Source organism: Aequorivita viscosa (assembly GCF_900106795.1).
GTDB lineage: Bacteria > Bacteroidota > Bacteroidia > Flavobacteriales > Flavobacteriaceae > Aequorivita > Aequorivita viscosa.
Genome location: NZ_FNNS01000001.1, coordinates 115,343 through 230,685, shown reverse-complemented (window position 1 = coordinate 230,685; position 115,343 = coordinate 115,343). Strand labels below are relative to the sequence as shown.

Annotated in this window: 98 protein-coding genes and 2 pseudogenes (1 of these 100 cut by a window edge); 35 read left to right on the top strand and 65 right to left on the bottom strand. The window is 36.0% G+C overall.

Features of this window, described 5'->3' with window-relative positions:
* From BLW28_RS01045 to BLW28_RS01015, 7 genes are all read right to left on the bottom strand, one after another.
* Positions 1–37, bottom strand: the start of a protein-coding gene (locus tag BLW28_RS01045; protein WP_073216464.1) for a pirin family protein. It extends 860 nt beyond the left edge of the window; the window shows 37 of its 897 coding nt (coding positions 1–37); its start codon is at positions 35–37; its stop codon lies beyond the left edge, outside the window.
* Between the two features lie 207 nt (positions 38–244).
* The gene (locus tag BLW28_RS01040) at positions 245–1,528 is read right to left on the bottom strand and encodes an L-lactate MFS transporter (RefSeq protein WP_073216461.1); all 1,284 of its coding nucleotides are present in this window, start codon (positions 1,526–1,528) and stop codon (positions 245–247) included.
* A 143-nt stretch (positions 1,529–1,671) separates the two neighbouring features.
* Positions 1,672–2,727: a 2,3-butanediol dehydrogenase gene (locus tag BLW28_RS01035; protein ID WP_234946444.1), complete on the bottom strand. Its 1,056-nt coding sequence runs from the start codon at positions 2,725–2,727 to the stop codon at positions 1,672–1,674.
* 191 nt (positions 2,728–2,918) lie between these two features.
* Positions 2,919–3,122 carry a (4Fe-4S)-binding protein gene (locus BLW28_RS01030; RefSeq protein ID WP_073216456.1) on the bottom strand — a complete coding sequence of 68 codons (204 nt, stop codon included), beginning with the start codon at positions 3,120–3,122 and terminating at the stop codon, positions 2,919–2,921.
* A gap of 156 nt (positions 3,123–3,278) precedes the next feature.
* Positions 3,279–4,406 carry a T9SS type A sorting domain-containing protein gene (locus tag BLW28_RS01025; RefSeq protein WP_073216454.1) on the bottom strand — a complete coding sequence of 376 codons (1,128 nt, stop codon included), beginning with the start codon at positions 4,404–4,406 and terminating at the stop codon, positions 3,279–3,281.
* Between the two features lie 268 nt (positions 4,407–4,674).
* Positions 4,675–5,115, bottom strand: a complete 441-nt coding sequence (locus tag BLW28_RS01020) for a DoxX family protein (protein WP_073216451.1) — start codon at positions 5,113–5,115, stop codon at positions 4,675–4,677.
* A 7-nt stretch (positions 5,116–5,122) separates the two neighbouring features.
* The gene (locus tag BLW28_RS01015) at positions 5,123–6,049 is read right to left on the bottom strand and encodes a ClpXP adapter SpxH family protein (RefSeq protein WP_073216450.1); all 927 of its coding nucleotides are present in this window, start codon (positions 6,047–6,049) and stop codon (positions 5,123–5,125) included.
* A 210-nt stretch (positions 6,050–6,259) separates the two neighbouring features.
* Between BLW28_RS01015 and BLW28_RS01010 the strand changes: the two genes are divergently transcribed.
* Complete coding sequence (locus BLW28_RS01010; RefSeq protein ID WP_073216447.1) at positions 6,260–6,622, top strand: winged helix-turn-helix transcriptional regulator; 363 nt, start codon at positions 6,260–6,262, stop codon at positions 6,620–6,622.
* Between the two features lie 149 nt (positions 6,623–6,771).
* On the opposite strand, the gene BLW28_RS01005 is transcribed toward BLW28_RS01010, so the two are convergent.
* From BLW28_RS01005 to BLW28_RS00990, 4 genes are all read right to left on the bottom strand, one after another.
* Positions 6,772–7,170 (bottom strand): hypothetical protein, encoded by a 399-nt coding sequence (locus tag BLW28_RS01005; protein WP_073216445.1) that lies wholly within the window; start codon positions 7,168–7,170, stop codon positions 6,772–6,774.
* Between the two features lie 543 nt (positions 7,171–7,713).
* The gene (locus tag BLW28_RS01000) at positions 7,714–8,442 is read right to left on the bottom strand and encodes a universal stress protein (protein ID WP_143036812.1); all 729 of its coding nucleotides are present in this window, start codon (positions 8,440–8,442) and stop codon (positions 7,714–7,716) included.
* Between the two features lie 149 nt (positions 8,443–8,591).
* Positions 8,592–10,565: a monovalent cation:proton antiporter family protein gene (locus tag BLW28_RS00995; protein ID WP_073216442.1), complete on the bottom strand. Its 1,974-nt coding sequence runs from the start codon at positions 10,563–10,565 to the stop codon at positions 8,592–8,594.
* A gap of 496 nt (positions 10,566–11,061) precedes the next feature.
* Positions 11,062–11,508 (bottom strand): DIP1984 family protein, encoded by a 447-nt coding sequence (locus tag BLW28_RS00990; protein WP_073216438.1) that lies wholly within the window; start codon positions 11,506–11,508, stop codon positions 11,062–11,064.
* Between the two features lie 463 nt (positions 11,509–11,971).
* Here BLW28_RS00990 and BLW28_RS00985 point away from each other — a divergent pair, with 463 nt between their 5' ends.
* Positions 11,972–12,748 (top strand): patatin-like phospholipase family protein, encoded by a 777-nt coding sequence (locus BLW28_RS00985; protein WP_073216434.1) that lies wholly within the window; start codon positions 11,972–11,974, stop codon positions 12,746–12,748.
* A gap of 12 nt (positions 12,749–12,760) precedes the next feature.
* Here BLW28_RS00985 and BLW28_RS00980 read toward each other — a convergent pair whose 3' ends face one another.
* The gene (locus BLW28_RS00980; RefSeq protein WP_234946443.1) at positions 12,761–13,621 is read right to left on the bottom strand and encodes a hypothetical protein; all 861 of its coding nucleotides are present in this window, start codon (positions 13,619–13,621) and stop codon (positions 12,761–12,763) included.
* Between the two features lie 628 nt (positions 13,622–14,249).
* Between BLW28_RS00980 and BLW28_RS00975 the strand changes: the two genes are divergently transcribed.
* The 3 genes from BLW28_RS00975 to BLW28_RS00965 are packed head-to-tail and all read left to right on the top strand — an operon-like array spanning position 14,250 to position 15,318.
* Positions 14,250–14,516, top strand: coding sequence for a type II toxin-antitoxin system RelE/ParE family toxin (locus tag BLW28_RS00975; protein WP_234946442.1), 267 nt, complete (start codon positions 14,250–14,252; stop codon positions 14,514–14,516).
* A gap of 55 nt (positions 14,517–14,571) precedes the next feature.
* Positions 14,572–14,874, top strand: a complete 303-nt coding sequence (locus BLW28_RS00970) for a helix-turn-helix domain-containing protein (RefSeq protein WP_073216431.1) — start codon at positions 14,572–14,574, stop codon at positions 14,872–14,874.
* Positions 14,875–14,904: 30 nt separating this feature from the next.
* A complete protein-coding gene (locus BLW28_RS00965; RefSeq protein ID WP_234946441.1) occupies positions 14,905–15,318 on the top strand; it encodes a DUF2784 family protein in 414 nt (137 codons plus the stop codon).
* Between the two features lie 7 nt (positions 15,319–15,325).
* Here the strand turns inward: BLW28_RS00965 and BLW28_RS00960 are convergent, their stop codons facing one another.
* The 9 genes from BLW28_RS00960 to atpD form a co-directional block, all read right to left on the bottom strand.
* Complete coding sequence (locus BLW28_RS00960; protein ID WP_073216426.1) at positions 15,326–16,207, bottom strand: F0F1 ATP synthase subunit gamma; 882 nt, start codon at positions 16,205–16,207, stop codon at positions 15,326–15,328.
* Between the two features lie 4 nt (positions 16,208–16,211).
* Positions 16,212–17,738: an alternate F1F0 ATPase, F1 subunit alpha gene (locus tag BLW28_RS00955; protein ID WP_073216423.1), complete on the bottom strand. Its 1,527-nt coding sequence runs from the start codon at positions 17,736–17,738 to the stop codon at positions 16,212–16,214.
* Positions 17,725–18,492 carry a F0F1 ATP synthase subunit B family protein gene (locus BLW28_RS00950; protein ID WP_073216420.1) on the bottom strand — a complete coding sequence of 256 codons (768 nt, stop codon included), beginning with the start codon at positions 18,490–18,492 and terminating at the stop codon, positions 17,725–17,727. The genes BLW28_RS00955 and BLW28_RS00950 overlap by 14 nt, the downstream gene beginning before the upstream one ends.
* A gap of 6 nt (positions 18,493–18,498) precedes the next feature.
* Positions 18,499–18,765: a F0F1 ATP synthase subunit C gene (locus BLW28_RS00945; RefSeq protein WP_073216490.1), complete on the bottom strand. Its 267-nt coding sequence runs from the start codon at positions 18,763–18,765 to the stop codon at positions 18,499–18,501.
* Between the two features lie 170 nt (positions 18,766–18,935).
* Positions 18,936–19,634 carry a F0F1 ATP synthase subunit A gene (locus BLW28_RS00940; RefSeq protein ID WP_073216418.1) on the bottom strand — a complete coding sequence of 233 codons (699 nt, stop codon included), beginning with the start codon at positions 19,632–19,634 and terminating at the stop codon, positions 18,936–18,938.
* A complete protein-coding gene (locus BLW28_RS00935; RefSeq protein WP_073216487.1) occupies positions 19,624–19,938 on the bottom strand; it encodes an ATP synthase subunit I in 315 nt (104 codons plus the stop codon). Before BLW28_RS00935 ends, BLW28_RS00940 begins: the two co-directional genes overlap by 11 nt.
* Complete coding sequence (locus BLW28_RS00930; RefSeq protein ID WP_234946440.1) at positions 19,931–20,254, bottom strand: AtpZ/AtpI family protein; 324 nt, start codon at positions 20,252–20,254, stop codon at positions 19,931–19,933. The genes BLW28_RS00935 and BLW28_RS00930 overlap by 8 nt, the downstream gene beginning before the upstream one ends.
* A gap of 2 nt (positions 20,255–20,256) precedes the next feature.
* Positions 20,257–20,658, bottom strand: a complete 402-nt coding sequence (locus BLW28_RS00925) for a F0F1 ATP synthase subunit epsilon (protein WP_073216412.1) — start codon at positions 20,656–20,658, stop codon at positions 20,257–20,259.
* A gap of 3 nt (positions 20,659–20,661) precedes the next feature.
* The gene (gene atpD, locus BLW28_RS00920; RefSeq protein WP_073216408.1) at positions 20,662–22,065 is read right to left on the bottom strand and encodes a F0F1 ATP synthase subunit beta; all 1,404 of its coding nucleotides are present in this window, start codon (positions 22,063–22,065) and stop codon (positions 20,662–20,664) included.
* A gap of 518 nt (positions 22,066–22,583) precedes the next feature.
* Between atpD and BLW28_RS00915 the strand changes: the two genes are divergently transcribed.
* Positions 22,584–23,228 (top strand): DUF5034 domain-containing protein, encoded by a 645-nt coding sequence (locus tag BLW28_RS00915; protein ID WP_143036811.1) that lies wholly within the window; start codon positions 22,584–22,586, stop codon positions 23,226–23,228.
* 192 nt (positions 23,229–23,420) lie between these two features.
* On the opposite strand, the gene BLW28_RS00910 is transcribed toward BLW28_RS00915, so the two are convergent.
* From BLW28_RS00910 to BLW28_RS00895, 4 genes are all read right to left on the bottom strand, one after another.
* A complete protein-coding gene (locus tag BLW28_RS00910) occupies positions 23,421–24,005 on the bottom strand; it encodes a M28 family peptidase (RefSeq protein ID WP_262481090.1) in 585 nt (194 codons plus the stop codon).
* Positions 24,006–24,263: a hypothetical protein gene (locus tag BLW28_RS00905; RefSeq protein WP_073216398.1), complete on the bottom strand. Its 258-nt coding sequence runs from the start codon at positions 24,261–24,263 to the stop codon at positions 24,006–24,008.
* Positions 24,264–24,475: 212 nt separating this feature from the next.
* Positions 24,476–24,718: a hypothetical protein gene (locus tag BLW28_RS16125; protein ID WP_394331648.1), complete on the bottom strand. Its 243-nt coding sequence runs from the start codon at positions 24,716–24,718 to the stop codon at positions 24,476–24,478.
* A 1,107-nt stretch (positions 24,719–25,825) separates the two neighbouring features.
* Complete coding sequence (locus BLW28_RS00895; RefSeq protein ID WP_073216394.1) at positions 25,826–27,112, bottom strand: PQQ-dependent sugar dehydrogenase; 1,287 nt, start codon at positions 27,110–27,112, stop codon at positions 25,826–25,828.
* 285 nt (positions 27,113–27,397) lie between these two features.
* On the opposite strand from BLW28_RS00895, the gene BLW28_RS00890 reads away from it, so the two are divergent.
* From BLW28_RS00890 to BLW28_RS00875, 4 genes are all read left to right on the top strand, one after another.
* Positions 27,398–28,681 carry a PQQ-dependent sugar dehydrogenase gene (locus tag BLW28_RS00890; RefSeq protein WP_073216391.1) on the top strand — a complete coding sequence of 428 codons (1,284 nt, stop codon included), beginning with the start codon at positions 27,398–27,400 and terminating at the stop codon, positions 28,679–28,681.
* Positions 28,682–28,736: 55 nt separating this feature from the next.
* The gene (locus tag BLW28_RS00885) at positions 28,737–31,046 is read left to right on the top strand and encodes a TonB-dependent receptor family protein (protein ID WP_073216388.1); all 2,310 of its coding nucleotides are present in this window, start codon (positions 28,737–28,739) and stop codon (positions 31,044–31,046) included.
* Between the two features lie 306 nt (positions 31,047–31,352).
* Positions 31,353–32,816: a glycosyltransferase family 2 protein gene (locus BLW28_RS00880; RefSeq protein ID WP_073216384.1), complete on the top strand. Its 1,464-nt coding sequence runs from the start codon at positions 31,353–31,355 to the stop codon at positions 32,814–32,816.
* 571 nt (positions 32,817–33,387) lie between these two features.
* Positions 33,388–33,972: a transposase gene (locus tag BLW28_RS00875; protein WP_073216381.1), complete on the top strand. Its 585-nt coding sequence runs from the start codon at positions 33,388–33,390 to the stop codon at positions 33,970–33,972.
* 114 nt (positions 33,973–34,086) lie between these two features.
* On the opposite strand, the gene BLW28_RS00870 is transcribed toward BLW28_RS00875, so the two are convergent.
* Positions 34,087–35,859 (bottom strand): ABC transporter ATP-binding protein, encoded by a 1,773-nt coding sequence (locus tag BLW28_RS00870; RefSeq protein WP_073216378.1) that lies wholly within the window; start codon positions 35,857–35,859, stop codon positions 34,087–34,089.
* Positions 35,860–36,125: 266 nt separating this feature from the next.
* Here BLW28_RS00870 and BLW28_RS00865 point away from each other — a divergent pair, with 266 nt between their 5' ends.
* From BLW28_RS00865 to BLW28_RS00855, 3 genes are all read left to right on the top strand, one after another.
* The gene (locus BLW28_RS00865) at positions 36,126–37,094 is read left to right on the top strand and encodes a tRNA dihydrouridine synthase (protein ID WP_073216374.1); all 969 of its coding nucleotides are present in this window, start codon (positions 36,126–36,128) and stop codon (positions 37,092–37,094) included.
* A gap of 150 nt (positions 37,095–37,244) precedes the next feature.
* Entirely contained in the window at positions 37,245–38,741 is a 1,497-nt protein-coding gene (locus tag BLW28_RS00860) for an FAD-dependent monooxygenase (RefSeq protein ID WP_234946438.1), read from the top strand.
* Positions 38,742–38,840: 99 nt separating this feature from the next.
* Positions 38,841–39,731, top strand: coding sequence for a T9SS type A sorting domain-containing protein (locus tag BLW28_RS00855; RefSeq protein ID WP_073216371.1), 891 nt, complete (start codon positions 38,841–38,843; stop codon positions 39,729–39,731).
* A 73-nt stretch (positions 39,732–39,804) separates the two neighbouring features.
* On the opposite strand, the gene BLW28_RS00850 is transcribed toward BLW28_RS00855, so the two are convergent.
* The 3 genes from BLW28_RS00850 to BLW28_RS00840 form a co-directional block, all read right to left on the bottom strand.
* A complete protein-coding gene (locus BLW28_RS00850; protein ID WP_073216369.1) occupies positions 39,805–40,989 on the bottom strand; it encodes an acetate/propionate family kinase in 1,185 nt (394 codons plus the stop codon).
* A gap of 169 nt (positions 40,990–41,158) precedes the next feature.
* Positions 41,159–43,258: a phosphate acetyltransferase gene (gene pta / locus BLW28_RS00845; protein ID WP_073216366.1), complete on the bottom strand. Its 2,100-nt coding sequence runs from the start codon at positions 43,256–43,258 to the stop codon at positions 41,159–41,161.
* A 184-nt stretch (positions 43,259–43,442) separates the two neighbouring features.
* Entirely contained in the window at positions 43,443–43,877 is a 435-nt protein-coding gene (locus tag BLW28_RS00840) for a hypothetical protein (RefSeq protein ID WP_143036809.1), read from the bottom strand.
* Positions 43,878–44,194: 317 nt separating this feature from the next.
* Here BLW28_RS00840 and BLW28_RS00835 point away from each other — a divergent pair, with 317 nt between their 5' ends.
* Together BLW28_RS00835 and BLW28_RS00830 are read left to right on the top strand one after the other, a co-directional pair.
* Complete coding sequence (locus BLW28_RS00835; protein WP_073216360.1) at positions 44,195–45,070, top strand: ABC transporter ATP-binding protein; 876 nt, start codon at positions 44,195–44,197, stop codon at positions 45,068–45,070.
* Between the two features lie 2 nt (positions 45,071–45,072).
* Positions 45,073–48,675, top strand: coding sequence for an ABC transporter permease/M1 family aminopeptidase (locus BLW28_RS00830; RefSeq protein WP_073216357.1), 3,603 nt, complete (start codon positions 45,073–45,075; stop codon positions 48,673–48,675).
* A 379-nt stretch (positions 48,676–49,054) separates the two neighbouring features.
* Here BLW28_RS00830 and BLW28_RS00825 read toward each other — a convergent pair whose 3' ends face one another.
* From BLW28_RS00825 to BLW28_RS00780, 10 genes are all read right to left on the bottom strand, one after another.
* Positions 49,055–50,110, bottom strand: coding sequence for a linear amide C-N hydrolase (locus BLW28_RS00825; RefSeq protein WP_073216481.1), 1,056 nt, complete (start codon positions 50,108–50,110; stop codon positions 49,055–49,057).
* A gap of 411 nt (positions 50,111–50,521) precedes the next feature.
* Positions 50,522–50,923 (bottom strand): hypothetical protein, encoded by a 402-nt coding sequence (locus BLW28_RS00820; RefSeq protein WP_143036808.1) that lies wholly within the window; start codon positions 50,921–50,923, stop codon positions 50,522–50,524.
* Between the two features lie 345 nt (positions 50,924–51,268).
* A complete protein-coding gene (locus BLW28_RS00815; protein ID WP_073216352.1) occupies positions 51,269–51,772 on the bottom strand; it encodes a hypothetical protein in 504 nt (167 codons plus the stop codon).
* 424 nt (positions 51,773–52,196) lie between these two features.
* Positions 52,197–52,568, bottom strand: coding sequence for a hypothetical protein (locus BLW28_RS00810; RefSeq protein WP_073216349.1), 372 nt, complete (start codon positions 52,566–52,568; stop codon positions 52,197–52,199).
* Positions 52,569–52,679: 111 nt separating this feature from the next.
* A complete protein-coding gene (locus tag BLW28_RS00805) occupies positions 52,680–54,413 on the bottom strand; it encodes an efflux RND transporter periplasmic adaptor subunit (RefSeq protein WP_073216345.1) in 1,734 nt (577 codons plus the stop codon).
* 154 nt (positions 54,414–54,567) lie between these two features.
* The gene (locus BLW28_RS00800; protein ID WP_073216342.1) at positions 54,568–55,050 is read right to left on the bottom strand and encodes a DUF305 domain-containing protein; all 483 of its coding nucleotides are present in this window, start codon (positions 55,048–55,050) and stop codon (positions 54,568–54,570) included.
* A gap of 72 nt (positions 55,051–55,122) precedes the next feature.
* A complete protein-coding gene (locus BLW28_RS00795) occupies positions 55,123–56,394 on the bottom strand; it encodes a TolC family protein (RefSeq protein ID WP_083540679.1) in 1,272 nt (423 codons plus the stop codon).
* Between the two features lie 37 nt (positions 56,395–56,431).
* Positions 56,432–56,752, bottom strand: a complete 321-nt coding sequence (locus BLW28_RS00790) for a four helix bundle protein (RefSeq protein WP_073216339.1) — start codon at positions 56,750–56,752, stop codon at positions 56,432–56,434.
* Positions 56,753–56,834: 82 nt separating this feature from the next.
* Entirely contained in the window at positions 56,835–60,617 is a 3,783-nt protein-coding gene (locus BLW28_RS00785; RefSeq protein WP_073216336.1) for an efflux RND transporter permease subunit, read from the bottom strand.
* 135 nt (positions 60,618–60,752) lie between these two features.
* On the bottom strand, positions 60,753–61,169 hold the full coding sequence (locus BLW28_RS00780; RefSeq protein WP_073216333.1) for an HYC_CC_PP family protein: 417 nt from the start codon (positions 61,167–61,169) through the stop codon (positions 60,753–60,755).
* Between the two features lie 249 nt (positions 61,170–61,418).
* Here BLW28_RS00780 and BLW28_RS15545 point away from each other — a divergent pair, with 249 nt between their 5' ends.
* From BLW28_RS15545 to BLW28_RS00765, 4 genes are all read left to right on the top strand, one after another.
* A complete protein-coding gene (locus BLW28_RS15545) occupies positions 61,419–61,583 on the top strand; it encodes a Lacal_2735 family protein (RefSeq protein WP_143036807.1) in 165 nt (54 codons plus the stop codon).
* A 16-nt stretch (positions 61,584–61,599) separates the two neighbouring features.
* Positions 61,600–62,007 carry a DUF2452 domain-containing protein gene (locus tag BLW28_RS00775; protein ID WP_073216330.1) on the top strand — a complete coding sequence of 136 codons (408 nt, stop codon included), beginning with the start codon at positions 61,600–61,602 and terminating at the stop codon, positions 62,005–62,007.
* On the top strand, positions 62,004–62,291 hold the full coding sequence (locus tag BLW28_RS00770; RefSeq protein ID WP_073216476.1) for a TIGR03643 family protein: 288 nt from the start codon (positions 62,004–62,006) through the stop codon (positions 62,289–62,291). Before BLW28_RS00775 ends, BLW28_RS00770 begins: the two co-directional genes overlap by 4 nt.
* Before the next feature lie 392 nt (positions 62,292–62,683).
* Positions 62,684–63,481, top strand: coding sequence for a carboxypeptidase-like regulatory domain-containing protein (locus tag BLW28_RS00765; RefSeq protein WP_073216327.1), 798 nt, complete (start codon positions 62,684–62,686; stop codon positions 63,479–63,481).
* A 91-nt stretch (positions 63,482–63,572) separates the two neighbouring features.
* Here BLW28_RS00765 and BLW28_RS00760 read toward each other — a convergent pair whose 3' ends face one another.
* The 4 genes from BLW28_RS00760 to BLW28_RS00745 are packed head-to-tail and all read right to left on the bottom strand — an operon-like array spanning position 63,573 to position 69,999.
* Complete coding sequence (locus BLW28_RS00760) at positions 63,573–65,300, bottom strand: hypothetical protein (protein WP_073216324.1); 1,728 nt, start codon at positions 65,298–65,300, stop codon at positions 63,573–63,575.
* A gap of 2 nt (positions 65,301–65,302) precedes the next feature.
* Positions 65,303–66,502 carry a DUF4249 domain-containing protein gene (locus tag BLW28_RS00755; protein WP_073216322.1) on the bottom strand — a complete coding sequence of 400 codons (1,200 nt, stop codon included), beginning with the start codon at positions 66,500–66,502 and terminating at the stop codon, positions 65,303–65,305.
* A 2-nt stretch (positions 66,503–66,504) separates the two neighbouring features.
* On the bottom strand, positions 66,505–69,267 hold the full coding sequence (locus tag BLW28_RS00750; RefSeq protein WP_073216319.1) for a carboxypeptidase-like regulatory domain-containing protein: 2,763 nt from the start codon (positions 69,265–69,267) through the stop codon (positions 66,505–66,507).
* An 18-nt stretch (positions 69,268–69,285) separates the two neighbouring features.
* Positions 69,286–69,999: a hypothetical protein gene (locus tag BLW28_RS00745; protein ID WP_073216317.1), complete on the bottom strand. Its 714-nt coding sequence runs from the start codon at positions 69,997–69,999 to the stop codon at positions 69,286–69,288.
* Between the two features lie 185 nt (positions 70,000–70,184).
* Here BLW28_RS00745 and BLW28_RS00740 point away from each other — a divergent pair, with 185 nt between their 5' ends.
* From BLW28_RS00740 to BLW28_RS00710, 7 genes are all read left to right on the top strand, one after another.
* Complete coding sequence (locus tag BLW28_RS00740) at positions 70,185–71,924, top strand: amidohydrolase (RefSeq protein WP_073216314.1); 1,740 nt, start codon at positions 70,185–70,187, stop codon at positions 71,922–71,924.
* 141 nt (positions 71,925–72,065) lie between these two features.
* Complete coding sequence (locus tag BLW28_RS00735; RefSeq protein ID WP_073216311.1) at positions 72,066–72,539, top strand: hypothetical protein; 474 nt, start codon at positions 72,066–72,068, stop codon at positions 72,537–72,539.
* A 163-nt stretch (positions 72,540–72,702) separates the two neighbouring features.
* Positions 72,703–73,044: an arsenate reductase (glutaredoxin) gene (gene arsC, locus BLW28_RS00730; protein ID WP_073216308.1), complete on the top strand. Its 342-nt coding sequence runs from the start codon at positions 72,703–72,705 to the stop codon at positions 73,042–73,044.
* A gap of 122 nt (positions 73,045–73,166) precedes the next feature.
* Positions 73,167–75,662, top strand: coding sequence for a TonB-dependent receptor (locus tag BLW28_RS00725; RefSeq protein ID WP_073216302.1), 2,496 nt, complete (start codon positions 73,167–73,169; stop codon positions 75,660–75,662).
* 234 nt (positions 75,663–75,896) lie between these two features.
* Complete coding sequence (locus BLW28_RS00720) at positions 75,897–76,364, top strand: hypothetical protein (protein WP_073216297.1); 468 nt, start codon at positions 75,897–75,899, stop codon at positions 76,362–76,364.
* Complete coding sequence (locus tag BLW28_RS00715; protein WP_073216296.1) at positions 76,361–78,133, top strand: tetratricopeptide repeat-containing sensor histidine kinase; 1,773 nt, start codon at positions 76,361–76,363, stop codon at positions 78,131–78,133. The genes BLW28_RS00720 and BLW28_RS00715 overlap by 4 nt, the downstream gene beginning before the upstream one ends.
* Positions 78,130–78,756, top strand: a complete 627-nt coding sequence (locus BLW28_RS00710; protein WP_073216294.1) for a response regulator transcription factor — start codon at positions 78,130–78,132, stop codon at positions 78,754–78,756. Before BLW28_RS00715 ends, BLW28_RS00710 begins: the two co-directional genes overlap by 4 nt.
* Before the next feature lie 1,788 nt (positions 78,757–80,544).
* Here the strand turns inward: BLW28_RS00710 and BLW28_RS15675 are convergent.
* On the bottom strand, positions 80,545–80,709 hold the full coding sequence (locus BLW28_RS15675) for a hypothetical protein (protein ID WP_092842515.1): 165 nt from the start codon (positions 80,707–80,709) through the stop codon (positions 80,545–80,547).
* Between the two features lie 263 nt (positions 80,710–80,972).
* Here BLW28_RS15675 and fumC point away from each other — a divergent pair, with 263 nt between their 5' ends.
* Complete coding sequence (gene fumC, locus BLW28_RS00700; protein WP_073216291.1) at positions 80,973–82,358, top strand: class II fumarate hydratase; 1,386 nt, start codon at positions 80,973–80,975, stop codon at positions 82,356–82,358.
* An 83-nt stretch (positions 82,359–82,441) separates the two neighbouring features.
* On the opposite strand, the gene BLW28_RS00695 is transcribed toward fumC, so the two are convergent.
* Positions 82,442–83,971 (bottom strand): bifunctional ADP-dependent NAD(P)H-hydrate dehydratase/NAD(P)H-hydrate epimerase, encoded by a 1,530-nt coding sequence (locus BLW28_RS00695; RefSeq protein WP_073216289.1) that lies wholly within the window; start codon positions 83,969–83,971, stop codon positions 82,442–82,444.
* 186 nt (positions 83,972–84,157) lie between these two features.
* Between BLW28_RS00695 and BLW28_RS00690 the strand changes: the two genes are divergently transcribed.
* A complete protein-coding gene (locus BLW28_RS00690) occupies positions 84,158–84,562 on the top strand; it encodes a glyoxalase (RefSeq protein WP_073216286.1) in 405 nt (134 codons plus the stop codon).
* Positions 84,563–84,697: 135 nt separating this feature from the next.
* Here the strand turns inward: BLW28_RS00690 and BLW28_RS00685 are convergent.
* Together BLW28_RS00685 and corA are read right to left on the bottom strand one after the other, a co-directional pair.
* Positions 84,698–85,384 (bottom strand): annotated as a pseudogene (locus BLW28_RS00685) (DUF2461 domain-containing protein).
* A gap of 66 nt (positions 85,385–85,450) precedes the next feature.
* Entirely contained in the window at positions 85,451–86,536 is a 1,086-nt protein-coding gene (gene corA / locus BLW28_RS00680) for a magnesium/cobalt transporter CorA (protein ID WP_073216268.1), read from the bottom strand.
* Positions 86,537–86,720: 184 nt separating this feature from the next.
* Here corA and BLW28_RS00675 point away from each other — a divergent pair.
* A pseudogene (locus tag BLW28_RS00675) lies at positions 86,721–88,465 on the top strand (sodium:solute symporter family protein).
* Positions 88,466–88,597: 132 nt separating this feature from the next.
* Here BLW28_RS00675 and BLW28_RS00670 read toward each other — a convergent pair.
* From BLW28_RS00670 to BLW28_RS00615, 12 genes are all read right to left on the bottom strand, one after another.
* Entirely contained in the window at positions 88,598–88,963 is a 366-nt protein-coding gene (locus BLW28_RS00670) for a DUF2200 domain-containing protein (protein WP_073216265.1), read from the bottom strand.
* Positions 88,964–89,244: 281 nt separating this feature from the next.
* Entirely contained in the window at positions 89,245–90,060 is an 816-nt protein-coding gene (locus BLW28_RS00665) for a prohibitin family protein (RefSeq protein ID WP_073216261.1), read from the bottom strand.
* 27 nt (positions 90,061–90,087) lie between these two features.
* A complete protein-coding gene (locus BLW28_RS00660; RefSeq protein WP_073216259.1) occupies positions 90,088–92,121 on the bottom strand; it encodes a hypothetical protein in 2,034 nt (677 codons plus the stop codon).
* A gap of 106 nt (positions 92,122–92,227) precedes the next feature.
* Entirely contained in the window at positions 92,228–92,974 is a 747-nt protein-coding gene (gene fabG, locus BLW28_RS00655) for a 3-oxoacyl-[acyl-carrier-protein] reductase (protein ID WP_073216255.1), read from the bottom strand.
* Between the two features lie 218 nt (positions 92,975–93,192).
* Positions 93,193–94,065 carry a succinate--CoA ligase subunit alpha gene (sucD, locus tag BLW28_RS00650; RefSeq protein ID WP_073216251.1) on the bottom strand — a complete coding sequence of 291 codons (873 nt, stop codon included), beginning with the start codon at positions 94,063–94,065 and terminating at the stop codon, positions 93,193–93,195.
* 115 nt (positions 94,066–94,180) lie between these two features.
* Positions 94,181–94,594 (bottom strand): nuclear transport factor 2 family protein, encoded by a 414-nt coding sequence (locus tag BLW28_RS00645; protein WP_073216249.1) that lies wholly within the window; start codon positions 94,592–94,594, stop codon positions 94,181–94,183.
* A complete protein-coding gene (locus BLW28_RS00640) occupies positions 94,591–95,529 on the bottom strand; it encodes a UDP-3-O-(3-hydroxymyristoyl)glucosamine N-acyltransferase (protein ID WP_073216246.1) in 939 nt (312 codons plus the stop codon). Before BLW28_RS00640 ends, BLW28_RS00645 begins: the two co-directional genes overlap by 4 nt.
* 63 nt (positions 95,530–95,592) lie before the next feature.
* Positions 95,593–96,159, bottom strand: coding sequence for an elongation factor P (gene efp, locus BLW28_RS00635; RefSeq protein WP_073216244.1), 567 nt, complete (start codon positions 96,157–96,159; stop codon positions 95,593–95,595).
* A 72-nt stretch (positions 96,160–96,231) separates the two neighbouring features.
* Complete coding sequence (gene lpxA, locus BLW28_RS00630; protein WP_073216242.1) at positions 96,232–97,017, bottom strand: acyl-ACP--UDP-N-acetylglucosamine O-acyltransferase; 786 nt, start codon at positions 97,015–97,017, stop codon at positions 96,232–96,234.
* 89 nt (positions 97,018–97,106) lie between these two features.
* Complete coding sequence (locus BLW28_RS00625; protein WP_073216239.1) at positions 97,107–98,513, bottom strand: bifunctional UDP-3-O-[3-hydroxymyristoyl] N-acetylglucosamine deacetylase/3-hydroxyacyl-ACP dehydratase; 1,407 nt, start codon at positions 98,511–98,513, stop codon at positions 97,107–97,109.
* Positions 98,506–99,531, bottom strand: coding sequence for a UDP-3-O-(3-hydroxymyristoyl)glucosamine N-acyltransferase (lpxD, locus tag BLW28_RS00620; protein WP_073216237.1), 1,026 nt, complete (start codon positions 99,529–99,531; stop codon positions 98,506–98,508). The genes BLW28_RS00625 and lpxD overlap by 8 nt, the downstream gene beginning before the upstream one ends.
* 141 nt (positions 99,532–99,672) lie before the next feature.
* On the bottom strand, positions 99,673–100,899 hold the full coding sequence (locus BLW28_RS00615) for an HD domain-containing protein (RefSeq protein WP_073216235.1): 1,227 nt from the start codon (positions 100,897–100,899) through the stop codon (positions 99,673–99,675).
* Positions 100,900–101,085: 186 nt separating this feature from the next.
* Between BLW28_RS00615 and porX the strand changes: the two genes are divergently transcribed.
* The 4 genes from porX (at position 101,086) to BLW28_RS00595 (ending at position 104,954) form a co-directional block, all read left to right on the top strand.
* Positions 101,086–102,636, top strand: a complete 1,551-nt coding sequence (gene porX, locus BLW28_RS00610; protein WP_073216231.1) for a T9SS response regulator signal transducer PorX — start codon at positions 101,086–101,088, stop codon at positions 102,634–102,636.
* 71 nt (positions 102,637–102,707) lie between these two features.
* Complete coding sequence (gene tsaE, locus BLW28_RS00605) at positions 102,708–103,124, top strand: tRNA (adenosine(37)-N6)-threonylcarbamoyltransferase complex ATPase subunit type 1 TsaE (RefSeq protein WP_073216228.1); 417 nt, start codon at positions 102,708–102,710, stop codon at positions 103,122–103,124.
* Positions 103,125–103,321: 197 nt separating this feature from the next.
* The gene (locus BLW28_RS00600; protein WP_073216225.1) at positions 103,322–104,521 is read left to right on the top strand and encodes an alanine dehydrogenase; all 1,200 of its coding nucleotides are present in this window, start codon (positions 103,322–103,324) and stop codon (positions 104,519–104,521) included.
* A 58-nt stretch (positions 104,522–104,579) separates the two neighbouring features.
* Positions 104,580–104,954 (top strand): DUF4258 domain-containing protein, encoded by a 375-nt coding sequence (locus tag BLW28_RS00595; protein ID WP_073216222.1) that lies wholly within the window; start codon positions 104,580–104,582, stop codon positions 104,952–104,954.
* A gap of 31 nt (positions 104,955–104,985) precedes the next feature.
* Here the strand turns inward: BLW28_RS00595 and BLW28_RS00590 are convergent, their stop codons facing one another.
* Entirely contained in the window at positions 104,986–106,158 is a 1,173-nt protein-coding gene (locus BLW28_RS00590; protein ID WP_073216219.1) for a proline dehydrogenase family protein, read from the bottom strand.
* 75 nt (positions 106,159–106,233) lie between these two features.
* On the opposite strand from BLW28_RS00590, the gene aroB reads away from it, so the two are divergent.
* Positions 106,234–107,307 carry a 3-dehydroquinate synthase gene (aroB, locus tag BLW28_RS00585; RefSeq protein WP_073216216.1) on the top strand — a complete coding sequence of 358 codons (1,074 nt, stop codon included), beginning with the start codon at positions 106,234–106,236 and terminating at the stop codon, positions 107,305–107,307.
* Positions 107,308–107,383: 76 nt separating this feature from the next.
* Complete coding sequence (locus BLW28_RS00580) at positions 107,384–107,677, top strand: hypothetical protein (RefSeq protein ID WP_073216213.1); 294 nt, start codon at positions 107,384–107,386, stop codon at positions 107,675–107,677.
* Positions 107,678–107,903: 226 nt separating this feature from the next.
* On the opposite strand, the gene BLW28_RS00575 is transcribed toward BLW28_RS00580, so the two are convergent.
* From BLW28_RS00575 to BLW28_RS00555, 5 genes are all read right to left on the bottom strand, one after another.
* Positions 107,904–109,346 carry a glycosyltransferase family 2 protein gene (locus BLW28_RS00575; RefSeq protein ID WP_073216210.1) on the bottom strand — a complete coding sequence of 481 codons (1,443 nt, stop codon included), beginning with the start codon at positions 109,344–109,346 and terminating at the stop codon, positions 107,904–107,906.
* A 7-nt stretch (positions 109,347–109,353) separates the two neighbouring features.
* Positions 109,354–110,499, bottom strand: a complete 1,146-nt coding sequence (locus tag BLW28_RS00570; protein WP_073216206.1) for a HEAT repeat domain-containing protein — start codon at positions 110,497–110,499, stop codon at positions 109,354–109,356.
* A gap of 183 nt (positions 110,500–110,682) precedes the next feature.
* Positions 110,683–112,395: an AAA family ATPase gene (locus BLW28_RS00565; protein ID WP_073216203.1), complete on the bottom strand. Its 1,713-nt coding sequence runs from the start codon at positions 112,393–112,395 to the stop codon at positions 110,683–110,685.
* Positions 112,396–113,370: 975 nt separating this feature from the next.
* Positions 113,371–114,318, bottom strand: coding sequence for a YihY/virulence factor BrkB family protein (locus tag BLW28_RS00560; protein ID WP_073216198.1), 948 nt, complete (start codon positions 114,316–114,318; stop codon positions 113,371–113,373).
* 478 nt (positions 114,319–114,796) lie between these two features.
* A complete protein-coding gene (locus tag BLW28_RS00555; protein WP_073216194.1) occupies positions 114,797–115,276 on the bottom strand; it encodes an Lrp/AsnC family transcriptional regulator in 480 nt (159 codons plus the stop codon).
* Between the last annotated feature and the right edge of the window lie 67 nt (positions 115,277–115,343).

Here is a 115,343-nt window from a genome sequence, read left to right as displayed (position 1 = left end):
CAGCCCTTTCTTCTATTATCAGTTTTATGTTTGACATATCTAATCTGTTTATTTTTATTGAATTTTATGTTGAAATTAAAAGCACGTTCTACAAAGTATCTAAAAAAACGTAATACATTTTTTTTTGAAAATTTCTCGAACATACAATTATTCAATGAAAAATTCCGCGCTATTGATAATCAATAATTAGATTCTAATTCTCGTTGAAGCACAATTCCCTTTAAAGTTATTTTTAATACAACAACTAGACTTTTCTAGGGTTGATAGGATTGTTTGACAGCAATAAACTCACTATTAATCCAATACTTAATAAAGCGGTTCCTGCCATATAGGTTCTTGGGCCAATCAATTCAGGATTATGACTATAAAAATCACGGATATATGCTGCTAACTGAGGCCCAACTATTCCACCCATTGACCAGGCTGTAAGAATCACACCATAAATAATGGGCATAAGCTTTGCGTGAAAAACATCCAATATATACGAAGGCATGGCTCCAAATCCGCCTCCGTAGCATAAAAGCACATAACAAACCAAAATGGCAAACATCCACGGGTTATTCGTAAATATCATTAAAATAAAAACCAGTAATTGGGAGCCAAGAATCAATCGAAAAACTTGAATTCGGCCAATTTTATCCGATATTCCGCCCCAAAAAAAGCGGCCAAGTCCGTTGAATATTGAACTAACAGCAATTAAGGTGGCTCCTGCCATTGCAAGCGCTTTAGCGCTCATTGTTGGGTTTTCTATTCGTAGTAAATCTTGAATCATTGACGATTGTAAACCAATAAACATTATTCCTGCCGAAATATTTAAAAAGAAAATAAGCCACATACCCAAAAACTTTGTGGAAAGTAGGCTGGCCTTTACAGGTATCGAGTTTTCGATCTCTTGATTGTTCGCACTTAATTCGGGCGGGGAATATCGTTTAGGGACAAAACCTTCGGGTGGGTTTTTCAAGCTTAATCCAGCTGGAATTCCAAACAACATGAGTACCAAGGCGATGTAGAAAAACACCTGAACCATATTGCCATCGGTAAAGTTTATCAATAAAGGGGCGATAAGCTTAGACATTACTAACGCACCCAAGCCAAAGCCCATTACAACCATTCCTGTAACAAGCCCCTTTTTATCGGGAAACCATTTTAAAGCTGTTGCGACAGGGGTTACATATCCCAGTCCTAAGCCAATTCCGCCAATTACTCCAAAGCCTAAATAAAAGAGGTATAGATTGCCAATAGCCATGGCATAAGCACTTATTAAATACCCAATACCGTATAATAAAGCTCCTGCAGATGCTAGTTTTTGTGGTCCATATTTTGGAAGTAAAATCCCTCCTACTGCGGCAGATAAACCAAGAAACAGAATCGCCAAACTAAAAATCCACATAGTTTGAACATTCGTCCAGCCATACGCCGTACTTATTGGTTTCTGAAAAAAACTCCACGCATACACTGTACCTAAAACTAACTGAAGAAGTGTCCCCATTATGGCGATAAACCACCGACTTACCTTAAATCCCTTCATTAAAAAGTGATAATTTATTTGTATAGTTTTCAGGGTTCAATTTACGCAAACTATATTTTGTCGATGGTTGCAATATTTATTGTTAAGTCAGAATTAATTATCTGCCTTAAAGAAATTTAGCTATGGCACTTAAAATGAAAGATTTATTTTTCTAAATCTACCAATATTTTTACTTCAGAAGGGTCTTTTGTTAGAGCTTCAAATCCTTTTTCTACTACTTCATCCAGAGCAATAACGCTGGTTACAAGATTTTCTACTGGTAATCTTCCACTACTTATTAATGCGATTACTTCAGGAAAGATATTTCGATATGCTGCTGTGCCTATAATTGTCAATTCCCTTAATGTTTGGTTCAAAGCATCGTGAGATATTTTATTACCAAAAAGAGCAACCAAAACTGCAGTTCCTCCATTGCGAAGGCTGTCTATTCCTGTATCAAAGGAAGCTTGTGCACCCGCTGCATCAATAAAAACGTCAACACCATTGCCAGTCATTTCTTTGATTTTTTGAGGAATATCTTTGCTACGAGCATCGAAAGTATGGGTAGCTCCTACTTCTTTTGCTTTTTTCAATCTGTTTTCTGAAAGATCTGACACAAAAATTTGCGAAGCTCCTGAAGCCACAGCAACTTGAACAGTTAATAAACCAATGGGACCTGCGCCTGCTATTAAAATAGTATCGCCCATTTTCATGCCACTACGTTGAATTGCGTAAGCTGCTACTGCAGCAGGTTCAACGATTGCTCCTTGTTCAAAAGACATAGCATCAGGCATTTTATGCACCATATAATCCTCGACTACCACATATTTGGCAAAACCTCCATTTGAAGTCAATCCAACAAATCCGAGTGGTTCTGAAAGGTTGTATTCTCCAGTTGTAATAAATGGGCTTTCAGGATTTCTAAAAATAGGTTCTACAGTAACTCGATCGCCTTTTTTGATGTTTTTTACGTTTTTACCAATCTCTTCAACTACGCCCGAGAATTCGTGTCCAAGCGTGGTTGTGCCTTGATGCCCGTTAAGTGCATACGGTTTATCTACTGGAATTAATTGTGGGCCGTGGGTATATTCGTGCAAGTCTGATCCACATATTCCAGTGAATTTAACTGCAATTTTTACTTGATTATCTTTTGGCGAAGGAACTTCTGTTTCTTCAACTCTAATATCTTTTGCTGCATACCAGCGAGCTGCTTTCATCATTGTCATAATTTTATTTATTTTAAATTAATAGTTGTTTTTGTGCTGTTTTACAATGTTTTCGGTTAGTTCAAATTTTTAGCTTTTACTTCTTATTCGTATTTTTAAATTAAAATCAAAAATCGAATTCCTAGTATGAAAAACTTAGCAATTAAGCCTAAGTTGTTTCATATACCATCTTATCAGAATTTGTATCATTTAATTCGCAACGCGACTGAAGGACATTTTGAAACCTGATCAATCAGTTCTTCCGTAGTTGCGTTGTTTGGTTTTATCCAAGGTCTATCTTTCGGATTGTACACTTTCGGCAGTGTTTGTACACATATTCCTGAATGAATACATTTTTTAGGGGTCCATAAAATGGTTATTTCTCCATTTGAATATTCGTGCGTCTCCATAGTTTATATTTTTAAAATTTCATTTCGTATCCATTTAAATATAAGCATTTATAAGGACTTTAAATTTATAGATTACGAACAAGTTTAGCACAAATAAGCCGTCTTATTTCGAAAAATGAGACGGCTTAAAAATGTTTAGAAATTAACCTATTTCTACTATTTTTTTACAATTTTAAGTGTTTCAGAATACCCGCCGTCAAAAGTTACTTTTACCAAATAGATTCCCGAATTTAAAGTGCTCAAATCTATTTCTCCATGTGAAATTGCGCTTGGTTTTAAAACAACTTGCCCCATTAGATTGTAAACGCTAATAGACTCTATAGCTGTTTTTGATTGAATAGTAAACACCTCGTCTACTGGATTCGGATAGTAATTAAAATTAACCGATGTTAAATCAGAAATACCTAATGTTCGACATTCACCTGCCACGAAAAAAATAGATTCTGCCCCCAATGGTGTCCAACTAGGGCCACCATCTTCCGACAACATTGTTATTGCGCCATCTGTACCATTTTCTGTAGCTGCCCACCATACGGTAGAAGGCTCAGGAGTAGTTATTTTTGGCTCTAACCAATAGATTCCTTCGGTAAAAACAACTGTTTCAGTCAAGTCAAAAACCACGTGATATACAGGATCATTGAACAACGATGCGTATGCTATAGACGACGTTACATCCGCTTGAATTACCTCAATTACGGCGCCCGGTATTCCATTATTGTTTTCTCTAATATTAAAAACGCCTTGATCTGGAACTTGAACCTGATTTGTACTAATTGATATTTGTTGTAATTCAAAAGCAGTATCAGCCGCAACCGTAAAACCATTTGCTACAAATGTATTTACGTCTAGCGGGTCTAAATTGAATGCTGCGTCAATGCTTGGTGCAATACCCAAGCCTTGGAAACAATCAAAATAGGGTTCAGGAACAACAACATTTCCTAGACAATTCACCTTTATACTTACCGTTGTCGGACCGCTTGTTTCATACAAATCAGCAATTATATAATAAGTAGTTCCTTCAACCAAATCAATATATTCCGATTGCTCGCCGGTCCAATAGAAATTAGTAACATTCCCGGCCATATTTCCACAGCTATACATTATCATAAAGTCTGCATCGCCATCACCTTGATCCAAATCCATAATGTGAAGACCTGTGGCAGTTGCCGTAAACTCAAAGACTTGTTCAGAGCCAGTATAATTATAAGGAACATCGGTATAATTTGTCCAATATCCTGCATTTGGTACCAAATCTGCGGTATAAACAGTGTCACACGTTACCAAGATTTTTTCATCACACGGAATTTCACTTAAGAAATTGCCTTGAATTTGTCCGTTATTAGCGTTTAATGACGCTCCGGAAAAAGTGTAATCATCAAAAGACTTAAAAGTCCATTTAGGGATAGTTTTTCATCATTTGTAAGTTAGATTTTATTGTTTATTAAGAAGCAAAATTACGATGAAAAAACCGCAATCCATTAGTTTAAAAACTATTTAAAAATTACACTTTTATAAGTCATTGATTAATGGCGCTATGTTTTTTTTAGAATTCTCAATTATATTTTTTCTGACGATTTAGAATTTTGAATATCCAATTGTCAATTGAAAACTTGCCAGCGCCAGTTATTAATATCACCAAATACAATGCGGAATAAAGCAATGGTAATTCCTGATTTGCAAACGGATCGTTTGCGTGAAAAATAAAGGCGGCTACTAACATGGTTGTCAATAACGGAATGGCTGTTAATCGTGAAGCCAATCCAAAAATTAAAAGTATAGAGCATAATACTTCTGAAAAAACCGTTAGCGCCAAAGTAGTTGAAGCCCCTAAACCAATAGGGTCTGGAAACTGAATGGGTTCAGTACCGAATAATGGCGCAATTTTTCCGATGCCGTGTGTTAGCATTAAACCTCCTCCTGCAAGTCGAAGAATAAGAAGCGAAATATTTATTCTTTTCGCATAAACCCCTGGATTGAAAATGTTTTTTATCATTATTATATTATTTTTTAATCGTCCAGATAGAGCCGTTTTTAGTTGTATGTTTATCTAAACTTCCTTTTGCAACTAGCTCATTCAATACGCTTTCAGTTTCACTTCTTGGAGTTCCAGATAGTTCAGAAAATTCTTTTGCTGTTAGCGTAGGGTACATTGCGAAAAGATTTTTCCATCTTTTACTGTATTCGCTTTTTGTGATATTCGGATTGAGTTTTAAGATTGCCATTTCATAAAAAGCATAAGGTCTAGCTCCATAAACAGTTTCCTTATTACCAACATTATCAACAACAAAAATAGTTGGGAAACCTCGCACACCATATTCTCTGGCGGTTTTTAAATCCTCTTGAAACAATGCTTTTGCCTGTCCATTAAAATCAGATTTTAACTTATCCACATCTAATCCAACTGTTTTAGCTGCCTTAGCAATATGTTCCCATTTAGCAATATTTTTCTTTTGTAAGAAAACCATTTCGCGCATTTCACGCATAAATAAATTGGCTTTCTCTTTATTTTGTAATTGTGCTGTTTTATAGGCAATTGAAGGTGGAAATGACGAATCTAATGGATCTTCTAACCATAAATCTCCATCGATAGGCATATCGTAAAAAACACTTACTTCATCCCAATGTGAAGCTACGTCTGATGGTTTTCCGATGCCACCACTATTGTAACTCCAATCTGGTAAAAGACCGCCCATTCTGTATTCAATTTCGATATGGTCGCCGTATTCCAATTTCAACTTACGTAATTGCGGTTCGATCCCCCAACAAGAAGAGCAAATTGGATCTGTGAAATAAACTAACTTTACTGATTTCTCAATCGAATTGTTTGCCTTCCCTGTAGTATCAACCATTTCGTCGCCAGGCATTTCGCACATTCCCGTTTCTGGATCGCAAAGAAGTGGATTGTTTTTAGATGTTTCTTTATTCATATTTTAAAATTTAAGTATTAATCGTTTTTTTAAATTTGAACTATCGCTCACATAACTAATTCATTCATAGCTTAATAACAACTAAGATATTATTACAAATATACGCAGGGTAAAGTGTATATTTGCTATTCATTTCCTTTTGGGAAGTACTTTCCTGTAGGAAACCACCTACGCAGTTTTGTCCTTAGATTTAAGTTTAAATAAAGAATTATGAAAAAGAAAGCAATAGTAAACAACACACCCGTTTGTCAGGTTAGAATGCAGGCCATTAGTGATACGATGAGCCTTTTATCGGGAAAATGGAAGTTCCATATTTTGGGAACACTTATCGAAGGTTGTAAACTCGGATTTATGGATTTGTTGCGTGAAATAGACGGTATAGGCAGTAAAATGCTATCTAAAGAACTTCAGGACTTAGAGATGAATCATTTAATTAGCCGAACGGTGATGGATACAAAACCCATAACGGTGCAATATGCCATTACTGAATACGGTGCTACGCTTACACCACTTATTAATGAAATGGCTAAATGGGGCATTGAATACAGGCAGTCAGTTCACGGTGCTAAATAACTGGCGTTACTTGGCTATGCTTCTATTTGGAAAATAGATATAGGACATAGGGCAAAAAAGACGTAGGATCGGCGGGTCTTACATAATAATCGGATACGTCTAGATTCGTATATTTTGTTTTGTCTCCTACGTCTTTTAACCTAAGTTCTTTAATTAACTTTTCCTCTCATAAAATGACCGACATTTCTAATTTTATAACTACCAATATCGGATTTAACGAATGGCATTTCATCTAAAACCTTCTTTGCCTCTGCCTCACTATTGGCATTCATAAAGTAAACTGTGAAATTTTTTATAGATTCGTCATAGGGAGAATTTTTATAGGCATTTTCGAGAACCCCTTCTTCATACAGTTTAAAATCGGCATCAAATTGTTTTTGAATCTCTTGCGAATCCACTTCATCGTAAGGTTTTAATAAATCCCAAACCACCACATAAACATTTTCTTTTTTAAGTCGAACATCTCCCGCTTTTTCACTTTGACCAAACAAAAAATTTCCGACGGGTATTAATTCAAACGTCCCAATATTTTTAGTCCTAAAAATCATTCTATAACTGCAATTTTGTATTTTCTCATAAATTATATTTTATTAATTACTGCTTTTTAACGCAATATGCGCTAAACACTTACATCACCTCCAAAATAAGCATTAATAATGGAGTTATCAACTGTTTTGGCAATACTTTAGCCATTGAGGATAGAGGGAATAAGCTATTGTGCTTTTTGAACAGATTTTGACCTCATTACCCAAACCCGGAAGAGGGTTTTCGCAAAAACATTATTTCATCCTTTTAAATTGAGGCAAAAAGATTGTATCGTTTTATGTATATGTTAACGTACAACAGATGGTAATATTAATTGAAAAAATGAACCACATCATCTAAAAATTCTAGGAACTCACCTATTTTTAGATATTTTTAAGTATGCCTATCCGTTAGAAGATTTGAGTGATAGTAACTACGAAAGAAGTTCATCGAAGCGGTTTTACCACGTCAATAATTTAATTAAGTTACATTATTAAAATGATTACTTCGATTGTAAAAATTATATTGAATGAAAGTTCTGTTTTTTTATTGAACAACTTTATGTTTTAGGGTAAAACAATTAATGGTGTTTGCCCTTCGTAAACTAATTCATTGATTAAAAATCGTTTAAAAAGTTGATCGGTTAATATCCGTGAACCTTTTTGAACGATTAATATTTCATCGATCTTGTTATTTATAACTCCCTTTATACCATCTATTCGGTTATTGGCTTCGTAAATAGCAAAGTTTGTTGAAAACCTATCGGCATAAATATTTGATAAACGCTGTAGATGTTCCTTAATTCGAGTTGTATCTTCGTTTGGTTTGGCCAAATGGAAAAACGTAATGCTCGTATTATTATGGTCTATGAAGCTTAGAAAATTGTTTAATTGTTCAATATTTAAGGGCTTATTCTCCCCTACTGCAACAAATATTTTTTCGTGTGAAAATGAATCGATTCCTTTTGGCATTGCCACGACTGTATTGTCTGTATTTCCAATAATTCTAAGGGCAACGCTTCCAAGAAATAGTTTTTTTAGCACCCCTGTGCCTTGTAGTCCTATAAAAATTAAATTCTCAAATGGTTCGGATAATAACTGAGGTAAAGTTTGGTGAAAATCGATTTCAGAAACGTAAAAGGAGACTTCAATAAAATCTGGAATAAGTTCCTCGGCAAGCGCTTTTAGCTTTGCTCGCGCCTTGTCATTTTCTTGTTGAATTATATAGTCTCTAGCCTCATTCTCTGCAAACGTCGGTAAAAAGGGATGTTTGATGATGCAGTAGAATTTTTGCATTGGCTTCTTGGCTCCAATCACAAGCGTACTTTATCAAGTCACGCGAATACGCTGAAAAGTCAATGAGTACTATAAACCGTTTATTCATGTTTTAAGATTTTAATGCGTTGTTCAGATTTTTCCAATAAATTGTTAGGATTACAAAATCTTTAATTAATAAGCTTATAAAAGGCTTCTACTTTACTTTGGGCGCCTTGAATATAAATTATATCGCCTTGTTTAATTATTTCATCTGGCTGAACGCTTTCCAACAATTTATCCTTTCTTTTAATGGCCAAAATATTAATGCCATAGGTAGCTCTTAAATTCAATTCTTTTAAAGGTTTACCTAAAAATTTATTGCTATCCGATCGCATCCGTAAGCTTTTGATGTTAAAATCTGCCAACTCGCTAGACCTGTATGTTTTAGGTCCTTTTAATTCCCCTTTAAACATTTGATAATTATCTGCCCTAACCTTATGAATAAGCTGAATTATATCGCCTTCAGGAACAAGGAAGTTATGCAAAATATGTTCAAATATCTGGATTGAAGTTTCAAATTCTTCAGGAATTACTTCATCAGCACCTAATGCGAGTATTTCAGAAGTTTCTTTAACATATCTAGTGCGCACTACTAAATATAATGAATCAGAAATTGAACGTACTTTTTTTATGATGTTTTGTGTGTCGGTATTTCCAGAAATGGCAATAACTGCAGCCCTTGCTCTGGAAAGGTTAACGGTTTCAAGAATATGAACATCTGTTGCATCACCATAAATTATTGGTAATCCTTTTGCCTTTTCCTGCTTTACAATTTCAGCATTCGTCTCAATTACTACAAAAGGAATTTTACTAGCTGTAGCTGCCCTAGCCAAGTTCCTACCATTAATTCCGTATCCAATTATTACCAAATGATTATCTAAACTGGGTTCGACAACTTCATCATTATCTACAGGGTTTACATCTCTGTTGAGCCCCAATTTTCTTTTAACCCCCAAAACTTTATCGGCAATATTTTCAGAAAACATGATCACAAAAGGAGTTAATAACATGGATACAATTGAAACCGATAGAAAATATTGGTTGGTTTCGGGTGTAAGAAGATTGTATTCAATTCCTATTTTAGATAGTATGAAAGCAAATTCCCCAACTTGAAAAAGGGCTAAACCGGTAAGGATTGCTGTTTTGGTGGGATATTTAAGAGTGGCAACCGCAATTGCAGCAACCGATGATTTTAAAATAAGCACAATAAAAACTAAAAGTAAGATAATAGGAATATTACTCAAGAAAAAGCTTAAATCGAGTAACATACCAACCGACACGAAAAAGAAACTCGTAAAAAGCTCCCGAAAAGGAAGAATAATACTTGTTGCCTGATGACTATATTCCGATTCTGAAATAATAAGACCTGCAATAAAAGCTCCTAATGCAAGCGATAGGCCTATTTCTGCCGTTAAAAAAGCAATGGCAAAACAAAGCGTAATTGTAACTAATAAAAATAGTTCCTTACTGTTGGTTTTGGCCACAGCGTGCATCAATTTAGGAACAATATAGCGCGCACTGATGTAGGTAAGGACAACGACAATAGCCGATTTAACCAATAACATTAAAATATCCTTGGTTACATCGGTAGATTCTCCAGCGATCATCGGAGTTACCAACATCATTGGTACCACTATAATATCTTGAAAAATCAAAATAGCCAGCGCATTTCTCGCGTGAGGAGCCGAAATTTCTTGCCGATCTTGCAGCGTTTTTAAAACAATTGCAGTACTCGATAAAGAAAAAAGAAAACCTACAAATACAGATTCGTTCCAAGAATTTCCTAAAAAATGGTAGACAAGACCAGCCACACCTACAGTAAGTCCTACTTGTAAAAAACCACCGATAAAAACAGTTTTTTTAATGGAGACCAACTGTTTAATCGATAATTCCATTCCAATAACGAAGAGTAATAATATTACACCTACTTCCGATAGAATTTCTACTTGCTCTACAGCCTTAATAAGACTTAAGCCATATGGACCTATAATAACTCCAGTTAAAAGAAATCCAATTATAGACGGAAGTTTAAGCCGTTGCAGTACAAAAACAATTACAACTGAAAAAACGAGAAGGATAAGAATATCTTGTAATAATGGCATACGCTTTAGCTATTCTTGTATTTAATTAGGGTGATTAAATTTATCAATAAACCTTATTTTAAAGGTGAAATATGAGTTGCTAAAGATAAACTAATGACATTAAATTATGAATTGAATTGATGCCTAATATACTCTCACTGTTGTATTATGTTAGATATGCCGCCATTACAATCGTGCCAATTCAACGCTCGACATAGCTACGCAAATAAAATCTTAAAGAAGAAGATCTCGTAAAACGGCCTAATAGCGACGTACTTAAAAAACAGTTTTAAACGGTTTGTTTTAATTTTTTTTGAATTATTAAAAAAGAATGATCGGTCAGTACCTGGTAGTAAATTTTACGAAATACTAATGTAATTTGTAAGCAGTAATGGGTCCTAAACAATACATTTTTGCCGCAACCCAAGCAGCTGATTTGGTGGAGTTTTCAATTTGCCCCGAAAACCACCAACAAAAAAGGGGCTGGCACTCGCCCCGACCATTCCAGCCTTTCGGCTTAATCTTTAAGCTCTGTTAGCCAATTAATTTCTTGAATCTTACTATCGATTTCCCTAAACGCCCGACCCGTTTGATCCATTTCTATTTGTAGTTTTTTAATACTAATTGTGGTTTTTAAGTTAGCATCACCACTATTATTGATTTGTGCCGCATATCGGATAGTCCTCAGCTTTTCAGCAAGCATTTTTAATGAATCTCTTTTCGCCAGTGCTTCCATTAAAAGCCCTTCCCCTTCAACAATGGTTTCATTATTTGTTTTGTTGATTCTCACAACAATAGTTTCTAAATCTTGAATAGCCTGCCGTAATTGCGCCAATAACTTTTCGGGATCTTCCTGTGGTTGTTTATCATCCGAAACAATCAATACAGGTCGTATTCTATTTTGAAGGTGTTCTATTTTTTTCATTAAATCTGCTCGGAGCAATAATCCTTCTGCTAGTTTCATTTTATACGTATTTAAAACCCTATTAACTTCATTTTAATCAGAAATAACACTTTCAAAAAATATCGAAAAGCTATATTTTGAAGAAAACGGTAAGTTATAAAAAGTTTTGGTTTAACTTTCTTCAAAGATACAGGTTTCGCCGAAAAGGGAACTCCCAAAATGTGCAGATGAAATTTTTAAATATTTCAACTTTGATGCTGCGGCTACAAAATTGAAATCGAGAGTAAGCAATTAAAAAAATATTAGTGGCTATTAACCCCGATATTTTAAATGCGCGGAATTTACCTCGATCGAATACTAGCTTCAGGAAAACTGTTGGATTTACCCTTTCAGACAAAAATTAAAAACATTAACTTTAAAATTCATTTAAAAGCAGAAATATCAACTGGCAATACAAATAATCCATTTCACATTTTCTTAGCTTTAAAATGTTGAAATTTGCAATTCAAAAAAATTCAAAAAAATGAATATTGGCTTAGTACTTTCTGGTGGCGGAGTAAGAGGAGCTGCTCACATAGGCGCATTAAAGGCTTTTGAAGAATATGGAATTACACCTACGCACGTAGCTGGTACAAGTGCTGGTGCAATCGTAGGTGCGTTATATGCAGCAAATGTTTCCTGGTCTGAAATATTACACTTCTTTAAATCTACAAGCATTTTTAGTACAAGTAGATATGCTTTTAATAAACCAGGATTTTTAGATACTGAAAAGTTTTACGACGACTTTAAAGCGTATTTCCCAGAAGATAATTTCAAAATATTGGATAAAACACTTTACGTTACAGCCACAAACGTTGCAGATGGAACTCTAAAAATATTTAGCAAAGGACAACTTATAAAACCTGTTATTGCCTCGGCTTCATTTCCAGGCATATTTACTCCAACCGAAATAAATGGTTCGTATTATATAGACGGTGGCGTAGTAAATAATTTTCCCGTAGAACCTTTAAAAAAGCATTGCGACAAGATTATTGGAGTATTTTTAAACCCCTTAGACAAAATTGATATCAAGAGTCTAAAATACTCGTATAGAGTTGTTGAAAGGGCTGTTAAAATAAAAACCGCTACTGAATCTATTGCTAAATTTCCGAGTTGCGATTTGGTTATTTACCCAAAAGAAATATCGAACTATGCCATGTTTGGAATGAACAATATTGATGCACTTTTCGATCTTGGGTATAACGCCACGATTAAAGTTCTAGAAGAAAAGGGATCTATTTTTATTCAGGATAAAACCTAAATTTTTAAACGTTTATATTTTAAATATTCCTCCTAACGAAAACACGCTTTCAAAAAACATAAAGTCCTGCGACGCTTTGTCGCTAGAATTCATGGTTGTTCTAACGTCTGGCATGTTAATATAACCTCCTTTTAAATCGCCTTGAACGAAGAAATATTTAAAAAACTTCACATTTACTCCTGCGCTTAACGACACTCCAAAACCTGCAACGTGAAATTCGTCATAACGATCTTTTGAAAGTAAAGTCGTATTGGTTTTTGGGTACAAACCTCCAATTCCGATACCTTCAGTAATATTAACCTGAATCTTATCTATATTCGTTATTCTAAATAAAGATGAAATATCATCAAACCTCCCAAATTCCAAATACACATAGTTTAAACCATCGGTATGTTCATATTCTAAAAAATCTTTGGTCAGTTGTATAGATTCATTGTTATAAACCCCATTGTAACCAGCACCTGCCTCATCTTCAGATAAATTGATGTAACCATTAATATTTACATATTGATCTTGTGTCATATCATATTTCATATGGTCAAATCCAAAAGCGAGATAATACTTATCACTAATAAAGTATCCAAGTTTAAAATTGGTTTGCGAAATAGTAACTCTTTTTGGGTTAACATAATCAATATGCCATCCTTTTGGTCTGTCGTGAGCTTTTACATTTTGAAGGGTAAAATTATAATCATCTCCTTTAAAAGTGATATCAGACTTTGTGTAAGCGGCTCTATTCCCTCCCCAGCTTAGAAAAACCTTGCCCTTGTTATGAGCATTGTAGCGCGTTGTAACTTCGTTTTGTGCGTAAGCACCCCAGTTCAAAACACAAAAAAATACTACTGAAAGTATTTTAGTCGAATTTAATTTCATCTGATTTTCATTCAATCTAAGCGATAAAAACCTGTTCAGCATTTAAGCCTATACCTTTCAATTAATTTACTGAAAAGTGGCGTTTATCTGTTAATAAAACATCTTTTAAAAACACAATTCGACTTTAGCTTATCCAGAGTGAAATCGAAGGGCTCAGGATAAACTAGAGTCGATAGAATCAGATTAGATACAGTAAAAGTAAATCGAACTGCGAACTATTTCTTTTCAATTATCAGTAGAAATTTTAAACAGAAACAGCTCATTTTTTCAGCAAGCGAAAGTACACAATTACCTTACACTTGTAATTATAATTTTCTCAAATTTAACATCAGAATGACTACATAATTCGAATACAATAAAATAGTTCGGGAATTTTATTGCAATATTCGTATTTTTAAAGCCTTTTTACATCTTTCAAAAATTGAAAAATTACGCCTAATTATAACATAACCAATAGGGTATAAATGCTTATCTTGAAATAAGTTAATGTTAATTTTAAATCAAGCATCGACTTCGTCTAAATTGTCTTTCTTATATAGATTCGCTTTCAGAACATAATTTTCGATAATTTTGCAATTGTTGTCTATTTAGCTAACTTTGAGCTACGTTTTAAGGCTAACCAAATTGAGTGAATTTAAAAGACATATCGGGTTCTACGAAAATCACTTCAAGGATTTCTACAAACAACAGTCCCTTACTGTCAAAAGAGATTGATTGGACACTTTTGTTAATCAAAACAACTAGAATTGTTTCCGAAAATCATTTGAAACACCTGACAGAAACCGACGGGCTATGGGAAGTCCGAGTTTCGGCAGATAATGGGATTTTCCGGATATTCTGTTTTTTCGATAAAGGAAATTTAATTATCCTATTGCACGGATTCCAGAAAAAGTGACAGAAAACGCCAAACAAAGAAAGTAAAAAAGCCGAAAGGCTAAAAAAAGAAAATTATGAAAACAGATAAAAGAATCACCTCATTTGATGACCATTTGGAAGAACAGTATGAAAAAAAAGAAACTCTGACAAGACAAAAATTTGAAGAAGAATTTGAAACTTTTCGCATCGGTGTTTTAATTCAGGAAGCTCGTAAAAAACAAAATCTTACCCAACAGGAATTGGCGGAAAAAGTGGGAACTACCAAAAGTTATATTTCCCGAATTGAAAACAACGCAAGTGATATTCGACTTTCAACCTTAATGCGAATTATCCGAGAAGGGTTGGGTGGACACTTGAAATTATCGCTTGATATATAATCCCTGAATACTGCAACTTACCCACTATTTATGGGCAAATACGGATTCCGTTTCAAAATGACAGATTTTGGATTACATATCGCCAACCTCTTTCTTTATACCTTTCATACAGCATTGATTTTCTTCAACCTGTTCGGATGGCTTCATTCTAAACTGCGAAAACTCAATCTTATTTCCTTGCTAGTAACCTTTGGGTCGTGGTTTTTATTGGGACTGTGGAAAGGATGGGGTTATTGCTTTTTAACCGATTGGCATTATCAGATACTGAGAACTTTGGGTGAAAGAAATATACCTTCTAGTTATATCGCGTTTATGGTGAAAAAAATATCGGGATGGACTCCAAGTTCTGAGTTAGTGGACTCACTCACAGTTTGTTTAGCTTTATTGGCACTATTATGCTCGCTTTACGTAAATTTCAGAAGCCGAAAAACAAAAGAAATATGATTTATAGTCATTTTTTCTTCAACGCTTCAAACCCAGCTATCACATCAAAAAGTTCTTCATCTATAGTACTTTGGCGTAGGCGATTGTAGTCTTGCTGTAGTTCATCTAGCATTTCATCAATATTTTTTTCAGCGCGTTCCATAGCTTCGAGTCTGCTAGCATTTTCGGCTGCTAAAGATTCTGCACTCGCCTTGTACAAGGATACGAACAGATATTCTTTAATTAGAGTCCCTAAGGTGCTTTCGGTTCCGCCAATTACTTGTGGCACATTGTGTGACGGCCATTCCATTTTGGTTATTTCCTCCTCCCACTTCTTATCGGGAGGGAATAATTGCTGGTCTTCTTGTTTATAATTTGCGCCTTCTGTTGGCGTATTGTGAAAAATATAAAGACTAAAAAACTGTTCGTCTTGCCTAAATGCTTCACTTCTAATTAAAATCTGATTTACCAATGGCGTAATTGCAGTAACCGAATTAGGCACGCTAAACCGTTTTGTGGGAGACAAATCGCCATCTACAAGTAAAGAATAAACCCTTTCGCCTACCACCCAAACTTCAGTTTCGCCTGGAATATCTTTTATTATATCTTGGGCATAGGTGCTTATTGAATCATTAAACCGTCCAACCAAGCCCTGATCTGAACCAAAAATAACCGCTACAGATTTTGAATCTTTCTTATTGTGATTGTCTGCTACTACAGAAATACGTTCTTTTTTGAAACAAGCGTGTATCCCTAATGAAATAGTACGATAATAATCTTGCAGCGAATGAACTGAGTTTTCATATTGTGTAATATTTGAAGTTGCCATAGCCTTCATAGTTCGCACTACTGAAGCCATGTCGCCTGCGCTTTGTTTTCTTCTTTGTAAATTTATTAAAGTATCACTCATTTTTTCAGAGTTCACGGATGTTTGCAATTGCTTCTTTAGCTAACGCGACGAGTGTAACCTCATCATCTTCATTTAAAGGTTCTGAAGCATATATCCGATGAAGCACTTCTTTAGACAATTGAGATGCTTTTTTCCGAATTAGATTTTCCGCCCTCGCCATTTTGTCGAGGGGCACGGAATCAAAAACACCATTTATAAGCGCTATGAGCACGAGCAATTGTTCTGGCACTGAAACGAGTTCCATTTCAGGCTGTTTGAAAATCATTCGAATGCGTTTACCTCGTTCAATTGTTTTTTGAGTATCCTGGTCGAGTCGAGTACCAAAACGGGCAAATGTTTCCAATTCTTCCGATTGAGCGTATGCAAGTTTTAAATTTCCCGCAATCTTTCTATAGGCTTTTAACTGTGCCTTTCCTCCTACTCTGGAAACCGATTTTCCGATGTCTGCTGCAGGTAATAGTCCTAATTCGAATAATTTTGGCGACAGATAAATTTGTCCATCTGTAATTGAAATAATATTTGTAGGAATATATGCCGAAATATCCTGCGCTTGGGTTTCAATTATTGGCAAAGCTGTTAACGAGCCGCCACCATTCGCTTTATTTAAATGCGTTGATCGTTCTAGAAGCCTAGAATGAATGTAAAAAATATCACCTGGAAATGCCTCTCTTCCAGGAGGTCTTCGCAATAACAATGAAAGTTCTCGATAGGCGCGAGCGTGCTTTGTAAGGTCGTCATAAACTATTAAAACGTCTCGGCCTTGTTCCATAAAATATTCTGCAATACTTGTGGCGGCATAAGGCGTTAAGTACTGAAGTCCAGGCGAACTGTTTCCTTCAGTAACTACGACAACGGTATATTCCATCGCGCCTTTTTCTGTTAGGTCTGAAATCACTTTGGCAACTGCAGCTGTTCGTTGCCCGACAGCGCAGTAAACACACAATACATTCTTATCGTGTTGATTGAGAATTGTGTCAATTGCGATAGAAGTTTTCCCCGTTTGTCGGTCGCCCAATATCAATTCACGCTGGCCACGACCAATAGGAATTATCGCATCTATCACTTTAATTCCCGTTTGTAACGGAGCGTTAACAGCCTCACGGCTCAAAATAGGTGGCGCAGGTCGCTCAATGGGATAGCGTTCTTTGAACGAAATCGGTCCTTTATCATCCATTGGGTTTCCGAGAGAGTCGATAACCCTACCGATTAATCCGTCGCCTACAGGAACATCGGCCACTCGATGGGTTCTTAAAACGGTATCACCTGCTTTAAGTTGGTCGTTTCGACCTAAAAGAACAACGCCAATTTCATCTTCATCCAAGTTAAAAGCCATTCCGTATAGACCGTTCGGAAATTCCAACAATTCTTCAAATCCTGTTCCCGGTACGCCCGTAACAGTTGCAATTCCGGCAGAAATATTCTTCACGATTCCCTTTTCACGAAATTGAATGGTGGGGTCGTAACTTTGCTTGCTGTTGCTTATTTCCAGAAAAGCATCATCTATGGTTTTATCTAAATCAGTTAATCGCATTTTCTTTCTCCTTGGTGATACTGTTATTGTTTAATGAATTAAGATAAGACTCAATATTCCAAGACAATTGATAGCTTGCCGTTCCTATTTCAATGCCACTGACCAATTCAGGTTCTAATACATATTGAAAGTTGTTTTGCTTACCTGTTATTTTCCCAATCATTGCTCCGAGGTTTTGTTTTGAAGTTGCTGAAAGTTCAAAAACACTTTTAATGGTAATTGGGGTTGCGCTGTCTATAAGGGCATCTTTAAACTTCGATTTTTCAGTTTCATCCAACTTTTCGATTTTTCCTAAGAAAACGTGTACAACTTGTTCTTCTAAATCGGCATTGGCAAGGTCTGCAAGGGTTTTACTTGCAATTTGAAAAACAGCATTTTTAGTCTTTCTTTTAAGACTGTCCTTTATATCAAGTTCCTGTTGCTTTAAAGACGCTTCAAACTTAGAACGCAATGCGGTTGATTCTTTTCGCACTTCTTCGAATAAGCGTTCTTTTTCAGAATTTACCTGAGCAATAGCTTCATTCATTTTCGCCACGCGTTCCTTATCAAAAGCTTCATTTTTCTGACGAAACAGGTCTTTATCCTTCTTCGCCTCCGCTTTTTTCATCGCAGCGTCCTCAAGCTGTTCCGCAATTTTCTTCTCTCTCGCATCTATAGCCTCCAAAACGGGTTTGTACAAAAACCGTTTCAACAGATAGACCAGAATGAGAAAGTTGACTATTTGCGCTATTACTGTAAACCAGTTGATTTCCATAAAAGTTTATCCTATAAAATGATTCCAGAACGGATTTGCGAAAATGAGGATCATCGAAAGCACGAAACAATAAATAGCTGTCGATTCGATCATTGCCAAGCCCACAAATAATGTTCTGGTGATAGTAGGGGCTGCATCGGGTTGTTGTGCAATAGATTCCAATGCTTTTGAAACCGCTCTCCCCTCTCCTAATGCTGGCATCATACTGCCAATTCCTGTTGTAATACCTGCAGTTATAATTGATGCCACTGCAATGATTGTTACGTTGTCCATATTCCTGATTTTAGATTTTAGATTTGAGACTTTAGATTTGAGATGATCAATCAATTAATCTATTAGCCCTTAATCAAATGTTTAATTGTTTTTTATTTACTGTTTTGTTTAGAGTCTAGAATCTATACTTCTAGATTCTAGACTCTTTTTCGACCATTCCGTCATAACTCTTAACTCTTAACTTTTTTCACCTCCTTCTTTCTCTCAGCATCTTGTGTTGCCGCGGCTATATAAACCGTTGCGAGAATTGCGAAAATATAAGCTTGTATCATTCCTGTTAACAATCCCAAAGCACTCATAATCATCGGGAAGAAAAAGGGCACTATTGATATTAGAACGGTAGCGATTAATCCACCGCTCATTATATTTCCGAATAAACGAACTGCCAAAGCTAGGGTTCGGGAAATCTCACTGATAATATTAAAAGGAAGCATAATAAAATTAGGTTGTAAATAAGAACGTAAATAGCTCTTAATTCCGCCTTGGGCAATTCCAAATACAGGAACCGCGATAAATACTGATATCGCTAATGCTGTCGTAGTAGAAAGCGATGCTGTAGGTGCTTCATACCACGGCACTATTGTCAACAAATTTGAAACTGCTATGAATAGAAACAAGGTTCCGATAAAGCCCATATATTTATCGGGTTTACTCAGTCCCACTTCCTTAATCTGGTCGCGAATCATAAGTACTAGCATTTCCAACACATTTTGCCAGCGCGTTGTCTTAATCTCTTTTTTTAGATTTCGAGTAATTAGCCACGCGCCGAGCGTTAGCAATATCATCAATGCCCAAGTGGTCACGATGGTCAGGTTTAAATGCATAAACCCGTACTCCCAAAAAATCATTTCGTCAGGACTAATTCTCATCGTTTACTTTTTTTATAATTGTTGGCTTTGTCTGTATTTCTTTTTTGGTGATTCGGGTAATTACAATTCTAGCTATTAAAAACCCTCCTAGGCAAGCCATCATTTTTTGCCAATTGTCGGCACCTACATAATAGAATCCGAGTAAGACAATTGCCATTCTTATTATCAAACTACCCATAAATATCAAAGTGGCATTCTTTGAATCCAGTCCTTTACGAACGGTGAGCCATAGACCTCCGAAAAATAGGACACCTAGCACAATCCCAGCAAATACAGCGGGTAGTAGGCTTAATACTTCATTCATTTCCATCTTTGTTATTTTTATGAATTTCGTTATTTTCTTTTTGAACCCAGTTCCACGCAATCAAACAACCTAGCATCAAGCCAGCAACCAAGAGACTAAGCGTCCAAGAGAAATCATTTTTGTAATGTTTATCGAGCCACATCCCTAAGGCGGCACCCAAAATGGTAGGTACTACGATGGACCAGCCTATCATTCCGAATAATCCCAAGCCAGCCCACACGCTTTTTTTCTCGCGCTGTGCCTGCAATTTTCGTTCTTCCTTATCGCCGACTACTTTCTCAAAAGAGTTGTTTGTATTTTGTTTTTCGTCGCTCACCTTTATCTTCTCAAGTTTTGAAAATTACGCAAAAAACCTGTTTCCAGCTTTGCCATCACATTACGGGCACTTATTTCCAGTTCATCAAGTTCTATCATTTCTTTTTCTACCTGCTCTCTCAGTTTTCCGAGAGGAGCATTTCCTATTGCATGACGCACAGATATTGATACTTGCGCTCCTGCTTTTATTAAAATCCCTTCGTTTACAGCTACATATTTTTCACCTTCCTCTTCAGTTTCATAAACCAAAATTCCTGTAACCAATGCCGCCGTACAATCCAATCTTCTAGGCAAAATTCCATACGAGCCAGCAGTTGTTTCCACGACGATTCGTTTCACATTTTTTATATCTGCAAAAACGCCATACGGTAGTAAAATCTTAAGATGCATTAATTTTGCTTCCATCGTTTATGCGTTTGCTTCTGCTTTCTTTTTCACTTCATCGATTGTCCCAATCATATAGAAATCACTTTCAGGATAATCATTAAATTCATCGTTCAATATTCTTTCGCATCCGTCCAAAGCATCTTTCAAACTCACGTTTTTCCCTTTGTATTGGGTGAATTGTTCGGTTGTATAAAACGGTTGCGTTAGGAATCGTTCCAGTCTTCGAGAACGGTTTACTGTTTTTTGATCTTCAAGAGACAATTGTTCCAAACCTAACATCGCGATAATATCTTTCAACTCTTCGTACTGCGCCAAGGTTTGCCGAATTTGTTGAGCAAGGTTATAATGTCTTTCTCCAATTACGTGTGGCGAGGCCATTTTGGAACCCGATTGCAACAGGTCGATTGCAGGGTACATTCCTTCACTTGCTCTTTTTCGTGACAACGTTATAGTCGCCGACAAATGCGAAAAAGTATGCACTGCTGCGGGGTCTGTTAAATCATCTGCTGGTACGTAAACGGCTTGAATAGAAGTAATCGCACCCGTTTTTGTGTTTGCAATCCGCTCTTCCAATTCTGATAATTCGGTGCTCATTGTGGGTTGATAGCCAAGTCTGGAAGGCATTTGCCCCAATAATCCCGACACTTCCATTCCCGCTTGAATAAAACGAAAAACATTATCAATTAGCAACAACACATCTTTATGTTCGTCATCGCGGAAATATTCTGCCATCGTCAGCGCTGCGTGGCCTACTCTAAAGCGAGCTCCTGGCAGTTCGTTCATCTGTCCGAAAATCATTACCATATCTGGTAGCACACCTGCTTCCTTCATTTCCTGATAGAGTTCAAGACCTTCTCGGCTTCGTTCTCCAATTCCGCAGAACATACTAACGCCTTGATGATTTGAAACCATATTGTGAATAAGCTCTGTCAACAAAACGGTTTTCCCAACTCCAGCACCTCCAAACAAACCTGCCTTCCCTCCTCGCTCTAAAGGCACCAAAACATCAATGGCCTTAATCCCCGTTTCAAACACTTGGGAAGTGGTAGAACGCTCAGTCAACGGTGGCGGTTGATTGTGAATACTGCGCCTTTCCATATTTTTGGGCAATTCATAATCATCCAAGGTGTTGCCAAAAACATCAAACATATGCCCCAATGTTTCGGGACCTACCGGTACTTTCAACGGTTCATAAGTGGAGATGGCTTTCATTCCTCTTTCCAAACCTTGGGTTGGAGTGAAGGCAATACACCGAATATGCTTGTTGTCCAACTGCATATGCACTTCGAGGATAATTTTGAAATCCTTCCCCGTTTTTACAACCATATTAATAGAAGGAAGGTTTTTCTCAAACATTATATCCACTACGCTACCGCGAACAGCAACAACACGTCCTATACTTTGAGAAGCTATTTCGTTTTTCATTATTGGTTGAAAGATTTATTCGGAAATAGTAATAATAAGCTATGGCATAACTGCCAATTGCGAAATTCACCACATCCAGTATTCTATTAAAATTGTAAAACGTAAATATATCCAATAAAAAAAGGATAGGAAATGACGTCTGTCATATAAGAATTGTTGAAATCAAAATCAAAATCGATTCACCACAGAGGCACAGAGGACACGGTTGAAATCGAAATTGAAATCAAAATCAAAATCGATTCACCACAGAGGCACAGAGGGAGCAAAGAAATATAACGGGTTTGAAATACGTCGGTTTGAATCACGACTTGAAAACGTTGCGACTTCGTAAGAGCTGTTTTTCACGCAAAGCCGCAAAGACGCCAATACAAATACTTTGCGGCTTCGTGCCTTTGCGAGCAAATGATCCTTATGAAATCAAGTCCGAAGATTAAACAACCAACCAATTTGGTTTAATACATTGAATGATTTAACTTTAGAGCTATTAAAGTTATATTAAATCACTAACCTTCTTTAGTATGCAAAATTTAAAAAAGAGTATTAGAGTTAGAGTTCTAGTTCTTGGCTTAGTCATCGGACTTCCTTTACAGATGTGTAGTCCCGAGGCGAGTGACGATTGTAATTGCAGCCCCATAACTGGTAGCTATTTCGATATTAAGGGAATGGAAATGAGTAATTACAGAAAAATCGATGAGAATTCTGTAAAGCGAATGCTAGAAAATGAAGCGGTTCCTTATTCCGAATATGAAGGTCTTAGTGTGGAATATCAAGTTGATTATATAAGCCACAGAAGTCACGCGCAACCTAGTTTTTCAATGATTAATAGCGCCTACGCCTGTTCTTGCGTTTATGATGGATATGCGGGGTCTAAAAACGAAAAACTCATTAATATTTCCGTAATTACGCTAAATGATTTTGATGAAAACCATAAGGCAAATGACACCATAAACGATTTGATAATTGTAAAAGGGTATTACTTTCAGGAAAATGAATATTTACAGGATTATTTAATAAAAGACACAACCAACATAAAGTTCCAAGGTATCCAACTCCTGGTAGATAGAAAGCCTACATTAAATGAGAACTACAAGGTGAAAGTAGTTGTTGAGTTATCTACTGGAGAAATATATCAAGATATAAGTGAATCTATAATTATTAGATAACAATCTAATGTTCTGTGCTTTGCTCTTGTCTGCCACTTTTCAAACCCTTGCTTGCATGAGCGTCCTGACCGTACGCTCCACAACTGTGTGAAGGCAACTATCACGAGTAAGACGCTCGTGCTCACGTTTGAAGGTTAAAAATCTAACCTTACAAATATCTTACCCTCTTATTTTTCCGTCATACGTCATTTTTTATTCCATAAAGTTAAACAATGCATGAGCAATACTATTCACCGCATCTGTCATAATCTTGAAATCAAGCGTTTCAATAACATCTGCTGCGGTGTGATAATTTGGATTACCTTCCCCTCCTGTGCCAATAATCATTATTGCTGGAATATCGAACTGCCAATAATTACGATGATCTGAAGGGCCATTATTTGGAAAATCATCGGCAAAGGAAATTCGGCGAGAGTCCATGCTGCCATTCGCTTTCAGCAGCTTGGAGATTTTCTTATTAAACCGATCAAAACTTTTAATTCCAGAAACTATCAATTGGTTTTTATAGAAAGAAGCTTCTTTGATAGGCTTTTTATCTTCACGATAGTAACCAATCATTTCAAGAGCAATCATCCCTATATATTCCTTGTTGGTTTTTGCAATGTAATTTGCGTGAATATAGCTTCCCATTTTTTTCGTTTTGAAAAACGGAGGTTCCTCCAAACAGAAAAACACGAATTCAATTCCGTAAGCTAGTTCTAATTCGTGTTCAGTTAGCATTCGCATTATTTCTAACAAACCGGCTACGCTACTGGCATTGTCGTCTGCGCCAGCTATTTATTTATACACGTCATAATGAGCTCCTATAATAAAACGTTTTGTTTTTTGGGGTTGGTATAAAGCGATAATGTTTTCGTATTCATTCCCTTTGGCCTGCCATTGTTGTCTAGTTGTCGGTAAACCAACATCCTTAATTTTCGCCTCAATATAATTTGCAGTTTTTTGCAGGCTTTCGATATTTTTATAGTTCCGATAAGGGTAAATGGAGGTTATGAACGCTACATGTTTGTATAAGTTTTCTGTATTTGCTTCCATTTTCTAGTCTCTTTAAAATACTATTTATTTACAGAAACGGCTATGTAGTTCGTAAATTTCTATGATGTACCAAGCATAGCGTTTTTTGCCCACTTCACAATAATAACCTCCGCTGGCTCGGGCGTCCCTCCCGTGTCCTCCACAACCGTATGCAGGCAACGGTCACGAGCGAGATGCTCGCGCTAACGTTATTTAAATTACATGCGATAGCATTATCCTAAAAACCCAATATTTTCAATGGGTATTACCGAATCTAATTCGGTATAATTACGGGCACTACTGTGTTTGGATTCCCGAGCCTCCATAACCAATCCTACCTTTACGGGATTGTTGTGTATATATTCTAATTTTTCTTTTATCATGGGAATACTCCACAATTCTATAGGATGGTTGTTCTGATGCCAAAATTGATATCCTTTTACATTGCTATTTTTTTCACCAGCTCTTTTGAACATCCATAATAACCATACCCTACCGCTTTCTTTAGAGTTTTCATTCTTTACGAGGTAAAACCTTTAAAATCCCTCAATAATCCCGACGGATTTTACTTGTCATTTCGAAACAATAAATGCAAGTGACTTGGCATAATACAATATGCAAAAAGTGTCATTCCTTTATGTTTTCTACAATAATCCAAACTATCCGTAATTACGTAGAAATAGACTTCTCAAATAAAAACAACTATCCAATTAACTACTGCAAACGAAACAAAGTAAGTTGCGGACGGATTGTGAAACCTGCCATCTGGCAGGCAGGTTTAAATTTCCTACTCATATCCTGATAATGTTAGAAATTGGTAGATAAAGATAATCGAATTTTATTTGTGGCTTTTTATTGTTTTCCATATCCACGAAACTGTGAGCAACTTTATCGGCAAGAGCGAGACGTTTGTGCTAGCGGGTTAGGCCGATAGCCTTTTTAAATAATATTCCTAGCTAAAGCAAGAGGTTCTTTAAAGAAAAGTCTTGAATAACCACGATGCTTTAGCCCGTGGGTAAAATGATGCCTGCGAACCTGGCTTTAGTCTAACTTTTTCATAATGCTAGCATTTATCCGTGAATTCTGCTTCCAATTTTGATGTACTTTGTCAAGTCTCCATTTGGAGTATATATTTTTAACGAACAAATATTTATTATATTTATCTTTTATATGGGAGCGATGGGGCGAAAGTCCTTGAGCTTTCTCTTTTTTCTCAACATCCCTTTCGTTGTTAATACTAACACGCTATATTGCACTATGGTAGCGGAGTAACATCCAATACCGCGTCGAGAATAGCCCTCATAATCGGGGGCTTTTCTTAGTATGAGGAAAGGGGATTGCACATCTAAAAATCCTCAGTGAAACACTGTGAAATAACTTCCCTCTTTGATTCTCCCATAAAATCAAGCCGCGTTAGAACTAATTTTTTCACAAAAATCTCAACAAAACGCGCCAGTTTAAGCACGACTTGAAAGCATTACGGCTTTGTGCAGAGCGGTTTCAAGAAAAATCGCAACTACGTCAAGAAAAATACTTTGCAGCTTAGCGCCTTTGCAAGAGAATCGTTAATTTGAAGTCAATATTTACTTTCCTGTATAAGCAACTCGCCAAATATGATGGGTTGTATCGTCTGTTATTAGCATAGCTCCATCTGGCATTATTACCGCCCCTACTGGCCTGCCGCGAACCTCATCTTTATTTGGATCTATAATAAAACCGGTAAGAAAATCCTCAGGTTCGCCCGCGGGTTTTCCATTTTTAAAAGGAATATATACCACACGATACCCAGAAAGAATATCACGATTCCAAGACCCGTGTTGTACCACAAAGGCTCCGTTTTTGTATTTCTCTGGAAAAGCATCAGCTGTATAAAAAACCAAACCTAAAGATGCAGTATGTGAACCAAGGTCTACATCGGGTACAATAGCTTCTTTCAACTTAATATGAGGCGGAATAGGCACTCGTGGATCAAAATTATTGCCCCAGTAGGAATACGGCCAACCATAGTATCCGCCTTCTTGAACAGAAGTTAAATAGTCAGGAACCAAGTTGTCGCCCAATTCATCCCGCTCATTAACAGCAGTCCACAGTGTTTGTGTTGTGGGTTCCCAATCCATACCAACGGGATTTCTAATTCCAGAAGCATATATACTCAAATCGCTTCCGTCGGGGTTCATAATAAGAATATTAGCTTTCATAACCTCGTGTTCCATTCCCTTTTCTCCAATATTATCACCACTACCCACGGCAATATATATTTTGGAATTGTCTTCATTAGCAATAATGTTCCGAGTCCAATGCCTATTGACTTTTCCTGCGGGAAGATCCACAATCTTACGTCCCTTTTCAGTAATTTTAGTTTGTCCTGTTTTATATGTAAAGTTTAGAATACCATCAGTGTTAGCCACAAATAGAGTATTCCCTATTAAAAGCATTCCAAAAGGTTGATTAAGCCCTTGCTCTTTAGTGAGGAAGGTTTCACGAAAATCAGGCAGCCCATCCTTATCTGTATCACGTAGAAGCGTAATCCTATCGGCGCTCCGTTTTAAATTATTTGAGCATCCAGCTCCAATTATAGTTGCTCCTATTTGCTTTAGAATACTGTAATTACTATTACTTTCAGCTACTAACACATCTCCATTCGGCAAAACATACATCCAACGTGGATTCTCAAAACCATTTGCATATTTGGTAACCGTAAATCCGTTAGGAGCTTTGGGTGTTTGCCCCTCTTCCCAACCTTTTACGTTGGAATAATTAGTAACGGACTTAGTTGCAAACGGTTCAGGTAATTGTTTTTCACCCTCAACTTGTGCAAAAAATGAAAAATGAACTGTTATTAATATTAAAACTGAATACTGTATCTTCATAATTAATGTTCTTTAGGATTCGGTTGTTTGAATATCTTTTATATTCAATTATCTATCAATGAAGATATTATTTTCAACATAAAGTTAATCTTAAGGAACTGTTATTCTTTTTTTATGACAATAGATAAAATGTATTCTTCTTTATCTCTTGTTACGAAAATCCACTAAACGTGGCAACAGCACACACAGATAACGCAATTCAGTTAAAGATTCTGTAAACTTTCGACATCTACAAAGTCAGTCCCCTAGTTATTGATTATTTTTAGAATATAAAACCAAGCAATTATGAAAAACATTTTACTTCTAATCCTCTTTTTTACTACCGTATTCTATTCCTGCAAATCGAAACAGGAGAAACAAACGGATGAAATGGCAACGAATCACACAACCCAACAAGCCGACACAGTACAGACCGCTTTAGGGCCAGTAGTTTTGCCGAAACCGTACACCACCAAATCGGTTGTTAATCAAAATACGATGAAAGATTGGCCTGAAGGAATTTTACCTACTGCGCCTGAAGGTTTCACCGTAACAAAGTATGCGGATGGCTTTAAAAACCCACGATGGACATACATTGCCCCAAATGGCGATATGTTTGTTTGTGAAGCCAACACACGTGGCAGTGCAGGCCTTATCACCCTGCTTCGCGATACCGATGGCGATGGAAAGGCCGATGTCCGCGAAACCTTTATTGACGAATTAAAGCAGCCTTTTGGTATGTTGGTTATTGGAAACTACTTTTACGTAGCCAACACCGATGGGCTCTATAAATATCCTTACAAAGCAGGCCAGACTTCTTTAAAAGCTTCTGAAGGCACTAAAATAGTAGAACTTCCTGCAGGTGGCTACAACAATCATTGGACGCGAAACATCATTACCAATGCTGCTAAAGACAAGATCTATATCTCTGTAGGCTCGGCCAGTAACGTAGCCGAACACGGAATGGATGTGGAAATTCGACGAGCCAATATCTTGGAAGTGGATCTAAATGGACAGAATGAAAAAATATATGCAAGTGGCTTGCGAAATCCCGTGGGGATGGACTGGAACCCGATTACTGGAGAGCTCTGGACAGCCGTTAACGAACGCGATGAACTTGGTGATGACTTAGTGCCAGATTATATTACGAGCGTTAAGGAAGGTGGTTTTTATGGCTGGCCTTATAGTTACTTCGGACAGTTGGAAGACCCACGGTTGGAAGGGCAGGCTCCAGAGTTGGTGGCAAAATCTATTGTACCAGACGTTTCCGTTGGGCCGCACACAGCGTCATTGGGACTTACATTTTATGATGCAGATACCTTTCCCGCAAAATACAAAAATGGCGTTTTTGTAGGCCAACACGGCTCTTGGAACCGATCTACACTCTCAGGGTATCGTGTGGTTTTCATTCGTTTTGAAAATGGAAAACCGGCAGCACAGCCAGAAGATTTTCTTACTGGATTTATAGCTAATGAAAATAAAAGTGAAGTGTATGGCCGCCCTGTCTGCGTTGCGGTTACGCCAGAAGGAGATTTGTTGGTAAACGACGATGCGGGGAACGTAATTTGGAAAGTAAGTTATTCCAAATAGTAAGTCCAAGAAAAAGAAGTTATACGCTTCACGAATAGAGCCAAGAACGATATCCATGAAACTAAAACACTTTCAGAAAATGGCAGTTATACTAATAGCTGCCATTATTAATACCTTGAATGCCCAAGAAATTCAGGGGTTTGTATATACAACAACAAACAAACCCATTAGCGGAGTTTCAATTTATTTGAATTCTGAAAAGCTGGCTGAAACAAATTCGCAAGGTATTTTTATTCTTTCCGAAGCCTTTACGCTTCCATTAAGTTTGAGGTTAGAGCACCCAAAGTATTACATCAGCGAAGTTGAATTAACACAGAACAATTCAATTTTTCAATTGGCACCACTTTCAAAATCAGAAGATTTGGATGAGGTGCTTCTTTCTTCAACACTTCAGAAGAATAAGCCAAAAAATATGGCATCCACTTTACTAATTCCTATCAATGAAATAAATTCTGAAAAGCTTGACACCCACAGTCCAATTGATCTTGTTGCCGCCATCAACGAAACACCTGGGGTTTTTATACAAAGTGGCGCACTCAATACCAATAGAATTACAATTAGAGGAGTCGGTTCACGAACGCTTTACGGGACTAATAAAATCCGCGCTTACTTTAATGAAATACCCATTACCAACGGTGTCGGAGAAACAGCAATCGATATGTATGATGCAGAAGATTTACAATCTATCGAAATTATAAAAGGACCAAAAGCCACACAATACGGTACTAGTCTTGGCGGAACGCTTTTACTCCACTCCAAACAAGCAACAGCAGGAGAATCATTCTTGAAAAGTAACCTTACATTCGGTTCCTATGGCTTGCTAAAAAACACGGTTTCGGCTGCAACGGCTACTAAAAAGTTTTCATTTAATTTCAATTATGATCATCTGGAAACCGATGGTTTTAGAGAGAACAATAATTACAACAGACATACCTTATTACTGACTTCCACTTACAAATTCAATGCAAAAAATGAATTGTCAATTTTAGTGAATTATGTAGATTATTTTGCACAAATACCTAGTTCTATTGGCAAGACAGCCTTTGAAGAAGATCCTTCGCAAGCTGCCTTTACCTGGAAACAAGCCCAGGGTTTTGAAGACAATAAACAACTACTCGCGGGTTTGAGCTTTACCCATCACTTTTCAGAAAAATTCCGAAATACCAGCAGCGTTTTCTACACCTATCTCGATCACTACGAACCGCGACCGTTTAATATTCTGGATGAATTTACCAATGGATATGGCGCAAGAACGTCTTTCTCAAAGGATTTTATATTTCTGAAAAACAAAGCCAATCTAAGTTTTGGAGGCGAATTTTACAAAGACCAATACCATTGGAAAACAATTGAAAACCTATACGAAGAAAATGACGGTAAGGGCAGTCGTGAAGGCAGCTTACTGAGTAAGAATATTGAAAAGCGAGATAACCTCAACGTATACACCACCGTAACCGTTCGATTTACTCAAAAGCTTCGAGGACAATTTGGGTTGAACTTGAACAAGGCCAACTACAGTTTTATTGATGAATTTAATCAAGGTGAAGCCAACAAAAATGCAGATCGTGACTTCTCTCCTATTATTGCACCCAATGTAAATTTGCTGTATCAGTTCACCAAAAACCTTAATGCCTTTATTAATTTTAGTCGTGGTTTTAACTATCCTTCTATCGAAGAAACGTTAACGCCAGAAGGTATAATTAATCCAGATCTCGGCCCGGAAAAGGGGTTTAATTATGAAATTGGAAGCGAGCTGATTCTCTTAAAAAGAAAACTACATTTTCAAGTGAACGCTTACCTTATGGATATTGACGATTTATTGGTAGCAGATCGCATAGGAAATGATCAATACATCGGCCGAAATGCTGGAAAAACAGAGCATAAAGGAATTGAATTTCAAATGACTTATCTCCAGAATTTAGGTGAATTTGGATATGTTTCCCCGCACTTAAATGTGGAAATAACCGACCATAAGTTTATCGATTTTGTCGATGGTGACACCGATTTTTCAGGCAATAAACTAACTGGCGTAGCAGATAATAAACTTGCTGGAGGAATCAATTTTGGCTTCAAAAACCTGGCTTTAAACACTAATTTTCTTCATATTGGAGCAATGCCTTTAAATGATGCCAATCAGTTTTATTCAGATAACTACACCGTTTTCAATGCAAAAGCTTCTTATAAAACCGAAATTACGAAAGTATTTTCATTCGAAATCAATGGAGGCATCAACAATTTCACAAATAAAAAATACGCTTCTGCTGTATTAATAAATGCTACTGGTTTTGGCAATTCCGAGCCTCGCTACTACTATCCCGGAATGCCGCGAAATTGGTATGGAGGAATTAAAGTATTGTATAATTTATGAGGTTTTAATAATTATATTCTTTCACAATAAATACCATTTTTTGAACATCCTGTTCTGTGTCTAATTTATATTTCTTCTAGTTGCTTTCACTTTAAAAGTAAGGTCTTGAAACACTCAGTTGAGGTTTACAATTGTAAAATCTTTTACTCAGGTGTATAAAATTTACACACTTTCTGTATATCGTCTTCCTTAAAACAAGCGGCAACGCCACTAAAACTGCGATGGTATGGCGCTTGCATAAAGGTTTACAGAAGAAAAAAGAAAAAGCACTTAAAGCTTAACTGTAACTTTTAAATGAATCTAAAAATGGAAGACCTCTCTCAGCCAACAGACGTAACTAAATCTAAATCGTTAAATACGCTCGATAATCTAACTTTAGAAAACTCGACTAACCAATCAGATTTTAAAAATAGTGATGTCGATACTCCCACTTCTAAAAAACAATCCAAAGGAAAAACCAATCCTTGGGGTGTTTTTGTCTTGGGAAGTACTTTTTTGTTAATGATGGTGGCTGCCTATTTGTTTTTCTATCTAAATAGTGATTTTACATCGTTTCACGAAGAAAGACTTAATTCCACTTGGGGTTATCCATTTTTAGTTTTAGCCATTGGTTTACTTATTTTTAAAGCGAGTTTTTTTATATATACATTATATCGCTATTTCTGCTACAAGCCAATTGCTTCTGTAACCGATTCGGAATTGCCAACCTGTACTGTCATTGTTCCCGCTTACAACGAAGGAAAGCAGGTTTGGGAAACTTTGATGAGTTTGGCAAATAGCGATTATCCCCAAGAAAAATTACAGTTGCTCGCAATAGACGATGGTAGTAAAGACGATACTTGGTATTGGATGCAGGAAGCAAAAAGAATGTTAGGAACACGTGTAACCATCTTTCAACAACCAAAAAACAAAGGAAAACGACATGCACTCTACCGTGGTTTTAATATAGGAACTGGTGATGTATTTGTAACTGTAGATAGTGACTCTATCGTAAAGCCAGATACAATAAGAAACTTAGTAAGCCCATTTATAGTTGATGAAAACTGTGGTGCGGTAGCTGGAAACATCCGAGTGCTGAACAACAAGAAAGCACTCCTACCAAAAATGCTTGATGTGAGTTTTGTACTTAGTTTTGAATTTGTACGTTCTGCCGAAAGTAGTTTGAATTCTGTTTTGTGTACACCTGGAGCTCTTGCTGCTTATAGAAGGTCGGCTGTATTTGCTTGTCTTCCAGAATGGATTAACCAGACTTTTATGGGCAAACCTTCAGATATTGGAGAGGATCGGGCTATGACTAATATGATACTGAAGCAAGGTCATAAAGTGCTTTTTCAACGTAATGCCTACGCCTATACCAATGTGCCTGAAAATTATACAGGTCTTTACAAAATGTTTATACGGTGGGGACGAAGCAACGTTCGCGAGAACATCGAAATGTCCAAGTATGTATTTACCAACTTTAGAGAAGGCGCTAAAAGCGGAACCCGCCTGTTGTTTTTGAGTCAGTCGTTAAAGATTATAATGAGCTATCCATTTATATTGTTTATGCTATTTTTTATTATAACCCACCCAATACTATTTTTTAGTTCCACCCTGTTTGGAATCCTAATTTTCTCTAGCTTCCCCGTACTATTTTATGCGAACAGGTACAAGCTTTCGGAATCACTTTGGGCATATTCATACAGCATTCTATACACTTTTGCCTTGTTTTGGATAACTCCTTATGCCATTGCCACCGCCAGTAAACGCGGTTGGTTAACAAGAGGATAATCGCTAAACAATTGTAATCCTGAAGCCTTGACCAGCTCATAACACCCCAAATGTTATGAGCCGGTCATTTTTGTTTCTATACTTTTTAAATGACTACATACCTTGAAACCTACTGTAATACAGAACCCACTCCAAGTGCTTTTAGGCAAATGACAATCCGAAGACATATCAACCGAAAGCACAAACTCTTCTCATTTTACTATCAAAGATAGACTTAAACTCCACCGTTCTTCCGTAGTATGTTCTTCGAGAGTTCTTCGAGTCTTGTTCGAGAAACCTTCGGAAAAACCGCCATTTTGCGAACAAGACTCGAACAAGACTCGAACAAGACTCGAACAAGGCTCGAACAAAGTCTGAGCAAAGTATGAGGAATGATGGTGGGAATAAGGGTGGTAAATTGATCATCGAATGTCATTGTTTGGGTTGGCAGCTCACCTAAATTTTTCCACATCAGACCTAAGACAGGTTTAAGTTTATAGTTTGTTCAACAAGCTATGCGTTATAACTCTAAGGTATTAATTTATTATATTTGACTGTATAGCAGACCCCTACAACTTAAATTCAATATATAATGGGTGCCAAATTCCGAAATAAATACCGCAGTGAATCCATACGATTGCAGCAATGGGATTATCGTTGGGCAGGTGTGTATTTTATTACCATATGTACCAAGAATAGGGAACATTATTTTGGTGAAATTGCGAATGGAAAGATGGAATTATCGCCAATAGGGGTTATTGCCGATATTCTGTGGTTTGAAATTAAAAACCGTGCAAAAAATGTGGAATTAGGGGCATTTGTGGTAATGCCAAATCATATGCATGGGGTTTTGATATTGCATGGGGGTGATGGGGTTCATGGGGGTGTGGATTCAGTGGATTCAGGGCATGCCCTGAGTCTACAGGGACAACCATCATTGGTGGGAAAACCCTCGATTGGTAAAAACCGATTTCAAAATATTGGGAAAAATTCGGTTTCATCTATTGTTGGATCCTATAAATCGGCTGTGACCAAACATGCCCGCCGATTGGGTTATGATTTTGCTTGGCAAACCTTGTTCTATGACCACATCATCAGAAATGATAAGGCATTTAATAATATACAAACCTATATTATTGAAAACCCATTGCGGTGGAAGGAAGATAGATTTCATTGATACAGACCAGGCCCTGTATAAACGGGAAAACCCAATTGAAAAAACTGATTCACCTTCTCCTCCTATTAAATCTTCGTCTGGTAATTGATTCAGGGCCTGCCTTGAATCAACTGATTAAATCTTCGCCTGATACGTATATAACTCATAATATCTACCTTCCTTCGCAATTAATTGTTCGTGGGTGCCGCGTTCTACAATATGGCCAGCTTCAATGACTAAAATCTGATCGGCTTTTCTAATCGTGCTTAAACGGTGGGCAATAACGATGGTGGTTCTGTCCTTAATCAATTCAGCCAAACTCTTCTGGATTAAGGCTTCACTTTGAGTGTCTAGACTTGAAGTGGCTTCGTCCAGAATAATGATTTTTGGGTTTGCTAAAATGGCTCGTGCAATGGCTAATCGTTGTCTTTGTCCGCCAGAAAGTTTTACACCTCGCTCCCCTATTAAAGTTTCTAAACCATCGTCAAACCTATCGGTAAATTCGTTTACATAAGCTGCTTTTACTGCGTTTTGCACTTCTGCTTCTGTGGCGTTGGGTCTTGGAAACATAATATTTTCACGAATAGTACCTTCAAATAAAAATTCATCTTGCAACACAACGCCTAAATATTGGCGGTAGCTGCTTAATTTAACTTGTGATAAATCTTGATTGTCTATAGTTACTGTTCCAGATTGTGGCGTTAAGAAAGTAGCCGAAAGCCCCGCAATAGTCGATTTGCCCGACCCTGAACTTCCCACTAAAGCCGTTACCGAACCCGCTGGAGCTTTAAAATTAATATTGTGTAGGATTTGTTTCCCTTCTTCATAAGAGAAAGAAACATCTTTAAATTCAATATCACCTTTTAGGCTTTCTAATAGAATACTTCTAGCTTGGTTATCTTCTTCGGCAGTCATATTCATCAGTTCTTCGGTTCTGTCGAGACCTGCTAAGGCTTCGGTTAACTGACTCCCTATATTGCTCATTTGAACAATGGGCGCAATCATAAACCCAAGAATTAGGGTAAAAAACAGAAAATCTCCAGTCGTCATTTCACCAATCATCATATAATAACCTCCCATTCCCATGATTCCGGTAGTGGCTACTCCGATTAAAAAGGTGGATGAGCTGGTCATTAACGCAGTTGCTGTTAGACTCTTTTTTACGTTTTGATAAAGTTTATCAACTCCTTTTTCAAAAACAACACTTTCTTGTTCTTCAGCATTAAAAGCTTTTATAACGCGAACTCCAGCGAGGGTTTCGGTTAGCCTTCCTGTTACTTCAGCATTAATTTTCCCGCGCGATCTAAAAATGGGACGGATATACTTAAACGCTTTCAAGGCTACCAGGCCGAATATGGACAGTGGCAATAAGACAAAAAGTGTCATCCACGCATTTAGTTTTATTAAAATAATCAAAGACACTACAGCAGTAAACGAACCGCCTACCAATTGTACTAAACCAGTTCCTATAAGGTTTCTAACGCCTTCAACATCACTCATAATTCTCGAAACTAAGGCGCCAGATTTGGTGTTATCGAAAAAGCTGATTGGTAATGAAAGCACTTTCTTTTGCACTTGAGACCTCAATTCGCTTATTAAATATTGGGCTTGTACACTTAAGATTCTAGTAAGTAAAAACGAGGTGGTTGCTTGAACTATAATTGCCGATATAACGATAGCAATTAGCGTGTAGAGTTGTGATAAATCTTTGTTTGGCACTACATCATCAAGCAAAACTTTGCTCTGCCACGGCAGTACCAAACCAGATAAACTCCTAATAACAATCAATAGTAAGCCCATAAAAACTAAATTCCGCCTAGGCCAAATTATCGTTTTAAAAGCCTGAACCATTGTAACTCTTGGTTGTGACTTATCTTTACTTTTTGTTGATTCTTTATAATGCTGCATGTTGCTTTCAGAATATTTTAGGGTGCGAAAGTACTCATTAATGGAGGGGAAATTGAGCAGCGACACACATTTAACTTTGAGTTTGAAGATTGTTTTTTTGAAGATGCTTACTCTCAAGAGGCAGAATCTTTAAGGCAACTTATTTTCAATAAAATCAAGAAACCACGTATTGAAATGATTTATTCAGTATAAAATTCAATTCGTGTATTCGAGGTAAAGAAATCCATCCCACATTTACCCTATCTTTGTTGCCACTAAAAAACAAAATGGCTTCTACTCTACTTTCGTCTCCTTTACAAGGTTTTACAGATTTCAGATTTCGCAATGCCTTCAATCATTACTTTGGTGGAATTGATACGTTCTATTCGCCATACATAAGACTGAATGGAAAACTGAAGATTAAGCAATCCTATCAAAACGATATTGCACCAGAAAACAACACCAGCTTAACCGTGATTCCTCAAATAATTACGAACGATGCTGATGAGTTCATTTTTGTTGCGAAATACGTGCAAAATTTAGGGTATAAGGAATTGAACTGGAATTTGGGCTGCCCATACCCTATGGTTGCTAAGTCTGGGATGGGTTCTGGCTTGATTTGCAATCACACAAAAATTGATGATGTGCTGCAGAGAGCCCACAACGAAACAGATATTTTGGTTTCGATGAAAATGCGAATGGGCTATGAACACGCCGAAGAAATTTTAGAGGCTTTTACAATTTTAGACAAGTATCCGTTAAAGAACATTGCCATTCACGCTAGAATAGGAAAGCAACTTTACAAAGGCCCTGTAGACTTAGACGCTTTTGAGAAATGCCTAAGTGGCAGCAAACACAAGTTGTATTATAACGGTGATATTACTAGCGTTGCAGCTTATAAGGCTATTGCAGAACGCTTTCCAACTATAGATCATTTTATGATTGGACGTGGATTGATTGCCGATCCTTTTTTGCCTAGTATGATCAAAAATAATACTACTGAATATCCTGAAAACCGTTGGGAGATTTTCTCTGAATTCCACGATACTATCTACCAGCAATACGACGCATATCTTTCTGGCCCTACGCCTATAAAAATGAAAATGCTCGGGTTTTGGGAGTTCTTTTCACAAGCTACATCCAATCCGCAGAAAACATACAAGGCGATAAAGAAGGCTACAAACCCTATAAAATACAAACAAGCAGTTGCTCAAATTTTGAATACGGAAATGAAGGCGGCAAGCTCTTCTAGGTAAGGCAGAAAAGAACAAAGCGTACTTATAGGCATTGTTTTTTTCATTTCTAGATTTCAAATAAGCAGTAAAAAATTAGGCATAAAATTTACCTTCGTATATTTGCGCAAAACTAAAAACTTCTATGCACGCTAATTCAATACTAAATTCTAAATGAAGTTAGCTCAGGGTGCAATGAAATATACGGTAAACACTCCCACTACTTGGACAACCTGGACAACTTGTGAAGAATGTCATGGAAGCGGTAAAAAAAGCCGAAGACTTCGAAAGAAAATAAAACTCCGCTATCAAAAAGCACTAGAAGAGTTTGAAAATAACAAAGAAAAAACGACTGCCCCTGTTCGTCCTAAAGGCGACCTACATCCTTGCTTAAACTGTGCTGGTTCTGGATTAATTCCTGCTGAAAGTTGCCCAGAAGTTGATAAAGAAAGGTATCCTCACCTTGCAATAATTGGTGGTGGTATAGGTGGTGTCGCACTTGCCGTGGCCTGTTTACATCGGGGTATTCCATTTACTCTTTATGAACGAGACAACAACCTCGAAGCGCGACCTCAGGGCTATGGCCTCACTTTGCAACAAGCGAGTAAAGCCATTGAAGGCTTCGGACTTTTCTCCCTAGATAAAGGTGTGGTTTCAACAAAACACGTCGTACATACTACGGAAGGAAAAGTTATTGGGGAATGGGGCATGCGTAAATGGCTTCAATCCGAAGCTAAGACATCTTCAAAGCGTTCAAATATACATATAGCAAGACAATCGTTGCGTTTAGCCTTACTTGAACAATTAGGTGGAAATGCTAACATTCAGTGGGGACATCAATTGGTAAGCTTTAGTGAATGTGAAGACAATAATATTTCGCTCAACTTTCAAGTTAACGGAGAATTGAAAAATGCTAAAGCAGACCTTGTAGTTGGTGCCGATGGCATTCGTAGTACGGTACGCGACTTGATCTTACAAGGTAAAAACCAACCTCTTCAATACCTCGGTTGTATTGTAATTTTAGGAATCTGCCCGTTAAAAGCGCTTGACGATGTCAATAGCACATTATTAGATTCCGAAACGGTTTTTCAAACCGCCAATGGCAATGAACGAATTTATGTAATGCCCTACACTTCCACTTCAGTAATGTGGCAACTTAGCTTCCCAATGCCAGAGAAAGATGCAAAAGCTTTAAGCGCTCAAGGTACTGCAGCCCTCAAAAAAGAAGCGAGTGAAAGAACACAGTGGCACATTCCCATTCCACAGATTATTGCTGCCACACAAGAAACTAATATCTCTGGATATCCCGTTTATGACCGAGAATTATTAAACCCAGAACTGTTAAAAAATGTAGGCGCCGTAACCTTAATTGGCGATGCTGCGCACCCAATGAGTCCGTTTAAAGGACAAGGAGCAAATCAGGCGTTGTTAGATGCCTTAGCCCTTGCACGAGGAATCGTAAAAGAATGTAATCCTTTTTCAAATTGGAGAGAAGTTGGAATAAGAAAAAGTGTTTTAACAAAATATGAAGCAGAAATGCTAAACCGTAGTGCGCCAAAAGTAAAAGATTCTGCCGCAGCTGCAAAGTTTCTTCATTCAGAAATTGTATTGCACGAGGGTGATGCGCCAAGAGGACGCTGCTTGAACAGAACAGACAACAATAACAACTAAATTGCTTTTCAACTTAAATAATTCTGTAATTTGTTAGCCGCAAATAATAAATAAACTGCATTAAAAAATTATATTTACTATTGAAAAGAATCTTTTACCATGCGAAACCTATTAGCAATCCTCAATATTCTCTTCTTAATTCCAACTGTAGCACAGGAATATAAGCCACTGTTAGACAACGATAATGAATGGCAACTTACTTCGTGTTTCAATGGTTGCATTACAGATATGTACTTCACAAATGGAGATACCATAGTAAACGGAATGGAGTATAAAGTTCTAGACGGCTACCATTACATTTCCCGAACATTTTTATTGCGGGAAGATTTAGCTTCAAAAAAAGTCTATCTTAATCTTGTAGCTCGAAGTGGCAACACAGAATATTTGCTGTATGATTTTTCATTACAAGTTGGAGATTCCATAGATATTAAAAACCCTATTAGCCCCTTTCCTGCCGAAGCTGGCTACTTTGAGGTAGATTCTATTATCAACCGCCCATTAGTTGATGGGAGTGAGTATAGACATTTCTATTTATCTCCTACCACATCCAATACCATTAGCAGCAATACCGCTGCTTGGGTTGAAGGTGTTGGTTCCTTTTCACTCATTAACGCTCCGGGTGGCTATCCCGATATTAATGATGCGGGACATTTAAGCTGTTTCTTTAAAAATGGGGAATTATTTTACTCCAATTTAGATTCAATAACTAGATGCGAATCAAGGGTATTGAGTGTTGAAAACAACTATAATTCTTTGGAAAAAGTGGCGCTAAACACCATAATTAATGATGGTTTATGCGAAATGTATAACACCGAAAACATCCGATTTGTCGATGTTTTTGACCTTCACGGAAGAAAGTTGAGTGAAACAAGAAACAATGGCCAGAACCAGTTAAACCTTAGTTTTTCAAACGCTTCTGCGGGAATGTATTTGGTTGTTGCCTATTCTGATACATTTGAAAAGAAGGTCTTTAAAGTTCTTGTGAAATAAAAACTTTGTCACCTACAAATTCCCGAGCAGATGTCATTAAAAACGTAAAATATAACGTTAATAACCCTTTAGATTAATACAATAACTGATACGCTTGTTTTGCAATTTCCAATTCTTCATTCGTAGGAATTACGAGAACTTTTACTTTAGAATTTTTAGTGTTTATTTCACGTAATTCTTTCGACTTCAATTCGTTTTTAGCTTCATCTAATTCTATTCCGAAGAAATCCATATCGGTGCAAGCTAATCTTCGAATTACACTTGAATTTTCACCAATTCCTGCGGTGAATATGATAGCATCCAAACCGTTCATCGTGGAAACATAGGCCCCTATATACTTTTTTATTCGATAGGCATTCATTTCTAAAGCGAGGATGCAATTTGAATTTCCCTTTTCAGCTTCAGCCTCAATATCCCTTAAATCACCGAAACCCGTAAGGCCCAACATACCGCTTTTATTTGTGAGGACATCCTTGACCTTTTCAACAGTATAGCCTAAATTATGGACTAAATGGTAGATAATTCCGTGGTCTATATCGCCGCTTCTTGTACCCATAATCAAACCGTTGGAAGGAGTAAACCCTAAACTATGATCTATACTTTTACCGTCCTTGATTGCTGTCATGCTACAACCGTTTCCTAAATGAATAGAGATAATTTTGGATGTTTTGAGTTTTAAATATTCTATTGCTTTTTCAGAAACGTATTGATGGCTCGTGCCGTGAAAACCATATAGCTGAATGCCCTGTTCTTCATAAAGTTCGTTGGGAATTGCATACTTACTCGCTTTTTCGGGAATGGTTCTATGAAAAGCTGTGTCGAAAACTGCAACTTGTTTTGCCAAAGGGAAAAACGCTTCCGCAACTAGAATTCCTTGAAGATTGCCTGGGTTATGGAGCGGCGCCAAAGCAGCATATTTCTGAATATCTTTCTTCACTTCATCAGTGATTAATGTGGTACTTGAAAATGAATTTCCACCGTGTACCACGCGATGTCCAACAATTTTAATAACATCTGTGCTTTTTATTACGCCTTTTTCAGGGTCAAGTAATAATTCTACTATTTTCTGTAGCCCTTCATTGTGCGTTTTTATAGCATCAGTCTGCTTAATTGAAGTTGAGGTTGTTTTATAATTTAAAACCGCGTCATCATTACCAATACGCTCTATCAATCCGCTGCAAATCAATGCTTCGGAAGGCATTTCTATTAATTGAAATTTAATTGAAGAACTTCCAGAATTCAGTATTAAAATATTCATTTTGTTATCTTTTCTTTTGGATGGCTATAGGTTTGCCAATTGTTAATTTGATGTTTATTTTGAAAGGACTTAGGACTGTAAGACGTAGGACTAATGGTATTGTAACTATTATATTTTCGGTTAACACTCAATCCGTCCTATGTATTATGTCCTTTAATCATAAGTCAATTCACCTGTGAGAATCCTGTGCTTGAATTGCGGTAACGATTACGGTATTAAAAATATCGTCTGTAGTGCAACCTCGGCTTAAATCGTTAACAGGTTTGTTTAATCCTTGAATTATTGGACCAATTGCGAGTGCTTTGGTTTCTCGTTGCACCGCTTTGTATGTGTTGTTCCCAGTATTTAAATCGGGGAAAATAAATACATTGGCCTGTCCTGCCACTTCAGAATTTGGCATTTTCGATTTTCCAACGGCAAGATCGACAGCAGCATCGTACTGTATTGGACCCTCTACCTTTAAATCTGGTCTTTTTTCCCTTACAATTCGTGTAGCTTCTCTCACTCGCTCTACGTCTTCCCCTACTCCTGAAGCTCCAGAAGAATAAGACAACATTGCTATTTTAGGTTCAATTTCAAAAGCCAAACTGGTCGCTGCTGATGAAATCGCAATTTCAGCCAACTGTTCTGCTGTAGGATTCGGGTTAATTGCACAATCGCCATACACCGAAACACGATCTTCCAAAAGCATAAAAAACACAGAAGAAACTATAGAAGCCTCTGGTTTTGTTTTAATAAATTGAAGGGCAGGTACAATTGTGTGTTGCGTTGTGTGAATAGCTCCCGAAACCATTCCGTCGGCATCGCCTTGATACACCATCATTGTTCCAAAATAAGACACGTCTATCATTAAATCTTTAGCCATTGCTAAATTTACGTTTTTGTGCTTTCTTAGTTCATAAAGCGTTTCTGCATACGAATCAAAATACTCCGATTCCGTTGGATTGATGATGTTTATTTTATTTAGGTCTAGTGCTATATCAAGGGTAGCTAACTTCTCTGCTATTTGTTTTTTATCACCAAGCAACGTTATTTGCACAGCGTCCAAATCTATCAGCAGTTTTGTAGCTCTTAATATACGTTCGTCTAATCCTTCGGGCAGCACAATGTGCTTTTTACTAGATTTGGCTTTTTTCAATAAATTATATTGAAACATCCTAGGCGTAATTCCATTCGATTGAAACGTAATGAGTCTTTCGATGAGCGCATCGACTTTAACGTGCTTTTCAAAATCTTTGATAGACATTGCTATCTTTTCTGTATTCTCGGCATATATTTTAGACTTAATACTCCCCAAACTATTGGTAACCGAAAAAGTTCCTCCTTTTACTGAAATAATAGGAACTACGTGTGAAAGTCCTTCAATAAGTTTAATGATAGATTTTTCAGGAATTAGTCCTGCTGTTAGCACAATTCCAGAGACATTTGGATAGTTATCTGAAATATTTGCTTGCAATGCGCCTAAAATAATATCGGCTCTATCGCCAGGTGTAATTACCAAAGCATTTTCTTTTAAATGAAGAAGATAGTTATGTAATTGCATTGCCCCTACGCTGTAATTACCTGCTTGATTATTGATGAAAGCTTCACCAAAAAGCACTTTTGCGTCTAAGGTTTCAACTATTTCCTTAATTGAAGGATTCGACAATTCTGGGTTTAAAGGGATTGCTCCGACCACAACTTTTTTAGGCAAATATTTCTCTAATTCAGAAACGACCAATTCTTTATTTTGTGGTTGCACCTTATTGGCGATTACCGCAAGAACCTCAACACCTTTATCCTTAAAAGTATCGAAAGCCATTTGTAGTCTTCCTACAAATTCATCCAATGTTTTACCAATCCCACTAGCCAGAATAATTGCGGGTACGCCTAGGTTTTTAGCGATTAACACGTTGATATCAAATTCCTTAATAGTGCCTTCACCTGTAAAACCTGTGCCTTCTATTAAAATAAAATCAAAACGTTCTTCAAGGTATTTATATTTTTCAATAATTCTACTAATTATCTCCCCGTCTTTGTTTTCATTCGTTTTCCGAATTACCTCACTTCGTTTAAAAGCATAAGCGTCTTCAAATTTTAAATCTAAATTAAAATAGATCGAAACTGTGTTTATATGATTGTCTATTTTACCTGGGGCAAAATCGTCGATAATAGGTCTAAAGTAGCCTACTTTGGCTGCCTTTCCCAACAATGATTGCATTAGTCCAAGTGAAACAATAGACTTCCCACTATCGGGTTCTGTGGTGGCAATATATACGGCTTTGTTCATTTTTTGCTGTTTTTGTAAAAGTAAATAACATTCTGAATCTCATACTTGAAATCTTGTAATAAATCGATGTTATCTCTGTTCTTAGTGTGTAAAATTAGGGTCTATCAAAATTATAACAAATGATGAATATCATAGCCTCCATATATTCATTTGCCTTGACTGCTTATAATTTTACGTGTAACAACTACAGTTTTTTATTTTCTAAAATTAGGTCTATTCTTTCAATTAATTTATTTGTAAAAATAGGCGCATTGTTCATAACAGAAGCACCAGTTAAAGCGTCTACATTTTCCAGTTTTTCTAACCCATTCCAAGAGGTGGTTAGTATAATGATAGTATTTTTAAAAGATTCATTTTTATCCAAAAACGATTGTATATTTCGTGTAGGCGCATTTGCTTCCCATCGGTGCAACACCAAAATAGCTTTAAAATAAGCAGCATCGGTTACTGCTATAGACTTGTCGTTAACAACTTCAATTAGAACAGTGGAATTTTTATAATAGTCTTTCAGCCCTTCGACTATCAAATCTTTAAACGGACTGGGTTCTGTAATAATTAATAGTTTTTGTTCTACATTGAAGGATTCGGCATTAACTGAATTATTAATATCATTGCCCATATTTTGGGTATTCCAAAAAAGAAAAAATAAAAATACTGATATCATAAAAATGATAATCAAGGCGAACTTTCGAAGAAATTGTAAATTATTCATTATTTGATTCGTAATTATTGGTATTAACGCGTTAATCGCACTTGTAAAGTATTTTAGAGCTTTATGAAACTTTGTATGTATAAAAACTAACAAATATTGATTATTCTTGCCTCAAAACCGCTTGATACTTCGACTCATTTCTTCAAAATATGCACTTAACGGTAACAAAAATTTAAAAACAGCTACTAATATCTGTAATTAGACAACCTTCAAAACAAAAAAATATGCTCTCTATACAAAATCTAAATAAAACCTATCCTAACGGCACAAAAGCATTAAACAATGTAAACCTTACTATTGACAAAGGTATGTTCGGATTATTGGGGCCCAACGGAGCGGGAAAATCTTCATTAATGCGAACTATTGCAACCTTGCAAGTTGCCGATACTGGATCGATTGATTTTGATGGAATTGATGTTTTTAGTCAACCCGAAGAACTACGAAAAGTATTAGGGTATTTACCACAAGATTTTGGAGTATATCCCAAAGTTTCGGCAGAAATGATGCTGAACCACATTGCGAAAATTAAAGGAATTCACAGTGCCAATGACCGTAAAGCCTATGTTGCCGATTTGTTGAATCAGGTAAACTTATACAAATTCAGAAAGCGAAATTTAGGCGATTATTCTGGAGGCATGCGGCAGCGTTTCGGGATTGCACAAGCCTTAATAGGAAATCCTAAGTTGATAATCGTAGATGAACCAACAGCTGGTTTGGATCCTTTAGAGCGTAATCGTTTTCATAATTTGTTAAGTGAATTGGGCGAAGATGCAGTCGTAATCCTCTCCACTCACATTGTAGACGATGTCGTGAATTTATGTACAAACATGGCGGTTTTTAATGAAGGAACCGTTGTGGTACAAGGACATCCACAAGAATTATCGAATTCGTTAAACGAAAAAATATTCCGCAAACGAATTGAGAAGAATGAAATTGAGAAATATCAAGCAGAATACACCGTGCTTTCAACTTATTTACGAAGCGGAAATATGAATGTGAACATTTATAGCGAAGTGCATCCTGGAGATGGCTTTGAAGTGGTGAACAACAACTTAGAAGATTTCTACTTCTACAGTATTAACCAACCTCAAACCGTATAATTATGAAGGAGATTTTCTTATTCGAACTAAAATATCGGTTTAGACGCCCCGCTACTTACATCTACATTGCATTGATGTTTATAATACCTCTTTTATTAAGTGTTTTTGCAGATTCCGTTACAGCCCAATACACCAACAGTCCAAATGCGATTGTTGGAATTCTAGGAGGAATGAGCATTATTAGCTTGTTCTTTTACGCCGCTATTATGGGCGTTGCGGTTTATCGGGATGAAGAACATCGTACAGCGCAAACCTATTTCACCTATCCTGTTTCTGAAAAAAATTACATCATAGGCAGGTTTTTTGGAAGTTTTACCATTGTTACTTTAATGAATATTGGTGCTGTAATTGGCGCAATGATAGGTTTTGAAATGGGTGCATTTTTAGAACGCCCCGATTACGGAACATATACTTCGTTTAATTTGGCTTCGTATGTTCTGCCATTTTTGTATTTATTAACCTTTAACGCCTTTTTTATTGGCAGCTTGTTTTTTTGTTTAATGACGTTTTTCAAGCGCATGTCTATATTGTACTTAGGCGGAATAGTAATTTTAATTCTAACAATTGTTTCCGGCCAGTTAATGTCGAGCCTAGAAACCGAATGGTTAAGTGTATATGTAGATCCATTTGGAGAAACTGCGTACGGGTATATTACAAAGTATTGGACAATAGCCGAATTGAACCACAATCAATTATCGCTCTCTGGTAAATTTGCTATAAACAGACTATTATGGCTAGGTTTTGGGATTTTGATTTTCATCTTCACGCTGTTTAAATTTTCATATAAAGGATTTTTAAATACTTCAAAGAAAAAATCGGCCAAAGAAGGTAAAGAAGAATACGCACCTACTACTTATAGTGCGAAAATAGCGCAGGTATTCGATGCTAATGCGCAAAGGGAAAACCTAATGTCATTAAGTAAAATTGAATTTCTTTCTATAGTAAAAGAAACAGTTTTCATTATTTTGATCGTAATGGGAATTATCGTCGCTGGATTTGTAACCTATCAATCAAATCAAATTTATGGCACTCCTTCCCTCCCGTTAACACGCTATATGGTTATGCAAATATCTGCTGGGTTATCATTGTTTTCTGTTATTATTTTAGTCATTTACGCGGGAGAAGCCGTGCATAGAACCCGACAAAACAAAACCTTTGAATTTTACGACGCGCTACCTGTTCGTAATATTACCTTATATCTTTCAAAAATTATTTCGCTCGTTGGAGTTGCCGTTGTGTTGACTTTACTCAATGTGGTAGTAGGAATTTTGTATCAAACTTTTAACGGCTTTTTCAATTACGAGTTAGGAATGTACCTAACCTATAATTTCACGACAATATTTCCTACCTATTTAATGACGGTGCTTTTGGCATTTTTTATTCACGTTTTGGTAAACAATAAATTTTTAGGTCATTTCATTGTAATTATTATCTATATCGGCTTACCTATTTTAATGACGTTGGCGTTTAAAACTTCAAATCCATTAGTGATTTTTGGAGGAACCCCGAGTGGATTTTTAAGTGATTTAAATGGTTTCGGACATTACTTATACGGGCAGTTTTGGTTAAACCTTTATTGGATTTTACTCACTTGCATTTTAGCCACCATCGGAATCGTTTTTTGGAATCGCGGATTTCTTTCTTCTGCTAAAGAACGACTTCATATTGCCAAACAACGTTTTAACGGAAAAACATTAGGCGTACTGTTGTTCTTTGTACTCGCCTTTGTTTCCGTTGGGGCTTATAGCTATTACAATTTAAAGGTTTTGAACAAGTTAGAAGATAGTAACTACGGCGAAAAACTTAGTGCCGATGCTGAAAAAAAATACGGTAAATACATCGACAAACCACATATCCAAATAATAGATTTAAAAGCGTTTATAGATATTTTCCCAGACGATAGACGCGTTGTGGCCAAAGGAGAATTTGAAGTTATAAATAATTTTGAAACCCCTATTGATACACTTTTAATGGAAGTTAAATTCCCTATAGCCGACACGAAAATTACCAAAGTGGTTTATAACGGCACAGAGTTACAACCTTTTCTGGAAGATGAAGACTATCGCATGTTTATCTACAAGCTGCCGGCGAGTTTACAACCTGAAGAAACAGCTTCTTTAGTGATTGAAACAGCAGCCAACACCCACGGTTTTTCATCCGATTCTGAAACTGCAATCTTAGGAGATGGTACGTTTTTTAGAGATGCTATTTTCCCTTCATTTCATTATGAACGAAGTTTGATGGACAACGGCGTGCGTAAGAAGCATGGACTCGAAATACTTGACTTTTTATATCCGCCGAGAACAGATAGCACCGCTTTAAAGAAAAATTTATTTAATGAAGATGGAGATTATCTTAATTTTGAAGCCGTTATAAGCACTAAAAAGGGGCAAACAGCTGTAGCTCCAGGCACACTTAAAAAACAATGGGAAGAAAATGACAGAAGCTATTTCCATTATAAATTAGAAGATAAAACAGATTACTTTTTCAGCTTTGTATCTGCTACGTACGATATTGAAAAGGATTTTTGGATTGCACCAAGTGGTAAAAAAGTAGCCATAGAAATTTATCATTCTTCGAAACATAAATGGAACTTAGATTCATTTATAAGAGGTATAAAAGTTGCGTTAGAATACAATTCCAAAAACTTTATGGAATATCCGTATTCGGTAATTCGAGTGATAGAATTTCCGGCGTATTCATCTTTTGCACAGTCGTTTGCCACCACAATTCCGTATTCTGAAAATGTAGGTTTTGTTGCCGATTTTTCGAAAGCAGACAGTTATAACTACGTATTTAGCGTTACTTCGCACGAAGTGGCTCACCAATGGTGGGGACATATTGTAACGCCAAGTAAAACCTCAGGGGCGAATATTATTTCAGAAACCTTGGCGGAATACACTTCGCTAATGACCATGAAGCAAGAGTACGGCGAAAACGGAATAAAAACCTTCTTGAAAAATTCATTAGACAAGTATTTGGCTGGACGTAAATTTAGCTTTAAACCCGAACGCACGCTAATGGATGTTGAAGTAGGTCAGCACATTTGGTACGAAAAAGGCTCTATGATAATGTACGATTTACAAGATGTTATTGGCGAAGATGTGCTAAATAGCGGATTGAAAAACTTTTTAGAAGAATTTAAATACAACAAGAAAGGCTACTACCCTACTTCTGAAGATTTGTATAAAGCAATTTATGCCGTCGCACCAGATTCATTAAAATACAAGGTAGATGATGGTTTCAAGGAAATTGTTTTATATGAAAACAGGGTTATGGATGCCAAAACAAAAGCTTTGGATAACGGGAAGTGGGAAACTACTTTTACGGTAAATGTGCAGAAAACGTACTACGACGACAAAGGAAGAGAAGATAGAATTGACGAAAAGAAAAACTTAATCGACATTGGCTTGTTTGGTGAAGACATAAAAACTGACGATGGAGTAACTATTAAAAACCCATTCTATTTTGAATTGAAATGGCTTAAGCCTGGAGACAATACCTTTACCGTAGTTACAGATGAAAAGCCTTTAAAGGCGGGTGTAGATCCATACAATAAGCTAATTGATCGAAACTCTGATGACAACTTAAAAACTGTGGAGTAGGTTAATGAGAATTAAGTTATTAGTTAATTGGTTATTTATATAGTTACCTATAACTCAACAACGACTAACCAACCTGCAAGGTTTCTAAAACCTTGTAGGTTTTAATAAACGTTGGCTCTAGTTTAGAATAGCTATGATATTACAAACCTTTCGTAAGTCGCCTGTCGTGCCTTGGCAGGCAGGCCTTGCCTGTCGTGACTTTGGCAGGCCCCACCCTTCCCCGAGGGAAGGGTACCAATCCTGAAACAAATCGCAACCAGTTTTAACATCAAAATAGGCAATTTCAAATAATAATCGCAAAAATCAACACTAGATTAAACTAGAGCCTAAACGTGCTAACAAAGTCATAATCAAATCTGGATTTTAGGTAAATTCTCCATTACAAGCCCATAAACTCAAATGGCTTCGTGTCTTTGAAACTTGCAGACGATTCACCTGCATAGTTTTCATTATTTGAAAGGCTCAATTTCCGAACTTTTCCGTTTTCACTAAAATCTATTTTACTGAAGTCGACCCAAACAACATTTGGGTTTAAAACATTTTCGAAATAGTAAACCAAGTTTTTTTGGTCGGCAACAGTTCTCCAACGTGTCGAGGAAATATTAGGTTCTGTTTCTGATGAAATTCCTAAAGGAACAGAACAGTTGCGAATTACGCCAAAAACACTGGCTAACGCTACTCTGGTGTTGTCGGTTTTTGGTATCGCATCGATATAATAAGAAGCCCTTACAAACCTATCAGCTGCTCTATTTGTTCCTGGCAACATAATAGTTCCGGGAATTCCTTTCCAATAAGTTTCAATGGCAAGTTGTTCTTCAAAAATTGGGGAATTGGTCATTGTTACATACGACTTGTCGTGATGAACAACCAGTTTACCGTCAACATATTCAAATATGGCATTATCTCCAGTTTTATCTGAAATTGATAAATGTACCGTGGTGAATTTATCTGTTCCAGGAATATTTGAAGAAACAACAACAAATTCTTCTTTGCTTAAAAAATCTACAGCTTCTTGTACATTCTGAAAATTATCTAGCACATATTGTAACCAAAGTGAAACTGAAAGTCCTGCTTTGCCTTTGTCCTTTACGAATTTTGGATAGGAAGTTTCCGCCAACCATAAAAGATTTCCAACCAATCCCTTTTCATTCATACCGTCAGAGGAGGCGATGTCCCACGAACTAGTAATAACACTGCCGTATTTTGACGTCCATTTAACAGAAGTTTTACCTACTTCGCCATTACGGTGTATACCCCTCGGAAAAACCCACAAATTTGCGGGAATATCATCTTTCCAATCCATTGAGCGTGCTGTTAAAACAGTACCATTAAGACCATGATAGACTACTCTCGTACATGCATTTACATTGTGAGAAAACAATAGTATAGAAGCTAAAAATAAGCCGGTAAAGGCTTTAAATAATGTTTTTTTCATAGGTTTGATGTTTAGTTTGATCATTCAGTAGCAATTTATGAATTCCATAAATCAAAGTACAAGATAAGATTTGTTTCAAACTAAAAGTAGCTAAAAATTATTTTTATCACTTTTTATAGCATTTTTATTGTATATCCGCTTTTTGCCTTACACGTAAAAAAGTCTGCGAGTATCTGCGAGATCAGCGGGAACCAAAAATCTGATAATGCGAAAGATATCCCACAGATTACGGTGATTAACGCAGAATAAAAAAGTATTTACTATTTGAGACTACATATAAAAGTTGTTATAATGTCACAATTCACAGCATTATGATATGTTGCGGACAATCAACATTTTTATAACGCAAAAACAAAACATACGATTAGATGTGCTTTAGATTCGCAAAAATTTCATTTTTAGCTAAAAAGTCTAATTATTTACCTTTATCCAAACCTCGTACTTATCAAGTTGTTCTTTAGACAAGATTTCTTTTAAAGCATCGTGTCTAATTTGATCTTTGTCTATTTGTTCATTTGGATTCGAATTCAATTTTTCAGCGTCTTTAACCCGCTCTTTAAATTGTGTTTTAAAACTATAAATTTGATCTTTGGTCATATTCAAATCCTCATACATCATTTCAGCTTTTTCTTGGCTCATATCTAGTTTAGGATTCTCTACGGTTAAAGCATTTTCACCGGATTCATTTAGTTCAAAACCGCTTTCATTTTTTTCTGGCGCAACAGCTTCAACTTCAGTTTTAACGTTTTTATCGTTACACGAAAAAAGGGTGATAATCATTAAAGTTGATAATAAAATTCTTAAATATTTCATGGCTTTTGATTTTTATTAGTTTATCGAATTAACTAAATATAGCTTTAATTGAATGAAATGAATGCCATAAAATTGTTATTTATCATAATAATAAGATTTAAATAGATATTTTAACAAACTTTAATTTTGTTGGACGATAAATTTTTAGCATTATGTTTTTTTAATTAGGTTAAATTAAGTGTTTTATAGCAACAATGGCACCTTGAGCGCCAGCCCAAAATAATAGTTGTAATAAATTGAATCTGTAAATACGAAGTTGAACTCAGCGATTCTAAAAAAGAAAATAAAAAAAAGGCTTACAACAGATAAAACTGTTATAAGCCCTGGTTTTTACAATAGTGGATATTACAATTTCACTATTTTTTCACAAGCTACTGGAATGGTAGCAACATACTCGCCATCATTATTTAAACCGTGAAGAACAATTGCTCTATTTTCTAATGTTCCAAGTTCTGCTGGAGTTAGTACATCGCCTCCACCAAGCATAAATGTTTTGGTATAAGTTAAATTTCCATTGGCATCAGCAGTTGGAAAATTTTCTAGCGACAGTAGTACGCCGCCGTAAAAAGGTGCTCCCTCAAGAATTGTTACTATGCCATCGCCATCGGTATCTGCCGAAGCTGGAGGACAAGTTGAAATACCATTATTTTCTACAGAAATACTCGCAATACCTGCAACACCCAAATTGTTTGATTGATTTAAAGTTGCTGTGTATTTCTGAATTTTTGGTCCGTTGTCATCATCTGAACTGCAGCTAGCAAATCCAATAAGCACTACCATCGATAACAAAATTAATTTTACTTTTTCATAAACGTTTTTGTTTTTAATTGTTAGAGTATAGCGCAACATACAAAGCTTAAATTCTTTATTTATTTTATTTTCAATTTATTTAACTATATCTCTTTTTAACTTAACTCCATTTAACAAAAAGCATCATTTTTTTAAAAAAAACCACTATTAAAGACAATTCATTCGTTTTTATTCATTTGTCACGTTACAGTAAAAAATAGATATACTTGTAACCAAGTCGTTTCATAAACCTGAATTATGATTTTCATTTTTGGCTCAACCCATACAGGTATTGTGCCATTGAGTAAAAGAAAACAACAGACTTGAAACGGGTTTATTATTAGCAAGGTAATTACTACACTGCTTGTAAACACTGAAAAGCTGGAAGAAATAAGGTTTCATTTCTTTTGTTAGAAACCTAAAAATAGATGCCTGTTATAGTAAAGTGGATACTGGCTTAAAAGTGGTATCTGTAAGTATTAGCTTATAAATCAATTATAGAGTAATGAAGCTTTCTTTTTGACAGCGTGATGGCCAAATAAATTCTGTCGCCATCAAAATCATAGTTCTTATAATAATCAATATTAGATTTTACAGCATCATACGGGTCTTTTCCAACTGGCACGAATTTGTGCCCTACTTCTCTTAAAAACATATTAAATGCCCCTTCATCAAAAACAATATCAAAACTCTTGACAGAATTTCCTATTCCATAATGGTATTCTTTATTTTCTATTATATAACCTTCCTCTAATTTAATTTCAAGAAGACTTTCTATATACTTAATATCGAAATCGACAGGTATTTCACACGAAGTAAGGATTAATAATAAGAGCAGATATAGGTTACTTTTCATTTAATTCATTTTACTATAAACCAGTAAGTTATTGTTTTTATTTTTAGAATTCTCTTTTGCCGACAATCTAAAATTATAGTTTATTATAATATTTGTATTAATGGATTTGTTTTACTCTATCTCGTCAGAAATTTCTCCACATCGCAACATACTCGCCCCGTAATACGGATTAAGGATTTCTTTTTCTGTGCTCAACCAAAAGGCACCTGAATCTTCATTAACCATTGGGCAGTAATCCACATATACCTTTTTATTGATGCCAAAGGTTTTTATTGCATTAATTAAATGAGCTGAAAGGCTACTAAAATGGTCTCTTTGTTCTTTTATATCAGAAGTTTTGGAAATTGCCGAAGCAGACCGGCGTAATTCTTTCTCTAACAACATCCAATGACTATGACCTGGTTCGTCATTAACGAGTGTCATATCTACATTTTTAATACTTTTAAGTAATTCGTTGGCAGCCGTTTTGGGAGTTTCTGAATTATCATTTACCAAAGCTTTTTCAATAACCATATAGTTGTCGAAAACCATTTTTAATTGATTTTGAAACTTTAATGGCACTTCTTGCCTTTCAATTTCTGCCAAATGGTTTTTAGGATCGATTTTCTCTTGTCCACTACTATTCATCATACTCTTTTTACCTTGAAGCTGTGCTGCGGCATCAACAGTAAATGTGCCATTGGTTACAACCTCTTCCCCATTTTTTAAGCCATCCAGAATTATATACATATCTCCTTGTTTGGCGCCTAGACCAACCTCGCGCATTTCAAAAATTGGCTCTGATGGATTGGTTTTTACATAGACCAAAGATCTTTTTCCCGTCCAAAGTACTGCTGAAGCGGGAATGCTTATATTAGATTGTTTTTCATTACTTCGTGACATTTGTACTTTTGAAGTAACAAACATCCCGGGTTTAAAAAGACCTTCCTTATTATTTAAAATTGCTCTCACAGAAACAGTTCTAGATTGGGTATTTAAACTTGGATCTATAAACGATATTGTAGCTTCAAACTCTTTACTAGGGTAAGCGTTTGTAATTACCGTTATTTTTTGTCCTTCCTTTAGTTGTGAAATCTGATTTTCATACGCATCGAACATTGCCCATACAGTACTGAGGTTACTCACTTTTACAATTGGTTGCCCTTGCTTAACGTAGTCCCCTTCCTCAGCCATTTTTTCAGAAACAGTACCAGAAACTGTTGCATAAATTGGAAAATTTTCCTGCACTTTTCCAGAAGCCTCTATTTTATCTATTTGACTTTCTGAAAGTTTCCACAGCTTTAATTTATTGCGAACTGCTTTATACAATGCGGGTTGGGATTCCTTCATAGAAGCAGCTGTCAATAATTCCTGTTGCGCTGCGACCAGTGCGGGAGCGTAAATGGTGGCTAACAATTGTCCTTTTCTGACTTCTTCCCCTGTAAAGTTAATATTCAACTTTTCTATTCTGCCTTCAAAATAACTGGCTTGCACTGCATTTCCTTCTTCATTAGGCATAATTTTCCCAGAAAGTAGTAAGGAGTTTTCTTCAGAATCTGACGTATTCCCGACAATTGTTGTCTGGATATTCGCCAATGCCATTGCATTCTCGGTCATTTTTATCTCGTTTGCCGCTAAACCTTCGGCACCAGATTCTGCGGGAATTAAATCCATTCCGCAAATTGGACAATCTGCAGGCTCAGGCTGCATAATTTGTGGATGCATGGAACAGGTCCACATTTGGGATTCGGTACTTTCGGAAATTTCAACAGTGCTTGAATTTCCTTCGTTTGATGTTCCGAAGAACACATAGCCTAAGAGAAGTCCTCCCACTAAAATTGCGATGTAAATGATGTATTTTTTCATGATTTTTTATTTTTAATCCTGTTCCCAAACCCCAAAGGTCTTTGAGACCGTTGGGGTTTTATTTCGCGCTAGGGATTGATGCGGCATCCTTTTTTTGTTTTTTTCTGAACAAAAAAAGATACAGTGGAAAGCCCGCCCGAGCGCCCAAATTATTTTATTTAGTATTCTTCAATTGTTTAATCATAGCCTTCATTTCGGCAATTTCTTTTTCTTGTGCCTTAATAATATCATCGGCCAATTTCTTAACTTCAGGATCTTTTATATCGGCTCTTTTACTGGTTAAAATTGCGATAGAATGATGTGGAATCATAGCTCTCATCCACAAGACATCGCCTACGATAGGCTTTTGGGCTCTGACTAACCCTAGCGCACCCACAAAAAGAATGGCACTTCCGAGGAGAATAGCGATGTTCTTTTTCTTGTTTTTATACATTTTGCGCATAAAAAACCACATAATTACTGCCATACAGGATATCCCCAAACAGGTCATATAAAATCGGGTAAGGCTAAAATAGACGTGATCGATTTCATACGTATTGAGATACATTGTAATATACATAGCGACAAAAGATGCCGCGAGCATTAAGATAAACTTGGTGTATACATTTTTTCTATTGTGTTCATTTGTGTTTTTCATAATATTGAATTTTTGAATTTGTGAGTTTTAAATCCTTAACGTTTTTTGAAATCTTTAAAGTTTGAATTCTTGTTAATTGATTTTCTTACCTATAAAATAATCAATGACACTCGTTTGCTTGAAATATTCGCCAATAGCTTCAATTTGATTTATTTGAAATTGTAACTGCAATTCCTGCACATCTAAGACTTCTCTAAAATCTATGGTGCCTGTTTCGTAATTCTTCAACAGAATTTCGTTAGCGTCCTTTGCTTGTTTTAGGTTTTTGTCTTGCGTTTCAAAACTGATTCGTGCGGCATTTCTGCTTCTAACAGCTTCTTGTAATTGGGCGAACAAAGAGTTGGTGGAGGCCTGCTTTTGAATGTCTAGTTCTTCAAACCGCAACTTGTTTTGCTTGGCAATAGATTTGTATTTTTTATTAAAAATAGGAATGGAAATCGACACCATCGGCATTAGCATATCCGGAGCTTCGTTAAATAGCATATACTCTACTCCTACTCCAAAGCCCGGGGCACTTTCTTTTTTATTAAGCACATCGGCTTGGGTTACAACCTTATTCAACTGCTCAAATTTCATCAATTCTGGATGAAGCCTAAGACTGTCAAAATCTATCTCAATGTCCTTCTCTGGCACTGTAAGGCTATCGACTATGGAGATCTCTGTGATCTCCTGACGGTTCATTATTTTGTTAAAAGCCGTCAGTTCCGCCGCATAATCCTGTTCCAACACTAATTTCCTTTCAAGGAGTTCATTCTGTCGCATTTGTAGTCGCAAGACTGATACTGCCGAGGCCTGGCCTACTTCTACCGAAGTCAATGCCATCCGTTCATAAACCTTTAAAAGCGCAACATTGGAATCCAATACCTCTTGCTTTTTAGCTATTTGGTATAAACGATAGTAGGATTGCGACAGCGCCATTTCTATTTTTCTTTTGGCGATTTCAATCTCCACAAAATCCGCATCGGCCATGGCCGCGGCGTATTTTTCACGTGCCGAAATAGTCCCAAACCAAGGTAGCATTTGCATTGCTGAAAATTCAGCTTTTTGCATCATGGGCATCTCCTCTCCTATCATATATCCTCCTGAAAACTCAGTATTAGGAAGTGTGTTGACTTCCGATATCCTTTCGGTCGAAATAGCGTGTTGCTTTTCCACAGCTTGGATGTTTGGATTGTTTTCAATTGCTTCTTCAATAAAGAATTGTAGATTTTGTGAATAACCCAAACCACTTATCAACATTAAAAAGATTAAAGATAGAAGTTGGATGTTGGAAGCTGGAAGCCTGAAATGCGACATTAACATTTGTATATTCCCTTTTACTTTTATGAAACTTATTTTATTCATAGCTTTTCCAGTTTTGATATAATTTGGTCAACATTTTTCATATTTCTTCATTGCGTTTAGTAAATGCGATATGCTTTTCTTTTTCTATATAGTTACAAGCCAAGGCATAATCTAGCCAATCTTGGGTTTCGGAATTCGAACCTAATGCATTTATAAGCTGCTGTTTAAAAACTGCCTCGTATTGTCGTTTTCCCCAGCCTTCACAACTGTTAGCTGATACAGAACGCGAGGATCGCACGAGTTGTGAAGTGAGTGAATATATTTCTTCCTTCGGAAATTTTCTTGTTCGCCAAAATATATCCATAGCCAACGAAAACGCTTCCTTATGTACCTGTAAATGCTTGTACGATTTAATCATAATTTCTGTATTTTTTTAAGACCATTCAAAATTCCTATTTCCAACTTCTAACCTCCAACTTCCAACCTCCAATTTCCAATCTTTAGTTTTCTTTGAGTCTTCTTAAACGTTTTTTCAATCTTGCTTCCCTTGTCCAACAAAACAATACAGGAACAACAAAAAGGGTGATTAAGGCAATCAACATCCCGCCAAAACTCGGAATAGCCATTGGGATCATAATATCACTTCCTCTTCCGGTTGATGTTAAAACTGGTAATAAGGCCAAAATTGTAGTCGCAGTAGTCATCAACGCGGGACGTATTCGCTTCTGCCCTGCTTCTACTACAGACGAACGAATTTCTGCTACATTCTCTGGATCATTCTTATCAAAAGTTTGGGTGAGGTAGGTGGCCATTACAACGCCATCGTCCGTAGCAATTCCGAAGAGAGCAATAAAGCCTACCCACACGGCGACGCTTAGGTTGATGGGATGCATTTGAAACATTTCCCGAAGGTTTTCCCCAAAAAAGTCGAAGTTTAAAAACCACCCTTGGCCGTACGACCAAATCATTAGGAAACCACCGGCGAAAGCCACAGCAATACCAGAAAAAACCATTAGTGAGGTAGATACTGATTGGAATTGGAAATAAAGTAACAAAAAGATAATTCCCAATGCCAAAGGCACGATTACAGCTAAGGTTTTCTCGGCCCGCAATTGGTTTTCATAAGTTCCCGTAAAGTTATATGTAATTCCTTTTGGTACAGTGAGCTCTCCATTTGCAATCTTTTCTTTAATCAAGGCCTGTGCGTTTTCAACTACATTAACCTCTGCAAACCCTTCAATTTTGTCGAATAACACGTGCCCTACTAGAAAAGTGTCTTCACTATTAATCATTTGTGGGCCTTGTTCATAACGAATTTCAACAAGTTCGCCCAGTGGCACTGGATTACCTTTTTCAACTGGAACATAAATATTCTTTAAATCTTCTGGATTGTTACGTAGATCGCGAGGATATCGAACGCGAACACTATAACGTTCTCTTCCTTCAACGGTTTGTGTTAATGACATACCGCCTACTGCAACTTGAAGAATTTCCTGCACATTTTCAATGGACACCCCATATCTCGCAAGACGGTCTCTTTTAATATCAATTAGCATATAAGGTTTCCCGACGATACGATCTGCAAACACGGCTTCGACCTTTACACCTTCGGCATGCTTTAATATTTCCTCGAGTTCTATACCAAAAGCTTCTATCTGTTGAAGATCTTGTCCTTTAACTTTAATTCCCATTGGCGCCCGCATTCCCGTTTGCAACATTACTAACCTAGTTTCTATAGGCTGTAATTTTGGAGCGGAGGTAACGCCAGGAATTCTCGTTACCCTAACTATTTCATTCCAAATATCATCTGGCGATTTAATTTCAGGGCGCCAGTTTCGGTAGAATTCACCATTTTTATCTTTAATCAGTTGGGAGACCTCACATGTTTCAAAAACCTGTGAGGTCTTTTCTACAGATTTGTTCGTCCAATCAGCACATAAACCTCCATCTTTCAAAACAAAAAGTCCATCCTTGTTCACTTTAAATCGCTGGCGTTTTCCTTCTTCATTTAAAGCATATTCCGGTTTGTACTGAATGATATTTTCATACATCGACAAGGGTGCTGGGTCTAAAGCGGATTCTGTTCTACCTGCTTTCCCTACAACTGTTTCAATCTCTGGAATTCCAGCTACTGCCATATCCATTTGTTGCAATACCCGTTTGTTTTCTTCTACTCCCGAATGAGGCATGGAGGTTGGCATCAAGAGGAAAGATCCTTCATTTAAGGAAGGCATAAATTCCTTGCCCGTATTTTGCCAAATCAAGACTCCAAGCACCACTATAAGTGTGGGAATAGAAAGAAATAATATCTTATTCCGAAGTGCCCAACGAAGAATCCGAGTGTAATAATGTTGAAACAACCAGAATATCCCCAATAATCCGAAACAGATAAGTCCCACAAACAATAGATTCCAAAAAATGCTTTTATCTACACCAAGCGGACGCCAGAATTCTGCCAATAAATAAACAACAGCTAGGGCTGAGATAAATATATTGATAGTGTTTGCGCGTTTCTCCGTTAGTGTAAACCTGTCGGATATTTTTGAAGTTAATTTTTCATCTTTTAATAAACCAGTAACACCGAAGCCTATCAAAATCAACCCTAACCAGTATCCAAAAGCAATTGCCGTAATTCCGAGCAGGATTAAAATTCCGCTAAACACATTGAAAGTAATCTTTTTAATATTTCGTTTACGGAAGAAATACGCAGCAAACGGTGGAATAAGAAATAAAGCAACCATAAAGGAAGCCGCAATTGCCATAGTTTTGGTAAAGGCCAAGGGACGGAACAATTTTCCTTCCGCGCCAATCATTGTAAACACAGGAATAAAACTGATAATTGTAGTCAGAACAGCGGTGAGGATGGCGCCAGAAACTTCAGCACTTGCGTTATAAACAACTGTATTAATAGGTTGTTTTACACCTGTTTCGGCATATCGTTCTTTTTCTTCATCCAGATGTCTGATTATGTTTTCTGTGAGGATAATTCCGATATCGACCATCGTCCCAATTGCAATGGCGATACCCGATAATGCCACGATATTTGCGTCGACGTTAAAAAACTTCATCGCAATAAATACCATTAACACCGCTACGGGCAAGAGACCTGAGATTAGGACCGAGGCTCGTAAATTAAAGACCATCACGATAATCACAAATATTGTAATTAGAATTTCAAGACTTAAAGCCTCATCGAGTGTGTCTAAAGTTTCCTGAATAAGAATGGAACGGTCGTAAAATGGAACCACGGTAAGTTGCGATATGGTGCCATCGGCAAGTTCTTTGGAAGGCAGACCTGCTTGAAGTTCTTCCAGCTTCTGTTTTACATTATTAATAACCTCCATCGGGTTTGCACCATATCGAGCTGTTACTACGCCACCAACGACCTCTGCCCCTTCTTTATCCAAAATACCTCGCCTTGGTGCTGGACCTAAACTTACTTTTGCGATATCTTTAATACGAATTGATGTGTAGTTTTCTGAAGTAACCACGGCTTCTTCAATGTCAGCGATAGACTTGATATATCCCAAACCACGCACCAAGTATTCCACCTGATTAATTTCCATCGTTTGGGCGCCAATATCCTTATTGCTTTCCTTAACTGCTTTTACGATTTCTGAAAGGCCGATGTTGTACTGCCGCATCAACTCGGGTTTTACATCAATTTGATATTCCTGAATGTAACCTCCAATAGATGCTACTTCAGAAACACCACTTGCCGAGGAAAGCGCATATTTAACATAGTAATCCTGAATGCTTCGTAATTCGTGTAGATCCCATCCGCCTGTAACATTGCCATTTTTATCACGGCCTTCCAAAGTGTACCAGTAAATTTGACCTAAGCCTGTAGCATCTGGACCGAGCGATGGATTTACTCCTTCAGGAAGCAAACCGGCTGGCAAGGAATTTAGTTTTTCCAAAATACGACTTCGGCTCCAGTAAAATTCTACATCTTCTTCAAAAATTATATAGATGCTCGAAAAGCCAAACATTGAAGAACTCCGAATGGTTTTTACCCCAGAGATACCCAACAATGATGTAGTGAGCGGGTAACTTATTTGGTCTTCAATATCTTGGGGAGAACGACCGGCCCATTCGGTATAAACGATTTGCTGATTTTCTCCAATATCGGGTATGGCATCAACAGCTACGGGATTGCTGGGTAGAAATCCGGTATCCCAGTTAAAAGGTGCGTTTATCGCCCCCATACCGAGAAATAAGGCGAGCAACAAAACGGCTACTAGCTTATTTTCTATAAGAAATTTTATGCCTTTATTTAGCATTTGAATTGATTGTTAAACAGTTAAACATTGAATAAAATCCTGAACGAATCAGAAAATTAAACACAACAAAATCGGCCCGAAATGGCAACAACCATTGGGCTAATTTCTCCGATAATTATCGGAAATTGTTTAAAATCAAATTAAGTAAGTCTCGTGAAGCTTCTGAAAATCCCTTATAAGTAAAGGAGGCTTGTAATCCCGAAACGGAATTACATTGGTATCCAGACCTTCAAAAAGATTAATGTAGGTGTAGAAAAAAGTAGCAACAAAAGCCTGTTGCTCAAAATTTAAAGTGTCGAATGATAATTTTAACTCATCTTGTCCTTCAATAATTACCTGCTTATCTGTACAACAGGAATCCTCGGGCATACTAGATTCGCAATCATTTGTAGGTTGCTCCGCTTCCATTCCGCACGTGTGGGCGTTTTGAGAAAGCGAGAAATCGACTAGGGTTTCACCACAATAATGCATATCTACCGTGAACGACATCGTAGTGAATAACACTAAGGTCGCCAAAAATACTGATGCTATTTTATGGAAGAATGATTTCATTAACTTTCAAATTTAAAATAAATAAACTGAATACAGATAAGGTAACGTGATAATTAACAAATATAAAACGATTTAGGGAAACTGAGTTTGATTTTATTCAAATATTTCCGAAGCTAAACACATTTTTCCAAAAGTATATGCATCAAATTTTAAGAAAGATTTTTGTTTAACTATAAAAACATTTTATTAAACATCTTGTATCTTCACTGCATAAATTCAACAATCAAAATTTGCCTTTATTTTAATGCTATGTTTGGAATGTTTAAAAAGAAATCAGAAAAAGAAAAGTTAGAAGAACAATATGCTAAATTGCAAAAGGAATCGTTCGAGCTTTCTAAGACCAACAGAAAGCTAAGCGACCAAAAAGCTTTTGAAGCCGAACAGGTTGTGAAACAATTAGAAAAATTAAATTGAAATAATTAGTCTTAAAATGACCAAAGAAAAAAAACCCGATAACATAGTTTTTAATGTTGAAAAGCAAACGTATGACGCCTATTTAAAGCCTTACGGAACTAATATAGGGGCACCAAAAATTGTTGCTACTGACACTACTGCTTGGAAAAACCGAAGTATTAATAAAGTAAACCATAAAATTAATACCAAATTTTTAGAGCTGAAGGCAGCGTATGAAAAAATGATGGCAGAGTTTGAGTACAACAAAATTATATTTAACTCCGAATTTAACTTTGAGCCGGTTATTGGTGAAATCTATCATTTATACAATCGGAAATCCGGGAAAACATTTCTGTCTTTAATTTCGCCTAACGAGTGCAATTTTGATCATATTGGAAGTTTTTATTTGACTGTAGACCAAACTTGGAAAAAGGTAGAAAAATGACGCAGCAAACAGATTTAAACCTAAGGCAAATTGATCGAATAATTGAAATGGCTTGGGAAGATAGAACACCATTTGAAGCTATTGAATTTCAATTTGGATATACTGAAAAAGCCGTTATTAAATTAATGCGAAACGAACTAAAAGAAAGTAGTTTTAAACTCTGGCGAAAACGTGTTAATAAGGGTGTAAGCAGCAAGCACCTCAAGAAAAGAAATGCTGCTATTGGCAGGTTTAAATGTTCAAGACAACGCGCTATTTCTGGGAACAAAATAAGCAAACGTTAATTCAATTTTATCAGCTTTTATTGTTTTGGTTTCTGCCATTTCTCAAATTGTTCAAAATGCTTTTTAAACTTTGCTCATATAGATGTTATTTTAATTGATGGGCCATAAAACATTGAAATACTGTGGGTTGGGATTTTATAACACCTTTTGAATATTTAAATTAGATGTTTTTATTCAGTGAAGATTGAAAAGCCCTAATACTTCTAATTCGATAAATAACAATCTTATGTTCAAAATTCATTTTAACGAAATGATAAGAACTCATTCAATCCCTTACTAAATTAATAGTCCTAAATTTGGTTTCGACAACGGTCTTGGCAAGTTAGAATATAGCACTTAGGCAATTTTCAGACTTAGATACTATTTACACTGTAGAAAAAGTAAATTTCTGAATGACAAATATTTCTATTACAAATCCATTTAAAGCAAACACTTCCCTATTTAAATGGATAGTATTTATAATCGTCTTACTTCTTTTCAGCAATATGTATTCACAAAGAGTTTCTTTGGAGGGGAAAATCACTGCCGCAGCTGATGTTGACGTCGAAGGAATTAACATTCTGAATTTATCATCAAACAAAGGAACGGTTACAAATGCCAACGGAGAATTTTGGATTGCAGTTGCTTTAAACGACACGCTTTCTATTTCTGCTATCCATATTCAAGCCACAACACTTGTTATTGGCGACGAACAAATGGTGACTAAAAAAATTGCTATTAACCTTAGCGAAAAAATGAATGAACTTGCAGCTGTTACGCTAAGAAGATCGCTAACAAGTTATGTTGGCTCCGATGCCAATATTATTCATACAATCGAACCTATTACCGCCACATCTATAGGTTTGCCAAATGCCGATTTAAAGAAAATACCAAAAACCCAGCGATTACTTTCAGCGGCAAATTCTGGCCCTGTAGATGCGCTTATAAATATGATCTCGGGACGCACAAAAATGTTGAAGCGCCGTGTCGAATTTGAAAAAACATATCAATTAACCTTATCACTTCTTGATAAATTTCCCGAATCGTACTTTACCGACGCGCTTAAAATTGAAGAATTTAAGGTTTATTCCTTTATTTTCTATTGTGAAGACGACCCTGATTATAAAAAAGTTATGAAAGGAAACAGTATGGAAATTATTGCATTTTTGAATAGAAAAAGTCGGGAATATAGGTCACGAATTGACGAATAAGGGTTTGGGATGTACGATTTGGGATGTACGAATTGACGATTTTTGGGAATAATTGCTTCAACGCTCTTAAATTCTACAGTTTTTACCTATTCTAATTCTCCGTTACTGTAAAGTAGCTTTTTGTAGAAATAAACTGGCCTTTATTGGTGTAGCCTTCCAATAAAATTTCGAAAATTCCCGAAACATCTGATGTGTAAAACGCGGTAGTATATTCTGAACTAGTAAGATCCACTTGAGGATTCCAAAGTAATTGTACGCGATAATCGGGTATTCTTGAAAGTTTAGAACCTTCTTTATAATCAGGTTTAAAGTACTGTTTTTCTTCTACTGCCGGCTGTAAAGCAATCTTTTCAATTAGATTTTTTTCAGAAAGCACAAAATCACCTTTTATGGTTTCAATTGAAATAATTCCGCTAAATAATTTTGGGCCATAACGGTAAGGCTTACTAACAACTCGAATGCTTTTAATGTCTCTTGCGTTGTAGTTTAGTAGTTCCTCGTTGTCTTGAATCATCATTCCATCGAGCAGAACTAAAGGAGGGATATCATTAAATTTACCAAGTTTGTTGGGGTCATACTCATTATAAACCAAAAACCGTGTGTTTACTCCCGAACCCCTTATTGCTGCAAGCGTAATAATTTCTACAAAAGTCTCTCTCACCGTTGAAAAACGGGTAAAATCATCAAGCCTATAAAGCACCCCCATATCATTAAAAAATGTGGGATGTAATTTTCTGGGATGTACACTGTCCCGTTTTTTTTCAAAATAGGCATTTTCGACTTGAAGCTGAACGCTCCGTTCTTGCAACCATTCCTTAAGGTTTGGGTCAATCTTTAAAATACTTGGCTTCGAATTGCGCAAAATCAAATTTTTGTCATCCAAAACAAGTTCATAATTTTCGGTATCTCCCTTCTCTCCTATTATTTGTATTATACTTTTTTCTGCATTGTAATCCTCCAAAACTGAAAAGAAAAATCGTCCATACTTATCAGTTTTAGCCAGCTTGAAAACAAATTCTTTTCCAGGAATGGTAAATGAAACTTCCTTATTTACAACGGGAGTGCTATTCTTTTTAGATAAAACAACTCCTGTAACAACTTCTCCCCTGAGTTCAGGAAGATAAAAGGTTTTGAAACTGTTTTGTTGTGAATGCATTGAAACCTTATTCGAAATTTCTATAGGGTTCACTTGCCTTACAGAAAGCACATAATTTCCTTTATTTTTAATTGGCGACTCAAGTGATAATTTCACTTTCTCGCGATATCCGTAAGATTGTTTATCCGTTTTTATCCTGATGGATTGCTCATTACTCCCGTGAGTGAAAGAGCTAACGCCTTTCGTGTCTATCGCATTAACTCTCACGGTGTCAGCCGATTTTGAAACACCTCTGTTTTCCATAAAAGTATTTACAACGTAGATGGTTTTTTCATCAATAGCTTCGGCAGTGTTGTTACGGGAAAAGTTAGTGTATCCAATTAAGTTATAAACTCCTGTTTTTAAATCTGCTGGAAGGAAAAAATCGCCATATCCGCTCCCATTTTTCAATTTTAGTTTATGATTGAACACCACTGAATCACTTTGATTTCTTAATGAAACGTATGCTATTTTACTCAACTCACTCTCTTTATTTGCTTCATTTAGTATTGCTATTTTATAAAGCAACGCTTCTCCCGCTAAAAGTGCATTGGAGTTGATTGAAAGTGCTGGTTTTTCTTTTGGAAATACGTTTATATTAACATCGATTTCGTTTTTAGGAATTTGTGCAAATGCTCCAATTCCAATTAGAAGAAATACTACTATGTATAAGGTTTTATTCATAATTAATCTTCCCAAAAGTCGGGTTTTACATTTGATGAAAAATAAGTGCAAACACTACATTCGGGTTCAACAATTTTATAGATACCATTAGAGCTTCCGCTTATCACTTGATAACCGTAATATAAAATAGAAGTTCGCAGCACTTCTCGTTCATTGGGATCGTTATTTTTTCTGTAATCAAGGGTATAAACCTCACATTCTTGAAAATAAGGCGGTTTTGTAAAACCGAAATCTTCATAATTGAAAAATATTCTTCGGGAGCTTACTGATGAAACTTCAAAAAAACCGATTACTTTTTCGTCTGCATTTAAATTGGAAGTTATATTACCTACCGGATATCCAGGCTGTCCTTGCGATAGCAGACTTTCGGAATCACCCAAATCTTTTAAGATTTTATTGAAAGTAAACGCCTCAACACTTTGCACATATTGCCGAACCAAGATGCTGTAGCGCTCACGAAATTTAGGGTCTTTTTTTGAAATATATTTAATAGGATAACGAAACACCTTATTTTGATTCAAGGTGGTGGTACTTGTTTGAATAATTCCAGTTGAGTACTCAGTTGTGTAACAAACTTCTTCTGGAGTTCGAGGTGTAAGCACCACGGTATACGATTCGGGAAAAGGAACATAATCGGTTATTTCAACACTATAAGGTGATGGATGTGGAACCACAACTTTATATGTTTCTTCAAATTCGTATCTAAAATATTTTGCATTGCCCAATGGATCTTCTGTATTCACCAAAACTTCTACACCATCTTTATTTTCACTGTTTTCTATAACACGATCTGCAAAAAGCTCTCCAATGGGAACAACAGGGAGCATTTCAACATTGGAAGAACGATATAAACTACCATCGTTTGTACTAATTTCTAACCTATATAACACATTGGGCTGTGCACGGAATGGACGATCGGAAATATACAATCCTGTTTCGAAATCTTGCGAAAAATGGAAAAACCCGCCGTTGTTAGTTACCACATTTACATCTGCATTATCTTCAAACAATATTGAATTTGACTCTAAAGGCGATGTTCTGCTTAATTTAACAATTTGCCTTTTCATTTCATTAGTAATAGTGCTTTCCACCACCAAAATACTTTCATATCCTTGCGATTCTATTTCAAATGGTTCTGTACACCCCAATTGTAAAAGAAGGGCTGATAGCACTATTAATAATCCTACAATTTTGCTCTTCATTTTTAAAACTTAAAATTATACGTAATGGTAGGCACAGGCACCGAAAATATTGAAGTTTTATAGGCTTGAATTTGCCCCGCTTCATTAACAAAAAACACAGAATACGGATTGTTTCTTCCCAACACATTATATACTGAAATATTAATAAAACTATGCGCTAATTTGTTCCGTTTATGGTTTCCTTCAATATTTACACCTAGGTCTAACCTAAAATAATCTGGGATACGATATTGGTTTCTGTCGCTGTAAAGCACCTGTTCCTCTCCAGCAAAATAAAAACGACCAACAGGATAGGTAATCGGCCTTCCGGTTTGATACGTGAAGTTACCTGAAAAGCTAAATCGTTTGGTTAGTTTATAATTTGCTACTACCGTAAAATCGTGTGGCTTATCATAATTCGCTGGAAAAAAATTACCGTAATTCACGCGTTCTTGAAGCAACTGGCTATCGAGTTTTACAAAAGATCGCGAATAACTATAACCAAGATAACCGTTGAATCTTCCTTCATTTTTCTTCAATAGAAATTCCACACCATACGCTTTTCCTTGGCCTTGTAATAATTCGGTTTCTAAAGTTTCGTTTAAAATTAATTGAGCTCCAACCTTATAATCCAATATATCTTTCATCTTTTTATAATAACCTTCAACACTTAATTCGATGCTTTGATCGGGTAGGTTTTTGAAAAACCCAAGGCTATATTGACTAGCGCGTTGAGGTTCGACGTTTAAATCGGATAATTTCCAAATATCGGTTGGAGACATTGTTGTATTCGTAGATAAGAGATGCAAATATTGAATTGTCGTGTTAAATCCACCCTTTACAGAAAAGTTATTTCCGAGTAAATAACGTGCGGAGATACGATATTCAGGACCACCATAGGTTTTAATGAACTCATTGTTGTCATAGTTCTTCACTTCTATAATGGAATTTTCACTTTTTGGAACTCCCTCGGCGTAAACGTTTTGAGTAGCGGCGCCCAAAGAAGCATAGAACGAATAGCGTAAGCCTATATCGATTAACAATTTATCATTCACCTCAAACATATCTGAAAAATAAACAGCAGATTCTAAGCCTTTTTCGCGATTGATGCTTTTTTCCGTTACATCGGAGTTAGCACCGATTGGCGAAATATTACCAGGATCTATTGCGTATAACTTACTACTTAGTCCGTAGGTGAATTTATGCTGCTTACTGAATTTATAATTAAAATTGAACTTTGCTTGATATTCGTTTAGTTCATAACCAAAGTCGAAGTCTTTATTGGCGCGAGCTTCATAATTAATCCCGTATTTATACTGACTACTTGCAAAAAGCACCTCTGCCCTATTCTTTTCATTAAAAGCATGACCGTATTTAAATGAAATTAACCTGTTTTGATAGTCAAAAATAGAATCGGACGTAATACTAAAACGATCTTTACTAAAGTAAACAGTGCTTTCAAGCGTGTTATTATTGTCGATATTATGTTTGTATTTTACAATCCCGTCATAAAATGAAGCTTCACTATTTTTAAGTTGTTCTTCATCTAAACTTCTTAAAATCCAATCGGAATAAGTGGCTCTAAAACCTGCGATTACCGATGCTTTTTCTTTAACAATAGGTGCTTCAATAGCGAGGTTGGCTGTTATTGGCCCAACAGAACCTTCACCTTTAAATTTTTCCATGCTTCCTGATTTAGTTTCAATGTCGAACACCGAAGAAAGCCTTCCACCATATTCTGCTGGAATACTAGCTTTATAAACTTGCATACTCCCAGTGGTAAAAGGGTTTACTGCAGAAAAGAAGCCTAAAAAGTGTGAAGGATTATAAAGAACGGCATCGTCTAACAAAATAAGGTTTTGATCTGCCCTTCCCCCGCGAACGTTGAAACCACTAGATCCTTCACCTGCTGTTTTAATTCCTGGCATTGTTGTCGCAACCTTCAACAAATCACGCTCTCCCAAAACTAAGGGAATTGTTTTCACAGATTCAATATTGATACTCGTAACTCCAACCACAGCATCACGAACATTTACGTCTTTTTTAGACTTTACAACAACCTCCTCTAAAGATTCGGTATTTTCACGAAGGCGCAACTTTATTTCTCCATCGCCATACATTATCACGTCTTGTCGAATTTTTTCAAATCCTAAAAGATTCGTTTCCAACTTATTTAAACCGTATGGAAGCCGCAAGCTGAAATACCCGTTAGAATCGGTAACTGCGTATTTTGATCGATCTACAGTAGAAATTGAAAGATTTTGCAATGGTTCGCCTGTGCTCGAATTTGTAAATGTTCCAGAAAGCACATACGTTCTGTTAGCCGAATTTGGTAGTTGTTTCCCTATTGTTACCAACTTTCTATGCTGAATCGTAGTTTGGCTTGTATACTCTTCCTGAAAAATAGGAGCAATATTTTCCTGTTTATAGGTTTTCTTTTCTGCTGCCCCGTTAAAGAAATTCTCAGGTAAATTGGTATATATATACGAATTGTTTACGAGTATTATTTTTTCATCTCTCACAAGATAATTAATGTTTGTGTTCTCGAAAATTCCATCTAAAACAACGGTAATTGACTCATTTTCAAACGCTTTCGATACAAAGTAGCCTTTTAGCCAATCTTCATCAAAATAAAAACTGAATGAAGAAGCTTCTTCCAATTGTAAAACAGCCTCTTTTAAAGGTGTATTTTCAAATTGAATATTGATGTTCTGATTGTTCTGAGCACGAACCTTCCACAAAGAAATTAGCATTATGAGTAACAGAAGAAGGTGCTCTTTTTTCATATTTAAGCTATGGTAAATTTACAGGGTATCCAATTCGGGAAGTTTGTCTATGTAATTTGAAAGCTTTATCATAAAGCTATCTCGATCCTTTTTGTAGAGCGTTTTTTGAGATTTACGAAAGCTATTAATCTGATCCTTAACTTCGGGAAGTGCACGTCGTAAATCACTTATCGATTCTACTTTATAATAACTTTCTTTATACCTAAAAACATAATAATTTATAGGTTTAAAATTATGTTGAACTCCAGTATTTAATGCTTTTTCGCGTTTCTTTAGCCTGTGTTTAATATACAAATTGATAGCATTTCCTTCATAAGCTACTTCAAAAAACTCACTTTTTTCAAAAATTGTCTTTCGCATAAAATGGCGGCCGTGTAGTTTAAAGCTTGAAACAAATTCAGGAATAAGTTTGACTTCAAAAATGCTTAAGTTATCATTAGATTTGGTTAGTAAGTTATCTTCAAACACATCGTATTTCAACAATACATCTACGAAATACTCACCTTTATAAACGACTGAACCTTTCACATAATCGAACCTTTCAAGGTATCGAAAGGTGCCATTTGTATTGAGATAAGAGTCGGTAAATTCGGTACCGTTATAAAGGCTTGTGTTTTCTAATCCTACGAGTTGATCATACGTTTTGTATATATTATCTTGAGAAGCTGTTTGAGCAGTCGCAAAAAATGAAATGAAAAGAATAAGGAATAGAAATAGATACACTCGGTTCACGGGGGATCGTTCTGAAATTTCCTGAAAGTTACATAAAGTTTTACTTCATTTCCTAAAATAAATTATAAAATCATATTTTCAGATGTTTTTAAAATTTAAAAAATACTATTAATTTTAACTCGTTTTTAAAGTTATCACTTATAAAATCATCAATTCTAATACAACAACCAATAATTCAAATTTTTATGAAAAAAATTATTTTAGCCATTTTACTAATCGCAGTAATACTATCATGTAAAGAAAATGCAAAAGATGAACCTACTTCTATTGACACAGTCGCGACAAACTCAGCTATTTATTTTGGAGGTGATATTCTTACAATGGAAGGAGAAACACCTAATTATGCCGAGGCCGTAGTGCAGGAAAACGGCAAAATTGTATTTATTGGATCAAAAACTGAAGCCCTTAAAAAGTATCAAGGGAAGGCAAAAGAAATAGACCTTAAAGGAAAAACAATGCTTCCGGCGTTTCTCGATTCGCATGGACATTTTTTTAATGTTGGATTTACCGCTTTATGTGCCAACCTTCTTCCACCACCCGACGGTCCTGGAAAAAATATCGAAGCGGTCGTCAATACCTTAATTACGTATAAAGACTCTGAAGATGGCAAGTATATTCAAGATAAAATGGGTTGGATTATTGGTAGTGGTTATGACGACTCTCAATTAGAGGAAATGAATCATCCCAAAGCAACCGATTTAGACAGGGTTAGCACTGAATTTCCTGTTGTAATTATTCACCAATCTGGACATTTGGGCGTTACAAACACTAAGGGTTTAGAAATGTTGAATATCACGAAAGACACTAAGGATCCCGAGGGCGGTGTTATAAGAAGAGATAAAAATGGAAACCCAAATGGCGTGCTTGAAGAAGCTGCTATTTTTAATGTTTTATTTCCAATTTTAGCCAAAATGGATGACGAAATGGCGATGAAGTTTCTCAAGAAAGGACAAGAAGAATATGCTAAAAATGGATACCTAACCGCACAAGATGGGCGAACCACTCCAGAACAGCTAACGGCTTTAAAAGCAGGCGCTGATAATGATGTTTTCGTAATGGACGTAGTTGCATATCCAGATATAGCACTAGGTACAGATTATATTGCACAAGACGATTACAGTCCGTCGCACAACTACAAAAATAAGTTCAGAATCGGAGGTGTTAAGTTAACGCTAGATGGTTCTCCGCAAGGAAAAACAGCTTTTTTATCTAAGTGCTATCACGTAAATCCCGAGGGTAGAGATGGATGCTATAAAGGCTATGCAGTAATGGAAGACAGCACAGTTACCAACTTAGTTTCAACGGCATTTAAAAATAAGTGGCAAATTATCTGTCACAGTAATGGAGACGCAGCAATAGACCAATACATTCAAGCCGTAGATAAAGCTGAAAAAGAATATGATTATCCAGACCATCGCACTGTGCTTATTCACGGGCAGACCTTGCGAAAAGATCAAATTCCAGAACTGGTAAGGTTAAAAATGTACGCATCGCTCTTTCCAATGCATACGTTTTATTGGGGAGATTGGCACGTTGAATCTGTTTTGGGTGAGCCGAGAGCTTCATATATATCGCCAACACGAGATGTATTGGATGCTGGAATTAACCTCACTTCACACCACGATGCTCCTGTAACTTTCCCAAAATCTATGCGTGTTTTAGATGCCACTGTAAATAGAGTTACGCGAAGCGGAAAAGTATTAGGTCCCGATCAACGTTTAACTCCTTACGAAGGCTTAAAAACATTAACAATTTGGGCTGCAAAACAATATTTTGAAGAAAATAGTAAGGGAACTTTAGCTGAAGGAAAATTAGCCGATTTTGTTATTCTAGACAAAAATCCATTGAAAATCGATCCGCTTAAAATTAATGAAATAACTATAGTAGAATCAATTAAAGAGGGAAAAACCATTTATAAAAATTAAACCTTATTAACAGAAATAACTGCATATCCGCTATTGATCAAACAAACTTTTTTCATAGCGGATATTTAGTTTATAACGTATTCAAACTATGCCAAGTTTTTATTTGATAAAATCCCAAGTATCTTTGTTGAAAAGTCAGCGATGAAAGCAGCAAGTTTAAAAGATATTAAAACCGAATTAAAACACCATTCGGCTGAAGAACTGCTCGACTTATGTATTCATTTAGTAAAATCGAAAAAAGAAAACAAAGAACTCCTCACGTACCTATTGTTTGAATCTACAGATGAAGAGGCTTACATACAAAGCATTAAAAACAAAATAGATGCTGATTTTGAAGCTATAAACACCAAAACTTTCTTTTATATTAAGAAAAGTGTACGCAAAATTTTAAAGGAAATAAAGAAGTTTATCCGCTATTCCCAAAACAAAGAAACTGAAGTGGAACTTTTAATTTATTTTTGCCGTAAACTAAAAGATTTTAAACCTTCAATATCAAGAAACACAGCGCTTACCAATTTATACAACAGGCAACTCGATTATATTAGGAAGAAAATCAACACATTGCACGAAGACCTTCAATACGATTATAATTTGGAGTTAGCAGAGTTTTCTTGAAAGTGAGGGATAGTTAGTTTTCAGCAGACAATAGCATTTTACTGTTGTGCTTTGATGAATGAGCATGGAACAATTAGCAAACTTTAAACATTACTTTGCGACTTGGCGAGAAAATGTTTCACTGAGCGCGCAGAGACTAGAGAAAATATAAAATCTAAAACAAATGACAACACTATATCACAATCCCCGATGCAGCAAATCGAGAGAAGCGCTTCAACTTTTAGAAGAAAAAGGAGAAACCATAGAGGCTATTAAGTATTTAGAAACTCCTCCTACGCGTCAGGAATTAAGTCAGGTTATCGAGTTACTAGGCATTAAACCAATCGAATTGGTTAGAACCCAGGAAAATGATTGGAAGCAAAATTATAAAGATAAAGAACTCTCCGACGATGATGTAATTGATGCTATGATTGCATTTCCCAAATTAATTGAACGTCCCATTGCGATAAAAGGAACTCAAGCAGCTATAGGACGCCCGCCTTCAAATATTTTAAACATCCTGTAGTCTACTCAATTTCAATACAATGCGTCGTTAGCATTTTAGCCAAGCCACTTTTAACACAAATTTGGCAACATCTCTCTTAAACCAAAGGTAGTTTCGCGAGTCCTAAAAGCTAAAACTATTCAATGAGACTACTATTTTCACTTCTTATTCTTTTATCCACTGCTGGAGTACTTGCCCAACAGTCAGAAAAAAAACAAGTTACAATTAAAGGTAAAATCTTAGAAGATGGCACCAATCATCCATTAGAATACGCCACAGTTTCATTTACAGACGCAAGTGGTAAAATTGTAACAGGAGGAATAACAGACACCGAAGGATTATATAATATTAAGGTACCAGCAGGAGTATACACAGTTAAATATGAATTTATTTCATATAAAACGAAAACCTTACCTGATCAGAATTTAACTTCAAACACTACACTGCCCACAATTTCGTTAGCAATGGATTCTGCAAGTTTAGATGAAGTAGTAATTCGTGCTGAAACCACAGAGGTACAAATTAGACTCGACAAGAAAATTTACAACATAGGAAAAGATCTTACCTCGGGTGGCGCTACAGTTAGCGACGCTTTGAGCAATGTTCCATCTGTTACTGTTGATGTTGATGGTGCAATTGCCCTTCGTGGAAATGAGAACGTGAAAATATTAATTAACGGTAAGCCTTCTGCTATTGCTGGGTTTGGTTCTACCGATGCCCTTAGACAACTGCCTGCCGAAGCTATTGAGCGTGTAGAGGTAATCACTTCACCTTCGGCTCGATATGACGCTGAAGGAACTGCAGGAATATTAAACATCATCCTAAAAAAGGAAAAAACTTTAGGCCTTAATGGCTCTATTAGCACCAGCATCGGAGTTCCTTTAAACAGTAGTACTTCAGGAAATATAAATATTAGAACCGATAAGTTCAATCTTTTTAACACAACAGGAATTTATTATAGAAAAGCGCCTGGTCACGCCAAATTCGACAACCGATATTTTTCTAGGTCTTTTGTGGATGATTCAGGTCAAACTATTACCATAGACCCTCCATTCGACAATATTTATGAAGATAGAACTTACGACAGAGAACGTAAAGGATTCAACACAAATTTAGGTATGGAGTATTTTCTTACAGATCGTTCTTCTATAACCGGTAGCGTTTTTTATCGTGCAAGTAAAAGCGAAGATGTAACAGAAAACAATACATTTCGCTATCAAAACAACCTACTTTCAGATCAAAGTCTACGTATTGAGAATGAAGATGAAGACGATACCACAATTCAGTTTGCGCTAAACTATGAAAATAGATTTAACGACAAAGGCCATAAACTAACAGCCGACCTTCAGTTTGAAGATAGCAAGGAAAACGAGCAGGCTTTAATTAGGGATTTTAAGAAAATTCCGACCAATGAGCTATTACCTAAGGAGTTAATAAACACAGACGAAACTGGTAGAGAGTATCTGGCTCAAGTCGATTATGTACTTCCTATTGGAGAAAACGCGCAGTTTGAAGCGGGATATAGAGGCGATTTTAACGAAACAACAACAGATTATATGCTTCAAAACGAAGTAGGCAACTCTGGAAACTATGTGCGTAATGATAGCCTTTCAAACAAGTTTAATTATGAACAAAATGTAAATGCCATCTATTCTCAGTATGGAAATAAATTTGGAAAATTTTCATTCCTATTGGGTCTACGATTAGAAAATACAGTTATGAAGGGAAAGTTGGATGCTGAAGACGTTACCGCATCGACTTCTCTAAACCTAAACTTTGACAAAAACTACACAGGCCTGTTTCCGACAGTAAACCTAACGTACGAAATCAAAGAAAGTGAAAATATAACACTTGGATACAACCGAAGAATTAACCGACCAAGACGATGGTACTTAAACCCCTTCCCTTCGCGTTCAAGCGAGACGAATATTTTTCAAGGTAACCCAGGCCTAGATCCTGCTTATGCAAGTGCTTTTGATTTAGGATATCTCAAACGTTGGAAAAAACTTACATTAACAGCATCTATCTATTACCAGCACGAAACAGATTCTTTTGAACGTATTCAAGAAGAAACTGGTGAGCAAACGCAAAACGGGGTTAGTATAATTCGCTCTCTTCCCATAAACCTATCTACCAATCAGCGATATGGCTTTGAAGTTGGTCTTCTTTACAATCCTTTTAAATGGTTAAACTTAAATGGTAGTTTCAACTATTTCCAATTTAAAACAGAAGGCTTTTATAATGATATAGATTATGGTGCCGAAAATACAAGCTACTTTGGAAGGTTTAGTTCAAAAGTAAAACTTCCGCTTAAGATTGAATGGCAAACCAATGCTTTCTATCGCGGCCCTAGCAATAATGCTCAAACCGAATCTGACCCAATATTATCGGTAGATATGGCAATGAGTAAGGATATTATTAACGACAATGCAACTATATCATTAAACGCGAGCGATTTATTTAACACGCGTAAAAGAAACAGCATTACCACCACAAATACTTTTACTAGCGAAAGTGAATTCCAATGGAGAGCGCGAACAGTAACGCTAACCTTCTCGTACCGATTTAATCAATCTAAGCAACGTCAACGCGGACAACGTGGCGGCGGAATGGATGATAACGGCGGTTACGAAGGCTAAATAATAAATTCTTTTTACTTTAAATCTGCTCAGTTTTTGATTATTCAAAAACTGAGCAGATTTTTTTATTGATTATATTTTCAGCATACTTTTAACTGAACGCTTATTTTCTTATTTATTTTATATAAATTCACATAGATTTTTTGCGCAAAATACCCCCTAATGGGTATGTTTTCTCATCTCTTTAGTTCGTATTCTTGTAAGAAAATCAGTTAAATCACTAAAACGAGACCTATGCCATTTACACCCGTTATTGAAAAACATTACATCGCAATTGGAGTTAACAGCTATCAAATAATTTTTGATGCGCAAGAATATACCCACGATATTTTAATTAGAGGATTATTCCATTGGGATGCTGTAGACACTTCAAAAATTAATAAAATTGATTTCTTACTCGATAATTTAAGTACTGTAAAAGTAACTCACACCATCATAAAGGCAGAATGGTGTTCTAACCAAAATCGTATTGAATTACACATCAACAACAACTCCGGAACTGTTTTAAGAACCTCAGAAAGCTTGGCAATTCCAAATGGAGTAGATTTAAAAACAGTAAAACAAATTGAATTGGTCTTGCGAATTTACGAAGTTTCAGAAACTGTTAATTCTTGTGAGGTATTTGAATTAGGAGAGAATCACGATAAACAAAAAGATAAAGATGGCTCCATTTTAATAGGATCAATTGTAACCTTACCGTGAAAGTAATCTATCCACATTTGTTTCTGGCCGCAATATTATTTTCATTTCAGTGCCTTTCACAGAATAAAGCTATTTCAAATGCGGAAAAACTACTTCAAGAATTTGAAGCAGATAGTGTATTACTATTATTAAATACAATTAATGAATCAAAGCTAAATCAACAAGACAAAGCTCAATTTTATCTTCTCAAAGGATCAGCTAATTTTTCAAAAAGCAAACACGACATAGCCTTTGCAGATTTTATCGAGTCCAGGACAATTTATATTGAACTTAATGACACTTGCAATTTAGCAAAGATTGATCTTTTAATTGTAGAAGTTCTAAGTCATCAAAACCACAATATGGTAGACGAAGAACCTTTTTTAAAAGAATACATAAGTGCATCAAAAACTTGCGGTAAACCCATTGATGAAGCTATAGCGTATTCAAAATTAGCTGTATTGTATCTCGATGCTGATAATGCCGAAAAAGCAATCCAAAATTTTGATAGGGCAATAAAAATTGCAAAGAAACTCAATGACACCCTGCGCGCAACTAATTTTCTATTCAATAAAGGCGTTGTTTATTCTACCACTTTAAAACAATACGACAGCGCGCTATATTTTTTCAAAAAAACGGCTCCTTTTTACATTCAAAAAGAAAACCAGGAATATTTATCATACAATTATAACAACCAAGCACAGGCTTATAAAAAGCTAGGCAATTATAATGCAGCCATTACTTATTATAACAAAGCCGATTCGATTCCATTACGTAAGTTCAACTTAAAAACTAAAAAGATTTTTTACGAAAATATGATGGATGTGTATAGCGAAATTGGTCAATTTGACACTGCTTTTATATACTCGCAGAAGCTTTCCCGAATAAAGGACAGCATTAATGAAACGTTCCAAAACGTAAATATGGCGACGATAAAGGAGGAATATGACAATGAAAAGCTGCGTGCAGACAATTTAGAAATTGAATCAAAAAGAACCCAAAATAGAAACATAGCTATTGGTTTAGGCGGTGGGCTTATAGGAGTTGCCTTAATTGGTTTTTTGCTGTTTAAAAATTCTAGACGTAAACAACATATCGCAGAGCAACAACGTGAAATAGAAATTCAAAAAACAGAAAAAATATTGAAAGAGCAAGAGCTTGCAACCATTGACGCTATGATTTCGGGACAAGAAAAAGAACGAGAACGAATGGCAAGCGATCTCCACGATTCGGTAGGTGCTACCTTAGCAGCTGCTAAACTTCAATTTAATCATTTAAAAAATAACAAAGGAAAAATTATAAACGAAGATGAATTGTTTGAAAACACAAGTTCACTTCTTGAAGACGCTTATAATGAAGTGAGAGAAATGGCTCACTTAAAAAACAGCGGCTTATTGGCAAAAAACAGTTTATTACCAGCAATAGAAAAACTGGCTAAAAACGCTTCAGTCTCTAGCAATTTAACAATCGAAGTACAAGATTTTGGCTTAGACGAACGTCTTGAAAACTCTATAGAAATAATGATTTTCAGGGTAATACAAGAACTCGTTACCAATATTATTAAACACTCAAACGCTTCCGAAGCAAGTATTTCCATAACCCAACATTCAGACTTATTAAGCATAATTGTCGAGGACAACGGGCAGGGATTCGATATAAAAAAAATGCACGCGAAAGACGGAATGGGCCTTGCCAATATTGAAAGAAGAATAGAACACCTAGAAGGGAGCATGGAAGTAGATTCCACCCTAGGTAAAGGGACAACCATTTTAATAGATATACCAATATGATTACTGTAGCCATAGCCGAGGACCATCAATCGTTAATGGATGGAATTAATCTTTTATTAAAATATAAAGAAGGTATCACCATAGTGGGAATGGCCAATGATGGTGAAGCGCTTTTGGAAGTTGTAAGAAACAAACGCCCCGAAGTAGTTTTAACCGATATTAAAATGCCTAAAATAGACGGAATTGCAGTTACAAAATTAATTAAGAAAGAATTCCCAGAAACAAAAGTCATAGCTTTTACAATGTTTAACCAGCAAGAAGCAATAACACAAATGATTGCGGCAGGCGCATCAGGGTATTTACTTAAGAACTCTCCACTAGAAGAGGTATTAAACGCAATAAATGCAGTGTCTGAAGGAAATACTTTTTTTGACAGTGCCATAGATCTATCATTTTTAAATGACGATTCAGACACCTCGTCTAAAAAGCCTGTTTTATCAAAAAGTGAACGGGAGATACTGCGATATATTGGACAAGGAAAATCCAGTAGTGAAATTGCGAGTTTACGCTTTACAGCCGTGTCAACAGTAGAAAAACACCGTAAAAATATGATTCATAAACTCGGATTATCGGGCAAAGGTGAGTTATTGCGTTATGCTTTAGACAGAAAATATGATTTTTGACCTATTTTGTTACCCTACACATAGTAAAAATACCCGTTATTGGGTATTTTTTTTAGTTGTATGCTACCGTACATTTGGAATGAACAGTTAAGGGGTTATGTTCATTGAAAAGAGTGCCACGTAAAAATGGTAACCCTTTTTCCTTTTAGTTTTAAATAATGATTCCAGGAATTACCTATCATGAATTCAAAATATACCCGTTACTGGGTATTTTTTAACCCCAAAATTGACCTTATCTTAGCAACGTATTAAACAAGTTAATCTACTTAATCATTGTTCAAATTATAGACTGAAAGATCAGGAGATAGAACAAATATTATAGATTGATTTAAAGTTCATTTAAACTAAAAATATACTTGCAATAATTGGTTGAATTAAGTGTTAAGCAAGTTTTTGGAAGCAAAGTAGCACATTGTTAAATGCAATATACCGTTAGATTTTTTGCGTGCTTGGGGGAGTAGCAATATAAGGGCGAGAGTTACAATGTGCTATAAGTTTCTAAATGTAAGTATCTATTAATCAAAAATATTTAGATAGTCAAGGACGTTTGCTCCTTACTAAATACAGCATTGGTTTGAGCAATTCTGAGGGGTTATTGTTCAACAAAAAGGGCACCGTTATTACACGGTTGTCCTTTTTTTCTACATAATTATTTTCAATAAATAAATAGATTATAATTTGCCCACTATTTCAAAATATACCCGTTACTGGGTATTTCAATAACACCTATTCCTTTCTATATTAGCTTAATACAAAAACAATTCATTATGAAAAAATCATGGCGAATACGTAATGTAAAAAGATGGAATGTTATAATAAGATGTTATTCTAATGAAATCGAAGAACTTCAAATTCGATTAATACTAGAACTTACTTGCTTGAATTAGCCAAATAACGTGCAAGTTTTTAAAGGCTAGATAGTATATTTCAATCAAAATAGCGCAATTCAAAAGAAATAATTAAGGATGCAATATTTTTGAATGACTTGAGCGATATACTATCTGCTTTTAATAAAAATAAGCTCTTTGCTTTAGAATACTTAATGAATAACGAGGTGCATTAACACAAATATTAGTTCTACTTCAAGCATTTTTCAGATTAAAAACCACAACTTTTATAATACTTTAGATAGGTGATTTCGGCAAGAAAAGGAATAATGCAAAATCTATTGTAAATCATTCTATTAGATTAAAGTATTATCCAGTCTATATTCAGGTTATGCGCATTTAAGCATATTTCTTTACTCATATTTCCCGCACACCTTTGGTGTACACCTTGTTAAAATTAAATAATAGGTGGGAAAACAGCATCCAAAATAAGGCCTAAGTCTGCCGCCGTAGATGATATTTGGTATAGGGTTGCAGTGTTATTCAATACTATTATCAAATACCGCGGTTAAATTAATAAAAATTCTAAGTAAATTACTGAAACTAACAGGGAAGTGTATAGAAAACAAGTACAACTTTTTTCAAAAAGTTGTACTTGTTTTCTGTAAAAGTTGGCTATTTTTTAGAAAAACTTGGCTATTTTTTTATGCCTGTAGAAATTGGTATTTAAAGCTAGCCTATGTGTAAAGCTACATAATTTTAAGAAATAACTGAAATCCCATAACCTTTTTGGTAATGTTAATTCTTATTTAAAAGTGTCTACAAAGAATTTCCACATAAGCAAAACAATCGTATTTTATGCAAAACTCAATCTAAACGTAAAAAATTTAAAAACAAAAAAGGTCGTCCAAACTTGGTTTAGACGACCGTTTAAAAAGTATATATTGAAAAAATGTATTTCTTATTTTTTCTCTTGCTTCGCAGCTTTTTTCTCATCCATAATTTCTTTGATTGAGCCTCCAATCCAATATGGTAAAATACCAACTAAAAAGATTAGCAACCAAAACCCGATTGTTGCAACAGTCATTACTAAGATAAATCCTAAAAATTGGTCAAAAGAGAACATACGATAGAGTGTTTAATTATAATGAACAAAGATAAAAGGTTTTTTTGAGATTAAACAACAAAAATAAACCAATTATCAACAACAAATAAACAATAGTATGGGTTGAACACCTTTTTGGTTTTCGTTATCTTTGCCAACTACCTATTTATTATAAAAATAAGGTCTAAAAAATCACTCCTAACCTACTGATTCTTTCAAAATTACAATTGTACTGATAAAGTAGGAAAAGGAATTTAATTAATTTCAATACTAATTAATTTACCATGCAATACCGAATAGAAAAAGACACCATGGGCGAGGTTAAAGTCCCTGCCGACAAGCTTTGGGGTGCACAAACAGAGCGCTCTTTCGAAAATTTTAAAATCGGACCTAAGGCCTCCATGCCGTTGGAAATTATCCGTGGGTTTGCTTACCTTAAAAAAGCCGCTGCATTTACCAATTGTGAACTCGGCTCGCTCTCTGAAGAAAAAAGAGACTTGATTGCAGCAGTTTGCGATGAAATTTTGGAAGGAAAACACGACGATCAATTTCCATTGGTTATTTGGCAAACGGGAAGCGGAACCCAAAGCAATATGAATGTAAACGAAGTGGTTGCAAACCGTGCGCATCAATTGGCAGGTAAAACCATTGGGGAAGGCGAAAAAACACTTCAACCTAACGATGACGTAAATAAGTCACAATCTTCAAACGATACTTTCCCAACGGGAATGCACATTGCGGCATATAAAAAATTGGTAGAAACTACCATCCCTGGTGTAGAACAACTTCAAAAAACACTTGCTAAAAAGGCTGTGGAGTTTAAAGATGTTGTAAAAATTGGACGAACCCACTTTATGGACGCCACTCCCCTAACCCTTGGCCAAGAATTTAGTGGCTATGCGGCTCAACTTGAGTTTGGGATTAAAGCTTTAAAAAATACGCTTCCGCACATGGCCGAGCTTGCTTTGGGTGGTACAGCAGTAGGTACTGGCTTAAACACCCCAAAAGGTTATGACGTTAAAGTAGCGGAATACATTGCTAAATTTACTGGACTTCCCTTTGTGACGGCAAAGAATAAATTTGAAGCTTTGGCTGCGCACGATGCCTTTGTAGAATCACACGGAGCTCTAAAGCAACTGGCTGTTGCCTTAAATAAAATTGCGAATGACGTGCGAATGCTTGCTAGTGGGCCAAGAAGCGGAATTGGCGAAATTAACATTCCTGCAAACGAACCTGGGTCTTCTATTATGCCTGGAAAGGTGAATCCTACTCAGTGTGAAGCGTTGACCATGGTTTGCGCACAAGTGATAGGAAACGATATGGCTATCGCTGTAGGTGGTATGCAGGGCCAATTTGAATTGAATGTTTTTAAACCTGTAATGGCCGCTAACTTCCTTCAATCTGCAGAATTATTAGGCGATGCTTGTGTTTCTTTTGATGAACATTGCGCACAAGGAATTGAGCCAAATCATGAAGCAATTAAAAGACAGCTAAATAATAGTTTGATGCTAGTAACTGCTTTAAACACCAAGATTGGTTATTACAAGGCTGCGGAAATTGCAAACACTGCTCATAAAAACGGTACTACTTTAAAAGAAGAAGCTGTTAACTTGGGATACGTTTCGGCTGAAGATTTTGACAAGTGGGTTCGACCTGAGGATATGGTTTAATGTGTGTTGATCAATGCCACGAATACACGAACAATTATAAAAAAATCGTGTATTCGTGGTTCATTTTATGCTATTTCCTTATCCTATTCAGGCTCCTCCATATCGTTAGTAAACAACTCCATATAAGCTTTACCTAGATTGTCAATAATATCACTCGCCATTAAAGCTTCATATCCTATTACGTTTGCGGCATTATCACCAGCCAAGCCGTGCAAATAGACTCCAAAGAGCGAAGCTTGCAAAATATTATATCCTTGACACAGTAAGCCTGTAATAGCACCTGTAAGTGCATCACCACTCCCACCAGTCGCCATCCCTGGATTTCCAGTGCTATTAATATAAAGATTGTCCATATAAACAATCGTTGTAAATGCGCCTTTTATAATTACAACTGCCTCGTTTTTCTTTGAAAACTTCTTAACCTTTTCAAGTTTTTCATAATCATCTTTCCAAGCGCCAATCAATCTTTTCAATTCTCCAGGATGCGGTGTAAGTATTGAACTCTTCGGAAGTAATTTTAGAACTTCTTTATTTTCAGCAAGTATGTTTAAAGCATCTGCATCAATTACCATTGGGGCGTTTTGAGTTTTAAACAACTTTGTAATTGCTTCGGCGGTAGCCTTATTTTTTCCAATTCCCATCCCGATTCCAATAGCTGTTGGTTCAAAATCGATAACAATATTTGTGATAATTTCATCTTCTTTATCTGTTGCTACCATTGCTTCGGGGATTGTAGTTTGAAGGATATTGTATCCACATTTAGGCACAAAAGCAGTGACTAAACCAGCTCCTATTTTAAATGCAGCTTTTGATGCTAAAACGGCGGCTCCAATTTTCCCATAACTTCCACCTACAATTAGGGCGTGACCAAATGTTCCTTTATGTGCGTATTTGTCGCGATATTTATATAAGTTTTTTGCTTCAAAAAGCGTTATTAAATGTGCCAGTGGTTTCAGATCATCCAAAAAATCGGAATCGAGTCCTATGTCCAACACTTCAAAATCGCGGACAAAAGGAGCTGTTTTTGGCAGAAAAAAAGCGAGCTTAGGTGCTTGAAAAGTTAGTGTATGATTCGCAAGGAATACGGCATCTTCATCTTCTAAAGCCTTGTTCGCAAATAAGCCACTCGGAATGTCTATCGATAATTTAAATGCTTCCGTTTCATTCAAATAAGTAATCAGTTTTTTTACCCAACCTTCAGGGCTGCGACTAAGTCCGATTCCAAATATAGCGTCGATTACAACATCTTCTGAGGTAATTTTGGGAAAATGGGCCTCACGTTTTATTATGATAGGCCAATTTTTAGTCACTTTTTTAATACGATCGTAATTATAAAGAAAATTATCTGAACGTTTATCACTATAGTTTACCACATAAATCACGACGTTATAACCGTGTTCAATAAGCAATCGCCCCACGACCATACCATCGCCACCATTATCGCCAATACCACAGAAAATATGTACGGGAACGGGAACGCCTTCCAACCTGCTGTCTAACCATTCAAAAATTTGACCTCCAGCACGTTCCATTAATTCTAAAGAGGTAATCTGTTGTTTTTCAATAGTTATTTTATCGGCATTATACTGTTGTTCGGCTGATACTATTTTCATTTGTGTACTATTTAGTTTTTAGAAAGTTGTCTGCAAACCTAATTTAATTGACTATCAAAGCACTTAAATCGTATTTGCAATTTACGAAACATAACCACATTTCTTTTTGTTGAAAAGAGGTTTATAACTTAAATGTAATCCTCCGTTAAAGCTTTATATTATTTATATTTTTAGAAAAACTCTATTATGAAAACCCGAGATAGCATGCTTTTAGCCTTGCGCCCTGAGATAGATTCAGCTAAAGTAAATTCAGAAATGAGTACCGATGAACATTTTCAGAATAGCACTCTACGACCTATTGCAAAATTTCAAAATGATTTGTTGTTGGCTTCTTTCAGAAATTATATTGTAAAGCATAAAAATGTGTTTTATGACCTTAAGCCAGAAAAGCGAATGGACTATATTGATACTGCGATTAACAAGGATATGAAATTCCGAAACTCACTCAAAGGAATACTAATTGGGCAGTTTACTTTGAAAGAATTTAATACCTATATTCAAAACTCATCGGCCTTAAACAAACGAATGATGGATATTGTTAAGGAAAGAATAAAGAGTCAGGTTCAGCTTTTGGAGGTTGAATTTGTTTGAGTTTATGGGTTTATGGGTTTATGGGTTTATGGGTTTATGAAAAAAAATTATATTCCCCTCTCAAAACTGAAAACCAAATACTTATCAACAATCCATATTGATTACTGCGACTGAGACTGCATACTGAAAAACTGACTATAAATCATCCAGCAAAGAAACGCCGTTTAAATCGGTTGTAAGCACGCTGCTCATATAATCGAAAAACAGTCGGAGTTGTTTGTAATGCTGCACCAACGTTTCAGCAAAGTCTTCTGAAAGTACTTCTTCGTTGGTATAGGAGCGTTTTACAACAAAGCTCTTTAGCTTAATCAAGTCTATATTCTCGTGATCTTTGTCGAAACCCTTAGGCGCCGATTTTACTGCGTTGGTTTGAAGAAGATTACCAAATGTCTTTTTGAATTCCTTCTCATTTAAAATTTTGCGAATTTCAGAAGCATCTATTTCAAATTCCTTTCTTATGCGGAAAAGATCTTCCTTATTCGGTTCAAAAAAGCCTCCTGCCATATAGCAGTTTCCAGGATCTAATCGAAAGTAATACCCACCACGACGCTGGGCTACTGCTCTACTAAAACTTACACTTCTATGCGAATTATAGGGCGTTTTGTCCTTTCTGAAACGCAGGTCTCTATTGATTCAGAATATTTTGACCTTGGCAATCTCATCCGCCTCATTTAATCCTTTTTCTACTTCGGAATAGAAGCTTTTTAGTTTTTCCTCATTCGCCAGATACTCCTTTTTGTGCTCCTGCATCCAATCGCGATTATTGTTTTCCCGTAATGCTAATAGAAAGTCGAAAGCGGATTTTGGAATGGAATTGCTCATTTTAAATTGTGTTTGTAATGAAAAAAATTTTGTGAAGGAGGTGTTTGTTGTGTGAAAAGGTGGGCTTTAAAACCACTTTTTCTTTTTAAAATAATAAATCATTCCAAAAACCACTAGTACCATAATTCCGAGGAGGAGGAAATAGCTGTTTTTGTAATGAAGTTCGGGCATATATTCAAAATTCATCCCGTATATTCCAGCCAGAAATGTCAATGGAATGAAAATAGTAGACATAATAGTCAAAACCTTCATCACTTCGTTCATTTTGTTGCTAATGGTTGTCATGTACATATCCATCAAACTCCAAATCATTTCCCGATATATTTCCACACTTTCATTTACTTGAATAATATGATCGTATAAATCGCGGATGTATTTATTAGTGCGTTCTTCAATAAGTGGAGATTCTATTTTTTCCAACCGGTTTACCACTTCGCGCAAGGGCACTACTGCCTTTCTAATTCTTAAAATATCTTTTTTAAGACCTTGGATTTCTTCGGCGATATCGGGGTCTTCTTTTTTATCAAAAAGTTTGTCCTCTAGCAATTCAAACTTATTGCTTAAAAACTCCATAACAGTAAAATAATTATCTACTACCGCATCGAGAATTGCAAACATTAAATAATCGGAACCTACTGTTCTAATACGTCCTTTGCCGTGTTCTAGACGCTCGCGCAAGTCTCCAAAAACATCGCCTTCTGCTTCTTGAAATGTCAAAACGTAGTCCTTACCCACAACCATACTAATATGCTCGTTGGTAAGTTTTTCGTCATCGTAATGCAGCATTTTAAAAACGATAAATAAATAATCTTCATATTCATCGATTTTTGGGCGTTGATAAGTGCTTACAATATCTTCCTGAATAAGCGGATGTAGTTCAAAATGAGTTCCGAGTGTAATTATATCATCCGTATTACTTAGTCCGTTTACATTAATCCACGTAATATTGGTGGAGTCTTCATAATTAAAAGCCTCGTGAATATCATTGGTTTCAAAACGATGATAGTGCTCTTTGGAATAATCAATTATATCCAACTCAGTAACCGTAGTTGTTTTCTTCCCCGTATAGTTTACAGTTCCAGGCGAATAGTTTTTCGCCCTTTTGGGTTGTATTTTAGTGGTTTGCACTTTGTTTCTCCTTCTTGCAGCCATAAAAAGTGAATTATTTTTTTAAAGGTAGAAAAAATGCAACAATTATAAGTTTAAATAACATCCAAGAACAGTGCTTATCTATGTTCAAAACCCTGTGAATATTAATATAAGGGAGTTCTAAAAGTTCGATTCAATTTCTTTACTTTAACCGACTATTGTAAACAGCTTAAAAAATCAGACTTTTATGCATTTAACGACCCCAGATTGGATTATCATCATCTCGTTTTTTGTTATTTTTATTTTTATTGGTGTCCTCGTTTCGAAAAAATCGGGGAAAGATTCAAAATCGTTTTTTCTTTCAAATAGAAATATGCCTTGGTGGTTGCTAGGGGTAAGTATGGTCGCTACTACGTTTGCTGCCGATACGCCCAACTTTGTCGCCGGTGTTATTCGCGAAGACGGTGTTTTTGGAAACTGGATTTGGTGGAGTTTTTTGCTTACAGGAATGCTGACCGTTTTTTTCTACGCCAAACTTTGGCGCAAAAGCGGAATTACAACCGACTTGGAATTTTATGAATTACGATACAGCGGCAAAAGCGCTGCCTTTTTAAGAGGTTTTCGAGCCATCTACCTCGGTGTTTTCTTTAATATCGTGATTATGGCTAACGTATGTTTGGCTGCGATTAAAATAGGTCATGTAATGTTTGGCTTATCTGCCTATCAAGTTTTATTGATTGCCTCTCCCGTAGTTGTGATTTACTCCGCTTTTGGAGGTTTAAAAGGTGTAATCCTGACAGATTTTGTGCAGTTCATTATCGCAATGGTCGGTAGTATTTGGGCTACAATTTATATAGTGAATATGCCAGAAATTGGCGGAATGGAAAAGCTTCTCTCAACTCCTGCCGTAGCCGCTAAAACAGCAATGCTACCCGATTTTTCAAAACCTGAATTATTGATTCCCCTACTTATTGTTCCGCTTGCTGTGCAATGGTGGAGCGTTTGGTATCCAGGTGCAGAACCTGGTGGTGGGGGCTATATTGCGCAAAGAATGCTTGCTGCAAAAGATGAAAAGCACGCTACCTATGCTACCCTATTTTTTAATTTCGCTCACTATGCGCTTCGCCCCTGGCCGTGGATTATTATTGGGTTGGCTTCAATTATTGTTTCCCGAACCTAGAAAGTTTACAAGCTGCCTTTCCTAATCTAGATCCTTCATTTGTGAAAAATGATCTCTCCTACCCTGCTATGCTTACATTCCTACCTGCGGGATTACTCGGAATTGTAATTACATCACTTATTGCGGCTTTTATGAGTACAATTTCCACCCACTTAAACTGGGGAAGTTCGTATGTGGTTAATGACTTTTACGTTCGGTTTCTTCGAAAAAATGCTTCAGGTAAGGAGCAAGTAGCTGTAGGAAGGACTTCAACGGTAGTTATGATGATTCTAGCTGGATTGTTAGCACTTATATTGGAAGAAGCCCGTGATGGCTTTAACCTGTTGCTTTCAATTGGCGCTGGAACGGGCTTGCTCTTTATTTTACGCTGGTTTTGGAGCAGAATAAACCCGTATAGCGAAATTGCCGCAATGTTTATTTCGTTTGTAATCGCTGGATTCTTCTTTATAAACGGAAAAATGGAAACCCCAATGATTACTATGGCTGGGCATTGGCAATTAGTACTTAGTGTTGCAATAACTACCATTGGATGGGTAACAGTGACACTTTTAACGAAACCCTCAAAGGCAGAAACCCTAAACAGTTTCAACAGTTTAATCTTTGGCAACGAATCTAAATTCAAAGGCTTTGGAATGAAGATTCTCGCCTTTTTTGCGGGTGTTGTAGGTGTTTACTGTACCCTATTCGCCATCGGGAACTTTATTTATAGCAATATTGTTTTAGCATTCAGCCTAACTGCAGTTGCCGTGGTTTGTGGCTTGGTGATTATCAAATCGTTTCAGAAGACGGGATTCGCAGAAAGGGAGATTTAACTACCTTATACAGTAAGTATTTCAAATTATAGGAATAAAGTCTACAAGCTTCTAAAATCTACCATTTTGAATGTGGCTTAAAATTAAGTGGAATAAAGACATTATGATTAGACTTGTCAATTAAAATATACTTTACCCTTCTCGTAATATTTTCTCCATCTTTCGACCTTTGGCTAATTCGTCTACTAATTTGTCTAAAAAACGAACTTGTTTAGTTAAAGGGTTTTCTAACTCTTCTATCCGATACCCACAGATTACACCTTTTATAAGATGGGCATTCGGGTGAATATTTGCTTTTTGAAAGAAGGTTTGAAAGGTGACCTTTTCATTGATGAGTGCGTCTAATTTATCTTTATCAAACCCTGTTAACCACTCAATTACTTGATGCAACTCATCAATAGTCCTGCCATTTTTCTCAACTTTGGCAACATAATGTGGGTAAACGGAAGCAAAAGTCATCTTTGATATTCGTTCATTATGTTCGGGTGTTGTTTTCATTTCAATTTACAAATTGACGTTTCTAATAAATAATAAAGTTATAGAATTATTTAAAAGTAGGTTTCTCAAAAAAACTTAATCTTAATTCTGTATTAGTTCTAAAACCTTGCCTGGAAAAACTCACTTAAACTCAGCCAAATATTTCTCATAAAAAAAACCTCCCACGAAGGAAGGTTTTATATGTGATTCAAATTGAATTAATCAATTAAACACTTCGACTGCGCGCAGTGTGACATATTGCTTCGACTGAATTCAATGTGACATTCTGGAAATGGCTAGGATTAGTTATTTCCTAAAATCAAAGGCAAACCGCTATCTCCAGAGCCAACGATAACCACCTTAGCATTTTGTGATTTGGCTAGTTCTAACGTAGCATCAATCCCTTTATCCTGAAGCACCTTATCAGTTAATGAAGCGCTCAAAATAGCATTTGCATCCGCCTTCCCTTGAGCTTCAATTCGTACTTTTTGAGCTTCTTTAGTGGCTTTCTCTAAGCGGAATTCATATTCCAAAGATTCCTGCTCCTGACGAAGCTTACGCTCAATAGCATCTTTAATTGCTGGTGGAAGCGTTACATCACGAACCAAAACTTCGTTTAATTGAATGTATTGGTTGTCCAAAATCTTTTTAGTTTCTTCATAAATTTCTGATTGAATAGCGTCACGCTTACTAGAATAGAGTTGTTCTGGCGTGTAACGTCCCACAACACTTCTTGCCGCACTTCTAATTGCTGGTTGGATAACCCGTTGTAGATAGTTTTCCCCTTTTTCTTGGTGAAGCTTTGCTACATCAGCACTTACAGGTTGGTACCAAGCAGAGGCGTCTAGTTTAATTTCAAGTCCGTTTGATGAAAGTACTTGCATTTTTTCACTAAGCTCTTGCTGACGAATTTCGTAAACGAATACTCTGTTCCAAGGTGCTATAATATGAAATCCTTCTCCCAATGGTGGTTGGTCGGTAACAACACCATTTCCGAAAGTTTGATAGAGAACACCTGCGTGACCCGAACTAATTGTAACTGATGATTTGGCGATAATGATAATAAGTAAAATGACTCCTACGAGTACTGGTATTGTAATTTTAGGCAATTTTTCCATTCTATATTTTTATATATTAATTGATTTCTAAATAAGTCCGTTATATTTTCTGAAAAACCATTCTGCAGAAAGTGCTAGAACGATAAGTGCGAGTAGGTATTTCCAATCGATCAAAGGTACAACTTTTTGTTCGCTTCGTTCTATATTCTGGAAGTTTGTGTTTTCAATTAAATCCTGAATTAAAGCATCGGTTTGTGTAGCAAAATAAGCTTTTCCTTGCGAATTGTTTGAAACGCGATTCTGTTTTAAAACATCTGCATTTAAGAATTGTTGCTCTACATTAAAGTCTAAAATAGTGAAAATACCACTACTCGAAACCGCTTCATCGGCTACCGATACCGTAAAGTTATATTCCCCAGCGGGCAAACTATTCAAATCTACTTCATAAAAGTTGTTCCGCAAAAGCATTGGAAACACGGCTTGCTTTTCGGTTTCGGTATTCTTTACTGTAATATTCAAGGAAGCACGATTGTCGAAAATATAATTCCTATCAAAATACTGGGCTGATATCTTGATGGGATTGTTATTGTAGTAAAACGTTTCCGAAGACACCTCTAGCCTACTTCTCCGCTTATTGGAAGCCAGATATTGCACCAAACTCCCAATAAACCCATCAAAATCCTGAAAGCTATCTGTTTTTAAAAAACTACTTGCACGCCAACGCCAAAACCCTTCTCCATCCCAGATAGCATTTCGCTTTCCGTTCATTTCCATAGTCGCCAACAAAGGACTTTCCGTAGCAATTCTGCTTACGGTTTGTTCGAGCATAACTTCGTGTGGCACGCTGATGGTCAATTCTCCAAACTGAGTGTGTAGTGGCGGGAAATCGTCAAAGCTTAAATCTTCTACTGCGAAAGTTCCGTAATTAGGGTTTAGCACTGCTTGAACATCTTCCTTTTGTCTGGAAGAATTCTTCTTATAATTACTTTGAACAGTATTTAGAAAAGTCCAATCGGTTTGTAATCCCGCAATTACCCAATAATTTTTATCCAATTTTTCTATTTCTGAAAAAATCGGAGCGAAACTTCTATCGGGCTGATAAAGAATGACAAGTTGGTAATCATTTAAAGTATTCGCGGCTTCCAAAGGTTTTTTGAAGGTAACAGCTCGTTGCTCGTTGGTAGTGATGGATTTCTTTAAAGCTCCTAAATCTGGATGACTGAGCTTACTTACAATCAACACATTGGTAGCTTGGTCAATCACTTCTACTGCAAAATGCTTGATGTTGTTTGTTTTATTCTTCTCGTTGTCCAGCGGAAGAATCTGTGCCGTGTATTTCTGAAGTCCGACGCTATTGGCTGGAAGATTAAAGTTTAAAGTGCTTGAATTTTCCTTTTCTGAAAATGAAACTTTTGAACGATAGACCGTTGATGCGCCCTGCGTAATAACAAACTCCGAATTTACAGAACTCGTTCCGCTGTAGGTTAGAATCACTTCCACGGGAAATTGGTTTTTCAGAAAAGCATAGCGATTGGTATTCAACTGCTCGATTTTTAAGTCTGTGTATTGAATAGAATCGCCTAAAATTACCGAGTAAATAGGATTTTTAAAGTTTGTTGAAGAGAACTCATAATCACTCCCTAAAGTTTGATTTCCATCGGTTATAAGAATTGTGGGAGCTGTTTGATTTTTAAAAATCTCATTGACAGATGACAGCGCTTGTGAAATATTCGTATTTTTCTCACTAAAGGAAAGCGAATCACTTTTTTGAAATTCACTTCCGAAGGAATAATAAGAAAGGTCGAATTTGTTGTTGAGTTTGCTGTTTTCTTTTAGCTCCTGAATCAGCTCAAGAACATTCCCATCTTGATTCAAAACCGCTACAGAAGCTGAATTGTCTATCAATACAGGAAGTTTTGGCTTTTCGGTAGTATAGGTTTCACTTTCAAACTTGGGATTGATGAGTAGAAGCAAGATCGAAAAAAGCGTAATAAACCGAAGCGTTCCAAATACCCATCGGAGTCGACGTGTTTCCTTTGACTTATATCCATACATAAAAATCGCCAGAGCAATGGATATTACACCGGCGAGGATTATATATAGTATGGTTTCTGGAGACATTGTTATTTACGATTTACGATAAATGATTTTAGATTGAAAATAAGTTTCAATAATACCAATAATAATATTTTTCATGAATCGTAACTCTAAAATCTAAATTCGTAAATCAAGTTAGCATTCCTCCATCAACGTTCAAGACTTGTCCTGTAACATAAGCGGAAAGGTCGCTGGCAAGGAAAACACAGGCATTTGCAATGTCTTCTGGTTGTCCTCCACGTTTTAATGGAATAGCATCGCGCCATCCTTGTACTGTTTTTTCGTCAAGTTTGCCAGTCATTTCAGTTTCGATAAACCCTGGAGCCACAGCGTTACAACGGATGTTCCGAGAACCTAATTCTAAAGCAACAGATTTTGTAAAGCCAATAATTCCCGCCTTTGACGCGGCGTAATTGGTTTGCCCCGCATTTCCCTTCACTCCTACTACGGAGCTCATATTGATGATAGAACCTTTACGTTGCTTAAGCATCGTACGCTGTACAGCCTTGGTCATATTAAAAACGGACTTTAGGTTTACTTCAATTACCTTATCAAAATCCTCTTCTGAAATTCGCATTAAGAGGTTGTCTTTGGTGATTCCTGCGTTGTTTATAAGAATATCGATACTGCCAAAGTCATTTAAAACGTCTTCAGCCAGTTTTTGAGATTCGTCAAAAGAGGCTGCATTACTTTTGTAGGCTTTTGCTTTTACCCCAGATTTAGTAATCTCTTCGGCCAGCGCATTTGCTGCTTCTTCTGAAGAGCTATATGTAAAAGCTACATTCGCTCCGTGTTGGGCAAATACTTCAACTATTCCTTTTCCAATTCCGCGGCTTCCGCCAGTAATTATTGCTGTTTTTCCTTCTAGTAATTTCATTTTTTTCGGTCAGTTTATAGACCTACAAGGTTCTTAAAACCTTGCAGGAAGTTTTAAAATATTACAGGAAAACCTGTGCTTATATACCTACAAGGTTCTTAAAACCTAACAGGAAACTCCTGCTTTTTACAGGGAATCCAAATATAACAAAAGGTTGCGGGTTCTCCATAAAAAAAGCCCTGTGAATTTCACAGAGCTTTCATTGAATTATTTAAAGATTATCCCAATACTTCTTTTACTTTTCTACCAATTTCAGCTGGAGAATCTACTACGTGCATTCCGCATTCGCGCATGACTTTTTTCTTAGCTTGAGCTGTATCATCACTTCCGCCAACAATTGCACCTGCATGGCCCATTGTACGTCCAGCTGGAGCAGTTTCACCAGCGATAAAACCAATTACTGGTTTTTTACTTCCGCTTTCTTTGTACCATTTAGCAGCATCTATTTCTAGTTGCCCACCAATTTCACCAATCATAACCACAGCCTCACTCTCTGGATCGTTAATAAGAAGTTCTAGAGCTTCTTTTGTTGTAGTACCGATAATTGGATCGCCTCCAATTCCGATAGCAGTCGTGATTCCTAAACCTTGTTTTACAACTTGATCTGCTGCTTCATAAGTAAGTGTTCCTGACTTTGAAACAATCCCTACGGTTCCTTTTTTGAAAACAAAACCTGGCATAATACCAACTTTAGCTTCGCCTGGAGTAATAACACCTGGACAGTTAGGACCTATGAGTCGGCAATTTTTATCTTTAATATAATCTGAAGCCGTGATCATATCTTTTACTGGAATACCTTCAGTAATAGTAATAATTACTTTAATTCCTGCATCGGCAGCTTCCATAATCGCGTCTGCAGCAAATGCTGGTGGCACAAAAATAATCGTAGTATCGGCACCAGTTTTTTCAACAGCCTCAGAAACTGTGTTAAATACAGGCCTGTCAAGGTGTGTTTGACCACCTTTTCCTGGGGTTACCCCTCCAACTACATTTGTTCCATACTCGATCATTTGTTCCGCATGAAAAGTACCTTCACTTCCTGTGAAACCCTGTACTATTATTTTCGAATCCTTATTTACTAAAACGCTCATTTTTAATTATTTTCTATTAATTATTTCTATCTAGTGTTTAAGCAATATCATTTTTTAATATTACTTGGAAAATATTGCAAAGATACTATTTTCAGTTAAGCCAATTAAAGAGTTTCTAAACTTTAATCCTATGATAGCTTTTGTTTGTATCGTCATTATCTGTTACGGGTTGGCTCACTTGATGACCACGAATTATTTTACCGTCTTTAACCTCCCAGATAGCGATAAAATGCGCAATGCCTAATTCCTCATCTGGATTTTCTACGGTTCGCACATAATATTTATAACGAATAGTAACATATTCACTATCAGCAAGTAAGTGACTAACCTCTAGTCGCAAGTCGTCGTAAGTTCTGCGTATTTCATTAAAAAACACCTTTAATTCATCGAAATGAAGAATAGAAAGGCCGCTTGGGCTATTCCATAACAATTCCACTTCTGGATGAAAGAAACGTTCAAGAACCGTGTCATCCTTTAAAATGTCGGATTTATAAAAATCTCTAACTAATTCTTTTGCTTTATTGCTCATAGATTTTTATTAAGTTTTTCTAATATCTCTGGAATTAACCTAATGGACGCCATTTCTTTGTATTTTTTTCTGAAATCGTCTGCAGGAGTTCCAAAATATGATTTATTGCCTTCTAAAGATTTACTAACGCCGCTTTGCGCTGAAATAACTGCTTTTTCGCCAATAGTTATTCCACTTGTAATTCCTACTTGACCCCAAATGGTAACAAAGTCTTTAATTACAACACAGCCAGCAATACCCACTTGTGAAGCTATTAAACATCTTTTCCCGATAATAGTATCGTGCCCTACTTGAACTTGATTATCGATTTTGGTGCCTTCTCCAATTGTGGTTGAAGCCGTTACTCCTTTATCTATTGTACACAAAGCGCCAATATCGACGTTATCTTCAAGAACAACGTTACCACCGCTTACGAGTTTGTCGAATTTTTCAGGTCGGTTTTTATAGTAAAAAGCATCGCCTCCTAAAACACTTCCAGCGTGGATTGTTACGTTATTGCCTATTCGCGTATTATCGTAAATACACACGTTTGAATAGATTAGGCAATGCTCGCCAATTTCTACGTTATTTCCTATAAATACATTAGGCTGAATAATGGTCCCCTTCCCTATTTTAGCCGAATCTGAAATTGCGCTATTTGCACTTCGGAAGGGCATAAAATAATTAGTAAGTTTATTGAAATCGCGAAAAGGATCGTCAGAAATCAGTAACGCCTTACCTTCAGGGCAGGTTACCTCTTTATTGATAAGTATAACGGTAGCAGCAGATTCGAGTGCTTTATCGTAGTATTTAGGATGATCTACAAATACAATATCGCCAGGTTCAACGACATGAATTTCGTTCATCCCTAAAACAGGGAAATTGGCATCTCCAACATAATCACATTCGATTATATCAGCAATTTTTTCCAGGGAATGAGGGTTTGGAAATTTCACGTGTCGTTGCTTATGTTTTTTTGCGGAATTTGTTTAATTGCTTGCTGCTACTAGTAGTTTAATTTACTCTTTAATGCGTTCTTGATATTGACCTTTGTCTGTATCAATTCTAATTTTATCACCTTCGTTAATAAAAAGTGGAACGTTAATTTCGGCTCCTGTTTCTACAACAGCTGGTTTAGTTGCGTTGGTAGCAGTATTTCCTTTTACACCCGGTTCTGTTGAAGTTACTTTTAAAATAACGTGTGCAGGCATATCTACAGAAAGCGGAGCTCCGTCTTCGGTATTAATTAAAACCGTTACAACCTCTCCTTCTTTCATTAACTCAGGGGTATCCAGAATACTTTTCATTAACTGAATTTGAGAATAATCCTCTGTATTCATGAAATGGTACGTTTCTCCTTCACTGTAAAGATATTGATACTTATGGGTTTCAACTCGCACGTCGTCAATTTTATGTCCTGCTGAAAAGGTGTTATCGATAGTTTTCCCTGTAGTAACACTTTTTAGTTTAGTACGAACAAAAGCAGGGCCTTTACCAGGTTTTACGTGTAAAAATTCAATTATTTTATAAATATCGTTGTTGTAACGAATGCAAAGTCCTTTTCTGATATCTGATGATGTGGCCATTAATGATTTTAGATTTAAGATTTAAGATTGTAGACTGTTATATTAGTCTAACGCCTCAATTTTGTATTTCTGTTAATTTGAATTGAAATATCCTTTCATAATTCCTCGTTTGGAATTTTTGATAAACTGAAGAATTTCGTCACGTTCAGGAGTTGCCTCCATTTCAGCTTCAATAATTTCGGCAGCTTGAGACGTGTTATAGTTTTTCTGATACAGCAGACGGTAAATATTCTGGATTTCTGAAATTTTTTCAGAAGTAAACCCTCTACGTCGAAGTCCGATAGAATTTATACCTACATAGCTCAGCGGTTCGCGTGCTGCCTTTGTATATGGCGGCACATCTTTTCTAACCAAAGATCCTCCTGTTACAAATGCGTGATTTCCTATCATACAGAATTGATGTACGGCTGTCATTCCTGCTAAAACAACATAATCTCCTACTGTTATATGACCTGCCAACGTACTGTTATTGCTGAAAATACAATTGTCGCCAACAATACAGTCGTGGGCGATATGGCAATAAGCCATAATCCAGCAATTTTTTCCAATTACGGTTTTTCCTCTATCAATTGTCCCGCGATTTATGGTAACATATTCCCTTAGGGTAGTACCATCTCCAATTTCAACAGTTGTATCTTCATCCTTGAATTTTAAATCTTGAGGAACTGCAGAAATGACAGCACCTGGAAAGATATTGCAATTTTTGCCAATACGCGCTCCTTCCATAATGGTTACGTTACTTCCAATCCACGTTCCTTCTCCTATCACAACGTTATTGTGAATGGTGGTAAAAGGTTCGATAACAACGTTCTTAGCTATTTTTGCGCCCGGATGGACGTATGCAAGTGGTTGATTCATTTCTTGTATTTATTATTTCTTACAGTCCAAAATTATTTGCAAGGTAATGTACTTCTTTCAAATGAAATTTGAAACATGCTTGATTTTGTCTATAAATTCTTTGTTTTTACCATTTGTGCCATTAGTTCGGCCTCTGTTACGAGTTTGTCGTTGGCATAGGCACTTCCTCTCATGTGTACAATTCCACGGCGAATTGGTGAAATTAACTCCAAATCAAAAATAAGGGTGTCGCCCGGATTTACTTGTTGTTTAAACTTCACATTATCTATCTTCATAAAAAACGTAAGATAGTTTTCAGGATCTGGAACCGTACTTAGTGCCAAAATTCCGCCAGTTTGAGCCATTGCTTCTACAATCAACACACCTGGCATAACGGGTGCTCCTGGAAAATGACCAACGAAAAAAGGCTCATTCATGGTAACGTTTTTCAAGCCAACAACGTAATCTTCCCCTAGTTCCATGATTTTATCTACCAGCAAAAATGGCGGTCTATGAGGGAGCATAGACATTATTTCGTTAATATCTTTAACTGGTGGTTTGTTTAAATCAAATTTTGGAACTCTATTTCTTTTTTCGATTTTAATTATTCTGGAAAGTTTTTTGGCAAACTGAGTGTTAACGTAATGTCCTGGTTTATTAGCTATTACCTTTCCTTTAATTCGAGTACCCACAAGTGCTAAATCGCCAATTACGTCTAATAGTTTATGCCTTGCAGCTTCATTTGGGTAATGTAATGTAAGATTGTCTAAAATTCCGTTTGGTTTAACCGAAATATTGTCTTTGCCAAAAGCGGTTCGGAGTTTATCCATAGTACTTGCAGAGAGTTCTTTATCTACATACACTATCGCGTTGTTAAGGTCTCCACCTTTAATAAGGCCGTGGTCTAAAAGCATTTCAATTTCGTGTAAAAAACTGAAAGTCCTGGCATTTGCTATTTCCTCCTTAAAATCTGAGATACGCTTCATCGAGGCGTTTTGAGTACCTAAAACTTTTGTGCCAAAATCGACCATTGTAGTAACCTGATATTCATCTGAAGGCATTACAATAATCTCGCTACCCGTTTCTTCATCTACAAAGGATATTACCTCCTTTACAACGTATTCTTCACGTGGTGCTTCTTGTTCTACAATGCCCGCTTTTTCAATTGCCTCTACAAAATACTTTGAAGATCCGTCCATAATTGGCGGTTCAGACGCATTAAGCTCAATTGTACAGTTATCCACCTCGAGCCCTACCAAAGCAGCTAAAACATGTTCAGAAGTTTGAATTTTTACACCACGTTTTTCAAGATTGGTACCTCGTTGTGTGTTTACCACGTAATTGGCATCGGCTTCAATTACAGGGTTTCCTTCCAAATCTACTCTTACAAAGTTGTAGCCTTGGTTTTCTGACGCTGGTTTGAAAGTTATAGTAACTTCCTTCCCTGTATGCAATCCCACCCCAGTAAGAGAAACCTCCTTACCTATGGTGCGCTGTTTTACAATACTTTCACTCATTATCGATTTGTTTTTCAACCGTATTTAACCGTTCCACTATTTTGGGAAGGTTTTTGAAATATACATAACTTTTATTAAAATCGGCTAAGCGAATTCCTGGCGAACCTTGAAGAACTTCATTGTCCTTCACGTTACGGCTTATTCCGCTTTGCGCTTGAATTTTTACATTATCACCTACGACTAAATGTCCAGCAATTCCTACTTGACCGCCAATAATACAATTTTTTCCAATTTTTGTAGAACCCGCCACTCCACTTTGGGCGGCAATTACTGTGTTTTCACCAATAATAACATTGTGTGCTATTTGAATTTGGTTGTCTAGTTTTACGCCATTCTTAATAATTGTAGAACCCATTGTTGCGCGGTCAATAGTGGTACCAGGACCAATATCAACGTTGTCTTCAATAATTACATTTCCTATTTGCGGTACTTTATGAAACTCCCCTTTTTCGTCTGGAGTAAATCCAAAGCCATCGGCACCAATCACAACTCCGCTATTAATTACACAGGATTTTCCAACCACGGTTTCAGAATACAACTTGGCACCCGTGAATAAAATTGTGTTGTCTCCTATTGTAACATTGTCTCCTATGTACACTTGAGGATAAATTTTAACGTTGTTCCCTATTTTCACATTTTCACCTAAATATGCAAAAGCACCTAAGTACAAGTCGGTGCCGTGTTCAACATTATCTGCAATAAAAACAGGTTTTTCAATTCCTGTTTTATTCATTTTTACTTGATTGTAATATTCTAGTAACTGAGAAAATGCTTGGTATGCATTTTCAACGCGAATAAGGGTTGTAGAGAATTCATTTGATGCTACAAAATCGTTATTAACAATTGTTACTGAAGCTTTGGTTGAATAGATGTAACTCTTATACTTTAAGTTGGCCAAAAAAGTGAGACTCCCCTCACTCCCATCTTCTATTTTAGACAGTTTAGAAACTACAACATTCTCATCGCCTTCAACGGTTCCGTTTAGAATTCCTGCTATTTGGGCTGCTGTAAATTTCATGGGGAATAAAAAGACGTTTTTTCAAATTGTTAAAAAAGAGCCACTGCAAAGGAGTCTTTTTAATATGTATTGATTAACTTAGGTTATTAATTTTGATTAATGCAAAAATAGAAAAAAAGGACATAGCCTCGTTAGCTATCTTTATTGTTTTTTTGGATAGCACATATAGTACTTAACTACTGATTTTGAAAGGGCTTCAATATTAAATTGATCGCTAGCCTTAGCCACATCGACAATCTTCCCGTTTTTTCGCAACAAGTTTATCGTATCTTTCTCCATACTATACGCTTGGTTCTCCATTTTACCCGAAAACACAAAATACGCTGCCTCTTCTTCCGATATTTTGTAACGACTCATTAATTGCTCATTTTTTGTTTTTAATTTCTTAACCGGAAAAGGTTTCGACTTTACCTTAACCTTCAATAAATCCCGATGTAAAAGCATATCGCACAAATTTTTAAGAACAAAATCTTCATGGTCTACCCACGATTTCATTGCCGAAATAACATCATTGTCATCTAGTTTTGCAAACGTTTCAAGCACTTCATCTGAAAAATCGCTCAAGCCAATATCATTATGTAGAAAAAACCGCAATGCTTTGCTCGCAGGAAGTTCAACACCTTTGGCCGTAAGTTGTTTGGCTCGTTTTAAAACACGTACTAAAAGCTGTTCTGCCACGACTCCTGTTTTGTGCAAATACACCTGCCAATACATTAATCTTCGGGCTACAATGAAGTTTTCTACAGAGTAGATTCCCTTTTCTTCAACAACTAATGCATCGTTTCGTACATTCAGCATTGCAATTAATCGTTGTGAATTAACTGTGCCTTCTGAAACTCCAGTATAAAAACTATCACGTTTTAGATAATCTAAGCGATCCATGTCTAACTGTCCCGATACCAACTGATGAAAAAATTTGCGAGGGTATTCGTCTTTAAAAATTTGTATTGCTACAGTTAATTGCTGATTAAAACTCTGGTTTAACGCCTCCATAAACCGCAGAGAAATATCTTCGTGGCTCACATTCTCTACAATGCTATGTTCCATTGCGTGCGAAAACGGCCCGTGACCAATGTCGTGCAATAAAATTGCGATATACAAGCCCTCTTCTTCTTTTTGAGAAATTGGAACTTTCTTTGATTTTAAAACTTGTACGGCTTTTTGCATTAAAAACATGGCACCTAAAGCGTGGTGCAATCTTGTGTGATGCGCGCCGGGATATACGATATACGAAAACCCCATTTGTGAAACTCGGCGCAACCGTTGGAAATATTTATGCTCTATGAGCTGAAATACCAATAAACTAGGAATAGTAATAAAACCGTAGATTGGGTCGTTTATGATTTTAAGCTTGGGAAGGGTTTTCAAACTTTAACTTTAAATTAGTAGCTACAATAATCTTTTAAAAAAATTCAGGTCTATTTTTGAAGGAATTCTTCGCAACGACTGAGAATTACTTATAAAATGAAATAAACAATATTCCTTAGCCAAAACTTTGGAGTATAATAAGACTCCTTCGCCCAGGCTTCGGAGCGCAAAGACAAATATACATATATGAGCGATATAAAAATACTTTGGGTAGATGATGAAATAGATATGCTTAAACCACATATCATTTTCCTAGAAAATAGAAATTACAAAGTCACTACTGCAAAAAGCGGAATGGAAGCTTTGGATGAGATAAAAAAAGAATCATTCGACATTGTTTTTTTAGATGAAAACATGCCCGGATTAACAGGGCTCGAAACACTTTCAGAAATAAAAGAAGTTCACGCTGCTCTTCCTGTGGTAATGATTACCAAAAGTGAAGAAGAATACATTATGGAAGAAGCCATTGGTTCAAAAATTGCCGATTACCTAATAAAGCCCGTAAATCCGAATCAAATTTTACTTAGTTTAAAGAAAAACCTGGATCATAGTCGATTAGTTTCTGAAAAAACCACTTCAAATTACCAGCAAGAATTCCGAAAGATTGCCATGGATTTATCCACGGTTAATAGTTATGAGGAATGGAAAGACTTATACCAAAAATTGGTTTATTGGGAATTAGAGCTAGAAAACATTGAAGACCCTGGAATGTTTGAGATTTTAGAATCTCAAAAAGTTGAAGCTAACAGCCAGTTTTGTAAGTTTATTGATAAAAATTATCCTGAATGGTTCCGTGAGCCTAGCGATGCTCCTATAATGAGCCATAATCTTTTTAAGGAAAAAATAAAACCTCAACTTCAGCAAGGAACACCTACCCTTTTGGTCGTAATAGACAATTTAAGATTGGATCAATGGAAAGCCTTAGAGCCAACGATTTCAAATATTTATAAAAAATCTTCGGAAGAACTTTTTTACAGCATACTACCAACAGCTACTCAATATGCAAGAAACGCCATTTTCTCAGGACTTATGCCACTTGATATGCAAAAACTCCACCCAGATTTGTGGCTGAATGATACAGATGAAGGCGGGAAAAACATGAAGGAGCAAGAGTTTTTTGCCGCTCAGTTAAAAAGGCTTAGAATGAACCTAGATTGGAGTTACCACAAAATATCCAGTTTAAAACAAGGAAAAAGATTGGTTGAAAATTTTAAATCGCATAAAGATGAAGACTTGACTGTTGTGGTTTACAATTTTGTAGATATGCTTTCCCACTCTAAAACTGAAATGGAGGTTATTAAAGAATTGGCATCAACTGACAAATCGTATAGATCGTTGACTCAGAGCTGGTTCAAAAACTCGCCTTTGTTAGAAATTATTCAGCAAGCGGCACGATTAGGTTTTAAACTTATTATCACAACTGACCATGGAACGATTAATGTCAAAAATCCGTCTAAGGTTATTGGAGACAAAAACACCAGTCTTAACCTACGGTATAAAACCGGCAGAAGCTTGACTTATGAAGACAAAGAAGTATTGGCTGCCCAAGACCCGAAAACCATTGAATTACCTTCAATAAATATGAGTAGTTCGTTTATTTTCGCTAAAGGAGATTACTTTTTTGCATATCCAAATAATTACAATCACTATGTAAAATACTACCGTAATACATACCAGCACGGGGGCGTGTCGCTTCAGGAAATGATTATTCCATTTTCGGTACATGTTCCTAAATAGATATATCGAAATCGAATACCATGTATACTTAAAAAAGTAAATTTGCAAAAAATAAATTCGATTTCTTTTAAATGAAAATAACTTATACGCATACAGAACTCCCTGAGGTTGCAAAAAACATTTTAGGGATTGCAACCTCAAGGATTTTCCTTTTTTATGGTTCTATGGGGGTTGGAAAAACAACGCTCATAAAAGTATTATCGCAACAATTAGGCGCTAATGAAGTTGCTTCTAGCCCATCGTTTTCTATTGTTAACGAATACGAAGTTGCTGATGGTTTAATTTATCATTTCGATTTTTATCGAATTGAAGATCCTATGGAAGCTTTAGACCTTGGCGTTGAAGACTACCTTTATAGTGGCCATTATGTATTTATTGAGTGGCCGGAAAAAATCCAAAAACTATTACCTGAAGAAGCTGTGAAAATCGAAATCACTAAAAACCACGACGGAAGTCGCACTATAGTAATTGACGATTCAAACGAATAACAGGCTTTAATAAAAGTCTTTATCAACGTTTCAAAAAAACTACTTGATTCGTTTCATTTTACAACCTTCTTATATTCAAGAAATAAAAAATTAAACTTCAACCCTTGTAGTTTCATTCTTTTATATTTCATATTGATCTTTTTTATTTTTTTGGTAATTTAATTTATTACGTAACTTGATGCGAGAAATTTGCACCCATGGCCAACCCTAAATCACCCTTTACCAAAGCGCAATTATTACCTCAAGAGGAGACTTTGGAAATCGCGAAACAGAAAGGAGAACTCTTTATTGGAATTCCAAAAGAAGCTTACTTTCAGGAAAAACGAATTTGCCTTACTCCAGATGCAGTGAGTGCCATTGTAAGTAATGGTCATCGTGTACTTATGGAAAATGGGGCTGGACTTGAATCTGGGTTTTCCGACAACGAATACTCCGAAGCAGGAGCGCAACTAACAGATGACACAAAAAAAGTTTTTGGATGTCCTGTGGTTTTAAAAGTTGAGCCTCCAACCTTGGATGAATTAGAACTTATAAACCCCAAAACAGTACTTATTTCTGCGCTACAGTTAAAGACGAGACAGCTTAAATATTTCCAAACCCTCGCAAAAAAGAAAATTACTGCGCTAGCGTTCGAATTTATAAAAGACGAAGACCACACCTATCCATTGGTTAAAGCATTAAGTGAAATTGCAGGTACAGCTTCAATTTTAATTGCAGCAGAACTCATGGTGAATGCAAAAAAGGGCAACGGACTTTTATTTGGAAATATTAGTGGTGTTCCTCCTATTGAAGTTGTTGTTATTGGCGCTGGCACTGTAGGAGAATTTGCTGTACGTTCGGCACTCGGGCTTGGTGCGAATGTAAAAGTTTTTGATAGCTCAATAACGAAGCTTAGAACTATTCAGACTAATGTTGGCAGAATCCTATATACCTCTACCATACAGCCGAAAAATTTAACAAAAGCACTTAGAAGATGTGATGTGGCCATTGGCGCTGTTCGAGGGCATAACCGCTCCCCTATTATTGTTACAGAAGAAATGGTGATGAGAATGAAGAAAGGCGCCGTTGTTATTGATGTTTGTGTAGATATGGGCGGCTGCTTTGAAACTACAGAAATGACGACCCATGATAACCCTACCGTTATTAAACACAATGTTATTCATTATGGAGTACCTAATATTCCTGCAAGATATCCTAAAACAGCTTCTATAACCATTAGCAATATATTTACTCCCTATATTTTAGAAATTGCAGAAAGTGGAGGTTTGGAAAATGCAATACGCTTTGATGATGGTTTGAAAAATGGTTTGTATTTTTACCGCGGAATACTCACCAACAAAGCTGTTGCCGATTGGTTCGACTTGCCATATAGCGATTTGAACTTATTGATTTTTTAAGCGCAATTGATAGCGTATTCTAAAAACCCGGATTTCCGAATATTTACAATTCCCAGAAATGAAACTAAAATACCGATTGGCCTATTTTTCAGGAGGTTTATTTATTGGCATCCTGCTTGTAATTTTTATCCTTAGCGGAAAAAAGACGTCCTGTGCTTATGGACTTGATGCACGAACTTTAAAGAACATTCGACTAAAAGAGCGTGCTTTTTCAGATAATACATTACAGTTTTTAAAACAAAACCAAATGGATACTTCGGCTGTTAGTATTCTATTGCTTACTGGAGATGTTAATTTTTCTGAAAGTAATACAAAATTAGATTCGTGCAAACAATACGTTGTAGTAGGAAAGGTTCAGGAAAAAAACTTAAAATTAAGAATCGAAAATTGTGAAAAAGTAGCGACCGTAATGACCGCTACTTTTGATGATTAAAAAAGGTATATACAAATACCTCAAAGCACTCTTACATTTTTCTACGCTGTCTTTCTTTTTTTAGCAGACTTAATTCGCGACTTGTTTGCCCAGCAACCGAAGTGTTTTCTTCTGCCCGACGAATTAAATAAGGCATCACATCTTTAACAGGTCCAAACGGAATGTATTTTCCTACTTTATAACCCATTTCACCTAAGTTAAAAGTAATGTGATCGCTCATTCCATAAAGCTGACCAAACCACATTCTGCAGTCTTCTTTGTCAATTTTCATTTCATCCATCAACTCCATAGCAAGATAAGTGCTCATTTCATTATGCGTTCCAACAAACAGTGAAATATCATCTAAATTGGACATGATGTAACGCATTACCTCATCAAAGTTATCGTCGGTTTCTTTCTTGCTACCGCAGATTGGTGTTGGATAGCCTTTTTCTAAAGCCCGTTCATTTTCTTTTTCCAAATACGCTCCGCGCACTATTTTATAACCTAATTTATAACCACCGGCCTTTGCCTTTTCGTGTTCTTTCTTTAAATAATCTAAACGGTCCCATCGGTAGCATTGCAAGGTGTTAAACACTACTGCTTTTTCACGATTATACTTGGCCATCATTTCTTCACACAGAAAATCTGCAGCATCTTGCATCCACGATTGTTCCGAATCAATTAGTAAACTTATATTACAATCGTAGGCAGCTTTAGAAACAGAGTCAAATCGACGAACTATTTGTTGCCATTGCTGTTCTTCAGCTTGAGATAAGGGTTTCTTTTCAGTTTTTTTCTGGAAAATTTCAAATTTCCCAAAACCTGTAGGCTTAAATACTGAAAATGGCATCGATTTTTTATTTTGGGCAAAGTGAGTTAATTCAACCACCTTTTCGGCAGTCGCATCAAATTGAGCCTCTTCCTCTTTTCCTTCCACAGAAAAATCAAGAACAGAATAAACCCCAGCATCATAAAGCTTATCTACCGTAGGCATACAGTCCTTTTCATTAACCCCTCCGCAAAAATGGTCGAATACCGTTGAACGTATTAATCCTTCTACAGGAAGATTTAAATTAAGCGCAAATTTTGTCATTGTAGTACCTACTTTTACAAGAGGTTCTTTTGAAATCATCTTAAAAAGAAAATAGGCTCGCTCAAGTTCCGAATCACTTTTAAGTTTAAAAGCAACTTCGGTATTATCGAAATAATTTTTTGTTGACATATAATAAAAATAAAGTGTGTAAATATAGTTAGATTTGAAATCTGTTTAAAGACAAAGTATCTCAAATAATAAAAAATGATCCAAAAAGAAGGATTGGTTTTTCAAAATGAAAATGCGTGGAAAATTCTAGCTTCTCATATTGAAAAAACGAACTACTCTAGTGTGTTTGTAATTGTTGATGAAAACACCAAAAAACACTGTTTACCAGTTTTATACGAGAAAGTAAATTTAGAAGTAAATTTAGAAGTTAATTGGAAGGTATTGGTAATTCCATGTGGCGAAAAGCACAAAAATATTACTACTTCTAATGGCCTGTGGGAAGCACTCTCGGATAAAGGAGCTGATCGCAACAGTTTAATAGTAAACCTAGGAGGTGGAATGATAACCGATATAGGCGGATTTGTTGCTTCAACCTACAAACGAGGGGTCGCTTTTGTGAATATTCCTACTACGCTACTTGCAATGGTAGATGCTTCTATTGGAGGTAAAAACGGAATTGATTTTGGTCTTGCCAAAAATCAAATAGGCACTATCTATCTTCCAAAAATGGTGGTTATTGAAAACATCTTTCTAAACACCTTACCCAAGAGACAATTAGTTTCGGGAATGGCCGAAATGTTTAAACATGGTATTATTCACAATCAAAAATCTTGGGAGAAAGTTGAAAGTCTGAACCCTAATGATACATCTAAATTTGAATCACTAATTTGGGAGTCGATTCAAATTAAAAATGAAATAGTCTCGCTGGATCCTTTTGAAGCTAACTTGAGAAAGACATTAAATTACGGGCATACGCTCGGTCATGCTATCGAGTCGCACTGTTTAGATAATAAAGAAAGAGAACCACTGCTGCACGGCGAAGCAATTGCCATTGGAATTATTTTAGCCACCTATATTTCAAACCAACTTTTAGATTTTCCTATTAAACGGTTAACCGAAGTTACAAAAACGCTTATGGCTGTATTTTCGAAACAGGAATTCAATAAAAATGAAATCGATAATATCATAAACCTACTTGTGTTTGACAAAAAGAACAGAAATGGGAAAGTGCTTTTTGTACTATTGCATGATATAGGTAAACCAAAAACAGACTGTATTGTGAACAATAAGTTGATTTACAACGCATTTGATTTTTATAAAAATTTATGAAAATTCTGTTTAAATAATTTTTAAGTGATTAATTTTTGAATAGTTTTATACCCAAAACTAATAAAGATTTAATTTAATGAAGCGCATTATTGTTGACTATCGGAAATTGACCCCCGAAATACTTTCTTTACTTGTCGAAAAATATCCAGACGGGTATGACGATGACCATGTTATCACCTTCAAAAACGCTAAAAATGAAACAGTTGAAGCTGTAGAGGTTAAGACAGAAGACACAGTATATCTAGTTAAAGTAAGTTCTAGATTAGAGACCTCAATGGCCAATTTTGATGAGGATGACTACGAGGATGCAGACTTTCACGAGCCTATCAGCGATATGCCAGACAAAGTGAAGCTGGACGAAGAGGAGTAAAATTCTTATTACATATAAAAGCGAAGGTCATCTAAATATATGTTTAGGTGACCTTCGCTTTTGTATGTAACTTTTTGTATATCGTTGGAGCTGTTTTAGTAGAAAGCAGGACAAATGATGTTTAAATGAATATAAATGGCTTTTAACTCGCTCTTTACATTCACTATTGTTTAAAACAATTGTGTTGATTATGTATTTAAACTTGAAGATGATTAAATAACGGGATCTATTCTTCTGGTTCTATAGTTACCTCAGTATTTCGGGTATACCCTTGTCGGGTCATACTCGTCCACTTAAATTCTCGATTATACAAAAACTGCCCATAACCAATTACAAAGAAAACAGTATTAAAAGGTTGATATAAAAGCACTTCAAAAAGACTGAAAAAAATTAGTCGCCCATATTCTGAATAGTTTTTATACAGTTTTTTATTGGATAAATCTGCTGTAATTGCTACCAATGACATACTAACCCCTATTAAATAAACGAGTAGTAACAGCAACCAAAAAGTATCAAAATTGATTTGATTGGTAAACAATAAAAAGGCGATAATAAAAAACCCTGTGGTTGTTAATATTGGAGCCAAGAAATCGAAAAAGAGCGCATAGGGTAGTAATAACATTCCCATGCGTCCGTACTTCGGATTAAAAAGATATCGGCGATGAACCAGAAATATTTGTAAAAGCCCTCTTCCCCATCGCGTTCTTTGCCTATAAAGAAGCCTTAAATTTGAAGGTCCTTCTGTCCAACAACACGTATCCGGGATTTGCCTAATTCTATATTTCTTTTTTCTGTCACGCATAAAAGCAATCATTCGCAAGGTCATATCCATATCTTCGGCTTGCGAAAGCGGGTCATAACCTCCAGCTCCAATCACTACGTTTGTATCGAATAACCCAAAACCTCCAGACACATTGGGAACTGCATTTAAAGTAGCCCAACCCATTTTTCCAATTAGGTACGAGCGTAAATATTCAGTCTCTTGAAACGTTGGAATTAATCTATTTGGAGGTCTTACCCGTGTAATTCTTCCTTTATCTACTTCGCACGAATTTACCATACGGAGTGTTGCGCCTACTGCTATTACCGGTATCTCGGAATCCAATACTGGTACAATCATTTTCGCCAAGGTATTTGGTACTAACAATCCGTCGATGTCGGTATTGATAAAATAGTCGTAATTAGCAACGTTTACTCCGGCGTTCATAGCATCGGCCTTGGTGCCTCCATTTTCTTTATCCACAATCGTGAGATTTGAATAACGAGGGTTTTTCGACTTATAAATACCTCTCATGGGTTGGCAACGCACCTTTTCTATATACGGAAAAGGAGTTAATACAAGGTCGAACTCTTTAATGAGCGTGTCTAAAGTATTATCAGTACTTCCGTCATTAACTATTATGACTTCAAAATTCGGATATTCTAGGTTTAATAAAGAATGAGCACTGTCTATAATAATAAGATCTTCGTTAAAAGCTGGGGTAACTACCGAAATGCCCGGCGCCTCTTCTGGAAAACTATTGAGAAGGTTGTCTTCTCTTTCGGTGTAATAGCTGTTTTTACTGGTAATATTAAAATATCCTAGAATGGCCAAACTAACATACGCTAGCGTGATAAAAGCAGAGTAGAAGAATATTGCATATTGATAAAAGTCTAATATTTGATCCATTCAGCAATTAATTTAAAGCATAAGCAAATAGGTTCTCCTCAAATTTCGAGCTACTTTTTTCTGATAGTGAAATCAAAATTGACATGCCTTCTTCATCAAATTCTTGCAACATCTCAACTATTTTAATTTTAGTTTCACTAAACTGTGTGCTTTGATACGTCTCAGTTAAAAATGGAAGCGATTTTCTCGATTTTAATAATCTTAGCCCTTCAATTATGCTTGTTTGTAGGGGTTTGGAAGCAGAATTAAACTCCTCCTTTGCCAAATCAATTAATGGTTCATATTCCAATTCACCTAACGTTTCCATTATCTCACATTTAACCAAAATGCTCTGTTCTGTTTTATACAGTTCAACTAAAAAGGGAATGCTTTCGTATTGTTTAAAAAAGCCCATTTCCCTAACGAGGAAACCTTTATAGTTTTCCTTGGTTGAATTACGCACCCATTTTGTTAATAGCGGAATAGGATGGTCTTTATTCATTTCAATTAGAATATAGTGCAAGCGCTTTTCATCAAATTTATTGAAATGGTCATCCAAGCCTTGTTCTAAAAATTTATAAGGATCGTGAGAGTCAAATCGGGTGTAGGTCATTCGTGCAAATTTTCGAAGATACCCATTGCGGTGATAAACAGAACTAGAAAAAGCTGAACCTCGAACTCCTCCCCCTATTTCATTTATAACCCGCAAAGCCCTGATTGCTTTAGAAATGTCTGTTGAAGATATTTCATTTACCCAATAATCATACAATTTAAAATAAGTTAAAAGGTTGATGTAATTATAACTTTGAAAAACACCACCGTCCATTTCATAAGATTTATCGCTTTTAACCTTTAAAATGAGGTCGGTAAGCATTCTTTTTTGCCATTTTTTTTGGGGTTCGGGTAATTCGGCATCAGCATTTAAATCTTGTACGCTTAGCTCTTTAAATGAAAAGTACAGTATGTCTATTAAGTTTGCCTTATAGATTTTTTTGATTTTCTTTTTTCGCTTGGCTTTCAAAATCTGTTTATGACGAATATAGAAAAACCTAATCAAGCTCATTACAGTCAATGAGAACAGAATAAGAATGATGAAAATAGCTATTTTAATTATTACCGGATATCCAGCGAAAACAGCAGAATAGTAATAATAGTAATAATCGAATACGCTCATATAAAATCCGTTCTGTGTTGGTAAACCCTAGAGTCTTTTTATTTTAAAAAATAGTATAAAATATGGCTTTATTTTTATAGTAAACTTGTCTGTGCTATAAGCATCAGTAATCCAACCCCTATCCATGGGAATTTAGTTTACGATTTATAGTATTGGATTTTCAGCAAATAGGAGAAGGAAATTTTATACCGCTATCTGTTTTTGCTTTTTCTTACAAGATTCTTTTAGTTCTGAGATTATTTCAGGATGATCAGGCAAATTTATTAAATATCTGGTCAAAATCCCTTCTAAATAATTATCCCAAAATTGTTCAAAGTCACCATCAAAATACTTTAATTTAAGAAAGTACGAAGGGCCAATATGATAAAGCTCGTTTAGACCTGGTATATTGTCTATTCTTTTATTAATAGTAGTCATTATTCTATAGGCTTCATCTTTATATTCTGGGATTAAATCGTCCCACATAGACAGCCTATCTTTCACCTTTATTTCTTTCCAAGTAAACTTTTTAATGGTATCAAAATCCAGAACTCTACTTTCTGAGCTTACGTCGTTCATAGTACCAATTATATAAACGTTTTCAGGAATATAGAAACCATCATGAAACAGATCGTATCCAGGGACGTGATCTATAAGTTTGGTTTTAACCTTGCCCTTTGGGCCTCGATTTTCTGGATCAAGTGTAGTACAGGCTTCTCCAAAAACTTTAATAATATTAGCATTGTTCATTTCGTCAATTATAAAAACGAAATCTTTTCTTTCAACAACGTCTACATCAACTTCTACAAGATTTTCCTCTTGAAACTTATCATAAACCTTTAAAAAGAGGAAGAAAACAATATGGTGATGATATATTTCAAGATATTTTTCTATTTCAGAAAGCGACCAACCAATATTTTTATGTTTTTTATACGTCTTATACATATTAACCATATTCCCCCACGGTATTGATAAGCTTTCTCCTTGATCGGTATAAACTGTTATGGTAGATCGATTTAAGCTTGTAACCTTAACTTTTTTACCAATTTTAGCACATTCAAGTAAGTAATGGCCGTCTTGAAAAATTTTATCTCTCATGGTTTCCGTAAACAAGGTCATTGTTTCGAAAATAGATTTTTCCTCTTTGAGTTCTTCTACTGTTTTTTGGCTATCTAATAGGTTTTGCAAGGCCTTCTTACAGAAAATTGTAAAATCACCATCTTTAAGTTCTTCAGTATAATCTGAGCTATTTTCCCACCAAGTTGTTGGTCTTAATCCTTCAATAAAATCTGAATACGAATAAGCTGCATGGAATCTAACTAAATTATATTCTGCTTGCATTTTTTCAGCTATTTGTTTTGCCAAATAGGTTTTTCCAGTTCCAATAACTCCTGTTAACACTAAATTCTTGCTCTTTTTCAATAAACTAACATAGTCTTTAATAGAAAAATTGGTTTTAGCACGTTCTTCTGGAGTCTGGTGTATGCCACCAATAGGTTGTACCATTTTTTCGTGTAAGGGATTTCCGTCGACATACAAAGTTTCCATTGCCTCAACTAATTCTGGCCGGATAACCCATTCTAACGTTCTGTTGTTTAACTCTCCATACATCGGAATTACCCAATAGGTAGGTTCTTTATCGCTTCCAATTATTTGAAATCGGTTGAGTTTTTTTTGAATAGCTTTTCCAAGCGCATTAATGCTATTCTGAATAATATTAGAATCTATATTGTGCTTTTGTCCCAACTTGCGACACGTGCTTCGGTGTCCGGGCTCGAGGTAAAATTTATACAATGAAGATTTTGTTTCTTCTTTAATTAAAGATTTATCTTGTAAAACTGATATCCACTCGGATTTAGTAATATTATTATCCCACGTGTATATTCCATCAATTAATTCAGCCTTTTTAATTCCCATCCTTTTCAACTAATTTTTTGGAAAGCTAAAGTGGTATTACCGAACACCACTTAAGCAACCAATATTGGTTAATACTATTTGCAATAAATCCTGCTAAGAAACTGCGATAGTACTAAGATAACACACTCTAAACAGCAACCTTTGTTACAAAGCTGAAAACAGTGGGGATGTTTTCGAATTTCCTCTAATATTCTCTAATATTGATGTCAAATTGTTAAAAAGCGATTGACATTTTAAAACAATATAAGTACCAGTTTTTGAGTTAGGTAAAGTTTATTAACAAAGGTAAAAATGTTTCGATAAATTCGTATATCTCAGTAAGAAAAAAATAAAGTTCAGTAATAAACTTTAAACAATCTCTCTATATTATTTCTATAACAGTGTAAATGCACTATCAAGCTGGATGTAAATCATCCATTCCTTTGGTAAATCTATATTTTAAATAAATTATTGTAAAGTGTTTTGTGAGCGAATTTGCATTTAAACTGTTTATTTAATATTTTATTTGGTTTTCTGAATTTAGATAAGTTCTGGCTGCTTACGGTACTTCGCAACCTATTAGCAAGTTGAATATAAGGTGAATTTTAAATATATCGCATCAAGTTTATTTGAAATTTATAGTATTAATCTTCTAAAAATATCATTATTGAAGCTGTGTAAGTTTTTACGATATGCAGACATAATTAGCTCCTATCAGATTAGTAATCTGACTGTAAATGAAAATAAAACACGTTAAAACGATCCGATAAGCTGCTTCTATGAGGAGTATTCCATAACTAAATTGAAGGCCTAAAGAGTTTGAAAAGATCTTAGATGATAGATAAATGATAGCATCGTGAAATAGAATCCTAATTATTACAAACAATTGTGAAGAAACTGAATAGTTGAAAAAATGTTTCAAAGTTTGTACAAAACCAGGTAAAAGCACTTCAAAACAGCTTTTACAGGAGTATTATTTCCCAATACCGTTCAAATTTAATTAGCTTTTAAGGATTCGGCTTTTTTTTTATCCTCTTCAACTTTTCGCTTATATTCTCGAAGTTCTTTCATTTCTAATTCATAAGAAAGCATAGCATTTTCGCTTGGTTCAATTTTAATTCCTCTATGCAAGGCCCAGTTTACAGTAAATTCGGCTCCAAAGAATAATATAAGGCAAGTGTAATAAATCCAAAGTAAAAGCAACACTAAGCTCCCTGCGGCTCCATAAACCGAGGCAGGATCTGATTGTGAGAAATAAAATCCAATTAAATATTTACCAATTAAAAACAATAATGAAGTCATAAAAGCTCCAATAATATTGGTTTTCCATTTAACCTTAACATCGGGTAAAACGGTAAATATGGTGGCAAAAAGTGCAGTTACAATTATTTGAGAAAAAGCGAAGTTTAACACCTCCAAAAAACCAGAAGACAAATCTTGATAATAGCTTCCGATAAACTGGCTAAAGGCATTAATAGCTGTGCTAATAATCAACGAAATAAGTAATAAAAGACCAATAGCCAAAACCATCCAAAAGGCCACTACCCGACGTTTTAAGGTAGAAATTAACGTATTCTTTTTAGCACGGACACTCCAAATATCGTTAAGAGCTTTTTGTAGTTGAAAAAAAACCCCGGTAGCTCCAAAAATCAAAACACCCACACCAAAAATAACAAACAGCAAAGAGCTTTCAGCCAACGCAGAATTTATGATCATTGCTTGAATTAATTCTGCACTCCCCTTCCCTATTAATCCGCCAATTTCAGAGGTAATCCTTCCTTCTACAGCTTCCTTTCCAAAAAACACTCCCGCAATATGGACTGTTATTATAAGTAGCGAAGGCAGCGAAAAAAGAGCATAATAAGCTATAATGGCGCTTTTTGCCCACGGATCATTCTTATCCCAACTTAAATAAGTGTCTTTTAAAAGTTTAATGAATTTCATTCTATATTAAGTTCGTGCGTGATTATTTCGATAAAATTCTCGGTTAAGGTACAATCTATTGTTTTATATACCACGTTTCAGAATTATATATTTATGCAAAACAAATAATAGAATTTTGTTAAAGCCACACAGAATTAAGGTTAACGAGTAAAAACCATCTTCATTTACATTTGGCAAATAGAAAACCTTCTCATAATTTTTCCCCAAAAGCATATATTTTAGAACGCATTCGCATTTACCTGCAAAGGGAAAACAAGCGAATAAAAGTAAATTTAACGCCCTTATTACGTATAGCAATTTATCCGTTGCTTCGAAAACCGCAAACAACGAATATATAATTTTAATAATACGACTTTCTCAGTAAATCAAGCTTACACTTAATATTAATGCAAGAATAAATTACGAGTTTTAAGGCAGCATATTAATCAAAAAAGCCACTCTCATAAGAGAATGGCTTTTAAAAATTTGAATTTAACGATTAGTCGATGCTAAAAATTGAGTGTAGCAATCTCTTTTTATCGTTAATGCTTTCTTCCATGGAAATCATTGTTTCCGTACGGCTAACTCCTTCAATATCGTCTATTTGATAAATGATATCTTTCGCGTGAGCAGTATCTCGAGCTCTTATCTTACAAAAGATATTGAATTTACCAGTGGTAACGTGAGCTACGGTAATATAAGGTATTTCACTTATACGCTCCATAACAAATTGTGTTTGCGATGTTTTAAAAATAAACACCCCTACATAGGCGATAAAAGAATAACCTAATTTGTTGTAATCAACCTGAAGAGAGGATCCTGTAATAATCCCTGCTTCTTCCATTTTTTTCACTCGAACATGAACCGTTCCTGCAGAAATATTAAGTTTTTTCGCAATATCCGTAAATGGAATACGCGTGTTATCTATCAATAAATCGAGGATGTTGTGATCCGTGTCGTCCAATTTAAACTTTGACATAATAATTAATTTTTCGCAAAAATAGCTTGTTTTTAGAGAGTAAAAAATATTTTAATAAAAATATAAC

What these genes read in the sequence shown, in the direction of transcription:
- BLW28_RS00600 (WP_073216225.1), top strand. Translation starts at nt 103,322, where the DNA reads ATGGCCAACCCTAAATCACCCTTTACCAAAGCGCAATTATTACCTCAA.
- BLW28_RS00890 (WP_073216391.1), top strand. Translation starts at nt 27,398, where the DNA reads ATGAAAAACATTTTACTTCTAATCCTCTTTTTTACTACCGTATTCTAT.
- BLW28_RS00780 (WP_073216333.1), bottom strand. Translation starts at nt 61,169, where the DNA reads ATGAAATCATTCTTCCATAAAATAGCATCAGTATTTTTGGCGACCTTA.
- corA (WP_073216268.1), bottom strand. Translation starts at nt 86,536, where the DNA reads ATGGCTGCAAGAAGGAGAAACAAAGTGCAAACCACTAAAATACAACCC.
- aroB (WP_073216216.1), top strand. Translation starts at nt 106,234, where the DNA reads ATGATCCAAAAAGAAGGATTGGTTTTTCAAAATGAAAATGCGTGGAAA.
- BLW28_RS00625 (WP_073216239.1), bottom strand. Translation starts at nt 98,513, where the DNA reads ATGAGTGAAAGTATTGTAAAACAGCGCACCATAGGTAAGGAGGTTTCT.
- BLW28_RS00580 (WP_073216213.1), top strand. Translation starts at nt 107,384, where the DNA reads ATGAAGCGCATTATTGTTGACTATCGGAAATTGACCCCCGAAATACTT.
- BLW28_RS00870 (WP_073216378.1), bottom strand. Translation starts at nt 35,859, where the DNA reads ATGCAGCATTATAAAGAATCAACAAAAAGTAAAGATAAGTCACAACCA.
- BLW28_RS00995 (WP_073216442.1), bottom strand. Translation starts at nt 10,565, where the DNA reads ATGCCATTATTACAAGATATTCTTATCCTTCTCGTTTTTTCAGTTGTA.
- BLW28_RS00825 (WP_073216481.1), bottom strand. Translation starts at nt 50,110, where the DNA reads ATGAAAAAAACATTATTTAAAGCCTTTACCGGCTTATTTTTAGCTTCT.
- lpxD (WP_073216237.1), bottom strand. Translation starts at nt 99,531, where the DNA reads ATGAAATTTACAGCAGCCCAAATAGCAGGAATTCTAAACGGAACCGTT.
- BLW28_RS00760 (WP_073216324.1), bottom strand. Translation starts at nt 65,300, where the DNA reads ATGAATAAAACCTTATACATAGTAGTATTTCTTCTAATTGGAATTGGA.
- BLW28_RS15675 (WP_092842515.1), bottom strand. Translation starts at nt 80,709, where the DNA reads ATGTTCTCTTTTGACCAATTTTTAGGATTTATCTTAGTAATGACTGTT.
- BLW28_RS00725 (WP_073216302.1), top strand. Translation starts at nt 73,167, where the DNA reads ATGAGACTACTATTTTCACTTCTTATTCTTTTATCCACTGCTGGAGTA.
- BLW28_RS00895 (WP_073216394.1), bottom strand. Translation starts at nt 27,112, where the DNA reads ATGAAGATACAGTATTCAGTTTTAATATTAATAACAGTTCATTTTTCA.
- fabG (WP_073216255.1), bottom strand. Translation starts at nt 92,974, where the DNA reads ATGAAATTACTAGAAGGAAAAACAGCAATAATTACTGGCGGAAGCCGC.
- BLW28_RS00860 (WP_234946438.1), top strand. Translation starts at nt 37,245, where the DNA reads ATGAAGTTAGCTCAGGGTGCAATGAAATATACGGTAAACACTCCCACT.
- BLW28_RS00570 (WP_073216206.1), bottom strand. Translation starts at nt 110,499, where the DNA reads ATGAGCGTATTCGATTATTACTATTATTACTATTCTGCTGTTTTCGCT.
- BLW28_RS00955 (WP_073216423.1), bottom strand. Translation starts at nt 17,738, where the DNA reads ATGCGATTAACTGATTTAGATAAAACCATAGATGATGCTTTTCTGGAA.
- BLW28_RS01005 (WP_073216445.1), bottom strand. Translation starts at nt 7,170, where the DNA reads ATGATTTTTAGGACTAAAAATATTGGGACGTTTGAATTAATACCCGTC.
- BLW28_RS01040 (WP_073216461.1), bottom strand. Translation starts at nt 1,528, where the DNA reads ATGAAGGGATTTAAGGTAAGTCGGTGGTTTATCGCCATAATGGGGACA.
- BLW28_RS15545 (WP_143036807.1), top strand. Translation starts at nt 61,419, where the DNA reads ATGTTTGGAATGTTTAAAAAGAAATCAGAAAAAGAAAAGTTAGAAGAA.
- BLW28_RS00865 (WP_073216374.1), top strand. Translation starts at nt 36,126, where the DNA reads ATGGCTTCTACTCTACTTTCGTCTCCTTTACAAGGTTTTACAGATTTC.
- BLW28_RS00905 (WP_073216398.1), bottom strand. Translation starts at nt 24,263, where the DNA reads ATGGAAGCAAATACAGAAAACTTATACAAACATGTAGCGTTCATAACC.
- BLW28_RS00665 (WP_073216261.1), bottom strand. Translation starts at nt 90,060, where the DNA reads ATGGAAAAATTGCCTAAAATTACAATACCAGTACTCGTAGGAGTCATT.
- BLW28_RS00850 (WP_073216369.1), bottom strand. Translation starts at nt 40,989, where the DNA reads ATGAATATTTTAATACTGAATTCTGGAAGTTCTTCAATTAAATTTCAA.
- BLW28_RS00590 (WP_073216219.1), bottom strand. Translation starts at nt 106,158, where the DNA reads ATGTCAACAAAAAATTATTTCGATAATACCGAAGTTGCTTTTAAACTT.
- BLW28_RS00855 (WP_073216371.1), top strand. Translation starts at nt 38,841, where the DNA reads ATGCGAAACCTATTAGCAATCCTCAATATTCTCTTCTTAATTCCAACT.
- BLW28_RS01000 (WP_143036812.1), bottom strand. Translation starts at nt 8,442, where the DNA reads ATGCAAAAATTCTACTGCATCATCAAACATCCCTTTTTACCGACGTTT.
- BLW28_RS00965 (WP_234946441.1), top strand. Translation starts at nt 14,905, where the DNA reads ATGGGCAAATACGGATTCCGTTTCAAAATGACAGATTTTGGATTACAT.
- BLW28_RS00555 (WP_073216194.1), bottom strand. Translation starts at nt 115,276, where the DNA reads ATGTCAAAGTTTAAATTGGACGACACGGATCACAACATCCTCGATTTA.
- tsaE (WP_073216228.1), top strand. Translation starts at nt 102,708, where the DNA reads ATGAAAATAACTTATACGCATACAGAACTCCCTGAGGTTGCAAAAAAC.
- BLW28_RS00985 (WP_073216434.1), top strand. Translation starts at nt 11,972, where the DNA reads ATGAATATTGGCTTAGTACTTTCTGGTGGCGGAGTAAGAGGAGCTGCT.
- BLW28_RS00915 (WP_143036811.1), top strand. Translation starts at nt 22,584, where the DNA reads ATGCAAAATTTAAAAAAGAGTATTAGAGTTAGAGTTCTAGTTCTTGGC.
- BLW28_RS00670 (WP_073216265.1), bottom strand. Translation starts at nt 88,963, where the DNA reads ATGAAAACAACACCCGAACATAATGAACGAATATCAAAGATGACTTTT.
- BLW28_RS00695 (WP_073216289.1), bottom strand. Translation starts at nt 83,971, where the DNA reads ATGAAAATAGTATCAGCCGAACAACAGTATAATGCCGATAAAATAACT.
- BLW28_RS00820 (WP_143036808.1), bottom strand. Translation starts at nt 50,923, where the DNA reads ATGAAATATTTAAGAATTTTATTATCAACTTTAATGATTATCACCCTT.
- atpD (WP_073216408.1), bottom strand. Translation starts at nt 22,065, where the DNA reads ATGAAAAACGAAATAGCTTCTCAAAGTATAGGACGTGTTGTTGCTGTT.
- sucD (WP_073216251.1), bottom strand. Translation starts at nt 94,065, where the DNA reads ATGAGCGTTTTAGTAAATAAGGATTCGAAAATAATAGTACAGGGTTTC.
- BLW28_RS00990 (WP_073216438.1), bottom strand. Translation starts at nt 11,508, where the DNA reads ATGAAACTAGCAGAAGGATTATTGCTCCGAGCAGATTTAATGAAAAAA.
- BLW28_RS00810 (WP_073216349.1), bottom strand. Translation starts at nt 52,568, where the DNA reads ATGAAAAGTAACCTATATCTGCTCTTATTATTAATCCTTACTTCGTGT.
- BLW28_RS00645 (WP_073216249.1), bottom strand. Translation starts at nt 94,594, where the DNA reads ATGAGCAATAAAGCAAAAGAATTAGTTAGAGATTTTTATAAATCCGAC.
- BLW28_RS00735 (WP_073216311.1), top strand. Translation starts at nt 72,066, where the DNA reads ATGAAAGCAGCAAGTTTAAAAGATATTAAAACCGAATTAAAACACCAT.
- BLW28_RS00795 (WP_083540679.1), bottom strand. Translation starts at nt 56,394, where the DNA reads ATGAATAAAATAAGTTTCATAAAAGTAAAAGGGAATATACAAATGTTA.
- BLW28_RS01020 (WP_073216451.1), bottom strand. Translation starts at nt 5,115, where the DNA reads ATGATAAAAAACATTTTCAATCCAGGGGTTTATGCGAAAAGAATAAAT.
- BLW28_RS00790 (WP_073216339.1), bottom strand. Translation starts at nt 56,752, where the DNA reads ATGATTAAATCGTACAAGCATTTACAGGTACATAAGGAAGCGTTTTCG.
- arsC (WP_073216308.1), top strand. Translation starts at nt 72,703, where the DNA reads ATGACAACACTATATCACAATCCCCGATGCAGCAAATCGAGAGAAGCG.
- BLW28_RS00690 (WP_073216286.1), top strand. Translation starts at nt 84,158, where the DNA reads ATGAAAACCCGAGATAGCATGCTTTTAGCCTTGCGCCCTGAGATAGAT.
- fumC (WP_073216291.1), top strand. Translation starts at nt 80,973, where the DNA reads ATGCAATACCGAATAGAAAAAGACACCATGGGCGAGGTTAAAGTCCCT.
- BLW28_RS00945 (WP_073216490.1), bottom strand. Translation starts at nt 18,765, where the DNA reads ATGGACAACGTAACAATCATTGCAGTGGCATCAATTATAACTGCAGGT.
- BLW28_RS00885 (WP_073216388.1), top strand. Translation starts at nt 28,737, where the DNA reads ATGAAACTAAAACACTTTCAGAAAATGGCAGTTATACTAATAGCTGCC.
- BLW28_RS00980 (WP_234946443.1), bottom strand. Translation starts at nt 13,621, where the DNA reads ATGAAATTAAATTCGACTAAAATACTTTCAGTAGTATTTTTTTGTGTT.
- BLW28_RS01035 (WP_234946444.1), bottom strand. Translation starts at nt 2,727, where the DNA reads ATGATGAAAGCAGCTCGCTGGTATGCAGCAAAAGATATTAGAGTTGAA.
- BLW28_RS00880 (WP_073216384.1), top strand. Translation starts at nt 31,353, where the DNA reads ATGGAAGACCTCTCTCAGCCAACAGACGTAACTAAATCTAAATCGTTA.
- BLW28_RS00875 (WP_073216381.1), top strand. Translation starts at nt 33,388, where the DNA reads ATGGGTGCCAAATTCCGAAATAAATACCGCAGTGAATCCATACGATTG.
- BLW28_RS00940 (WP_073216418.1), bottom strand. Translation starts at nt 19,634, where the DNA reads ATGAGAATTAGTCCTGACGAAATGATTTTTTGGGAGTACGGGTTTATG.
- BLW28_RS00950 (WP_073216420.1), bottom strand. Translation starts at nt 18,492, where the DNA reads ATGGAAATCAACTGGTTTACAGTAATAGCGCAAATAGTCAACTTTCTC.
- BLW28_RS00970 (WP_073216431.1), top strand. Translation starts at nt 14,572, where the DNA reads ATGAAAACAGATAAAAGAATCACCTCATTTGATGACCATTTGGAAGAA.
- BLW28_RS00595 (WP_073216222.1), top strand. Translation starts at nt 104,580, where the DNA reads ATGAAACTAAAATACCGATTGGCCTATTTTTCAGGAGGTTTATTTATT.
- BLW28_RS01015 (WP_073216450.1), bottom strand. Translation starts at nt 6,049, where the DNA reads ATGAATAAAGAAACATCTAAAAACAATCCACTTCTTTGCGATCCAGAA.
- BLW28_RS00565 (WP_073216203.1), bottom strand. Translation starts at nt 112,395, where the DNA reads ATGGGAATTAAAAAGGCTGAATTAATTGATGGAATATACACGTGGGAT.
- BLW28_RS00750 (WP_073216319.1), bottom strand. Translation starts at nt 69,267, where the DNA reads ATGAAAAAAGAGCACCTTCTTCTGTTACTCATAATGCTAATTTCTTTG.
- BLW28_RS00815 (WP_073216352.1), bottom strand. Translation starts at nt 51,772, where the DNA reads ATGTTGCGCTATACTCTAACAATTAAAAACAAAAACGTTTATGAAAAA.
- BLW28_RS00710 (WP_073216294.1), top strand. Translation starts at nt 78,130, where the DNA reads ATGATTACTGTAGCCATAGCCGAGGACCATCAATCGTTAATGGATGGA.
- BLW28_RS00775 (WP_073216330.1), top strand. Translation starts at nt 61,600, where the DNA reads ATGACCAAAGAAAAAAAACCCGATAACATAGTTTTTAATGTTGAAAAG.
- BLW28_RS00770 (WP_073216476.1), top strand. Translation starts at nt 62,004, where the DNA reads ATGACGCAGCAAACAGATTTAAACCTAAGGCAAATTGATCGAATAATT.
- efp (WP_073216244.1), bottom strand. Translation starts at nt 96,159, where the DNA reads ATGGCCACATCATCAGATATCAGAAAAGGACTTTGCATTCGTTACAAC.
- BLW28_RS00560 (WP_073216198.1), bottom strand. Translation starts at nt 114,318, where the DNA reads ATGAAATTCATTAAACTTTTAAAAGACACTTATTTAAGTTGGGATAAG.
- BLW28_RS01030 (WP_073216456.1), bottom strand. Translation starts at nt 3,122, where the DNA reads ATGGAGACGCACGAATATTCAAATGGAGAAATAACCATTTTATGGACC.
- BLW28_RS00740 (WP_073216314.1), top strand. Translation starts at nt 70,185, where the DNA reads ATGAAAAAAATTATTTTAGCCATTTTACTAATCGCAGTAATACTATCA.
- BLW28_RS16125 (WP_394331648.1), bottom strand. Translation starts at nt 24,718, where the DNA reads ATGTTCAAAAGAGCTGGTGAAAAAAATAGCAATGTAAAAGGATATCAA.
- BLW28_RS00755 (WP_073216322.1), bottom strand. Translation starts at nt 66,502, where the DNA reads ATGAAGAGCAAAATTGTAGGATTATTAATAGTGCTATCAGCCCTTCTT.
- BLW28_RS00805 (WP_073216345.1), bottom strand. Translation starts at nt 54,413, where the DNA reads ATGAAAAAATACATCATTTACATCGCAATTTTAGTGGGAGGACTTCTC.
- pta (WP_073216366.1), bottom strand. Translation starts at nt 43,258, where the DNA reads ATGAACAAAGCCGTATATATTGCCACCACAGAACCCGATAGTGGGAAG.
- BLW28_RS01010 (WP_073216447.1), top strand. Translation starts at nt 6,260, where the DNA reads ATGAAAAAGAAAGCAATAGTAAACAACACACCCGTTTGTCAGGTTAGA.
- BLW28_RS00925 (WP_073216412.1), bottom strand. Translation starts at nt 20,658, where the DNA reads ATGGAAGCAAAATTAATGCATCTTAAGATTTTACTACCGTATGGCGTT.
- porX (WP_073216231.1), top strand. Translation starts at nt 101,086, where the DNA reads ATGAGCGATATAAAAATACTTTGGGTAGATGATGAAATAGATATGCTT.
- BLW28_RS00960 (WP_073216426.1), bottom strand. Translation starts at nt 16,207, where the DNA reads ATGAGTGATACTTTAATAAATTTACAAAGAAGAAAACAAAGCGCAGGC.
- BLW28_RS00835 (WP_073216360.1), top strand. Translation starts at nt 44,195, where the DNA reads ATGCTCTCTATACAAAATCTAAATAAAACCTATCCTAACGGCACAAAA.
- BLW28_RS00785 (WP_073216336.1), bottom strand. Translation starts at nt 60,617, where the DNA reads ATGCTAAATAAAGGCATAAAATTTCTTATAGAAAATAAGCTAGTAGCC.
- BLW28_RS00840 (WP_143036809.1), bottom strand. Translation starts at nt 43,877, where the DNA reads ATGGGCAATGATATTAATAATTCAGTTAATGCCGAATCCTTCAATGTA.
- BLW28_RS00575 (WP_073216210.1), bottom strand. Translation starts at nt 109,346, where the DNA reads ATGGATCAAATATTAGACTTTTATCAATATGCAATATTCTTCTACTCT.
- BLW28_RS00935 (WP_073216487.1), bottom strand. Translation starts at nt 19,938, where the DNA reads ATGAATGAAGTATTAAGCCTACTACCCGCTGTATTTGCTGGGATTGTG.
- BLW28_RS00720 (WP_073216297.1), top strand. Translation starts at nt 75,897, where the DNA reads ATGCCATTTACACCCGTTATTGAAAAACATTACATCGCAATTGGAGTT.
- BLW28_RS00660 (WP_073216259.1), bottom strand. Translation starts at nt 92,121, where the DNA reads ATGTCTCCAGAAACCATACTATATATAATCCTCGCCGGTGTAATATCC.
- BLW28_RS00800 (WP_073216342.1), bottom strand. Translation starts at nt 55,050, where the DNA reads ATGAAAAACACAAATGAACACAATAGAAAAAATGTATACACCAAGTTT.
- lpxA (WP_073216242.1), bottom strand. Translation starts at nt 97,017, where the DNA reads ATGAATCAACCACTTGCATACGTCCATCCGGGCGCAAAAATAGCTAAG.
- BLW28_RS00830 (WP_073216357.1), top strand. Translation starts at nt 45,073, where the DNA reads ATGAAGGAGATTTTCTTATTCGAACTAAAATATCGGTTTAGACGCCCC.
- BLW28_RS00765 (WP_073216327.1), top strand. Translation starts at nt 62,684, where the DNA reads ATGACAAATATTTCTATTACAAATCCATTTAAAGCAAACACTTCCCTA.